Below are 107,710 nucleotides of genomic sequence, written 5' to 3' on the forward strand. Positions count from 1 at the left end.
CCCATCGACGCCAGTGATTTACCGACGTTATCCTGAACCAGCGCCAGATCATCAGGATTGACCCACAGAATCGCGGTACCCTTGAACAGCGTTTCCTGCTGTAATAGTTGCTGAATTTTCTCCAGCAAGACGTCGTTATCGCAGGTGATATTTTTGCCCAGAATGGAGCGTGCCGCCGTCAGCGACAACTGCACCAGACGCGACGGGATCACGCTGTCGAGGTTGCTGAGGGCAATTTTGAACTCTTCCAGCAGCCGGGCAAAATGCTCGCCGGTTACACGCTGCTGCGCGCCGGCCTCAGCCAGACCCTGTTCAAAACCTTCTTTGTGCCCCTGAGCAAATCCCGCCTCGTGCCCCTGTTTTTTACCTTCTTCCACACCACGAGCCTGCCCTTGAGCAAAGCCTTTTTGTTCGGCCTGCTGGCGGATGCGGGATAACTCGGCCTGCAATAATTTATCAGACTGATAGGTTCCCGGCGTATCAATAATGTCATGTTCAGGCTGGCTGAAATCGTCCAGCAGGTTCTGCGGCTTCCAGACCTGCCAGTCAGGCTGCGTTTCGCGATCAGACGTAGGCATCTTCGCTTCCTCCAATCACCACTTCGCCGGTTTCTGCCAGACGGCGGACAATCAGCAAAATGCTCTTCTGCTCGGCTTCCACCTGAGACATACGGATCGGACCGCGTGAACCCAGATCCTCTTTCATGATGTCAGCCTGGCGACGGGACATATTGCGGAAGAACTTCTCACGCAGCGGCCCTTCGGCACCTTTGAGGGCAACGATAAGTGATTCGTTTTCGATTTCCTGCAGGATGCGCTGAATGCTGCGGTCTTCGATTTCCACCAAATTTTCGAACAGGAACATCTCGTCGATAATCTTCTGCGCCAGTTCCTGATCGAACTCGCGAACGGCTTCGATAGCCGCCTCTTCCTGCTGAGATTTCATCAGGTTGAGAATTTCCGCCGCAGGACGTACACCGCCCATTTTGCTGCGTTTGAGATTCTGACCGTGCAGCAGACCGTTGAGCACTTCGGTCAGTTCCTGCAAGGCAGCAGGCTGAACGCCGCCGAAGGTAGCGATACGCAACATAATGTCGTTACGTTCGCGGTCATCGAATTTACTCAGCACATCCGCAGCCTGACCGCGTTTGAGGTGAACCAGAATGGTGGCAATAATCTGCGGGTGTTCGTCGCGGATCAGGTCGAAGACGGTCTGCGGCTCCATAAAGTTGAGCGTCTCGATACCGTTGGTGCCCTGCTGGCTATCCAGCAAGTCCTCGAGCAGGCTTGAGGCACGCTCTTCGCCCAGCGCCTTCACCAGCACACTGCGCAGATACTCATTGGTATTCACGCTCAGTGCCGCGTATTCACTGGAATCCCGCTGGAATTCCTTCAGCACTTCGGCCAGTTGCTCATGAGTGAAGCCGCCCATATTGACCATTGAACTACTGATCAGTTTGACTTCATGGGTGTTGAGGTGCTTGAACACCTCGGCCGCCAGCCCGTCACCGAGCGTCAGCATGACGATCGCACTTTTATCTGAGGCATTCATCAGGACTTCATCTCCTTATTCATCCACTGGCGAATGACCAGTGCAATAACCCGTGGCTCCTGCTGTGCCAGTTCGCGCAGGCTCTGGGTATTAAGTTCCGTTTCAACGCGCTGCTCGGCCTTGGCTCTCGCGCCGCTTTCTGCACGGCGTGCGCTGGCATCCAGTTCTTCCTGACGTGCCTGTTTCTCAAGTTCCAGCCGTTGCAACACCAGTTCCTGATTGCGCAGCCAGGCAGGCTGCACGGCTTTACGCCACAGGAACCAGGCCACGAGGGCAATCAGCAGATAACGGGCGGCAGACATCAGCAGGTTGATGAAGCCTTCCTGTTTCCAGAACGGCGGTGCTGGTTCTTCTTCCACCGGGGTAAAGGGCGAGTTCACAATGTTGATGGTGTCGCCACGTGCGGCGGAATACCCCATCGTCTCTTTCACCAGCGCATTCACCTGCTCCAGTTGCTCCGGCGTTAACGCCACCGGCGTGCCGTCTTTACCCGGCAGATAGTTAACGACCACGGCAACAGAAAGCCGCTCAATGCTTCCGGTACTGCGCTTGATGTGCGTCAGCGTGCGGTCGAGCTCATAGTTAGTGGTGTTGTCTTTGCGGTTGTTAAACGGCATCGGCGTAGCCACTGTCGTTTCAGCCGTGCCTGCCGCCTGAGTGGCGTTGTTGTTTGCCGCATTGTTCCCCTGCGCAGGTTGATTCGCTACCGGCGGCTGGGTAATGGGCGCGGTCGCCGGCACAGGTGGCTGATTGCTCAGCGCCCCCGGCACACCACCGACGCCATTTTTGCTGCCCTGTTCGGCATCACTGGTCTGGCGGCTGCGGATCGCCATTTTGTCCGGCGATGAATTGGGCTGGTATTGCTCGGCGGTTTGTTCGTGCTGAGTGAAATCAATCTGTGCAGTCACCTGCGCCTTAACGTTATTGCGCCCGACAATCGTGGCGAGGATCGTCTGGATACGCTGCTGGTAATCCGCTTCCACTTCGCTGGTATATTTGAGCTGCGTCGTCTGCATCGCCTGACCGCCACTTTGGGTCAGCAGCCGTCCGCTTTGATCGACGATGGTGACGTTATCGGCATTCAGCCCCGGCACCGCGCTGGAAATCAGATACGTGATCGCATTCACCTGCCCGGAATCCAGCGTGCGTCCGTTCTTCAGCGTCACGGTGACCGCCGCAGAAGGTGGCTTCTGTTCGCGGACAAACATAGAAGGTTTTGGCATAGCCAGATGCACGCGGGCATTCTGTACCGTGCCGAGCGTTTCAATGGTGCGGGCAAGTTCCCCCTCCAGCGCACGCTGGTAGTTAACCTGCTCACTGAACTGGCTGATGCCAAATTTTTCCTGATCGAGCAATTCGAAACCCACGGCGCCGCCCTTCGGCAAACCGAGCTGGGCGAGGGTCAGCCGTGCTTCGTGAACTTTATCCTCAGGTACCATGATCGCCCCGCCGCGTTCCTGAAAGCGGTAAGGCACATTCATTTGCGTTAATTGCGCCACGATAGCGCCGCCGTCCTGATCGCTGATATTGCTGTACAGGACGCGATAATCTGGCGATTTAGCCCAGAAGATCAGGGCAATAATGATTGAAATTGCCGCAGACGCGCTGATGAGCAATATAATTTTAGGACTCGAACGTAAACGTTCTAATGCTGCCATCAGATTAGCTGTACTTTTGTTTTTAATACCGTTTGTTGTGGCATTCATGCCGTAGTCCTGTAAAAAAATAAATGACGCAATGCAGGCGTATTGTTGCGAATCAGCACTCCGGATACGGATAAGAGAAAGCGAAGCAGTAAATACACAGACAGATTTCCAGTCGCGTATTATCTTCTAATTGCGTTTTTTTTAAACATCAATAAGCTGAAACTTCTGTCAGCTATTCGCATTATTTTATTTACATGACCTTATGTTACGCTGCAGTTATTAAAAACCCACAGAGAGAATAACGGCGAGCTTATTAAGCCGATATAAAGGAATTTCTGATGTCTATTCAATCGATGAAAGGCGTTCTGGATCAAATTAGCTTCCAGGCACAGCAAACGTCGGCCACACAAAAAACACCGTTCATTTCTGATAATAAAAATGTTGAGAAAAAATTACAATTTTCAGACATTTTATTCGACAGTATTAACAATATCAGCCAGGTGCAGAACACCGCCAAGACACAGGCGCAGGACTACATGACCGGTGCGACCGACATCGGGCTGAACGATGTCATGATATCCATGCAGAAATCGTCTGTGGCACTTAATCTGGGTATCCAGGTGCGAAATAAAATGGTCAGTGCTTATCAGGAAGTCATGAGTATGTCTGTTTAAAAGACGTGTTATCTGATGACATAACAGTATCGGAAAAAAACCTCTTTTAAGAAATATGTTCAATATGGCCGGCTGGTCATTTTTTATTTCTTCGCTGTCAATATCTGCCGTACCAACCTACAGGAGATCATCACCTTCCTTATCAATTGGGGAATATGCAGGCAGATATGTCAGTTATTATCCCTTTGGGAATTAAATTCCATCAGTAACAGTTGAACAATTGAAATATGCGACTTCAGGAAGAACTCTCCGATAAAGATTTGCAAAAGATTGCAGAGCTTATCTATCAACGCGCAGGGATTGTATTAAATAGCCAGAAGCGAGACATGGTCTATAACCGTTTGTCCCGCAGGCTACGTGAACTGAAATTAACCCGTTTTGCTGATTATGTGAGTCGCCTGGAATCCAATCAGAACAGCCCGGAATGGCAGCTATTTATTAATGCGCTGACCACCAACCTGACGTCATTTTTCAGGGAGTCTTATCACTTCCCTATTCTGGCAGAACATGCGCGCAACCGGCCAAATTACACCGTGTGGTGTACCGCAGGATCGACCGGTGAAGAGCCTTGTTCCATCGCCATGACGCTGGATGAAACGTTGGGGCGTCCTGTGGCAGGACCGCGAGTCTGGGCAACGGATATCGACACAGAAGTATTACAGAAAGCCACGAATGCGGTGTATCGCCTGTCCGATCTCGACAGTTTAACCGCTGAACAGAAGCGAAATTATTTCCTGCGCGGCAACGGCGATCAGGAAAATCTGGTGAAAGTCAGAAAAGAATTACTGGCCAGTATCCGTTACCAGCACCTTAATTTGCTGAGCCCGAACTGGGATGTTCCGGCGCCGTTTGACGCCATCTTCTGCCGTAACGTGATGATCTATTTTGATCAGAAAACGCAGGAGCAACTGATGAAACGCTTCGCCACCATGCTCAAACCGGGAGGCATTTTGTTCGCCGGCCATTCTGAACATTTTAACAGTAAGAATGGTCCTTTCCGCCTGCGTGGTCAGTCAGTGTATTCCCTGGCACGGGAGAAATAATGAAAAAGATACGAGTACTTTGTGTTGATGATTCGGCACTCATTCGCACCATTATGAGTGACATTGTGAATCATCAGTCTGATATGGAAATGGTGGCCACAGCACCGGATCCCATCATTGCCCGGGATTTGATCAAGCGATTTAATCCGGACGTTCTGACGCTGGACGTAGAAATGCCACGGATGGACGGTCTGGACTTTCTGGAACGCCTGATGCGTCTGCGCCCTATGCCGGTGATCATGGTGTCCTCGCTGACCAGCCGGGGATCGGAAATAACACTGAGTGCTCTGGAACTGGGGGCTCTGGATTTTGTCACCAAGCCTGAGATGGGGCTGAAAGACGGCATGATGCAATATGCGGAAATTATTGCAGAAAAAATCCGCATGGCTTCCCGGGTGCTGGTCTGCCGCCGGGACCGTCATCCCAACGTCACTGCGGTGATTTCCAGCCCGCTGGTCGGCAGTGAAAAAATCATTGCGATTGGTTCCTCCACCGGCGGTACCGAAGCCTTGCGTCAGGTGCTACTTCCGATGCCGATGACCAGTCCGGGCATCGTGATTGCTCAGCATATGCCGCCCGGCTTCACGCGTTCTTTTGCAGAACGCCTCGACAACTTGTGCCAGATTTCGGTGAAAGAAGGTGAGGACGGCGACCGCGTTCTGCCGGGTCATGCCTATATTGCGCCCGGCGACCGGCACATGGAACTGATCCGCAGCGGCGCGAATTACCACATCAAACTGAATCAGGCTCCGGCGGTTAACCGCCACCGCCCTTCCGTCGATGTGCTTTTCCGGTCAGTCGCCAATTCTGCCGGCAAAAATGCAGTCGGCGCAATCCTGACCGGCATGGGCAGTGACGGTGCCCACGGATTACTGGAGATGCGCAACTCCGGCGCGCATACCCTGGCACAAAGCGAGAAAACCTGCGTGGTCTTTGGTATGCCGCGCGAGGCAATCGGGCTGGGCGCGGCGTGTGAGGTGACTGATTTACATGACATGACGCAGCACATCCTCAACGGGGTGGTGGGTCAGGCCCGGCGAATTTAACACCTGTTATGGTACCTGCTATCGGGTGTCTTTTGTTTTTCTACCGTTTTGTATTTCCACAATTTTCACCCTTTAAGGACGAGTAAATGGCAGATAAAAATTTGCGCTTTTTGGTTATCGATGATTTCGCCACCATGCGCCGCATTGTCCGCAACCTGCTTCAGGATTTGGGATTTAAGAATGTTGAAGAGGCCGAAGACGGTCAGGATGCGCTGACTAAACTGCGCGCCTCGACCTTCGACTTCGTCATCAGTGACTGGAATATGCCAAACCTGGACGGCCTGCAACTGCTTTCGGAAATGCGTAAAGACGATGCACTGAAAGCGATTCCGGTGCTGATGGTGACCGCTGAAGCGAAAAAGGAAAATATCATTGCGGCGGCACAGGCTGGCGCGAACGGGTATGTGGTGAAGCCTTTCACCGCGGCAACGCTGGAAGAGAAACTCAATAAAATCTTCGAAAAACTGGGATGGTAATCAGAGGATGAATACAACAACAAACCAGGCGTCAGCAAAAAACTTCAAAGACATTTTTTCCCGCATTGGTCAGCTCACCCGTCTCCTGCGCGACAGTGTGGCTAATCTGGGTCTGGATCGCGCCATTATGGATGTGGCGGAAGCGATCCCCGATACCCGGGAGCGTCTGAATTATGTCGTGGGGAAAACCTCGCAGGCAGCCGACCGCGCATTAACTTGCGTGGAAATTGCGCGCCCGCTTCAGGATTCCCTGAGCGAACAATCCTCCGGCCTGAAACAACGCTGGGATACCTGGTTTGAAAATCCGGTTGAGCTGTCAATGGCGCGGGAACTGGTCGCAGACACACGCGCCTTTCTCGATGAAACGCCGGTGATTGCCCGCCAGACCAATGAACAGCTCATGCAAATCATGATGGCTCAGGACTTTCAGGATCTGACCGGTCAGGTGATCCAGAACATGATGAAGCTCATCGAAAACGTTGAGCAGGAGCTGATTCAGGTTCTGGTAGAAAACATGCCGGGCATGATGCCTGCGTCCACCAGCGAGCCGGAAGACAGCCTGAAAAACGGGCCGCAGATCAACCAGTCCGTGGCAGGCATTGTTGCCTCGCAAGATCAGGTCGATGACCTGCTCGATTCGCTGGGATTCTAAACATCATGCGGTTCTGTTTCCTCCTCTCTTCTTCTCTGCATTCCGCCCTGCGCGGTCACTTCACGGGCTGCTCTTATGTCTGAAGAAAGTGATGTAGAAAAAACAGAGGAACCCACCCCCACCAGGATATCGAAAGCCCGCGAAGAGGGGCAGGTTCCGCGGTCGAAAGAGCTGACATCTTTACTGATGCTGCTGGTGGGCTGGATGCTGATCATGCTCGGTGGCTCGCATCTGGCCGGAAAGCTCAGCTTGCTGTTGCACAACGGGCTGACCTTTGACCGTCTGGTGATGCTTGATTCCAGACTGATGCTTCTGCGCGCCGGTGAGTTATTCAGCATGGCGGTATTTTCCGTGCTGCCCATTTTAGTCGGGCTGTTTTTCACCGGTCTGGCCTCGCCGCTGTTACTGGGCGGTCTGAATATCAGCGGAAAATCATTAAAAATGGATCTCAAGCGTTTGAATCCTTTATCAGGACTCAAACGCATGTTTTCCACACAGGTGGTGTCGGAATTACTGAAAAGCCTTCTGAAAGTCACCCTGGTGGGATGTGCAGCCGGGGTTTACCTGATGAGCGCAAAATCCCACATGATCCAGCTGATTTATGAACCGGTCGCGATCGGGCTGAAGGATATGCGATCGCTGGTGTCCGGCTGTCTGCTGGTGGTGATCCTGGCCCTGATCCCGCTGGTGGGTTATGACGTATTCCATCAGATCATGAGTAACCTGAAAAAGTTACGCATGAGCCGTCAGGAAATACGTGATGAATTTAAACAGCAGGAAGGCGATCCGCACGTTAAAGGGCGTATCAAACAGCTGCAACGCGCCGCTGCCCGTCAGCGAATGATGGAAGACATTCCTCAGGCTGACGTGATTGTGAATAACCCGACCCACTATTCCATTGCCCTCAGCTACAAAGAGGACGGAACAGGCGCGCCAATGATGCTCGCCAAGGGCGCGGGCGATATTGCATTACGCATCCGTGAAGAAGCGGCTAAGCACAATATTCCGATGCTGGAAGCCCCGCCGCTGGCGCGTGCGCTTTACCGGCATTGCGAAATTGGCGAACAAATCCCGACCGAATTATACGGTGCCGTCGCAGAGGTTCTGGCCTGGGTATACGGCCTGAGACGCTGGAAAAAAGGCACCGGCGCGCTTCCTAAAAAACCTGAGAACCTTCCGGTGCCTGCTGCACTGGATTTTGCACAAGAGAGTCATGAGTGATGGCCAATTTAGCCACCAAATTACGTTTACCGGATTTTAAACAGACGCAATGGCAAATACTGGCAGGTCCGGTATTGATCATGACCATTCTGGCCATGATGATTTTGCCGCTGCCAGCTTTCATTCTGGATTTGCTGTTTACCTTCAATATCGTGCTGTCGCTGATGATTTTGCTGGTGGCGATGTTTACGCAGAACACCCTTGAATTCTCCGCGTTTCCGACGGTGCTGCTGTTTTCCACGCTGTTGCGGCTGGCGCTGAACATTGCGTCGACCCGTATCATCCTGATGTATGGGCATACCGGTGAAGGGGCGGCCGGTCAGGTGATCGATGCATTCGGGCACTTTCTGGTGGGCGGTAATTTTGCCATCGGTATCATCGTGTTCGTCATTCTGGTGATCATCAACTTTATGGTTATCACCAAAGGTGCCGGGCGTATCGCCGAAGTTGGCGCACGTTTTGTCCTCGACGGAATGCCGGGCAAACAGATGGCGATCGATGCGGATCTGAATGCCGGGATCATCGGCGAGGAAGAAGCCAAAAAGCGCCGCAGCGATGTGACGCAGGAAGCCGACTTCTACGGATCTATGGACGGTGCCAGTAAATTCGTGCGCGGCGATGCCATCGCAGGGTTGCTGATCATGGCCATTAACGTGATCGGCGGTCTGATGATCGGCACGATGCAGCACGATATGTCTTTCGCCGAAGCCGGTGCAACTTACACCCTGCTGACCATCGGTGATGGTCTGGTGGCGCAGATCCCCGGACTGGTGATTTCGACCGCCGCCGGTGTGATCGTGACCCGCGTGGCGACCGATCAGGACGTCGGCGAGCAGATGGTGGGTCAGCTGTTTAATAATCCACGCGTCATGGTGCTGGCCGCCGGTGTGATCGGCTTGCTGGGGCTGGTGCCGGGGATGCCTAACTTTGTCTTCCTGCTGTTTACCGGCGGCTTACTGGCCCTGGCCTGGTGGTTGCGAGGACGTCAGACCGATAATCCGTCAGCCCGCAAACGCCCGATGAGCAAAGACGCTCAGGCGGCGGCGAAGGCCGAAGCTGACGCGGCGCAGGTCACCGAAGCCTCGTGGGCAGACGTGCAGCATGAAGATGTTCTGGGGCTGGAAGTGGGATACCGCCTGATCCCGATGGTAGACAGTGAACAGAAAGGTCAGCTGCTGACCCGTATTCGCGGGATCCGTAAGAAATTTGCTCAGGAAATGGGATTCCTGCCACCGCCGGTTCACATCCGCGACAACTTAGATCTGGCGCCGACGGATTACCGGATCCTGCTGAAAGGCGTTGAAATCGGACGCGGGGAAACTCAGCCTGAACGCTGGATGGCGATCGATCCGGGTTGTGCTGAAGGTGAATTGCCGGGTGTACCTTGTCAGGATCCGGCCTTTGGTTTGCCTGCGGTGTGGATCGACGAAGTCATGCGCGAACGGGCTCAGGCGCTGGGTTATACCGTGGTGGATCCGAGTTCGGTGATCGCCACACACCTTAATCACCTGATTTCCCTGCACACGGACGAGCTGTTTGGCCGTCAGGAAACGCAGCAACTGCTGGATCGCCTGACGAAAGACATGCCGAAACTGGTTGAGGATCTGATCCCCGGCGTGATTTCGCTGACCACGTTCCACAAAGTGCTGCAAAATCTGCTGTCGGAGCGGATCTCCATTCGCGACGTGCGGACCATTATTGATACGCTGGCGGAATTCGCTGGCACGATTACCGATCCTGACGATCTGACGGCGCACGTTCGCATCAGGTTAGGCCGTGCCATTACTCAGAAATGGTTCCCCGGCAATGGCGAAATGCAGGTGATCGGGCTGGATCTGAATCTCGAACGGTTGCTGATCCAGGCGACACAAAGTGGCAGCGCCATCGAGCCGGGCATCGCAGAAAATATTATGCTGCAGACGGAAAAAGCCATTGCCCAGCAGGAAGCCAGCGGAGCGCCGCTGGTATTGCTGGTGAATCAGCCTCTTCGCTTCATGTTGTCCCGCTTCCTGCGCCGCGTCTATCCGCAGCTGACCGTGTTATCGAATCAGGAAATCAGCAATAACCGTAACGTCAGAATGTCTTACATCATCGGGGGCAAAGAATGAAAATTCGTGCCCTGATCACCGGGCTTACGCTGTTATTCCCGCTGGCGGCTGCGGCTGCCAGCGGTTCATGGAGCGGAGATTCTGCCGGCGGGAAAGTCAGCGTGGGCAATCAGACGTTAACCAGTCGCCCGCTAAACACGACCCTCCCGCCGGCGGCGACCCTTAGCCGGATTTCGTGGCGTATCAGCCTGCTCTCTGCGCCGCCTCCGGGTTTGCAGATTAAATTATGCAGTCAGGAAAAGTGCATCAGGCTGGATTCATTATCGGGGCAGAAAAGTGTGGGTTCATCGCTGACGGCGCGCGGACCCTTTTATTTTGTCTATACGGTGGAAAGTCAGGGACAGCTATTGCCGCCCCTGAATGTGGTGAAGAATCAGCTTACGATTAATTATTATTAACAAGTCACTGTGGCTAATTGAATTACCTGTTAAGAATAATCAGTATTCAATTTTGCCGAAGAGTAGCAAGCAAGGTGAGAGGGGTGCTCAATGCTATGCTAAGGCTATATTTGGTTAACCAAAATAGCCTCTCCGGGGATTAATGGAACGCGGAGGTAAATTGAGATGAATACGCCTCGCTGTACTTCTTCCCGCGATGTAAAGATGACATCTCCTTTTTCAGTACATCCAGTCTGCTTTTCAGCGTTTTTTCAATTTCGTCTTCACTTTCGATCAGACTTTTCAGAATAAAGCTCAGTGACGTCTTCTCATCTGGCAATATATCTTCCGGCTGATTACTGATCACATCATTCAGTTTAGTAATATACACCTCGGCAAGCTGGATAAACTCTTCCCACTTGCCCTGCTTTACCATTTCCAGCAGATGTAAGTTCAACTGATAAATCTCTTCATACTCTTCGCATACCGTGTTACCCATAATTTTCCAGCCTTTTTTTAGGTTCAATTTCCTTCCATGTCGTGGCAAGGTTTGTCAGTATTTCACTCACACTCGTGAGTCCGTCCGGAGAGTTTTGCCGGTTAGCATCCAGCAAGGTTCGTGACATATAGTCATATAACCTCTCCAAATCTTCCGCGATGTGTTGTCCCTTTTCATGATCCAGAGACGTTCGCAATCCGTTATCAATAATATTGATAGCCCGGGAGATCATTTCTCCCCGCCTGGCAATATTTCCCATCTCAAAATAGATTTTGGCGCGCAGTACGGCGTTATTCGCGCCTTCATACAACATGGTAATCAGCTCATGTGGCGATGCGCCGGCCAGCTGACTTTCCAGATCAACCTGCGCGTAAGCCTTACTTCCCGATTTTGAATACATGGTGGTTCCGCTTTCTCCCGGCAGGAGGGCAAGCCTCCTGCAAGATCATTATTCGTTAAAATTAAACCATCAGAGTGACGATAAAAGGGCGGTCATCTGATTTTGCAGGCTGTTCAGCTGTGACATGGTGCTGTCCAGCGCCGAGAACTGAACCCGGTAACGTTCGACCTGTGCGTCGATAAGTTTCTGGGTTTTATCCAGCTGGGTCTGCATGATTTTGACCTGTTCATCCAGGCTGTCAGTGGACGTTTTAATCAAACCGTCAGTTTTGGTCTCCGGATCACCCACATATTTGGTAATGATGGTGCCGAGTTTGACGGCCATCCCTTCGTTAGTGCCGCGTCCCATGAACATATCGGCAATACCGTCTGGATTATCAGCAATGGCGGCATCAATTTTGCTTTCATTCAGCGTCATCTGGCCGGTGGCCGCATCAATTTTGATACCGATATCCGCCAGTGAGGTGATGTCAGCATCCGAAGAACCGTAGGTGCCGTTCACCGCAGTACGCAGCTCACTGACCATGCCGCGTAGGGTGGAATCCCCCATCAGTGCGCCGCTTTCACCATTTTGCGTGGCGACCTGATCGTCTTTCAGACCTGACGTATCATTCTCGACATATTTGCTGGCTGCGGTGGTCATTTTCAGCAACGCGTTGTACTTCTCAACGAAGTCTTTCACGCTGGTTTTGATGGCACCGGTATCACGGGTCATCGTCAGCTGTTCTGATTTATTATCTTCCGACACCGCTTTGAGCTGCAGGGTGACGCCGCTGATAATGTCGCTGATGTTGTTGGATGAACGGGTATATGAGCTGCCATCAACTTTGAGCCATGCATCCTGCGCGTCGGTCACTAAATACATGCCGTCGCCGTTATCGGGGCCATTAACTGGCCGGCCGCCGGCCGAGGTATTCAGCATATCGCCGAGTTTGTCATCGCCCTCGACCTTAACGCTGATTTTACCGTCGCTGCCGGTGCTTTTTGAACTCAGTACCAGCTGATAACCGTCGTTGGTGAGCTGCACGTTGGCGCTGACACCACCGTCTTGTTTATTGATGGCATTGGCAATCTGGTTCAGTGAGGTTTCATCATCCTTCAGCTCAACCGTGGTGGTTTTCGCTGAATCACCGGAGCCGGTCGTAATGGTGACCGTGCGGATACCGTTATTCGCCTCGCCTTGCGCATCGTCGGCACTGTCCACGCCTTCGGTTTTGATTTTGTGCGCCATCGCCAGCTGTTCAACCGTGACTTCATGGCTGTCGGCATTGGCGCCGGTGGTGGCTGTCGCGCTAAACGCTTTATTGGAGCTGACCGTTAAGGTGTTAAAGGCATCGTTAGACAGACTTTTTACGCTGGTTTGCAGCGCTGACATAGAACTGGAAATCTGACCCCATGCGGAAATCTTCGATTTATAGCTCGTTTGCAGCAAGGTATAAGGCTTCAGACGCGTCTGTTCCCCTGCCTTGAGCTGCTCAAGCATGGTTGCTGTGTCAAGACCGGATCCGATACCCAATGATGAGAAGGAAGCCATTATATTCTCCTGTATAGAATGTATTTTATTTCAAAGTAACTTCACTATTAGATATCGGTTCAGACAATATAAAGTTTAATTCTTTGTCATTTACCCATCAACCATAACGCCCGATAAAAACATTCCCTGCTTCTTTTCACCCAATAGATTTCAGAAATCAGCGGTTATTTCACTTATTCCGATCCGCAAACTTCACAATTAGCGACAAAAGTGCGTTCTTTTATCGTGATTATGATGTAAATAAAAAAATCCCTCTGCTAAAAACGTTATTAACATCCTCACCTTTAATTTTAACAAAAGTATAATTTCTGACCGCCCAGAAAATTAATTTAAAAAAAGACTTTAGAGATTTTCCGGCACTCCGATGATTTAAGTATGCGAACGAAATAACGCATCACTCAATTTAAATACAGTTGCAGTGTTACATTATAAATACTCGAGGAAATCTCAATGGCACAAGTTATTAATACCAACTCCCTTAGCCTGGTAGCACAGAACAACCTGAATAAATCTCAGTCTTCACTGGGTACCGCTATTCAGCGTTTATCTTCCGGCGTGCGTATTAACAGCGCGAAAGACGATGCCGCGGGTCAGGCGATCAGCAACCGTTTCACTTCTAACATCAACGGTCTGACGCAGGCTTCCCGTAACGCCAACGACGGTATCTCCATTGCGCAGACCACCGAAGGCGCACTGAACGAAGTCAACGACAACCTGCAGAACATCCGTCGTCTGGCTTGGCAGTCTCAGAACGGCACCAACTCAGAATCTGACCGCAAGTCCATCCAGGACGAAATCGACGCGCGTCTGGCTGAAATCAACCGTATCTCTGAACAGACTGATTTCAACGGCGTGAAAGTCCTGAGCTCAGATCAGACCCTGAACATTCAGGTCGGTTCTGACGACGGTCAGACCATCGAAATCAACCTGAGCAAAATGAACTCCACCACCTTAGGCATGGATGGTTTCGACGCCACTAAAGTCTCCACCAAACTGAGCGTCGGTTCTAAAGTCAGCGGTGATGCTTCCGGTACTGCAGCCAATGCGGTTCTGAGCCAGACTGATATGGATAACATGAAAACTGAAGCCTTTGGCTCAGGCGGCACCGGCGAAATCTACTCCACCAAAGACGGCAGCGGCAACACTGTTTACGTCGCTGTGGGTAAAGACTCTACCGGCGCGGATGTGGCTGTCACCATGAAAGCAACCTTCAGCGCAGGGTCTGGCGGCGCGGCTGATACCGTGTCCTTCTCTAAAGGTGCTGCTGCGACTGCCGATCAACTGGCAGGCGTTGGTCAGCTGAAAGCGATTGACGATGCACTGGCAAAGGTTGATGAACTGCGCTCCGGTCTGGGTGCGGTACAGAACCGTTTCGATTCTGTTATCAGCAACCTGAACAGCACCGTGAACAACCTGTCTGAATCCCGTTCACGTATCCTCGATGCTGACTTCGCATCTGAAGTGTCTAACATGAGCCGTGCGAACATCCTGCAGTCCGCAGGCGTGAGCGTACTGGCACAGGCTAACCAGGTTCCGCAGAACGTACTGTCTCTGCTGCGCTAAGTCAGTTTGTAATACGCGAGTCAGTCATAGTGTAGTCAGTATCAAATCCCCCCGGTCTTCACGGACCGGGGGGATTTTTTATTGCCGGTTAGATCACAACAGTAAATAAGCTTAATAAAAAACATCAGCAATAAAAAAGGGCGACAGAATACGCTGCCACCCTTTAATAGTATCTCTCAGTACTTACAGACGTTATTTAATTAACGTTCCGGGTTCAGGCTTCCTGGCGTTCTGTTTCAGTATGGAAAACCGACACCATACTTTCCAGCTCACCGGTGCGTTCATCCATCATCACCGTTATCGCCGCTGATTCCTCAACTAACGCCGCATTTTGCTGGGTCACCACATCCATCTGGTTAATCGCCACTGCCACCTGCTGAATCCCCATGTTCTGTTCTTCAGAAGCCTGAGTGATATCCTGCATGATGTTGCTGACTTTACTGACAATTTCAACAATATCGCCAATCGTATCTTTGGCCGTATCGACGCGTTTACTGCCCGCTTCGGTATCCTGAACTGAATGTTCAATCAGCCCGCGGATTTCTTTGGCGGCATCGGCGCTGCGTTGCGCCAGATTACGCACTTCGGTTGCCACAACAGCAAATCCACGCCCCTGCTCACCGGCACGTGCGGCTTCCACCGCCGCGTTCAGGGCAAGAATGTTGGTCTGGCTGGCAATGCCGTCGATCACTTTGATAATGTTCGAAATCTGCGTGGCATGGCTGGCAATCGTGCCCATTGAGCGGACCACATCGACCATGATTTGTGAACCGCTGTCGGCCATCTGTTTTGCTTCGTTAGCAAGATGATTGGCCTCACGGGCATGTGCCGTATTGTTTTCGACCGTGGTTTTGATCTCTTCCATACTGGCCGCAGTCTGTTGCAGGGCGCTGGCCTGTTCTTCAGTTCGCGAAGACAAATCCTGGTTACCATGGGCAATTTCAACGGCATTATGGCGCAGGTTGACCGCCACCCCCTTCACGCCGGAAATGATATTCACCAGCGAAGCGCGCATTTCTTCAATGCTGCTGAACAGTTTACCCATTTCATTACGGCCATAATCCGGCACCTGACTCGCCAGTTCTCCCTGACTGATTGCCGAGAAGATCGCGGAAGCTTCGGACAAACGGCTGATCACCATGCGGGTGATATAGCGCGAAAGTGAGACATACAAAATCACAAACAACACCACGACAATGGCGATTGTTATCCATAACAGGTCATGTAAAAAATCGGCTCTCTCTTTGTACTGAGTAGTGAGCTTATCGGCTACGGTGTAATAACTGCCGGTGACGGTTTCAAGTTCGGTGATCAAATCATCGGTCTTATCAATCACCGCGGCACTGCCATGAATATCTTTGAAGAACGTCATGTAGGTATCGGTGATCTGCATAAACAGCGCACCAGCCTTGTCTGATAACTCCTGCGTGTAGGCGTCAGTATTTTTCTCTTTTACCCACTGATCAATGCTGCGACGGATATTACTGTTATGGGCATTAATGGCGGTAGCCCACTCATCTGATACCTGTTCATTCGATAAAGACGCGGCCTTAAGAAAAAGAACATTACCGCGCATCAGCATTAACTTATACATGGCCTGATCTAATAACTTCACCCGGCTGTTTAAGTTGGTAATATCCTGAAAATTACTGCGAGAGATATCCGATATTTTTAAACTTAATCCCGCAAGAAGGATAAATGAAAAGGCAATAACATAAAGATGGCCCTGGACCATTTTTCTAATACTGATTAATGATAACAAAATAAAGTTTCCTGTTAAGTTTCATAACATGATTGTAATAAGCGGTTATGCTTGCTGGCATAATAAACACAGAAAGCCTGACTTTTTAAGAAAGGCTCTCTTGATATAAATTAATGATTTTGAGGTTTGCAGCAGCTTCTGGCAGACGGTTATCCGATTGTCATTAAAAACCTGTCATTCACAACCGGCATTATTCGTAGGTGGCGTCCGCCATTTTTTCGACAATTTCCATTTCGTCACTGTTCAGCAGTTTTTCGATATCGACCAGGATCAGCATACGGTCATCGAGCGACCCGAGGCCCAGCAGATACTCAGTGGACAGCGTGACGGTGAAATCCGGTGCCGGTTTGATCTGATCCGCTTTCAGGGAAAGCACGTCAGACACGCCATCAACGACAATGCCCACCACGCGGTTACACAGATTCAACACAATCGTGACGGTATTATCGTTAATTTCCGCAGACTCAAGCTGGAATTTCACCCGCAGATCTATAATCGGCACAATAACGCCGCGAAGATTAGTGATCCCGACAATAAAATCAGGTGAGTTGGCAATACGTGTCGCACGATCGCAACCGCGGATCTCCTGAACTTTGAGGATCTCGATCCCGTATTCTTCATTACCTAATGTGAAAACCAGGTATTCCTGATCCACATTCTTTTCGCTAAATTGTTTTTCTGTTCCGGAAAAATGCATGAAATTACCTTACGCAGTAGGGACAAGTTGATTTTTTTTGGCGGCGATCTTTTTATTCTTACTCAGCGTTAAAAGAGCAACCACGTCGAGGATCAATGCGACGCTGCCATCGCCTAATATAGTAGCGGCGGAAATACCCGGCACTTTACGGTAATTAAGCTCAAGGTTTTTCACCACGACCTGATGCTGACCAATAAGCTGATCAACCAGCAAGGCATAGCGGCAACCCGCACTTTCCAGAATGACCGCAATACCGTCGCTGGCCTGGCGGATTTCACTTTCAATATTAAAGACCTGATGCAGCTCAATCAGCGGCAGATATTCGCCGCGCACTAACAGCATCTGTTCATCACCGGCCATATTGTAAAGCGCGCTTTCCGACGGTTTCAGGGATTCCATCACCGTGCCGAGCGGCAGGACATAGATTTCCTCGCCCACCCGGACAGACATGCCGTCGAGGATCGCCAGCGTCAGCGGCAGAATGATGCGGATAGTGGTGCCTTTATCCTGCTCAGAATGGATTTCGACATGACCGCCCATTGCCAGAATATTCCTGCGCACCACGTCCATCCCGACGCCACGACCTGAAACATCGGTGACTTTTTCTGCGGTAGAGAACCCGGCAGCAAAGATAAGCATCCAGATTTCTTTGTCGCTCCAGTTTTCACTGACCGCCAGCCCCTGCGAGTGTGCGCGTGCGAGGATCTTCTCGCGGTTAAGTCCGGCGCCATCATCGATCACTTCAATCACAATGCTGCCGCCGTGGTGTTCAGCAGACAGGATCAGATTACCTTTTGCCGGTTTGCCTTTCTCCAGTCGCACCTGCGCAGGTTCAATGCCATGATCCAGACTGTTGCGCACCAGATGCGTCAGCGGATCAATAATGCGTTCGATCAGGCTTTTATCCAGCTCTGCCGACCCGCCGCGCAGCGTCAGTTCGATGTCTTTGTTCAGTTTGCTGCCCAGATCATGAACCAGACGCGGGAAGCGGCTGAACACATATTCCATCGGCATCATGCGGATCGACATCACCGATTCCTGCAAATCACGCGCATTGCGTTCCATTTGCCCGATGCTGCTGATGAGGGTGTCGTGAAGGGTCGGATCCAGCACGCCGGAAAGCTGCGATAACATGGCCTGCGTGATGATCAGCTCGCCGACCTGATTAATGATTTGATCTACCTTTTCTACCGCCACACGCAGACTGTTGGACTCGGCAGGTTGTGCGCGTGGTGTGGCTTTAGGCTTTGTCGCGGGAGCAGGCGGCGCGGCGACGGCTTTTTCTGCCAGCGGTTTTTCTTCCGGCTGCGTGTCTTTCTGAGGCATTTCCTGCGCGGGAACGTCCTGCACAGGCGCCACGGAGGTTGCCGGTTTTGCGTTGCCTGCAGTAATCGTAATTTGTCCGGGTTCCAGCACAAAACAGAGTACCGCGAGAATATCGTCGGCACAGACGCCGGTCTGCAACGCAACCTCGAGCGAATCTTCACCCTGCTGATGACTCAGCACGTCGCCCAGATTAGCCAGTTCTTCCAGAAGCACGGTTTTATCTGACGCTGAAATCCCGCTCAGTCTGACGTTCAGCATCTCACCGCGGGTTTCAGCGCTGACCGGAACCGGCTGCGCTGCCGGTTGTTCAGCAGTTTGTTCAGCAGGTGCTTCTGCGGCAGACGCTGCTGACGTGGCGGAGTGTTTATCTTCCAGTGCAATTTGGCGGAGCGCTTCACAGATATAGCGGAAACTTTCCTGGTCAGGCTCTTGCGAGGATTTATACGCATCAAGCTGATCTTGCATAATATCTTTGCTCTCCAGAAACAGATTTATGATGGCGTCAGTGAGCGTCAGCTCTCCCCGTCTGGCGTCATCCAGTAAGTTTTCCATGATGTGCGTCGTTTCCTGCAGAACCGTAAATCCAAAGGTTCCTGCTCCTCCTTTTATCGAGTGAGCGGCACGAAAGATGGCATTCAGCATTTCCTTGTCGGGCGACATGAAATCCAGCTCCAGAAGGTGCCTTTCCATATCAGCCAGGAGCTCATCTGCCTCATCAAAGAAGGTTTGGTAAAAATCGCTGATATCCATTTTTAATGACCTTGTCCCTGAGAAGATTGCTGTAAAGGATTGACGACAACCGAACCGGCAGGCTCAGTCTCAACGCCGCCTGACATTTTTTTCAGTTCAGCTTTAATTTTCTCACTGCCCTGGTTGTCGGTGACCTGCTGCAAAACCGTATCCTCTTCCAGAATCGATTTTTCTTTATTAATGCTGAGAACCAGAATACTGATACGGCGGTTTACCGGATCATCGGGACGCAGATTTTCCAGGCTCATCCTGTCGGCAGTACCAATGACGCGCAGGAATTTATTATCGGCCAGGCCACCGGAGACTAAGGCACGGCGAGAGGCATTGGCACGATCGGAGGAAAGCTCCCAGTTGCCATAACCGGCTTCGCCGTTGGCATAAGGCAGTGAATCCGTATGCCCGGTCAGGCTGATACGGTTGGGCAGTTCATTGAGCACCGGCACCAGCGCCTGAAGAATGTCGCGCATATAAGGCTCCGGCGTTTTACTGCCGACTTTGAACATCGGCCGTTCCTGCGTATCGATGATCTGGATAAGCAATCCGTCATCGGTCAGGGAGAGGCGCAGGTTAGACTGGAAATCGCTCAGACGAGGATCGTTGTGGATCAGGCTTTCCAGTTTTTCATGGGCGCGTCGTAAATTTTGCGCATTCTTTTGCCTGTCGAGCCGGGTGAGCGTTTGTTTGAATACCTCGCCGTCCTGCTTCATGAAATCATCCCCGCCGCCGGGTATCACGCTGCTGCTCAGGCTGGCTTTATCCCCTTTGCCCATCGCCATTTTCAGCGGCATCTTGAAGTAATCCGCGATTTGTTCACGTTGCAAAGGAGTTGAGGATGACAGCAGCCACATGACCAAAAAGAAGGCCATCATGGCCGTCATAAAGTCTGCGTACGCAATTTTCCACGAACCGCCGTGATGGCCGTGTTTATGCTTTTTGCGCTTACGGACAATGATTACCGGACCGGGACTTTTGTTCATGATGGCGTGCTTTCCGAGCTGGCCGAGGACTTCGCTTCGCGCACATGTTCTTCAAGCTCAATAAAGGTTGGACGCTCACTGGAGAACAGCGTTTTACGCCCAAACTCCACCGCAATCTGCGGCGCATAGCCATTCATGCTGGAGAGCAATGTCACCTTGATGCATTGCAGCATTTTGATTTGCTCGGCGCTCTTTTGACGCAGCACAGAGGCCAGCGGCAAGACAAATCCATACGCCAGTAAAATACCGAGGAACGTTCCCACCATGGCGTGAGCGATAAGCTCACCCAGCTCGGCCGCCGGACGGTCAGCGGCCGCCAGCGCATTCACCACGCCCATCACCGCGGCAACGATACCAAAAGCCGGGAAGGCGTCACCAATCACGTTCAGGCTGTTAGCCGGGACTTCATGTTCGTGTTCACAGGTTTCGATTTCCTCATCCATCAGCGCTTCGATTTCATACGAATTCATGCTGCCGCTTATCATCAGGCGCAGATAATCGACAACGAAGTTCATCAGTGAGGCATCAGCCAGCAAACGGGGATAAGCGGAAAATATGGGACTGTTCTGCGGATCTTCAATATCGCTTTCCAGGTTCATCATGCCGTTCTGTCTGGCTTTGGTCAGCAGCAGAAACATCATGGCCATCAGGTCCATATAAAGCGCTTTGGTGTAACGTGAACTTTGTAATAAATGAGGAAAGGCTTTCAGCGTGGCTTTAATGGATTTGCCGTTATTCCCGACAATAAATGCCCCCACACCTGCCCCCCCGATAATTAACAGTTCTGCCGGCTGATACAGTGCACCGAGCTGTCCGCCGGTTATCACGAACCCGCCAAAAACAGTTAGAATAACAACCACGTATCCAATAATGACTAGCACATGTGCTCCTTAAATAATTCAATATCCAGATCTTACCCATGTGTTCAGTAGCCATAAAATTGACATACGGGGAGGCCGTATCACATCGTGGCGACACCAGGTTTCAACAACATTTTTAACGGCTTATTTTAATTTGCCGCAGAACTGGCCGCGTGATCCGTTGAGGAATCGGCCACTTTGCACTTTTTAATGGCGCGCGAAGGCGGACTGCATAAGCTACAGGTAAAAGGATTCTTCGAGTGTTCACTCGTGACAACGAAACCGCCACCGCAAATACAACATTCTGTATGCTCTATAATTCCACAATCGATAAACCGTAATAACGTCCATGCGCGTGTTAAACCCAGTACAGGTTTTTCACCCGGAGGCGTCGGACATTGTTCCAGATATAAGCGATAGGCTTTCACCGTGGCTTCAATCGGGCGACAAGGTTCGGTTTTCTGTATATAAAGATGGATGTTATAGAACATAGATGAATGAATATTTTGCTCCCACGCCATAAACCAGTCTTCGGAAAACGGTAACATTCCTTTCGGGGGCGGACATCCTCTTAACTCTTTGTAAAGACGTAATAATCTTCTGCGACTTAAACTGGTTTCACTCTCCAGCATCTGCATACGGGCACCAAAGGAAATCAGCTGCATGGCAATCTGGACTTCTTTGATTTCTTGTAAAATACTTTTTTCGCTCATAACCACATTCTCCATTAATCCATTAATCCGTTAACCTGGTGTAGGGCTGTTCTCCGAGAGTGAGTTAAGCAGATTGGTGGATAAAATGATCCCTGTATGAATTTGCTGTAAGGCTTCGATACGTGAATCTTTCGTCAGGTTATCGATCACAATTTCGTTATCTACGCGCAGGCGACAAATTAACTGGTTGGTAGAGGCCAGTTTTATCAGTTGCGGCAGAGAAAGTTCTTTCAGTGCATCTATCGTTGCTTCAGTCAGCCCGAGGCGAAATCCTGCAGCAAACTTATCTTCTCTGATCAATTGCTGAGCCAGCAGCAGGTAAGAAAGGTTAATGTCATGAATTCTTTGAAGCTGTTCGTCAACGTTGTCTATATTCATTTTTTCGTTACTCGATCCTTTACGGATTGTCGGTGAAAGGACGTTAATTAATTCGTTGAAAATAAATAATTGAAGCTATAGGTTCAGCAATAACTACCACACAAGAAGTAGTAAACTATTGATTATTTTTGTCATTACGACGGCTTTGTCATGATGACAAATAATGACATTTCCCCGGTCAGACTCCGCATTCAACCGGCAACATAAGAGTTGTCGCTGACAAATAGGGACTCCCCATCTTACCTCATATTTCAAAGTAAAAATGGCGCTGGAAATCATTATTTGAATAATAACGGTAATGACCTAAAAGCTCAACGCTTCAGAGCGAAAACCTCACTAAGAATTACTTTATCCTTGATATAAACCCCTATTTAATCGCTATACTATAAAAATTTACAAACGTCCTACATAATATTTAAACCGGGTAGGAAAATTCCTACACGCTTTATTTAAGCGCATCCATTCTGGCGCGAATTCGTTTGATCGCCTGGCTGTGTAACTGGCTAACCCTTGTTTCCGTGACACCCAAAATAATGCCCACTTCCTTCATGTTCAGTTCCTGCTGATAATACAAATTCAACAACACCTGCTCACGTTCCGGAAGTTCTTTAATCAGCTGGCTCACTTGTTTCGCCAGCTTGCCTTTCATTAATTCATGTAATGGATTGAGCATCTCATGCTGTGCGCCCGGCTGCTCAACATCACTGACGGATTCTTCCTGTAACTCTTCCAGGGAATAGAACTGGCTGCTGTTAGTATCCACTAACATCTGCTGGTATTCTTCCAGCGAAATCCCCATAAAGGCAGCCACTTCCGCCTCTGAAGCGATACCGCCGGTCTGCTGCTCAATTTCCCGAATGGCGGCAGAAATTTCTCTGGCATTAGTGCGGACCCGCCGGGGAACCCAGTCGCGATCGCGTAATTCATCTATCATCGCCCAGCGCACACGTTGAGTGACATAGGTACTCATGCCGATCCCTTTCTTGGGGTCGAACTGGTCAATGGCCGTCAGCATCCCAATTGCACCAGCCTGAATGAGGTCATCCAGCTCTACGCATGCGGGTAATCTGGCCTGTAACCGTAGTGCTTCGTGACGAACTAAATAACGGTATTTCAACCACAACTCGTCCTTTTGCACCACTCCAACATGGGTGTAAATACCATTCACAATTACGACATCCGGCGTATAAAAGGGATAACAATTATTAAGGAATAATCTGAAATCATATAGCCTGATAAGACCGAATTATATTGCGCAATCCGGCTGTTAAATTTCGATCATCCGCCCGAAATCATCACGCTCTGAATTATCACTACCGATATTTGTAAATTAATTAAAATTATAATCGCTGAGATTGATTTAACACGTCTCCCATTCTTCTTCCTGTAACGCCGGGATAATTTTGGGTGTTACTTTGTTACCGGTGATACTGGGCGTATAAGAGGCTGTCTTTATTTTTTGTTCTCCGTCAGCGGTAACGTCCTTCTCATTGAGAGAAAATTTCCCGACGATTTTTTCCAGAGATTCCGTTTGTGCTTCCAGATTACTGGATGCCAGCGCGGCTTCTTCTACCATCGACGCGTTCTGCTGCGTGACATGATCCATTTCATTGACGGCCTGGGCAATCTGATTAATCCCGGCACTTTGCTCATCAGAGGCTGACGCTATTTCACCCATAATATCGGTGACCTGGGTGACGGAATTAACAATCTCCTTCATTACCCTTCCGGCCTGTTCCACCTGCTGAGAACCGGTGCTCATATTATTGACACAGGTGGTGATCAGCTGGCCGATCTCTTTTGCCGCATCCGCACTGCGTTTTGCCAGATTGCGCACTTCACTGGCCACAACGGCAAAACCACGCCCCTGCTCTCCGGCTCTGGCCGCCTCAACCGCGGCATTCAGCGCCAGTATATTGGTCTGACTGGCAATGCTGTCGATGACATGGTTGATGTCAGCAATCTGCCGGGAGCTTTTGGTGATCTCCTGCATGATCCCATCAAGGTCAGACACCACATTGCCACCTTTGTGCGCGTTACTGCTCGCACCTTCGGCCAGCTGACGCGCGGTATGTGCATTGTCGGCATTATGACGCAAGGTGGTTTTCAGCTCTTCCATGCTGGCCGCCGTTTCCTGCAACGCCGACGCCTGTTCCTCAGTGCGGGCAGAGAGATTGTTATTACCCTGCGCAATTTCCTGAGCATTCAGGTAAATCTGTTTAACGCCCTGCTGCACGCCGGACACGGTTTCCGTCAGGGAAAGACGCATACTTTCCAGTTCTGCCAGCATCAGCCCCAGTTCATTCGGATTACCGGTTTCAATTTTCTGACGCAGATCACCGCTGGCAATCATCCTGATCGAACGGGAAGTTTGTTCCATCCGCAGCACCAGCGCGTGGCGCACCCAGATACGGTTGGTCACCGTCACGGCAACCGATATCAGCAGGACAATGACAGCCATAATGATCATGTTGTGATAATCGCGATCCGCCTGATCGATGTATCCCTGATTCTGCCGGGCTGAAATCGCGGCATAGGTGTCGATTTTATCCCGCAGCGACATCCGCTCATTCCATTCCTGATCCAGCGCGTCAGGTAACTGAGCCGGGTCAGCGATGTAACGGAGTTTGTCCCGCGACAGGCTGAGCACTTTTTCAAATTGTTTGCTCAGATCACCGGCAGCCTGTTTTTCCTCTTCCGAATTAAACGGCGTCGCCATAAAAGCTTTAATATTGGTTTCCGCCTGCGCGAAAATCCCCTGAACGGTCGTGACTGCCTCAGGATTTACCTGACGATGCAGACTGGTTTGCAGCATCAGGGCGTTCACATGCGCCAGGCCGCCGTTGAGATTAAAGACGGCATGTTGCATCTCAGTGGTGTTGTCCACAGAGGTGGCCATGCGGACGAAGTTGCTTTTCGCTGACATCGCATTCATCAGACTCAGTCCGGCAATCACCACGATAAACAACGCCAGCGTCGCGATAATGCCGGTAATGCCTGTCGAGATCTTTAATCCTTTAAACATACTGCCCCTCATACGACATCGTAATAACGCAGTGATCGCGCGGATGCTGCCGTTCTCAGTCATGCACGGATTTACATGTTAAAAATATTCATCTTCTGCATGGTCTGGAAAACCATCATTGAGGCATTCAGGCTAAATTCGGCCATTTTTGACTGACTCACCAGCGTGATAAACGTGGAATAATCAGACCCGACAGTCTCTTGCAGGCTGCTTTCCACGTTGATTTTCTGAACCATTGACGTGGCGTTCAGGGCGTCAATTTGCTGAAGATTGGTCCCGACTTCTGCCTGAATCCGCCCTAAATTATCGATGCCTTTTTTGATGGACACGTTCACGCCATCCAGCGTCTTTTGCAGGGCTTCGCGTCCCGCGTCATCGGTAATCGGGGTATTGAGTGCAGCAATGGCGCTGTCGAGCTGGGCAAGCAGGTCGTCCGGCGTTCCGCTCATGAACACGTCACTGCCGGTGTGTCCGACCTGCATTTCCGTGCTGTCAGCCACAATCTGCGTCATGGCCGTATTGCCGCCAATGTAGGTGCCGTCTTTTTCGAACGGCGCGGTTCCGGTGTTATAACCGGCGAAAACGTAGCGGCCATTGCTGTTTTTGGCATTGCCCAGATCCAGCATGTTGTCGCGGATCCCCTGCAGTTCCGTCGCCACCGCCTGACGGTCAGCATCAGACATCGTACCTTTGCCTGCCGCTACGATTTTTTCACTCAGGTTCTTGGTCAGAATATTACCCAGCGAGTTGAGGGTATTATCTTCAAAGTTCAGAGCGTCTTTCGCAAAACCACGGGCCGAATCAAACTGCTTCATATTCGCCAGAGAGTTCTGGTAGATGATGGCCTGCGCCGCGCCTGACGGGTCATCAGAAGGGTTCAGCAACCGCTGACCTGCGGATAAACGCATACTGATACCGTTAGCGGTATTCATCGAACTGGAGAGGCTGTTGATATTGTTTTGAAACATATACTGAGTGCTAAGGCGCATCACAATCATCCTTAATAGCGTGCCACGCAGCCCGTGACACATTCACGGGTTAGCGGAGACTCAACAGAGTGTCAAAGAGTGTGTTCGCAGCCTGCAACACTTGTGCATTGGCCTGATAATACTGGGTGTACATCTGGATCTTGACCGACTCTTCCATCAGATCCACGCCGGAAACCGACTGCTTCTCGAATTCGATAGCGGCGGTGGCTTTGGACGTTGTTTCGTTATCTGCCTTAAGCGCGGTCATGGAAGAACCGACGGAGCTGACCAGACTGGAATAGGCTTCGGTGAGCGTGCCGTTGCCAATCAGCGTTTCGGTCTTGATCGCCAGCATATCCTTGATGTTTTCGTTATTGCTCTCTTCGCCGCTTTTACTCGATGCTGCGATCTGGTCGCCTTTGGTAATAGCCACGCTGAGCTTTCCGGCCGCGCCCGCTGTCGGGTTCATCACGAAACTGTCACCCGGCTGAGGCGTTCCCTGCGGTTTGATGGACACCCCTTCAAACTCCAGTTCGCCGTTAGTGCCGACAGTCGGGTTGATGGTTCTGCCATCTGCCGTGGTCACTTCCCAGTCAGTATCGTTCGGGCCTTTGAAGGTTAAGGTGTAATCCTCTGACTTCACTTTGCTGATATCGGAGAAGGACACGTCCAGCGAGCTGTCGCCGGTATTTCCACGGTTTGCCAGTGCGGTCGGGTCAGCAATATTGAAAATGTTACCGCCCGGATTGCCGTCGAGATCGAACCCTGCGGCATTGACCTCGTTGAAGCGGTTAGCCATTTGCAAAGCCAGCTGGTTTAGCTGGTTACGGGCTTCGACCAGATCCTCATTGCGGAACTTAAATAATCCGCCCAGCTTGCCGCCGCTCATTTTGTCTTCATCAAGCAGCATTTTGTTGCCTGAGGCATCGACGTAAGCCACAACCGTTTTGGAAGGATCTTCAGCGGAAACCGACGCTTCAAGCGCGTAAGAGCGGTTACCGTTCACCAGCGGCATACCGTTGGACAGCGTCACGTCCACACGACCCGTGGTGGTGTTTTCGTTGACCTTGATGCCCACCTGCGTGCTCAGGCGTTCTAACAATGCATCGCGCTGATCGAGCAGATCAGCCGGAAGATCGCCGGTGCGTCCGTGGATCTTGGCGATTTCGTCATTGAGTTTTGCGAGCTGTTTGGCATCGGCGTTGATGTCAGAAACACTCTGAGAAATTTGGGTGTTGGTGCTTTTTTCCAGCCCGTTGAGGGTATTGCTCTGGGTATTGAACTGGTAAGAAATCGCCTTGAACTGGGCTAACGCCCCCTGACGCGCGGCCTGGCTGACCGGATCGGCGCTCATTTCCTCAAGCGATTTAAAGATGCTGTTCAGCGAAGTGGAAATGTTGCTGGTGTCATCACCCAGCATATTATCAATCTGGGTCAGCTGCTGATAACGCCCGACCTGGCTTGATGATTCTGTGTACGCGCCGCGCAGCTGGTTATTCACAAATCCGTTATAAGCGCGCTGAACACCGTTCACCTGAACCCCGTAACCGAAGTAGCCGGAACCGGTGGTTCTGCCGCCCGCTTCGCCCAGAATAATACTCTGTCGGCTGTAGCCTGGCGTTAAGGCATTGTTCATATTGTTGCCCACGACATTCATCGCTGCCTGTGCTGAGCTGAGCCCGCTCTGAGCCAGATTAAAAAGATTCATAAATCACCAACATTGTGTTCTTGGCTAAAGTTGTTAGCGCCTTTGTCCAGAATTATTCTCTAGGAAAATTCGCACCTGTTTAATCTATCGGTACTTCGAAAATAAACTAAAACGCCGAAAGCTAAAAAATTGAAGAAAGATCGGTTTTATAAGCATTCACGCCCTGACTGATATTTCCTTTCACCTGATTAATGATGCTGATCAATTTTTTCGCATACGCCGGATCGGTGGCATATCCGCCTGACTGCAGGGCGTGCGCCGCCCTTTCCGGTGAGCCTGAACGCGCAACATTTTGATAACGTGGATTATTCGTCAGAAGAGACGTGTAATCGGCCAGCGCTTCAGAATAAGACGGATATACGCGAAACGCGGCTTTGACCTTTTGCGCCGTGCCGTTGACAAACTCGGTGGTGGTTATTTCTGTCGATTCACCTTTCCAGTCCGGCGTGGCTTTTATTCCGAATAAGTTATGACTTGGTTTACCATTTGTTGTGGTAATTTCTTTATTTCCCCAGCCTGACTCCAGCGCCGCCTGGGCAATAATCAGCTGATGCGGAATACCACTTTTCTTTGCCGCCGCTATTGCGGGTTCAAGCATCCGGGAAATAAAGTGGCTGTTTTTCTCTGTTCCCCGGGAATATTGCGCCGCGCTCAGGCTTTCAGATGTCATCTGCTCAGACCGGCTCAGCGGGACGCGGGACGCATACCCGCCGCCGTTGAGCACATAAGGTGCCGGAGCAACACCGGGTGTATTCGTCACCGGCGTCACTTCTCCCCCCATTTGTCTGACCATCAGGTCGGCAAACCCCATTTTGCTTTGCGAGGCAATGTCCTGAGAGATCTGCTGGTCATACATGGAGGTGAACATATCCGACTGCTGGCTGTTCAGCAGGCCATCCTTAAAAGAGGCGTCGCGCATACTTTTAAGCATCATCTGGATAAACATGCCTTCCATCTGCTTAGCCGCCGCTTTGATCCCTTCCTGCGAATTACTTTTAACTTCGCGCTTCAGGGCATCAAGGCCGCGGACATCAAACGCCGCACCGGAAGTCAGCGGTGAGCTGCTCATCAGTTGGTCTCCAGTTTGGCGCGCAGACAACCGGCACTTTTCATCGACTGCAAAATCGACATCAGATCGTTCGGCGTCGCGCCCAGGCTGTTCAGCGCACGGACCACGTTATTGAGATCAGCACTGGTATTCACCCGTTGCAGCGAACCATTTTGCTCACGTACGGAGATCTGCGTATTCGGTGTCACCACCGTCTGACCGCCGCCGAAAGGTGTATCCGGCTGACTGACCTGATTGCTGCGCGAGACTTCGACGGTCAGATCACCCTGCGCCACCGCACAAGCGTCCAGCGTCACATGGCGGTTCATCACCACCGAACCGGTGCGGGAGTTGACGATCACTTTGGCATCCATAATGCCGATACGGATCGGGATGTTCTGCACATCGGCCAGGAAGCGCACTTTGGCGGCACTGCCGGACGGGGCAAACAACTTCACGGTGCGCGAGTCTTCCGCGACGGCGGTTGCCCCCCCGAAGCGGCGGTTAATCTCATCGCTGATCTGCTGGGCGACGGTGAAATCATCATCGTTAAGTTGCAGGCGCAGCGTATTTTCCTGAGCAAAACTGGCCGGCACTTCACGTTCTACCGTGGCGCCGCCGCTGATGCGCGCGCCGTTAAGCTGATTGGTCTGCACACGGCTGCCGCCGCTTTGCGCCCCCGCACCGGAGACCAGTAAATTCCCCTGCGCCAGCGCATAAATTTGGTTATCCACACCCTTGAGTGGCGTCATTAATAATGTGCCGCCACGCAGACTTTTCGCATTACCCAGCGAAGACACCACCACGTCGATTTTCTCGCCCGGCCGTGCGAAAGGAGGCAAATCGGTAGTCACCATCACAGCCGCCACATTTTTCAGCTGCATGTTGGTACCTGCGGGCACGGTGATCCCCAGCTGGGACAACATATTGCTCAGGCTTTGGGTAGTGAAAGGCGTTTGCATGGTCTGGTCGCCGGTGCCGTCAAGGCCGACCACCAGCCCGTAACCCATCAGGGAATTGCTGCGAATACCCTGAATCGATGTTAAATCGCGAATACGCTCTGCCTGTACATTCTGCGGCATGATGAAAATCAGGCCACAGAACAGCGTCAGGCACAGCGAGAGAAATGAAGTTTTCATAACTGTCGTCTGTTAACCATTAATAAGGGGATAAATTCAGGAACAGACGCTGCAACCAGCCCATCTGTTGCGCTTCGTTGATGTAGCCGTTACCGACGTATTCGATGCGGGCGTCCGCCACCTGAGTGGAGATAACCGTGTTACTGCTGCTGATGGTTCGCGGGTTAACCACACCGGAAAAACGGATGAACTCCGTTCCCTGATTGATGGCGATTTGCTTCTCGCCCACGACTTTCAGGTTGCCGTTTTCCAGCAGTTGCTGAACGGTGACGGTGATCGTGCCGCTGAAGGTGTTTTTCGCCGCAGCGCCGCCTTTGCCGGAGAAATCATTTTTGCCACTGATCGAGGTCGCGGCGCGGTCACCGCCCAGTAAACCGGCCAGCATACCGGGCACCGCATCAACAGAAAGGTCGGTGGATCCGCCACGGTTGGCATTGGCCGAAGAACTTTTGCTGGCGCTGACATTTTCCTGCAGCACAATGGTCAGCGTGTCGCCCACGTTGCGGGGTCTGCGGTCTTCAAACATCGGCTGATAGCCGTAGCTCATCGCCTGCCCGGTTTGAAATACAGACCCGTTAGCGGTAGTGGTGGCTGCCGCCGCCGGACTGGCTGTCGTGACGCCATCGACTAAAGGTTTGTGAGGAAGATAAGCGCATCCCGTCAGAAGCAACGTCAGCGCACCGGCCGCGATCAGCTGGCTGGCGGCACGTGTGCGGTTCGGCAACAGGACGGGATACAGAGAAGAAAGCTGGTTTTTCATTTCATCCACTACAGGCTTAAGCAGCCATAAAGCGGCCCCCGTCTGCAGGACAGAGGCCGGGCGTATGGGTGCTTTGAGGCTTCTAAATACGATTAAGGTTTAAAAACGATTCGGGCTTAAACAGGATTCAGGTTTAAACAGGATTCAGGTTTAAACAGAATTAAAGTTGTGTGAGGCGTTGCAACATCTGGTCGGACGTTGAAACGGCTTTACTGTTAATTTCGTAGGCACGCTGAGTCTGGATCATGTTGACCAGCTCTTCCGCCACGTTAACGTTTGAGGTTTCGACATAGCCCTGTTTCAGGGTGCCGCCCCCGTTCAGACCGGGCGTTGTTTCGTTCGGCGCGCCGGAAGCCTGGGTTTCGCGGTAAAGGTTTTCACCGATACTTTCCAGACCGGAATCATTGATGAACGTGCTTAACGTCAGCTGCCCGACCTGTTGCGGCGCAGTCTGGCCCGGTACGGTGACGCTCACGATGCCGTCGTTGCCGACGGTCAGGGTGTCAGCATCTTGCGGAATGGTGATCGCAGGCTGAACCTGATACCCGCTGGCGGTGACCAGCTGACCGTTCTGATCAAACTGGAATGACCCGTCGCGGCTGTAACCGGTGGTGCCATCGGGCAGCAACACCTGGAAGAACCCGTGACCTTCGATCGCCAGATCCTTACTTTTATTGGTTTGCGTCAGGCTGCCCTGGCTGTGAATACGCTCGGTCGCCACGGGACGAACACCGGTACCCAGCTGCAAACCGGAAGGAATAGTGGTCTGCTCGGAAGACTGAGCACCGGGCTGGCGCAGGGTCTGATAAAGCAAGTCTTCAAACACCGCACGCTGGCGTTTGAAACCGTTGGTGCTCACGTTTGCCAGGTTATTGGAGATGACATCCATGTTGGTCTGTTGTGCTTCAAGACCTGTTTTGGCAATCCATAAAGAACGGATCATGCTGAATTTCCTCTTAGCCCATGCTCAGTAGCTGGTTAGCTTTCTTTTCGTTGTCATCCACTGCACTGATGACTTTCATGTTCATATCAAAGCCGCGCGCGGTCGCAATCATGTCCACCATCGATTTAGCGGGATTGACGTTGCTGCTTTCCAGCGCGCCCGGGATCAGCTGTAAATCAGGATCCGCAGGGAGCTGAGCCAGCCCGGCGTTTGGCGATTGTGGAGAGATATGGAACAACCCGTCATCGCCGTGCGTCAGATCCTGAAGGGGTGAATTCACCATCTTCAGCCTGCCCACCTGCGCCAGCGCGGTCGGTTCATCACCGGCACCGAGTGCGGTGATCGTCCCGTCCGGCGCAATGGTCAGTTCAGACTGCGGTGGCACGTTAATCTGGCCACCGTCGCCGAGAACCGGCATTCCTCTGATGCTCAGCAGACCTTCGCTGTCGACGGCAATATTGCCCGAGCGGGTGTAAGCCTCAGTACCGTCCGGCAAGGCGACCGCCAGCCAGCCATTTTGTGGCAGGGCAACGTCGAGATTGCGTCCGGTCTGGTTGATGGCGCCCATCGAATCGTCGTGGTAAGGCGTGGATTCCGTCACCAGCGTACGGGTGGCGACGGACGGACCATTTACCGGCACAGCGCGGAAAGCCGCGAGCTGTGCCCGAAATCCGGTCGTGGTGGCATTCGCCAGGTTATTTGACGTGACGGCCTGACGGTTGAGGGCGGCATTTGCCGCGCCCATGGCGGTATATATTGCGCGATCCATAGCAGCAGCCTTTAGCCCAGATTAGCCAGGATCTGAAGGAGTTCAGACTGGGTTTTGATGGTCTGCGAGTTGGACTGATAGTTGCGCTGATAGACGATCATGTTGACCATCTCTTTGCTCAGATCCACGTTGGAAGACTCAAGCTTGTTACCCAGCAGGTTCCCCAGATTCCCGGTGCCGGCCACGCCGGTAGAAGGCTGACCAGATTCCGGCGTTTCTGCCCAGGTGTTGTCACCTTTGGACGTCAGACCGCCCGGGTTGGTGAAGTTTGACAGCACCACCTGACCGATCAGCTGCGACTGACCGTTGCTGTAGCTTGCAATCACCTGACCGTTATCACCGACCATATAGCCGTTCATCATACCCGGCGCGTAACCGGTGGTGGTCGGGCTGCCCATGTCCGTATCCGACGCCTGCTGGGTCATTCCGTCCATATCCAGATCGAAATTCAGCGGTGCGCCGCCGTTATAACCAGCCCCCTGAATGCTTAATTTCGCCGGGTTGGTGGTCAGCTGACCTGCGGTATCGAAAGATAAACCAAGTTCCTGATAGACCGGCTCACCCTGATCATTCAGATTTGGCGAGGTGGTATCACTGGAATAGGCTTTCCATTCGTTATCGCCGGTTTTGACGTAATACACGTTGATGGTGTGCTTGTTACCGAGGCTGTCGTAAGCATCCAGCTGAGTGACGGAGTTGTAGCTTTTATTATCCGCTGGGTCGAACGGGTTAGCGGTCTGATCGATGACATCGCTGCCCGAATCCAGGTTACCTTTCAGGGTACCGGCGTCAGAAGCGCGCGCGGGCATCTGACCATTTGGGATCTGAATCGGGCCGACAGCCGCACCCGGCTGAATGGCTGGCGGGTTTCCGGTGGCCTGATAACCGGTCAGGAACATGCCCTGGTTGTTGACGATATAACCGTTTTCGTCCTGTTTGAACTGTCCGTTACGGCTGTAGAAAATGCTGCCGGATTCACTGGCCAGACGGAAGAAACCGTTGCCCTGGATACCCATATCCAGATCACTGTTACCCATCCCGAGTACGCCATCGCTGAAGTTCTGGTTTACTGAGGAAACCTGTACACCCATACCGATTTGAGAACCGGCAAAGACATCAGCAAACGCAATAGATCCGGATTTGAAGCCCACTGTCTGGGAGTTCGCAATGTTATTACCGACCACATCGAGGGCCTGAGAAGCTGCGGTTAACCCGCTGAGACCTTGTGAAAAACTCATTGTTATTCTTCCTGAACACTAATAAATGAAATATGAAGACCTGATCACTCAATCAAATACACTTTGCCAATCGGCGCGGTTCCATCCAGCCCCAGCTGGAGCTGAGCGCCGCCATTGGTGAAGGACACGCTTTCAACGGTGCCTTTTTTCAGTGACGTGACTTTTGGCACACTGCCGTTTTCGTTGGAGGCGGTGAAAGTCACCTTAAAGATGCTGGTCTCATCAACGGTCGGATCGGAGGGCTTAAAGTTCTCCAGATCGTCCAGTGAATATTTGTTGGGACCGGCTTTTGCCCCTTTCACATCCGCGGTATAGGCGTTGCCCTGCTCATCCGTCAGAGTGACGGTCACCTTGTCGGCATCCGAATCGAGGCTGAAGCCGAAATCTTTATTCCCGCCTTCTTTGTTGGAAACGGTGGAATCGCCTTCGATATACACGGTGCGTCCGACCCATTGCGCGGCGTTCATCTGCTGCATGCTGTTGACGATCAGACCCACGTCACCCAGGGTGCTGTTAAGCTTCTCGACGCCCGCGGCGGTGTTAAATTGCGCCAGCTGAGAGGTCAGCTGGTTGTTATCCATCGGATTAGTAGGATCCTGGTTCTTCATCTGCGCGACCAGAAGTTCCATGAAACTCTGCGACAGGTCAGCCGCGCTGCTGCCCGTACCTGTCGACGTCGGGGAAGATGAACCATTATTCATTACCGGTGAAACAGCCATGGCGTTGTCCTTTATTGGCCCAGCGTTAATGTTTTCAACATCATCGATTTGGCCGTGTTCATCACTTCAACGTTGGCCTGATAACTGCGGGAGGCTGAAATAGTGTTCACCATTTCGTTCACCACATTCACATTGGGCATACGGACATAACCCTTAGCGTCCGCCAGCGGATTTGACGGCTCATACACCAGACGATCCGGCTCATTACTTTCCACCACATCGCTGACGCGAACGCCGCCAATTTCCTGACCCGGCGCACTGTTCACCTGAAATACCACCTGACGGGCGCGGTAAGGCTGACCATCCGGCCCGACAACGCTGTCGGCGTTGGCCATATTGCTGGCGCTGACGTTCAGACGTTTAGACTGGGCCGCCATGGCGGAACCTGAAATATCAAAAATACTCATCGTAGACATGACAATAATTAACCCTGGCCAATGACACTCATCATGCCTTTAATTTGCCCACCCAAAACGGTCAGGCTGGTCTGATATTTCATGTTGTTATCAGCAAAACTGATACGCTCACGATCCATATCAACAGTATTTCCATCAGCACTTGGCTGATCGGGAATACGATAAAGCAGCTGTCCGTTATCTATTGCCGGTGCCACAGCGGGAATATGCGATCCTGACGTTAATGACAAGGTCAGAGGACCCTGTGCTGGCGTATTTCTTTCCACCGCACTTTTTAACTGTTCAGAGAAATCAATATCCCGGGCTAAATATCCCGGCGTATCGGCATTAGCAATGTTAGAAGCCAATATATTCTGACGTTGAGTCAGTAAGCCCAGCGCTTCCTGCTGGAAACGTAGCGCATTATCGAGTTTATCAAGCATGAAGAAACAACCCTCTGCCTTATGAAAATTAACTCATACATTCTATTGGCGAATGATTCAATTTTATACTGTGATGATATGACAAAAATAAGCGCATTTAGCGGGATGGATTTTCCGTGCTTATTTTCACAAAGCAATCCATTAAATTGGCTTCACAAATTCGCGCATTTAACACGTTAATAAACGCAATTTCTGGCTTATACTTTGAGCCGTCAAAAGTTGTTGGAAAAGGGATCCGCCCTGCGTTATATAATATAAGGTCAGTACACATCATGTTTTTCCCCCGCCCTCTTTATACTGCGGCAATTTCATTATTAAGCCTTATATTTTATTTACCCGCTTTTGATGCCATTGCCGCTACGCCGTCTGTTGAGACGCTTAAAACACACATTACTGCGCTGGTGAATAGCCATAATGAAAGACCGTCGGACAGCGCCATTACCCGCACCATAAAGATTCTGACGCCCGCTGAACAACTGTCATCCCTTTGTGCTACGCCGGAATTATCCGTAGCAGGCAACAACCGGCGCCTGACCGGGAATAAAAGCATCATTGCGCAGTGCGGAAACAAACGTAAATTTATCCAGATTTCAGTGCAGGCGCAGGGAACCTGGTGGACGGCCCGTCACGGGATTAAACCCGGCAGCGTGATTGATGCGAATGATATTGAGCCGCGCAGCGGATCGCTGGACAGACTCCCCGCCGGGCTGATTTTCAACCGGGAAAGCATTGTCGGCCAGACCGCCACGCGCACTATCAATAAAGGCCAGCCGGTGGTGGAAAATCAGCTCCGCAAAGGCTGGTCTGTGGTTTCCGGCCAGGAAGTGGACGTGTTAGCCACCGGTGAAGGGTTTCAGATCCGCATAAAAGCCAAGGCGCTGGACAGTGCTGCAGCAGGCCAGCCGGTGAGACTGAGCACACGTTCAGGGCAAATTGTGACCGGTACGGTGACCCCGGACGGAAAAGTGCATATTAATTTAAAAGAATAGCTTTAGTTATTTTGGCAGCCACCGATATTTTAGATATACCGTGAGGTCACCAGAACAACGAATGTAGAGGAACACCATGAGCATCGACCGAGCAATTCAACCTCTTTCAGTACCCGCTGTGAATGTGCAACAGCAGGATTTAAAAATGCGTCCGAAAGCCGCGGATATCAGCGCGGCACCGGTTGCAGCCAGCGAAACCTCAGGTACGCAAATTAAGCTGAGTAAAGTGACGCAGGCTATTCAGACAGACAGCTCACAGGATGTTGACTACGACCGTCTTGCAAAAATTCGCGCAGCCATGGATGCCGGTGAATTACAACTTGATACTGACCAGATTGCCAATGCGCTGGTCGAAGACATCTTTCAACTCTCATAAGTTCTGATAAGACATTAATGAAAATGGAAAACTTACGTTCGGTTCTGCTAAAAATTCAAGATTCTCTGGGTGAACTGGAGGCTATTCTTGTCGAAGAAGCAAACCAATTAAGGCGGACGCAGATTAATCCTGTTTCCCTGCAAATTGTATCTGACAGCAAAAGTCAGTTGCTGGCGACGATCAGTCATTATGATGACCTGCGTAAGCAAATTGAAAAGCCGTTACATCTTTCTGCGCCTTATCATCAGAACGCAAGATTTGCATTGCTGTGGAAAAATATCACCAGGAAAGTCACTACCTCTAACGAGCTTAATAAAAAGATTTATGACTTGCTTGAAATGCATATTCAGAAAACTGAAAGCATTAAAAAACTGGTGAATGACGCTGGCACTCCCACCTCCCTTTATGGTCAGGAAGGTCAGTCCGCGACGCCTGTATCAGGAAAGGTTTATAATATCAGCGTGTAACGGGATTATTAATAGCATTAACAAACTAACAACTTATGTCCCCTAAATAAAAAATCTAAAAAACCACTCTGTTGTCTATTTTAGCTTCCTGTCGCGGGAAGCTTTTTTTTGTATTTCCCATCTCCTTAATAAGCGTCACTTCTGTTCGTTCTTCGGCCAATCTGTTTATCATTATTTCATCCCGAAAGCCGTTAAAATAGCCAGCGTAAAAATATGCGGAATTTTAAACAGGGTGTGAAGTGGCAAATCTAATACTGCGCAGTGGATATCTGGACGATTACAATGCGCTTGGCGAAAACGGTCAGACAATATTTGAAAGCGCGATACAAATTCGCGAAACATTACGTCTGCGTAAACAACAGATCCTCCTCGATTGCCTGGCGATCCCCCAGCACAATGAAGCCGAAGACAAAGTGGACTGGTACGCGCCGCACGAAGGCACCGTCACTCAGTGGGCTTACGCCAGCGATAAGCAACGCGAACAGGCCCTGCGGTATCTGGAAAATTGCCTGACCAGCGCCAGTGCGCTGAGCAAAAGCTGCCTGCTGGCTGAAAAAACCGCCGTCCGGTTATTTGGCTCACTGCTGGCCAGGGTGGTGCAGTTTCCCGCCAGTCAGCATGTCTATCTGGTCAATGATAAACCGGTGATCACTTTCTGGGGATTTACCCGTCTCAACCACCCGCAACAGGATGATCCCCTCGATTGCCTGCGTGAGATCGCGCCACCTGTGGTGGCAGAAATCGCCACGGAACACGAACCGGTTGTTGCGCCGGTGGCTGAAAAACAGGACGCTGAAAAGCCTGAAATCAGTACCTCTGTGATCAATAAACCGCTGGTTATTGAGGCTTCCGATCCGCTGCCCACGCCTGAGCCTGAGCCTGAAGAAGAAAAATTTGCTGATCCGCAGCCGGTCGTCGTCACGCTCTCATCGCCTTCTGCACCACCATCAGAACCTGCTGCCACTGTGCAGGCCGAGCCCGCCGCACTGCCCCAAAAAACCAGACCGCTGTGGCGCAGACTGATGCTGAAAATTGCCTTTGTGGGCATCCTGTTTATCGGCCTGCCAGCCGCCTGGCCATATATCGCCGCCATGATGCCGTCGCTGGTGGTGACGCCTTACCGCGCCGGATCCACGGAAAACAACGTGCCTGCAACTATCGCCGAAACGGCGCCAGAACCGGTGGCCGAAACGCCAAAAATCCTGCTGTCTGCTCACCTTCCGGTTCAGCCTGCCGTCGTGGTTGCGCCGCCTGCGCCAGCGGTGAAAGAAGAGTCAGTGAAAGAGCCTGTCGTGGAAAAAGTAGAGGAACCGGTCATCGATAAAAATGCACTGGTGCTGCCCGCTGATGAGGTTAAAGCAGGATCCACAGCCTTTATGAATGGTCGCTGGAAGGCGAGCATCAACGTCAATAATCCGCTGACCAGCACCCCGCCGGGTCTGCGTTATCAGATCAAAAATAGTGAAGGCACCATCAGCATTACCCGCAACAACAATATCGTCTGTAAAGCCGACGTTTATCTCGGGCTGATGCAGTCAGGCAATTTGCTGATTAAGAGCCGTACCAAAGCGAAATGCAGCGATGACACCCGTTATCAGGTGCCGGAAATCACCTGCAGACAACCGCTCAGCGGCGCGGCCCAATGTACCGGCCGCTATGAAGACAACACCGTCGTTCCGATGACGCTTTTGAGAGTGGGTAAATAATTCATGCTGGCAACTCTTATCGACTTCAAACCGGCCGTTACGCTCATCCAGAACAGCAGCGTGCAGTTTCTGGATTTCGGTCTGAATCCTGTGGGCGCAAGCCCGCACGCGGGTCGCTTTGTGCGCCACAGCGTCAATGGCCCGCTGCTGCGTCTCAGCTACGATACGCTGTCTGAGCGATTCACCCTGCCCGCTGAAAACGGCGGCGAGCCGGAACTTGTCCGCCCGGAGATGACGGTTTCTCTGGAACATTCTTTGCAGGTGATGGATAACGTCTGGCTGCCGCTGCCTTTTATGCGTTTTAGTCCGCCGCGCGTATTCACTAACAGCCCTGCGAACTGGGCGCGCGTGCAGATTAAACGCCTGCCCGCGCCGGATGAAGCCGGTAACACCCTGCGTTTGTGTATTGCGTTCGACACCAAAGTTCACGCCGATGACAGCGCCACCGCAAAGCTGGCTCTCACCACCCGTGATGTACGCGACGGCAGCCGCTTTGCACTGGCGTGGCACAATCATGAAATCAGTGAGTTTCTGGATGAAACCTGGGTCGATGGCTGGTTGCGTGAAGTGTTTGTTCACTATGCCACCAATCAGGAAAAGCGCAGCGCGGGTGATATCAGTAACGCCATGAAAGCCTTCGAGTATCAGGCACACTTCCTCAATATTCTCGAAATGCTCGGTACCCAGCTCGAGATCCCGGAAGTTCAGATCGTCACGGAAACCCTGAGCAATGCGCCGGTTCCGGTGGACTTGATCCTTGATGTGGGCAACACGCATACCTGCGGTGTGATCCTTGAAGATCATGGCCCGAAAAATGCCGGATTACAGCAAAGCGCCGAGCTGCAAATCCGCTCACTGACGGAGCCGCAACTCATCAGCGAACCGTTGTTTACCAGCCGTCTGGAATTCAACGAAGCCAAATTTGGCAAACACCATTTTTCAATGGAAAGTGGCCGCGATGAGGCGTTCGTCTGGCCGTCTTTTGCCCGCGTGGGCGATGAAGCGCGCCTGCTGGCAACGCGCCGTCTGGGAACCGAAGGTGCCAGCGGGATTTCCAGCCCGCGCCGTTATCTGTGGGATGATGCCCCCTCGGATCAGGCGTGGCGCTTCAGTCAGCTGACGGGTAAAACGCCGCGTGAGCCTCGTGCCATCGCGTTACCGCTGATGAATCTGATGAATGATGACGGGCAGCCCTTGTACAGCCTGCCACCGGAGGAACGTCTGCCGGTGTTTTCGCCCAACTACAGCCGCAGTTCGCTGATGACGATCATGCTGTGTGAGCTGCTGGCTCAGGCACTGGCGCAAATCAACAGCGTCGGCCACCGTCAGAGCATGGGGCTGACTCACGCCCCGCGCCAGCTGCGCGATATCGTCCTGACGCTGCCTTCCGCCATGCCCAAACAGGAGCGGGAGATTTTCCGCCAGCGGGTGCAGGAAGCGGTAAAACTGGTCTGGAAATCCCTCGGCTGGCAGCCCAAAGATGACGATTTGCTGCCCGGTTCCGGCAGCCGCGCCACCGTGGTTCCTTTACCAAAAGTACAAATGGAATGGGACGAAGCCACCTGTGGCCAGCTGGTCTGGTTGTATAACGAAGTCATCAATAATTATGCCGGTCAGGCGGAGGTGTTTTTCCAAAGCCTTGCGCGCCCTGACCGGCAGCTTGCCAGTGATGAACCGCAGGGACGCACCCTGCGCGTGGCGTCTGTGGATATCGGCGGCGGCACCACGGATATGGCGATCACCCAGTATCAGCTCGACGACGGCGCGGGAAGCAATGTCAAAATCACGCCAAATCTGCTGTTCCGTGAAGGGTTCAAAATTGCCGGGGACGACATTCTGCTGGATGTGATCCGCCACTGCATTCTTCCGGCACTGGAAAATACCCTGCAAAAAGCCGGAGTGACTGATGCCGCGCGCGTCATGAATAAGCTGTTCGGCGATGCCGCCCTCGACGGAAGTCGCGCCACGCTGCGCCAGCAGGTGACATTGCAGCTGTTTATTCCTCTCGGTCACGCCATTCTCGCCAGCTGGGAAAACAGCGATCCGCATGATAACGGCGCGCTGTTTGAAGGCCGGTTCGGTGAGCTGATCCCCCGCCAGCCGACGCAGAATGTGATCAATTATATCCATCAGACCATCCAGCCACTGCTGCCCGCAGATGCGCAGCCTTTAGATGTGCTGGACGTCCCGCTGCTGGTGGAACTGGCATCGCTCAAAGAAGCCCTGCTCACCGGGCGCTTCAGCCTGACGGCACCGCTTCAGTCGTTGTGCGAAGTGATTAACCATTACTGCTGTGATGTGCTGCTGGTTACCGGTCGCCCTTCCTGTTTTCCGGGTGTTCAGGCGTTACTGCGTTATCAGCAGCCGGTGCCGGTCAACCGTATTGTCTGGCTGGACAGTTATCAGATCCATGAACGTTTCCCTTTCGGCCAGCAGGGGCGGGTGGTGAATCCCAAATCCACCGCGGCGCTGGGTGCGATGCTTTGCAGTCTGGCGATGGATTTACGCCTGCCGGGTTTCAACTTTAAAACCGCCGATATACAGGCTTATTCCACCATCCGCTATCTGGGCGTGTTAGAGGGTAATCAGACCCTGAATGCAGAAAACGTCTGGTATGCGCAGGTGGATCTTGACTGCCCGACAGCCCGGCTGGATGAAAACCTGACTTTCCCGGTGCGTGGCGATATTTGTCTGGGGTTCCGCCAGCTGGCTGATACACGCTGGCCGGCGACACCGCTGTATCAGCTGAAAATCAACACGCCGGCGCTGGCAAAACGTATTGCGGGAGACGGCATTTTGCAGGTGCGGCTGCAATACGATCAGCAAAACGGCGGCTTCTCTCTGGCGCACGCCACAATGCAGGACGGCAGTCCGCTGCCGGAAGGGGCGGTAAGCCTGAAACTGAACACGCTCGCCAGCAGTTATAACGGCGAAAATCACTATTGGATCGACAGCGGGAACGTATACCTAAAATGAGCCAGTCAGACGCCATGCTTAATCAACTCACTGAATGGGTAAACGACACCCGCGCGCATTCCCCGCGTCTGGATCGGGAAGCGGACGGCCTGCTGGCGCGGTTAATGCAATTGCAGCAGCGCCAGCAGCAAATCGTTTCTCTGAACAATGCACCGCTGACGCTGGGGTTTTACGGCAGCTCCGTTGCCGGTAAACACCACATGCTAAAAATGATTGCCGCCGGAGGGAGTGACGAGGTTTATGTGCAGCTGGGTGAAAACACGCTCGATTATCTGCGCCATATTAATCCCGATAATCTTCCGCCTTCGATGGCCGTTCGTTTCACCGATGGCGTGACATCCGGAGTGGAAAACTTTCCGCTGCTGCTGACGCTGTTTTGCGAAAGCGAACTGGCACAGCGGCTGATTCGCCAGTATCAGGCTTCCCGCCAGCCGCGCATTCTGTCCCGCAGCGCCATCACTGCCAGACTGAATGAGCTGAAACTGCGCCGCCAGCCGCGTGAAATTCCGGGCATGACCTGCGGACAATTTTCATCCGTCGTCCGCTGTTATCATCAGTCGGTTCGAAGCACGTATCATCTGGATGATGCGCTGGTCTGGCAGATGGCTGAACTGGTTCCCTGGCTGGATCTGGCCGACCGGGCAATATTGCTTTCCACTCTGTGGGGAGAACACCCGGCACTGAGTTCGCAGTGGCAGCAGCAGGCACGCAGGTTGCAGAATTTAGGCGGAGTGACACAGGTTCTGGCCCCGCTCAGTCTGGTCGTCGATAACATGCTGTTGCCAAACCCCGGTTTCCTGGTTCCCGCAGCGGAAAATACCGCAGAGCTGAATAACGACGTGATTGTCTGTCCGCTGCGTGATGAAAACAGGCTGACACGGCTGAGCATTCCGCAGCAGGATTTGGTCAGCCTGTGTGCCGAAATCACTTTCACGCTGAGCCAGCCTTCTTCACTGACTGGCGTCGATATTCTGGACATCCCCGCCGGGCAGCTCCCCCGCTATCAGGAATGCCTGCAACCCGATACGGTGCTTATCTGCAACGCCGTCGCCGAAAGCCAGAGTCTGAGCCCGGTGGCACGTATGCTGGAAAGTTGGGTGGAGGAAACTCAGCCACAGACCCAAAGCACGCTTCCGCGTCTGGTCTGGGCGATCACGCCTTTTGACCTGCGCTTTACCCGTGGCAATCACACCGACGCCGCCGTGCAGCGTTACATCACGCAATCGGGAAAACGCTGGGGCACATTACAGGCACTCGATCAGCGCGATATCGCTTGTCTGATCGAATGGCTGTCGGCGGCAGTCAACGGCGTATCGAGAGAGGACCGGCTTCGCGCCTTGCAGGAGAGTCTGCATCAGCGGATTGCCGCGCAGTTCCGCCGCTTTATCTCGCCGGAAAATGAACAACCGGGTCAGCGTACTGAAATGATGATCCGCGCCCTGCAATCTCAGGCGGCAAAACAAGGTGATCTGATTGACCGGCTGATGTTGCCACGCGACGCGCTTTATCAGTGCTGGCAGCAACAGCAGCAGAAAAATACCGGGCAGCCTTCTGCGCTGATGATGAGTGTCGATTTGTTTGACGACGCTGACACCGCTCCCGATACAGCACATCAGCAGGACAGCTTTGCGGCAGACGTTTTCGCCCTGTGGGTGAATCATGTGACTCAGCTTGGCCATAATCAGGCCACTGCCGGTGCCGCGGGGCTGGACGCCACTCAGCTTCAGACACTGTGCGACACGCTGATCACCACGGCTTATCGCCTTGGACTGGCTGATACGCTGGAAACGACGCTGGCACAGCAACATGGCGAAGCCGCACTGGCTGTCACTCAGGCGGGGAATGTCGTCAATGATTTTGTCAGCTGGCTGGGTTACGACCTGGCGGATGCCGGGCAGCGCCCGCAGAGCCGCATTAATAAGGGCGCACCGATTTTTGCGCCTGCTGCGCAGGCCAGTGCCGGAATGCGTCCGGATAGCCTCGGCGATGACGTGATACAGGGTAATGCCCGCTACATTTTCGACTGGCTGGTCGCCCTGCTGACCCGCGCAGCAGAAAACACGCAGTGGGAAATGGCTGACGGGCTGGATGAAAAACACAGAAGTTCACTGCGCCGGTTGCTGACCGCATAAATCCGCAGCCGCCGTTTTAACTCATGTGCCTTTTCAGTCTGGCAGACAAGGTTTCAAGGGCGGCGAGCAACTCACTGACGGCATCGTCGCCGTTTTCCTCATTCTCACTCACAATTTCCAATGTATCGCAGGCATCAATGACGGCCTGCGCGTTGATCATCTCAGCACCACCGCGGATGCGGTGAGCAATGGCCGCCAGCGCCTGACTATCGCCGGAGGCCGACGCGGTCTCAAGTTGTTGTCTGTCCTGATGAATACCGGAAATAAACGTCTGTAAAAGAGGATGAAGTTTACCGGGATCGTTATTTGTCAGCGCGACCAGCCCGCTTAAATCCACCTCATTTTCATCATCAGACGGTACGTCTTCCGGTTCAATTTGAGTCTCAAAAAGCGCGGCCAGCATCGCCAGTGTCACGGGTTTAAACAGACACTTATCCATACCGGCATCGAGGCATTTCTGCCGTTCGTCATTGACGGCGTTTGCCGTTAACCCGATTATTTTTACCGGCAATCTATTCTGTGTGCTTTCTTCCCGGCGGATCTGGCGGGTCAGTTCATAGCCATCCATCACCGGCATACTGCAATCGGTGATCACGAAGTCGAAATCTGCGCGCCGCCACGCCGCCAGCCCTTCGCTGCCGTCAGCGGCTGCCGTCACGTGATGCCCTAGTGAGTTCAGCTGGAACGTCAGCACTTCCCGGTTGGCCGCGTAATCATCGACAATCAGCACCCGCCGCAATGCATGAATTTCTGTGGCGGTCGCTGGCAGGCTTTCTGATTGTGGCAGCGAACTGCGCTGTAATGGCAATATCACGACCGCAGAAGTGCCTTGCCCTGGCTGGCTTTCCAGCGTCAGCGTACCGCCCATCATTTCGCTCAACGTTTTGCAAATCAGCAAACCCAGCCCAGAGCTTTGCTGAGACGACAGTTTATTATTGGACGCACGTGAGAAGCGGGAGAACAGTTTCCTGCAGTCTTCGTTTGAAACGCCGATACCGGTGTCGGTAATCGTTATCGTCAGTTGCAGGCGCTGTGCGCTTTCCACATGGGCTGCCGCACGGACAGTGATTTTGCCCTGTTCGGTGAATTTCAGCGCATTGCTGAGCAGGTTGGAGATGATCTGTTTAAATCTCAGAGGATCTATCAGTACGCCATAATCCAGCGTTCCGGCGGTGTCTAAACTGAATTCCAGTCCCTTACGTCGCGCCAGCGCTTCGAATAACCGGCACAGGGAGGAGATGAGCTGACCGATATTTTCCGGTTGCAGGTTCAGCGAAAGGTAGCCGCTTTCAGCACGTTCAATATCGAGAATATCCCCAATCAGCGCCAGTAAACCCTGCGCTTCACCCGACGCAATATTCAGGGAGTATTTATCAACAATGCCTGCATCGGCTTTTTTCACCGCCAGTTCCAGCATCCCGATAATGACGTTCATCGGCGTGCGGATTTCGTGGCTCATGGTGGTCAGGAAGGTTGATTTTGCTTCGCTGGCCTGCACGGCCTGATCTTTATCGGTCTGCAAACGCTCCATACTTTTGTGACGTTCGCTGATGTCATACCAGCCGCCGATGACGCCGATAATCTCACCCTTTCCGGTCCGGTAAGGCATGATCCAGTGGTGAATAATGCGGTAATCATTTTGGGCGAGCCGCAGGATCCGGTCACTGATAATGCTTTCTCCCGTTTCAATCACCTGCAGATAGGTTTCTTCGAGTTCCTCGGCCCATCCTCCGTTCATATCCTGCAAATTCTGCATATCAAAGACCGTTTTACCCAGCACGGTATTCTCTGGAATATTCAGTTGCTGATAGTAGCTGGTATTGCACAAGAGCAATTTACCGTTGCAGTCGCGCACGTAAATAGGCAGCGGCGTTCCATCAATCAGGTCCCGCATGAAAGTCAGCTGATCGTTAAGCTTTGATTCGGCCTTATCCCGCTGCTTTATCAGGTTACGCAGCCAGTAAACCCAACCCAGCAGGATGATGAGGAAAACAACCAGCAACAGGAGTCCGTACAGAAGTTGCTGGCGTTCTTTATTCCAGAAGTTTCGTTCGATGACCGTCTGACCGCGCCAGTGATTGCCCAGTTCGCTCATTCTTGCCGGCGGGATAGAGGACAGTGCCTTAGTGATAATTGCCAGCAATTCTGGCCTGTTATCAGCCATGGCAATGCTCAGGCGCAGTGACTGATTGGTAAACACGGAGTCGATTTTGAACCGGTTTTTGTAGAAGTTATCAATCATGAACACCGACTCCGCCAGTGAAACTACCACGATGTCGACCTTTTTCGCCCCGAGCATACGAAAAGCGGCTATGGCGTCTTCACTGATCACCGGCACCATTTGCGGATACTCATTTTTAATCACTTTCAGGATGGGATCTTTGTCTACTACCGCGACCCGTAAAGGTTTATCCCCGATGTCATCAATATTGATATTGCTGTCTAAGCGGCTGGAAACCACGTAGCTGTCACGATAAAAAGTAGGGGAATAACGGATGCCCGGCGGCGGCGGTTGCAGGTTATCGGTGACCGACACCGCAAGATCGACATCACCGTGCTCCAGCAATTCTCTTGCCTGAGCACCGTTCCCGACCTTATGCCAGACCAGCCGGAACCCGCTGATTTTCGCCACTTCTTTCAGTACATCCGCATTGATCCCGTAAGGTTCGCCGCCTGCGGCAAAAAATGAGTAAGGCTCATTGGTATCTTCAAGGGCAACCCGTAAAACCCGATGGTTATCGCGCCACGCCAGCTCTTTTTCATCGAAAAGAACCGTATTGTCTTTATCAATCATCTGCGGCTTAACGCCCCAGTGATTAAGGATCTTCTGCCGCTGTTCGGGAGTGACGGCCTGAATGACCGCATTCAATAGCGATAAAAGAGTTTTATTCTCGTGGTTTAGCGCAAAAGCGAACTGGGTCTTTGGCAGGGTGGCTCTGCGTTCAATGGTGATGTTATTGAACACTCGTCGCCCCGAAAGAAATTCAGCACTGATGTTATCGCCAAGAAAGAGATCGTTTTGCCCGAAGGAGACTGACCCCATCGCACTGAAGTTGGAGGGATACATTTTCAGCTTAATGTCGGGATAGGCTTCAAGTATCCACTGAGAAGGCAAATAGTTGTACACCATCGCCACTGAGACGCCGTTCAGATTTTCACTGTGCCGGACAGGAATGTCAGAACGTCTGGCGAAGACCGGATTGTCTTCAGCATAAGCCTTAGATAACACGAGGTTTTTGTCTATCTGATCGAAGCCATTCGATGTGCCGAGAAAGTCGAGTTCATTGCGCGCCAGCGCCGCCATCGCCTCCTGACGTGAGCCAAAAACTTTCACCGTCACCGGGATGTGCAGCGCGGTGGAGATCAGTGAAGCATAGTCGGCGGTGATACCAATATAATCATTTTCAAAATTGATGATATCGAAAGGCGGGTAGCCCGGTTCGGTAATCCCCATCGTGAGCTGCCCTTTCTGCTGCAACCACTTCTGCTGTGCGCTGCTGAGTGAAACAACCGGGGCAGGGCCTTTATATTGCCCGTGGAGCGTGGCGGTATAAACTGCGGCAGCCATTGCCTGTGTGCAGAGCAATACGCTTAAGATTAACCAGCCCAAAAGGCGCATTTACGTATTCTCATAATGGCTGGCGACGTCAGCCAGTTCGAGTAAATTGCTGACATTTAACTTGGTGTATAACCGGGTTTTATAGGTGCTGATGGTCTTCTCGCTCAGTGACAATGTTTCAGCGATTTCTTTGTTACTCAGGCCGTTGATGAGGTATTTCATCACCAGCATTTCACGGTGCGACAGACGGGCCAGTTTCTCCGTCCCCGCTGCCGTCGTTTCGCCGGTGGCGGCAGAGACTTGCGGAAATAATGAATAACCCGACATCACGGCATTGATGACGTCCGTCAGCATCGAAAGGTTATCGTTCTTCGACACATAACCGGACGCTCCCGCCTGGATGCAGGGCAAGGTGAACTGCTCGCTGTTTTGGGAGGTCAGCACGACGATTTTGCAGGCGTTTTTACGCTCGCGTAAGTGGCGGATCACCTCCAGTCCGCCCAGTCCGGGAATGCCTAAATCCAGCACAAGCAAATCAGGTTGCAGTGACTCGCATTGCTGTAAGGCCTCAATACCGTTGTCACACTCAGCGACAACCTGAAATCCAGCATTGATGACCAGCATCCTGACCGTTGCCAGAATGAAAGGATGGTCATCAACAATAATTGCTTTACGCACTAGGTAGCCTCGCCAACGGGTTTGGAAAATGTTCAACACGGCAAAATCCCAAAGGATCAGAGAAATTACTCATTGAATTTTATCAGGGCTTTTCATGTCAGGAAGGAGGCGGATCCGGGGATAAAGAAAACAGCGGGAATACCTGTAAACTCATCAAATCTCAACCCTTCATTCCGAAACGGAAAACGGGAACCACTGAAGAGTTACTGCTGCCAATGCACACCTTTAATCCGATAAAAAACCCGTGCAGCCGCGTCATTTTACGCTTCGGGGAGGATTCTGTGTACATTTCTGTTCACGTAGCTTAACGGCTTAGTTACATTTTCACTCGGTGCAATATCCCGAAGGATTAACGGTGACAGCGGATGGCCCGCAGGTGCTGGCTTTGTGGTAAAAAAAAACCGGTTCAACAGCAAAAAACTGTCACCGGTACCGGAAGTGGCGGGCCCGCTGTACCGGACCCGCCCGCGTTAAAAGTACTGCGTGGTTACTTCACCGTCGGCGTTTTGGAACGCCACTGGCTGCCTGATTTTAGCGCACTGCTTTCCTCAAATTTCACCGGATTATCACGATAGGCTTTCAGTTTGTTGCGCATCCAGCTGCTGGCATCGCCCACACCGCTGATCACACCGGTCGTCGCACCGCCACCTAAGTGGACATGGAAAATACCGCGTGACGGGAAATCCAGATACTTCGGCGTGGACAGATCCCATGAATGACGTGAGAACAGTTCACGGGTGTCGTTACCCATCATTGATGCATAAGCCGCATCGAATTTCAGCGCCAGCAGGCGTTCATGGATCGCATCCACCGAGGTCCCGATTTCAGAATGCCCCATCAGGTAGCTGCCGCCGCTGCCCCAGTTCTGGGTGTTGAAATCGGCATTAACATCATCAGCAGACGTCGGCAGATGGCTGGCCGGAACCTGCCATGGCAGAACCGGTTGACGCAGGTGACGGCTTAATGAAGCGCAGAAATCAAAAGTGCGTTCCCATTCGTATGGAGAATAACAATAACCATTGGCATACGAACGAATAGTGAAGTCATCGGCTTCGTAACGGTCTGCCGCCATAAAATCAGCGCCCTTCGCCACATCAGGCGAACCGTCGGCACGGATATACTCGATGTCATCAAACACGCCGACCAGCAAGGCATATTGCGCCGTCAGTCTGCCCGCAGTGAACGGATCAACCGTCATTTTTTCATGTTGCAGGTCAGCGGCATCAAACACATCGTCATAGACGAAATCTTTGTAAACCCACTGCGAACCGGCGACGCCCCACAGGTTAACCTGCCAGCCGAGTACAACGTCTGGCGCAACCACCCGCGTCAGCCAGTTCACCGCACGGATATAACCTTTCAGGGTATTGGTAATGCCCGCAGGAACCTGCACATTGACGTTGTGATGGGCCAGTGCTTCGGTCAGAGGCTGACGTACCGGAATTTCATACGTCGGCAGGAAACCGTATTTCTGGCATTCGCCGAGATAATCCGGATTGACAATATATCCGGCTGGCACCGGATGTTCGGCATCCTTCTGGGACTGCGACATTTGCAACGACTGAATAAAGTTGGCGAAGCTGAATTTATGGCGAACCGGATCGGCAATAATATTCGTGACATCGCCCAGTGATAAGTTACAGGTATAAGACACCATCAGCGGCAGCACGGGTTCATTCAGTTTGGCGGAAACGTCCCGCGCCATTTTAATAATTTGCAGCGTCGGTTCTTTAGACGGTGACAGATAATCGCCCGCATCGCCCATGCCGTCATCACCGGAATATTTGAAAATTGAAGAGACGCGCGCCGCGGCAAAATCATCCACGTTAGTCGGTACCATATTGGCGCAGGCACCAAAGGTGAGGTACTCAGGGAAACCTTTCACGCGCAGATTCGCCCCTTTCACTACCGCCACATTCAGCTGTGCCGGTGCATTCGCGCTGACCAGTAAAGGCTGAGGGCTGACATCCACGTAATGCACGACGCCATCGAGAATAAAGGTGTCGGAAACCACGGTATAAGCACCCGGCGCAACCAGAACCGCCTGCTCAATGTTGCCATTTTGCGCGGCAATCGCATCAAAGCGGTACTGACGTGGCGTAACGGAATTGTCCGTCAGTCGCAGGGTCAGGGATTTACTGACCGCAGCATCTGCCTTCACACTGACCGTCAGCTTCGCCGCATTGGACTGTGAATCGCCACGCTGGCTGACCTGTGCCTGGGTGTAATTAATGCTGTGATACTGACCGTCGAACTGACCGTCGTAATCATCAAACAGATAATGAACATTGTTCAGACGTAAATCGGCGAGGCGGATTTCAAACCGGCCTGAAACAGGTAAATGTTCCAGACGATATTGCTGGCCGGAACGTACCGGCAGGCTCAGTTTATCCGTGCCATTCTCGCTGCAAATCAGCGTCAGTTCTTCATCTCGTAAACCGGCAAGACCTGAGAAATTCAGGGCAACATCAATGGTCGTACTGCGGTCCACTGCGCCGAAGGTGATGGCCAGCGACGTGGTGCGGCCTTTATCAATGGTGATTTCTGCCTGACCAATATTAACAGGAACACGGATCGTGCCGTCATCCGTGCTTAAATCTGTCGCAATGACAGTGTAATTCCCGGCGTTGACGGAGAAGGTAGACACGTGACCAAACCCCGGCAAAACACACAGAGTCTTGTCGCCGCGTACCAGACGCAGTTCGACTGCGGTATTTTTTAATCCGGCGGGCAGCGGCGGGCAACTGACTGACAGCTCACCGGTCACACCCGGCTCTTCGTCTGCGGCCAGCGCAAAGGTTTCACGGAAATCAGACCAGGCAGGCGAATCGGCAGAAGAGACGTTCAGCCCCATATGGATTTTCTGAATGGCGTCGCCGACAGGCTGACCGTCAGTAGGTTCGACGATCACTTTGACATCGAAAATTCCGCCGCCGACGTCTGTTGATTCCACCTTAATACCGAGTGGTTTCCACGGATTAGTTTCGACGTTAATATCACCGGCAGTGATTTTCCCCGGTGCTGAAAATACGATCACTAACTTTTCTTTAATATCAACCGCGCTGCCTGACGTTGATTTAATTTCATTCAAATCGAGAGTGGGATACCACGCATCGTTGGTCATGTTTAATTTGAATTGCAATTGCATAATACTTCTCCGCAAAGATGGGTAAACAGTGTGAAAAATCCCGTATTAATAAGGTCATCCGGGAACAGCCATCACCCTAGCAGAGGAGTAAAACATTCATCGCCACACTTAATTCATTTTATGCAGTTGTTATTATTAATATCACCTGACAACAATCGCATTAATATAACGGCACAATTTTATGATTATCATGCCTGTTATTATTATTCTCATAAAAAATAAAAAAGGTATTAATACGCCATATCGACATGCTCAAATTCACAAAACGCTACGCTCTGCAAATGAAGGGCATGTTACATGTCAGCTTTGCGCGATGCTTTCCAGTTTTAGTTGTGACAGCTTCTTGCCCGCTGGGCTAAGATACGCAACAGAAAAAATCCTTAAACCCATCGCGTCGAAAAATGGATTAAAAAGATTAAGTCTATGACAAATAATGTAAACCTGGATGCCCACACGCCGATGATGCAGCAGTATCTGCGTCTCAAAGCAGAGAACCCGGAGGTTCTGCTGTTCTATCGCATGGGCGACTTCTACGAACTGTTTTATGACGATGCGAAACGCGCATCGCAGCTGATGGACATCTCCCTGACCAAACGCGGTGCTTCTGCCGGTGAGCCGATCCCGATGGCCGGCGTGCCTTATCATGCGGTGGAAGGCTATCTGGCGAAACTGGTGCAGCTCGGTGAATCCGTCGCGATCGCCGAACAGATTGGCGACCCGGCGCTGAGCAAAGGGCCGGTTGAGCGTAAAGTCGTGCGTATTGTCACGCCCGGCACCGTCAGCGATGAAGCGTTGCTGAGCGAGCGCCATGACAATCTGCTGGCGGCTATCTGGCAGGACGGCCGTGGATTTGGGTATGCGACGCTGGATATCAGCTCCGGCCGTTTCCGTGTGGCTCAGCCCGACGATCTGGAAACCATGGCGGCGGAATTGCAGCGTACCAATCCGGCGGAATTGCTGTATCCGGAAAGCTTTGAAGCCATGCAGCTTATCTCTTCCCGTCGCGGATTGCGTCGCCGTCCGATGTGGGAATTTGAGCTGGAAACCGCGAAGCAGCAGCTCAATCTGCAATTTGGTACCCGCGATTTAAGCGGCTTTGGCGTTGAGCAGGCGGCTCAGGCGCTGCGTGCTGCCGGTTGTCTGCTGCAATACGTGAAAGATACCCAGCGCACTGCCCTGCCGCATATCCGTGGTGTCACCATGGAACGCCAGCAGGACGGCATTATTATGGATGCGGCTACCCGCCGTAATCTGGAGCTGACGCAAAATCTGGCCGGTGGCGTCGAAAACACGCTGGCCGCGGTGCTTGATCAGGCGGTGACGCCGATGGGCAGCCGTATGCTCAAACGCTGGATCCACATGCCGAGCCGCGATATCAAACTGCTGACGCATCGTCAGCAGGCGATTGGTGCGTTGCAGGATATCACCGCCGATTTACAGCCGGTGCTGCGTCAGGTCGGCGACCTCGAGCGTATTCTGGCACGTCTGGCACTGCGCAGCGCACGTCCGCGTGACCTGGCCCGAATGCGTCATGCCATGCAGCAACTGCCGGAAATCCGTGAGATCTTGCAGGGAACCGAAGCCGCTCATGTGAAAACGCTGGTGGAGCAAACCGGTGACTTTACCGAACTGGTGGAACTGCTCGAACGCGCCGTGATCGAAAGCCCGCCGGTTCTGGTGCGTGACGGTGGCGTAATCGCGCCGGGCTACAACGCTGAGCTGGATGAATGGCGTGCGCTGGCAGACGGCGCGACGGATTATCTCGATCGTCTGGAGATCCGCGAACGTGAAAAGCTGGGGCTGGATACGCTGAAAGTCGGTTTCAACGGCGTTCACGGTTATTACATTCAGGTCAGCCGCGGTCAGAGCCATCTGGTGCCGATTCATTACGTCCGTCGCCAGACGCTGAAAAATGCCGAGCGCTACATCATTCCTGAGCTGAAAGAATACGAAGACAAAGTACTGACCTCCAAAGGTAAGGCGCTGTCTCTGGAAAAAGCGCTGTATGAAGAGCTGTTCGACCTGCTGATGCCGCATCTGTCTGCGTTGCAGCAAAGCGCCAGCGCGCTGGCCGAGCTGGATGTGCTGAGCAATCTGGCGGAACGTGCTTACACGCTCAATTACGCTTGCCCGACCATGAGTGAAAAGCCGGGTATTAATATTACCGGCGGTCGCCATCCTGTGGTTGAGCAGGTGCTGAGCGAACCCTTTATCTCCAACCCGCTGAACATGTCTCCGGCGCGACGGATGCTGATCATCACCGGTCCAAACATGGGCGGTAAAAGTACCTATATGCGTCAGGCGGCACTGATTGTTCTGATGGCGCATATCGGCAGCTATGTTCCCGCTGAGACTGCGTCATCGGGCCGGTGGATCGCATCTTCACCCGCGTCGGTGCAGCGGACGATCTGGCTTCCGGGCGATCGACCTTCATGGTGGAAATGACCGAGACGGCGAATATCCTGCACAACGCGACCGAAAACAGTCTGGTGCTGATGGATGAAATCGGACGCGGGACGTCAACCTACGATGGTCTGTCACTGGCCTGGGCGTGCGCGGAAAACCTCGCCAGTCGTATTAAAGCCATGACGTTGTTCGCCACCCATTATTTCGAGCTGACCACCCTGCCGGAAAAAATGGAAGGCACGGTCAACGTGCATCTGGATGCTATCGAACACGGCGACACCATTGCCTTTATGCACAGCGTGCAGGACGGCGCGGCCAGCAAAAGCTACGGTCTGGCTGTGGCTGCACTGGCCGGTGTTCCGCGTGATGTGATTAAGCGTGCGCGCCAGAAACTGAAAGAGCTGGAAACGTTGTCGAACAACGCCGCTGCCAGCAAAGTTGATGGTCCGCAGCTGGCATTACTGACCGAAGAAGTGTCTCCGGCGGTGGAAGCCCTGGAGGCTCTCGATGCGGATTCGTTGTCGCCACGTCAGGCGCTGGAATGGATCTATCGTCTGAAAGATATGATGTAAGCGTCTGCTGGCCTGATCAGCGGGCATAAAAAAACGGTGGGGATTAACCCACCGTTTTTATTTTCCGTTCTTACAGATACTGCATGATGCAGTCACTGTCTGACGCGTTGTTTATTCGCGGAACAATGCTTCAATGCTCAGGCCTTGCCCCTGCAGGATTTCACGCAGGCGACGCAAACCTTCTACCTGAATCTGACGAACACGTTCACGTGTCAGGCCAATTTCGCGGCCTACATCTTCCAGCGTTGCCGCTTCATAGCCCAACAGGCCGAAACGACGCGCCAGTACTTCACGCTGTTTTGCATTCAACTCGAATAACCACTTCACGATACTCTGTTTCATATCGTCGTCTTGTGTGGTGTCTTCCGGGCCGTTGTCTTTTTCATCCGCCAGAATATCTAACAACGCTTTCTCTGAGTCACCACCCAATGGGGTATCTACAGAAGTAATGCGTTCATTCAGGCGCAACATACGGCTGACGTCATGTACCGGCTTGTCGAGTTGCTCAGCAATCTCTTCAGCGCTCGGTTCATGGTCCAGTTTATGTGCAAGTTCACGTGCAGTACGCAGGTAAACGTTCAGTTCTTTAACGATGTGAATCGGCAGACGAATAGTACGGGTTTGATTCATGATCGCCCGTTCGATTGTCTGACGGATCCACCATGTTGCATAGGTGGAGAAACGGAAACCGCGCTCAGGGTCGAATTTTTCAACCGCACGGATCAGACCCAGGTTACCTTCCTCGATCAAATCCAGCAGTGCCAGACCGCGATTACTGTAGCGGCGGGCAATCTTAACCACCAAACGCAGGTTACTTTCAATCATACGGCGGCGGGAAGGAACATCTCCCCGCAGCGCGCGTCGTGCGAAATAAACTTCCTCTTCTGCGGTAAGCAGAGGGGAATAACCGATTTCACCGAGGTACAGTTGAGTGGCGTCCAGCACTCTTTGGCTTACAGCCTGCGACAACAATTCTTCTTCAGCATCGTTGTCGGCAGTCTCTTCGACTAATGCTTTCTCGTCAAAGGCTTCAGCGCTGTTCTCATCGAAATCTACATCATCATGTAACTCGTTAACTTTCAGCGTATTCTGACTCATAAGCTGCTCCTACCCGTGGTCCCGAGGGCAGAATCAATGCTCTGCCCCGATTTATCGCTGCGGAAGATAACGCAGCGGGTTTACGGATTTCCCCTTGTAACGAATTTCAAAATGCAATCTTACTGAACTGGTTCCGGTGCTACCCATAGTCGCTATTTTTTGTCCCGCCTGCACTTCTTGTTGTTCCCGGACCAGCATTGTATCGTTATGTGCATAGGCGCTCAGGTAATCATCATTGTGTTTAATGATGATCAGATTACCGTAACCGCGAAGAGCATTACCCGCGTAAACCACACGCCCCGAGGCGGTTGCTACGACAGATTGTCCACGCGAACCAGCAATATCGATCCCCTTATTTCCCCCTTCAGAAGCTGAGAAATTATCGATAATTTTCCCGTCAGTCGGCCATTTCCAGGAGGAAACCGGACCGCCATTATTTGTTGACGTGGCGACGGGAGTGCTGGCTACAGCAACAGGTGTTGTGGTGGTAGTAACTGCACCTGATGAAGGCAACATCTTACCTACATTCTGTTTACCAGAAGAATCAGAATACGTGGTAGTTGGTTGAGATGCAACCACAGAACCTGCAAGCATTCCTCCGGTTGGTACTTTCGGAACACCGCCATTTGTGGCATCGGTAACCACTGGTGCGCTGCTGGTACTGGCCGCAGAAGAGACGTTATTTATCTGGACTGTCTGCCCGACTTCTAGGCTGTATGGCGCAGGGATATTGTTGCGCGCGGCCAGGTCACGGAAGTCATTGCCGGTGATCCACGCAATGTAGAACAGGGTGTCGCCACGCTTCACCTGATAGGTGCTGCCGCTGTAACTTCCTTTAGGGATGGAGTTATAGCTGCGGTTGTACACAATGTGTCCGCCAGGCCCCACGGCGGGTGCCATTTGCGGATTGGAATTCAGAGTATTCTGACTACTGTTGCCACTGTTTCCGCCGCCATTAACGCTGCTGATAGGTGCAGATGTCGTTGAATTGTTCGAACATCCCGCCATCCAGGCACTGATAAAAGTACACACTGCAATGCGGCTTAGTGTTTTTATTGGGCTTCCCGTGCTCATATTTCCCCCGTTACGGCAATCTCAGAATATCTCTTTAACCGCGCACACCGCGCCAGCTGGCGCTTTTCGTGTCACCTGACACGGTGCGGGCAGGCAACATGCGCATTCAGGACGTTGCCCGAATGCCGCTGTGCCATAAAAAACTGTAGTGGATGCTATCAACATCGCCAGTACAGCACCATATAACAGTTGTATTTAAATTTTAAGGGGTTAGTCCTGAAGGCACCTGCACAGCGCCGGTTTCAGGCAAGTTCGCCTTTCACCAGCGGAACAAAACGAACGGCTTCGATGTTTTCGGCGACAAACTCATCACCACGACGGGTGACCCGTTGCAGTGTCTGATTTTCTTCGCCCACGGGCAGAATTAAAACGCCGCCATCATCGAGTTGTTGCAGTAAATCTTGAGGTATTTCAGGGGGGGCGGCGGTGACAATAATGGCGTCAAACGGACCGCGCGAAGGCCAGCCCTGCCAGCCGTCACCATGACGGGTGGAGACGTTATGCAAATCGAGTTGCTTGAGGCGTCTTTTCGCCTGCCACTGCAATCCCTTGATGCGCTCGACCGAGAAAACATGCTCCACCAGATGCGCCAGAATCGCGGTCTGATAGCCCGAACCGGTGCCAATTTCCAGCACACGTGAAGACGGCTCAAGGCGCAGCAGCTCAGTCATTCTCGCCACCGTATAGGGCTGAGAAATGGTCTGGCCGGAACCAATCGGCAACGCAGTGTTTTCGTAAGCTTTATGCTGAAATGCCTCATCGACGAACCGCTCTCGCGGCACGGATTCAATGGCATGCAGCAGTTTTTCATCATGAATGCCCTGCTGGCGCAGCTGTTCCAGCAGGTTGTACATCGGCTTATTCACCATTCGCGCTCACCCCGGCCTTTTCCAACCATGAGACCACGACATCCTGAGCCGCATAGGCAGTTAAATCCACCTGAAGTGGCGTCACTGAAACATAACCTTGCGCGACAGCGGCAAAATCAGTGTCAGGTGCGACATCAAATTTATCGCCCGGCGGACCAATCCAGTACAAGTCCTGACCACGCGGATCCTGCTGACAAAATACCTGCTCAGCCGGGTGACGGCTACCGCAACGCGTCACTTTGATCCCTTTAATCTGCGAAAGCGGCAGATCCGGGACGTTAATATTCAGAATTTTGCCAGTACGCAAAGGCTCACGCGCCAGCGCCCTGAGAATACGACAAGTGATGATCGCCGCCGTGTCGTAATGCTGATGACCGTCCAGCGAGACCGCCAGCGCAGGAAAGCCCAGATGACGGCCTTCCATGGCGGCAGCAACGGTGCCGGAGTAAATCACGTCGTCGCCCAGATTCGGTCCGGCGTTAATGCCGGAGACCACGATATCCGGCTTCGGACGCATCAGCGTATTGACGCCAACATACACACAGTCGGTCGGCGTACCATTAATTACGGCAGTATCGCCGTTGGGGTAAGACTGAATACGCAACGGGCCGTCCAGCGTCAGCGCGTTTGATGCGCCGCTGCGGTTACGGTCAGGGGCCACCAGCTTCACGTCGGCAAACTCACGCAGCGCGGACGCCAGCGCCTGTATGCCCGGAGCCAGTACGCCGTCGTCGTTACTCAGTAATATCCGCATCAGTTTCATCCAGATTCATCAGTTCACGCACCACGCTGGTGGCATAACTGCCGGCCGGTAACCAGAATTTGAGTTCCAGAGTGACGTCATCCCAGCGCTGCCATTGCATCTGCAAAGGTTGCAGCATAATGGCACGACGCGCAGGTTCCACCCGTTCACGTTTGAGCAGTGATAGCAAATCTGTCTGATCGCTGAGACAGGTTTGCTCGAACGCTTCGGCGTCTTCCAGCGTGCCAAGCGGGCCGTCACCGGGTAAAGGTGCCGTCACCAGCAGTTCACCGCTTTCAACACGAGGTTGCAGCGATTCAAACTCTTCGGCTTTTGCCACAAACCAGCTGCCGCGTCCGCTCAGTTGCAGGGCATCGCCAAGCATCGGCTGACGCACGGTGCCATCGGCCAGTCGCTGGCTGGCGACGATATTGAACATCGCGCTGCGGCTGGCGGAAAGATAGAAGCTGCGCTTGGCGCGTTCTTTCGGACGGGCTTCGTTGGTTGCCCAGCGTTTCGCCTGCACCAGATTATTGCCGCCACGACCAAAGCGCTGGGTGCCGAAATAGTTCGGTACGCCCTGTTGGGTGATTTTTTCCAAACGTGCTTCAACATCCGCGATATCGCTTATCTGGCGCAGCACCAGTGTAAACGCATTACCTTTCAGCGTGCCGATACGCATTTTTTTGCGATGACGTGAGGCGCGGACCACTTCGCAGCCTTCGAGGTCAAACTGGCTTAAATCTGGATCAGCCTTGCCCGGCAGATGCAGGCAAAACCATTGTTCGGTGACTGCATGACGGTCCTTGAGACCGGCATAACTGACGTCGCGCGGATGCACTTTGGCAAACCGCGCCAGCTGCTCGGCAACAAATTGGGTGTTGCAGCCATTTTTGCGGATCCGCACCAACAGATGTTCACCTTCTCCGTCAGGCTCAAAGCCCAGATCCTCTTCGACGATAAAGTCTTCCGGATTGGCTTTCAGCTGGCCGGTGGCAACAGGTTCGCCCAGTAACCAGGTGAGACGTGACATATCTATCATGCGGTAATCTTCCACAACATCATTCCTTAATCAGCAGGGCAACGGCTTCGCAGGCGATACCTTCGCCGCGACCGGTAAAGCCCAGCTGTTCAGTGGTGGTGGCTTTAACGTTGACGTCATCCATATGGCACTGCAAATCTTCAGCCAGAAACACGCGCATCTGCGGGATGTGCGGCGCCATTTTCGGTGCCTGTGCAATGATGGTGATATCCAGATTGCCCAGCTTGTAGCCCTTCGCACGGATACGGCGATAAGCTTCACGCAGCAGTTCACGGCTGTCAGCGCCTTTGAATGCCGGATCGGTGTCCGGGAACAATTTGCCGATGTCACCCAGCGCAGCAGCACCGAGCAGTGCGTCAGTGGCCGCGTGCAGCGCGACATCGCCGTCAGAATGCGCCAGTAAACCCTGCGGATAAGGGATACGCACACCACCGATCACCAGCGGGCCTTCGCCGCCAAACTTATGTACATCAAAACCGTGACCGATACGCATTATGCGTTCTCCTCCTGGGATAAGCGGGTTAAATAGAATTCTGCCAGCGCCAGATCTTCGGGCCGGGTGACTTTAATATTATCGGCCCGTGCCGGGATCAGCATAGGATGAAACCCGCAATATTCCATTGCAGAAGCTTCATCTGTGACCACTGCACCTTCATTAAGGGCACGGCGCAGGCAGGTTTTCAGTAATTCGAGCGGGAAAAATTGTGGCGTCAGCGCGTGCCAGAGATCCTGACGATCGACAGTATGCGCAATTGCCGCGACACCGGGTTCGCCGCGTTTCATGGTGTCACGCACCGGGGCGGCGAGGATCCCACCGACTTTGCTGGTGGCGGAAATCGCCAGCAAATTACTGAGGTCATCGGGATGCAAACACGGGCGTGCGGCGTCATGCACCAGCACCCAGCCACGGTCACCGGCGACGTCCAGTCCGGCCATAACCGATTCAGCGCGTTCAGCCCCGCCGGCCACCACGCGGATCCGCGGATCACGTGCAATGGGAAGTTCGGCGAACTGCGTGTCGTACGGGCTTAACGCCACGATAACCTGGCTGACTCTGCCGCTTTGCAGCAAAGCGCGAATGGAATGTTCTATCAGCGTTTTACCGCCAACAGAAAGGTATTGCTTGGGGCATTCTGCCTGCATACGGCTGCCAATTCCGGCAGCCGGTAACACGGCAATGACCTCTGGAAGGGAAACTGCGGTATGACTCATGGCTATTGATTCAGGTTGTTTTGCGAAACGGTGCTGCCCGGCGCACGTTTGTTGTCAGGCACCAGACGATAGAAAGTCTCGCCGGGTTTAATCATGCCCAGTTCGTTGCGTGCGCGTTCTTCGATCGCTTCCTGACCGCCGTTTAAATCGTCGATTTCTGCGAAAAGTTGATCATTACGTGATTTCAGTTTGCCGTTATTACCTTGCTGCACCTGAACGTCATCGTTTACACGAACATAATCGTGAATACCATTCTTACCCAGCCACAGCGAATACTGTAGCCAGCCAAGTAAAATCAGTAAAAGCAGTGTTAGTTTGCCCATCCCCGCCCCCTAAAAAAGCCGGACAATCATCCCACAACTTTCCCTCTGACTCCACTGTGGCAGGGTAAATGCCGGTGAGAATCAGACTTACGCACGCAATTAAGGGTGAGAATGACACAATGGGTTACATCGTGAAGAGAATTTGCAGGGAAAACCGCCAGGAAAAGTCACCAGCCAGACAGAAAAGAGAAGACTGTCCAGAACATGCCGATAACGCAGACCGCGCTGGCCAGAGAGGCTTTAAACCAGCCACCGCCAAAGAACGTGCTGAACGCAATGCCTATCAGGACGGAAACCGGCATCAGCGCCAGAAAGAACGGCCAGGTGTAGAGCAGGAAAAACAGGGTGTTGGAACCATAAACCAGAAAAGGGATCGCAAACGCCAGCCAGTAGAAAACAAACCCGATGAATCCGCCCTGCATGGAGTAGGAAGGATCTTCGTTGTCTGAGCTGTGGGTTGCCGGCACCAGCACGCGTGTCCGGGGGCTGATTTCCCCGGTACGATCCACGCGGATCCGGCTGACAAGTCTGCTGAGTAAAGCCTGCATAGGTGATCCCTGTATTTCAGTGTAAACCGGCACGCTCTGTGGCGTTTGGCCGGCAACATTCAGGGATTGATAATAGCGCGCTGGCGCATCACATCTAATAATTGAGGGACCAAATGTGTTACCAATTGTTCACCATCAAGATGCACATCCGGGGTCTGTGGCGGCTGATATTCGGAGTCAATACCGGTGAAGTTTTTCAGTTCACCCGCCCGGGCTTTCTTGTACAAACCTTTCGGATCCCGCGCCTCACAGATAGCCAGCGGCGTATCTACAAACACTTCGATAAACTGACCGTCTTCCAGCAAATCACGCACCATGTCACGCTCGGCGCGGTGCGGCGAGATAAACGCAGTCAGCACGACCTGTCCGGCATCCACCATCAGTTTTGCCACTTCACCCACGCGACGGATGTTTTCACGACGGTCATCGTCAGTGAAGCCCAGATCACGGCACAACCCGTGGCGGACGTTATCGCCATCGAGCAGATACGTGCTGACGCCCTGCGCATGCAGCGCCTGCTCCAGCGCGCCAGCGACGGTGGATTTCCCCGAACCCGAAAGCCCGGTGAACCACAATACGGCACCGCGATGGCCATGCTGTTTCTCGCGATCTGCACGCGTAACCGCGTGCGGATGCCAGACAACATTCTCATCTTTTAACAAAGTGCTGTCTTGTGACGCCATCTTATTTGCCACCCAGCAGGTCGCGCGCGCCCCAGTGCGGGAAGTGACGACGCACCAGACTGTTCAGTTCCAGCTCAAACGCGCTGTATTTATCGGATTCCTGATAAACCTGTTCAACCGCTTCGCGCACCAGACCGGCACCGACGGTGACGTTAGTCAGGCGATCAATAAAGATCATGCCACCGGTGACCGCATTACTCTGGTAGTTATCCAGCACCAGCGGTTCGTCAAAGGCCAGTTCGACCAGGCCGATGCCGTTGAGCGGCAGGTTTTCCACCACACGCTGCGTCAGCGAGTTGATTTCCACCTGATATTCGATGTTTTCCACCCGCGCACGGGCTTTCTTGCCGCCGACTTTGATGTCGTAACTCTGGCCGACACTCAGTGGCTGCTCCGCCATCCACACCACGTCAACTTTGGCGTTCTGCACCGGCTTAACGGTTTCTTGTGCATCCACCAGCGTGTCGCCACGGCTGATATCGCGTTCATCGGCCAGCACCAGCGTAATCGCCTCACCAGCCCAGGCTTCCTGCAAATCGCCATCGAACGTCACAATGCGCGCCACGGTGGATTCCACACCTGAAGGCAGCACTTTAATTTTCTGACCGACACGCACGGAGCCGGATGCCAGCGTACCGGCATAACCGCGAAAATCGAGGTTCGGACGGTTCACATATTGCACCGGGAAACGCATCGGCTGCTGTTCACGGATGTTGATGATGTTGACCGTTTCCAGCACGTCGAGCAGCGTCGGGCCGGTGTACCAGCTCATTTTCTCGCCTGGCGTGGCGACGTTATCGCCTTCCAGCGCAGAAAGCGGCACAAATTTGATGTCCAGATCGGTCGGCAGTTGCTGAGCGAAATCCAGATAATCCTGTTTAAACTGCTCGTAAACTGTTTCGCTGTAATCCACCAGATCCATTTTGTTGACGGCCACTACCAGATGGCGGATCCCGAGCAATGTCGCAATAAAGCTGTGGCGGCGGGTTTGATCCAGCACGCCTTTACGGGCGTCGATCAGTAAGATCGCCAGATCACAGGTCGATGCACCGGTCGCCATATTACGGGTGTACTGCTCATGACCCGGCGTGTCGGCGATAATAAACTTACGTTTCTCGGTGGAGAAGTAACGGTAAGCCACGTCGATGGTAATGCCCTGCTCGCGTTCAGCCTGCAGGCCGTCTACCAGCAAAGCCAGATCCAGTTTCTCGCCCTGCGTGCCGTGGCGCTTGCTGTCGTTGTGCAAAGAAGACAGCTGATCTTCGTAGATCTGACGGGTGTCATGCAGCAGACGTCCGATCAAGGTACTTTTACCGTCATCGACGCTGCCACAAGTCAGAAAGCGCAGCAGGCTTTTGTGTTGCTGAGCGTGCAGGTAAGCTTCGACGCCGCCCTGCTCCGCGATTTGTTGTGCAATTGCGTTATTCATTAGCTGCGGCTCCTCAGAAGTACCCTTGACGCTTTTTCAGTTCCATCGAACCGGCCTGATCACGGTCGATCGCGCGTCCCTGACGTTCACTGGTGGTCGACACCAGCATTTCTTCGATGATCTCCGGCAGCGATTGCGCTTCGGATTCGACGGCACCGGTCAGCGGCCAGCAACCTAACGTGCGGAAACGCACCATTTTCTTCTCGATCACTTCGCCCGGTTGCAGATCAATACGATCGTCATCCACCATCAGCAGCATACCGTCGCGCTCCAGCACCGGACGCGGTGCGGCCAGATACAGCGGAACGATCTCGATGTTTTCCAGATAGATGTACTGCCAGATATCCAGCTCAGTCCAGTTGGAGAGCGGGAACACGCGGATGCTTTCGCCTTTGTTGATCTGGCCGTTGTAGTTGTGCCACAGCTCAGGGCGCTGGTTTTTTGGATCCCAGCGGTGGAAGCGGTCGCGGAAGGAATAAATACGCTCTTTGGCGCGGGATTTTTCTTCGTCACGACGAGCACCGCCGAAAGCCGCATCAAAACCGTGTTTGCTCAGCGCCTGCTTCAGCCCTTCGGTTTTCATGATATCGGTGTGTTTGGCGCTGCCGTGAACGAACGGGTTAATGCCCATCGCCACGCCTTCCGGGTTCTTATGCACAATCAGCTCGAAACCGTAGTTCTTCGCCGTGCGGTCACGGAATTCGTACATTTCACGGAATTTCCAGCCGGTATCCACGTGCAGCAGCGGGAACGGCAAGGTGCCCGGGAAAAAGGCTTTGCGTGCCAGATGCAGCATCACCGAGGAGTCTTTCCCGATGGAATACATCATCACCGGGTTGGCGAATTCAGCAGCCACTTCACGGATGATATGGATACTCTCCGCCTCCAGTTGCCGCAAATGAGTCAGTCGTTTTTCGTCCATAACAGATCCTTTAAGCCAAATTCACAACCGACGGGCGTTGGGTGCCGTCAGTCTCAGGATGATGCCCAAACCATGCCAGTTGCTGATGAAGCGAAACCACTTCACCAATCACCAGTAACGCCGGTGCCGGCGCCTGTTGAGCCAGATGTTCAAGATTATCGAGTGTTCCGGTCAGCACCTGCTGGTCAGAACGCGTTCCCCGTCCGATAACGGCAACGGGCGTATTCGCTGCGCGACCATGAGCGATCAGTTGCTGGCTGATTTCAGCCGCTTTGAGCGTGCCCATGTAAATCGCCAATGTTTGCTGGCCTTTCGCCAGAGTCTCCCACTGCACGCCGTTGTTTTCCGGGCGGCAATGTCCTGTGACAAATATGACGCTCTGCGCGTGGTCGCGGTGCGTCAGCGGGATCCCGGCGTAAGCCGTTGCACCCGCCGCTGCGGTCACGCCCGGCACCACCTGGAAAGGAATGCCAGCGGCCTGCACCGCCTGTAATTCTTCGCCGCCGCGACCGAAAATAAACGGGTCACCGCCTTTAAGGCGGACGACTTTTTTACCCTGCTGCGCCAGTTCGACCAGCAAATGGTTAGTTTCTTCCTGCGCGACAGAATGGCTGCCCGCACGTTTACCGACACAAATCTTGTCCGCATCACGACGCACCAGATCCAGCACTTCTTCGCTGACCAGATAGTCGTAAAGCACCACATCGGCCTGCTGCATCACCTGCAACCCGCGTAAGGTGAGCAATCCTGCATCACCCGGCCCGGCACCGACCAGCGTGACATTGCCGTTATGCGAGATGTCTTCCGCGTTTTCTAACTGTTGTTGCAGCGCCTGTTCAGCTTCTGCGAGCTTTCCCGCAGACGCGAGGCTGGCGAAACGTCCGGCGAACGCATGTTCCCAGAAACGGCGACGCGCGCGCATCGAACTGAACTGCGCTTTCACGTTTTCACGCCAGCGTCCGGCGATATCGGCCATTTGCCCGAGGCTGTTCGGCAGCAACGTTTCCAGCTTTTCACGCAGCATTCTGGCGAGCACCGGCGCTTTACCGCTGGAAGAAATCGCCACGACAATCGGCGAACGGTCGACAATCGAAGGAAAAATGAAAGAGCACTTCGGCTGGTCGTCAACCACGTTAGCCAGCACATGGCGCAGGTTCGCCTGCTCAAACACTTCAGCATTCAGCGCAGCGTCATCAGTGGCGGCAATCACCAGAAACACGTCGTCGAGTTGTTCCGGCAAAAACGCCTGGGCTGACCAGCTGACTTCAGCGGCCTGTCTGCGTTGTTCCAGCTCGGGAGAAAGTGCCTGTGCGACTATCCGTACTTGCGCACCCGCCCGCAGGAGAAGATCGATTTTGCGAGCAGCGACTTCGCCACCACCCACAACCAGCACAGGGCGTTGTTTGAGGTCGGCAAATATTGGTAGATAGTCCACAAAAGCCTTAAATGATTATCAGAATTAATAAACAAACTATACGTGCAGGGAATAATTGATCTGAAATGACGAAAAGGAATGATTAGTTACTAAATGGAATATAGCCCGACAAAAAGAGCGGTTTGGGATAACGGGAAATTGTCTAATCGCCCAGAGAATCGCATACTGTATGCCCCAGAAAGACCGCCATACGCGGCCTGTTGTTTGATTGCCTTCCGGTCGTCTTGACCAGTAAATAAGGATTTTTGGCTATGTTTTCTTTTTCACGCATGACGCGGACACTGCTGGCGCTGAGCCTGAGCTGTGCCGGTTTGGGTCATGCGCTGGCGGCTTCCGCCCCGCTTCCGGCAATGGGCTTCATCGCCAGTCAGCAAATCCGCCATATCGCGACCTATTTCCCGGGGCGCATGGCCGGCAGCCCGGCAGAACTTATCGCCGCGGAATATCTGAATCAGCAGTTCACCAAATTAGGGTATAAGAGCGATTTACGCGGATTCGATACCCGTTATCTTTACACCAGTAGCGCGGGCAAAAAGGACTGGCGGAACATTCACGCCACGTCAGTGATTGCCGCACGTGCCGGTGAAGTCCCGCAGCAAATCATCGTGATGGCGCATTTCGATACTTATGTGCCGCAAAGCGACAGCGATACCAATCACAATCTCGGCGGTTTGACCTTGCAGGGTGTCGATGACAACGCCTCAGGCGTCGGCGTGATGCTTGAGCTGGCCGAACGCATGCAGGCCATCCCGACGCATTACAGCCTGCGTTTCGTGGCGCTCAGCGCGGAAGAAACCGGCACAAAAGGCGCGGAAGATTTCGTGAACCGGATGAGTGCTGAAGAGAAGAAAAATACCCTGCTGGTGATTAACCTGAGTTCGCTTATCACCGGCGACCGGTTGTATTTCAACAGCGGCACTAACACGTCGGTGGCGGTGGAGAAACTCACCCGCGTGCGGGCGCTGAATATTGCGCGCAGCCTGGGTATTCCGGCAGAAAGTCATGAAGGCGCACATTGCTGCGATGGCATCAAAGCGCTGGATGACGCGCGTCTGCCGCTGCTGAATGTCACCGCGACCAACTTTGCGCTCGGTAAGAAAGACGGCGTGCAACAACGTGTGATCACCAGCCACTTCCCGCTGGGCACCACGCGTTATCAGAGCCAGTTCGACAATCTGCAATATCTGGATAAAGCGCTGCCGGGACGCATTGAAAAACGCTCACGGGATACGGTGAAAGTGTTATTCCCGCTGCTGAAGGATCTGGCGAAACCGGCGAAACACGCCTGATTAAATATGGGGAGTTGAGACGTTAATTACAGGAATCCCCTAAATTATTCGGTTTGCAGACAATAAGGCGTAAGCCTTTTTGAACAACGCAAAGCGTTGGCCCCAACGCATCTGCAACCCGAAGTATGACGGGGAATTATTCGTGCAAGCCGCATTCGCGTTTCAAGCCGAAAAATCGCGTGTCTTCTTCTTTCATCCCTTCTTCCCACTTTTTGGTGGTGTGCGTGTCACCGACGGAAAGATAGCCCTGATCCCACAGCGGGTGATAGCTCAGACCGTGTTCTTTCAGATACTGGAAGATCTGACGGTTATCCCAGTCGATGATCGGCAGGATTTTAAACACTCCGCGTTGCACCGCCAGCACCGGCAGATGCGCACGGCTGCCGGATTGCTCGCGCCGCAGACCGGCGAACCAGGTCTGCACGCCGAGCGTCTGAATCGCACGATTCATCGGCTCGACTTTGTTGATGTGATTGTACTTCTCGATACCCCCGACGCCCTGCTCCCACAGTTTACCGTAGCGCGCTTCCTGCCACGCCGCAGAATGTTCCGCGCGGAATACCTGTAAATTCAGGTTCAGCTGTTCGGTTAACGTATCGATGAACTGATAGGTTTCCGGGAACAGATAGCCGGTATCGGTCAGGATCACCGGAATGTCCGGTTTCTGCTGAGTGACTAAGTGCAGACAGACCGCCGCCTGGATGCCGAAGCTGGAAGACAGCGCGAATTCGCCGGGCATATTTTCCAGCGCCCATTGCACACGCTCCTGCGCGGACAGTTTTTCCAGGCTGACGTTAATTTCCGCCAGCGCCATAGATTGTCCGGACTTCGGCAGTTCGTTCAGTTCAGCCAGAGTAAGATTCAGCAAACTCATATTGCCTCCAGGCGGTTATCGCGCTTAGTCATAAAAGTCGCGTGCAGGATCCAGCACCGGCTTAATGATCCCGGCGCGGATCACGAAGTCACCAAAGCCTTCACCGGTTTCGCGCTCTTTCGACCAGCGTCCGACCAGTTCGTCAATGATGCTCAGGATCTCAGCATCAGAAATGTTTTCACGGTACATGCGCGGAATACGTGTTCCGGCGCGGTTACCGCCGAGGTGCAGGTTGTAGCGGTTCATCGCTTTACCCACCAGACCAATTTCAGCCAGCAACGCACGGCCGCAGCCGTTCGGACAACCGGTCACACGCAGAACGATGTGTTCATCGCCCACGCCGTGACCGTGCATGATGCCTTCTACTTTGGTCACAAACTCAGGCAGGAAACGTTCCGCTTCCGCCATCGCCAGCGGACAGGTCGGATACGACACACAGGCCATCGAGTTTTTACGCTGCTCGGTGATGCCGTCGTCAATCAGGCCGTGATTACGCGCCAGGGTTTCGATAGCGTCTTTGTCTTTTTCAGCGACACCGGCCACGATCAGGTTCTGGTTAGCAGTAAGCCTGAAATCGCCTTTATGGATCTTAGCAATTTCTGCCAGTCCGGTTTTCAGCGGTTTGCCCGGATAATCGAGAATACGGCCATTTTCGATAAACAGCGTCAGGTGCCATTGTTTGTCGATGCCTTTCACCCAGCCGATGCGATCGCCGCGACCGGTAAATTCGTAAGGACGAACATCGCCAAACTGAATGCCTGCGCGTTTTTCAACTTCGGCTTTGAATACCGGCACGCCGACGCGTTCCAGCGTGTATTTAGTTTTGGCGTTTTTACGGTTGGTGCGGTTACCCCAGTCACGCTGCGTGGTCACCACCGCTTCGGCAACAGCCAGCGTGTTCTCCAGCGGAATAAAGCCCAGTTCGCTGGCAGTACGCGCATACGTAGCTTTATCACCGTGTGCGATAGAAAGCCCGCCGCCGACCAGCACGTTAAAGCCGACCAGTTTGCCGTTATCGGCAATCGCCACGAAGTTCAGGTCGTTGGCGTGCAGGTCCACATCATTCTGCGGAGGAATAACCACCGTCGTTTTGAATTTACGTGGCAGATAGGTCGCGCCCAGGATCGGCTCTTCGTCGGTGGTTTCGACTTTTTCCTGATCCAGCCAGACTTCGGCGTAAGCGCGGGTGCGCGGCAGCAAGTGTTCGGAGATTTTCTTCGCCCACTGATACGCTTCCTGATGCAGTTCAGACTCCACCGGATTCGAGGTACACAACACGTTACGGTTAACGTCGTTGGCGGTCGCCAGTGCATCCAGACCGAGTTTATTCAGTAACTGATGCACCGGTTTTACGTTCGGTTTCAGAATGCCGTGGAACTGGAAAGTCTGACGGTTAGTAATACGAATGCTGCCGTACAGTGTGCTGTCTTCAGCAAATTTATCGATGCCCAGCCACTGCGATGGCGTCATCACGCCGCCCGGCAAACGGCAACGTAACATCATGGCATGACGCGGTTCCAGCTTCTGCTCAGCGCGTTCCGCACGGATATCACGGTCATCCTGCTGATACATGCCGTGGAAGCGGATCAACAGGAAATTGTCCCCGTTGAAGCCACCGGTCAGACCGTCTTTTAAATCCTCAGTGATAGTCCCGCGCAGGAAATTACTTTCCTTCTTCAGGCGTTCGGCGTCAGCCAGCGGAGCATCGACGATCAGCGGGCCCGGACCGGGATTGAGTTCACTCCACAACTTATTGCTCATAATTTTTTCACTCATAACTTTATGCCCAAAATCATTCGAGTTGCAGGCAGGCGGCAACTGAAGGAATCCCGATGAGCTGACTCAAGTCAGTGATTCGGGTGACTGAAGGAAGCCAACGCCCCTGCAATTAGAAGGATGCAGGGCATTAGTAGACGTCGCGCTGGTAACGGCGATCAAGACGTAATTCACTGAGATATTCGTCAGCAGTTTCCAGATCCATCACACCGTATTCGGCGATGATTTCCAGTAACGCCTGCTCTACGTCTTTCGCCATACGGTTGGCATCGCCGCAGACATACACGTGCGCGCCTTCCTGCAACCACTGCCAGACTTCCGCACCCTGCTCACGCAGTTTGTCCTGTACGTACACTTTTTCTGCCTGATCGCGTGACCATGCCAGAGAGATATGGGTCAGCAGGCCGTCTTTCACGTAACGCTGCCACTCGACCTGATACAGGAAATCATCGGTAAAGTGCGGGTTGCCGAAGAACAGCCAGTTTTTGCCGGTGGCGCCGTCGTTATCACGCTGCTGAATAAAGGCGCGGAATGGCGCAATGCCGGTGCCGGGTCCTATCATAATGACCGGTGTTTCCGGACTGGCCGGCAGGCGGAAGTTGTCGTTATGTTCGATAAAGACTTTCACTTCGCCGTCTTCTTCCAGACGGTCGGCCAGATAGCCGGAAGCACCGCCGGTACGCGCACGCCCGTCGATGTCGTAACGCACCACGCCCACCGTAATGTGTACTTCAGATTCGGTTTCCGCCTGTGAAGAGGCAATCGAATACAGACGCGGCGTCAGCGGACGCAGTAAATCCACCAGTTGCTGGGCATCCAACTCAGTCGGCGCACGGCGTACCATGTCGGCGAACGGCACGGTCTGCGCGTATTGCTGCAACGCAGGCTTATCCGCCAGCAGACCGGTCAGATGTTCGTCGCGGCAAAGCGCGGCGTATTTCTCGATAATCGGCGTGGTGTTCTGAGTCAGCTCGATGTGATGTTGCAGCGCTTCTGAAAGTGACAGTTTTTTATCGTTCACTTCGACGATTTCATCGCCTTTCAGCCACAGCAGCTCGACGATTTCCTGCACCAGTTGCGGATCGTTTTCAAACCAGATCCCCAGTGCATCGCCCGGCTGGTAACGCAGGCCGGAATCACCGAGTTCGATTTCCAGATGACGCACATCTTTGTCAGAATCACGGCCGGTAATTTTCTGATTAACAGACAGCGTCGCCGTCAGCGGCGCTTCTTTGGTGTAAGGGCTGCTGTCGACCTGATTAACACTGCCCGCCAGCGTCGGCGCGGGTTGTGCGCCTACATCAGCCGGAACGCGCTGTTTCAGTACATCGACAATGCGCTTACGCCAGTTTTCAGCGGCTTCTTTATATTCCACATCAGCATCAACGCGATCTAACAGACGTTCTGCGCCGAGCTCACCCAGACGGGTATCAAAGTCTTTACCCGCCTGACAGAAGAATTCGTAGGACGTGTCGCCCAGTGCAAACACCGCAAAAGCGGTGTCTTTCATTTGCGGGGCTTTTTTGGATTGCAGGAATTTATGCAACGCGACCGCTTCTTCAGCCTGTTCGCCTTCGCCCTGCGTGGAGGCCACGATCAGCAACAGCTTTTCCTGACCAATTTGTTTGAATTTATAGTCACCGGCATTCACCAGGTTGACGTTAATTTTCGCAGCCGTCAGATCATCGCGTAACTGTTCCGCGACACGACGGGCGTTACCGGTTTGCGAAGCAGAAATCAGGGTGACCGACGCAGAAACCTGCACCGGTGCCGGAGCGGCCACTGCGCCCGGTTGCTGATTGACCATTCCCCAGAAATAGCCGGACAACCAGGCCATCTGAGTCGGCGAATAATCACCTATCGCCGATTGAAGGCGAGCCATTTGCTCGGGGGTCAGCGGGAGCAGTGAAATTGGAGGTGCCTGAGTCGTCATCGCGGTACGAATTCCCTTATGCAGAAGCAAGTCATCAATCCGGCCTCCGGCGGCTTATTCTGTGTGAGTACGCGCGGGAAAGACCTTTTAGAAGATGTAGGTTAACGAGCCGGATAATAACAATTAAAGAAGTGATGGAAATAATAAATAACCAAAATGACTAAGAGGATTTAGAGGTAAGTTCTATCTGAAAAAGTGGTAAGCGAAGATTTTTATCGTACTGAAATCGCTAAAAAAAATATCATCAGTTTATTTGTTCATCGCCAAGTTGCGGGCGCATAAAGAAAAACACCGCCGGAGCGGGGTGATGATTTTTTTTCAGGCAGGCGTTCGCACAGACGTTTTCAGAGATGGAAAGCGTTGTGCTGCTCAAACCAGGCAAACTGCCCTGCGGCAAACACCGACATTTTACTGCCGCTGTGGCCGACATCTGACAAGTCCATAAAGTGCCAGTTAAACGGCGTGTTGTTCTGTTCGGCGCGTTGCTGCGACGTGGTGAAATAGCTTTCGGCGCGCTCCAGACGGTTGGTGCCCTGCGCCATTGCCTGTTTGGATTTACGCAGCAGGCGGTTTTCCGGATCATCATCTTCTGCACCCACGGCAATCAGCACCGGTTTGGCGAAGTAATCATTCAGTTGCTGCTGACTGACCGCGACCGGCGCTTCACGCAGACCGTAAGGCCAGCGCTGATCGGTATCCGGCAATGTCCACCAGCCTGCCGCCGCACAGACCGCCGCTTTGACATTCGGCTCCGGCAATAACGTCAGCATACGATGGACAAACTGGCAGCCCGCGCTGTTGCCAAACAGATAATATTGCTTCTGCTGAGTGATGCCCTGCTTTTGCAGCGTGGTAAACACGTTATCGACAATGCTGAACGCCCACTGAGATTTCGGCAAACGATGATGGGTTTTGCTGTCGGTCAGATTACCCAGGTTATAGCCCGCAGCGCCGGGGAAATCCTGCTCGCTGAAATGCGGCACGACCACGCGCAAATGATACTGATCGGCAACGGTCATCCAGTCATTCCGGTAAGTGGCAGCGTTACGATCCACGCCCGTCATCACCATCACCACCGGCGTCGTTTCATCGGCACCGACCGGCTGATAGGTGAAAACTTCCAGCGGCTTTTTACCGCCCGCCAGAGGAATATGCATCACGCCCGACCCCTGCGGGAAAACCAGAGGGGTTTTGCCTGCCGGCGCTTTGGCGACCGAGGCTTTCGCCGCAGCCGGCGCCGGTTTGGCCGCAGCCGGCGCAGCATCCTGAGCGGGTGCCGTAGTTTCAGCCTGCACGCTGGCAGAGAACAACAGCGCCAGAACAGCGCAACGAAGCACAGTAATCATTCACTATCTCAACAGGTTAGTTTCTACCGGCTCACTGTATGTCAGCAATGCGGGCGGAGTAAAGAGAGTAAAAGTCAGGATTTGGTGAAGAAAAGCGCAGTGAAGTCATGGCACGTAAGCCGGTATTCCGGTACTATGCCGCGTTTTTTCGAGCAACGAGACTGCCTCATGACCACCACATTATTTAAAGATTTTCAGTTCGAAGCCGCCCACCATTTACCGCATGTGCCTGCCGGGCATAAATGCGGACGGTTGCATGGCCACTCTTTCACCGTTCGTTTAGAAATCACCGGTGAAGTGGATCCGCATACCGGCTGGGTGATGGATTTCGCCGATCTGAAAGCCGCGTTTAATCCGACTCTGGATCGTCTCGATCACTATAATCTGAACGACATTCCGGGCTTAGAAAACCCGACCAGCGAAGTGCTGGCCGCGTGGATCTGGAGCGAGATGAAACCTAAGCTGCCACTGCTCAGCGCCGTGCGCGTCAAAGAAACCTGCACAGCGGGTTGCGTATATAAAGGTTAATTCAGCATATCTCTTATGCTATGTTCAGATACTTATGTGTCTGCATTGAAAGCCGCCAGTTTCTTGCAATGCAGGTCGCAATGCACAGTCTGGTGGCTTCTTCTTTTTGACTGATTGGCTGCAGGGCAATAATCCGCGCTTTGCTGTCAGTCAGCGTTTCCAGCAGGGCATCCAGAGCGTCGATATCACGCTGACGCGCCACCGGATGTTTCACTTCATCAGCACGTTTCAATGCCTGCGGCAGAATGTCGTACCCGCCACGCATATTCACTTTCGGGGAAACGGTCACCCAGGTATTCACCGAGCAACGGACTTCATGCGTGCCGCTGGTTTCAATCTGGCAGCTGAATCCGTTCTTTTCCAGCAATGACGTCAGTTCAGTCAGATCGTAAATGCACGGCTCGCCGCCGGTGATCACCACGTGACGCGCGGTGTAGCCTTGCTGCGCGATCACCTCGAGCAGTTGTTCGGACGTGGCATTGCCCCAGGCGTCACTCTCTTCGGTTTTGACCAGAATGCGCTGCATATCGACTTCCCGATCGGCAATTTTATCCCAGGTGTGTTTGGTATCGCACCAGCTGCAACCCACAGGACAGCCTTGCAGGCGAACGAAAATCGCCGGCACGCCGGTAAAATAGCCTTCCCCTTGCAGGGTTTCGAACATCTCATTAATCGGGTACTGCATCAGTTTCTCAGTCATCTCTAAAAAAATCAGCGCGCATTATCGCAGACAACAGCCGCTGCGCCAAATACAGGCCGCAACGGGAGTATGTGCAAAAATGTTTATGAGCGCAAAGAGCGGATGGCGTCAGTAAAGCGTTGCGTGATCTGCTGCGGGCGGGTAATTGCCCCGCCGACCACAACAGCATGCGCCCCGAGCGCTAAACATCGCGCCGCCATTTCTGGTGTATCCACGTTTCCCTCGGCAATGACAGGCGTCGTGCACTGCGCCAGCACCTGTCGCAGGAAGGCGAAATCGTCATGCCAGAGTTTGCTGCCCTGCGTTTCCTGAGTATAGCCGTGCAATGTTGTACCGATACAATCAAAGCCTAAAGCCTGTGCGTTTTGTGCTTCTTCTAAGGTCGCGATATCCGCCATCAGCAACAGGGACGGAAACTCTTTACGAATGTGTTGCACCAGCGCCGCAAGTTGCAATTCCCCCGGACCGCTGATGGAACGTGGCATCCATCGCGATCATCTCTGGCGCGACGGCCATCAGCTCGCGCACTTCCTTCAGGGTCGCGGTGATATAAACATCGCTTGCCGGATAATCCCGCTTGATGATGCCGATAACCGGCAGCGGAACGGTAGCGCGAATGGCTTTCACATCAGCAACACTGTTTGCGCGGATCCCCGCGGCGCCGCCCTGCAAAGCAGCAAGCGCCATGCGGCTCATAATAAAATCGCTGTGCAGCGGTTCGTCATCCAGCGCCTGACAGGACACGATCAACTGTCCCCTGACGGTCGTTAACATTGACTGGTTCATACTCCCAACATCTCCTCAATTTCATTTTTAATAATCGTCACGTGCGGTCCGTAAATGACCTGAATGCCGTTTCCGCGTATCAGCACGGCACGCGCCCCGCTCGATTTCAGCTTGTTTTCATCGACTCCGGCGGCCTGATGGACGCTGATACGCAAACGCGTTGCACAGCAATCCAGCTCCGCGATATTGGCCGCCCCGCCCAGTGCGTCGATAATGAGTCCGCCGCGATCGGTCACCACGCTATCCTGCTGAACGTCAGCCTCATCACGTCCCGGCGTTTTGAAGTTGAAGCGCCTGATGAGATAACGGAAAGAGAAGTAATAAAGGGCAAACCACGGCACACCGACCAGCGGGACGTACATCCAGTGCGTTTTGCTTTCGCCCTGTAAAACCCCGAACAGGATGAAATCGATAAAGCCGCCGGAGAAAGTCTGTCCGATGGTGATCTGCAAAATGTGGGCAATCATGAACGCCAGACCGTCGAACACCGCATGCAGGACATACAGCATCGGCGCGACAAACAGGAACGAGAACTCGATGGGTTCGGTGATCCCGGTCAGGAAGGAAGTCAGTGCCGCCGACAGCAACAGCCCGGCGACGCGCTTTTTATTCTCAGGCCGCGCCGTGTGGTACATCGCCAGACACGCGCCCACCAGACCAAACATCATGGTAATGAAGCGCCCGGACATAAACCGTGAAGTGCCGATATAAAACTGCTGCGTATTGGGATCTGCCAGCTGGGCAAAGAAGATCCGCTGCGTGCCTTCCACCAGATGTCCGTTGACCACGTCGGTGCCACCGAGTGCGGTGGTCCAGAAAGGCAGATAAAAAATATGATGCAGGCCGAACGGGCCGAGCATACGCAGCACAAAACCGTAAATGAAGGTGCCGAGGTATCCCGTCGCATCCACCAGCCCGCCCATGCCAAAAATCACTTTCTGGAAGTGTGGCCAGATGAAGAACATTACCGCTCCGACGACAATAGCCGCAACGGAGCTGATGATCGGCACAAAACGGGAACCGCCAAAAAAGCCGAGAAACTGCGGTAATTCGATTTTGTTATAGCGCTGATGCAGCCACCACGTCACGAGCCCAGTCACCACGCCGCCGAACACGCCGGTTTCCAGCGTCTGGATGCCCAACGCCATTCCCTGTCCTGCGGCACTGAGATTAGTCGTGGCAAGCTGCCCTTTGAGGATCAGGATGGCGTTGATGGTGGCGTTCATCACCAGATAGCCGAGCAACGCGGACAAGCCCGCAGTACCTTTATCACTGCGCGCCAGTCCGACGGCGACGCCAACGGCAAACAGCACCGCCAGATTGGCAAAGACGATCGAACCTGCACTGGCCATGACGGTGAATATTGCCTGCAAGACCGGGATATTTAAAAACGGATACGCCGCCAGCGTATTAGGGTTAGAAAGCGCCCCGCCAATTCCCAGCAGCAATCCGGCTGCAGGCAAAATAGCGATGGGCAACATGAATGATTTGCCAAACTTCTGGGCTCTTTCGAACCATGCCCCGCCCCCTGAACCATTAAAAATCGACATGAGATGACTCCGCGTTGTGTTGTTGTGATAATTATTTTCACCACACTATATAATTAAAATAATAATTACCATCAAATGCACGGCGTTATCCATACGGAATTCTTCTGGCGTTAACTGCGTCACATCAGCCAAACTAGTCAGGTCAATTATTCTGAGGAGAGCCGAGTGAGTCAGACCAAGGAAACAGGCACGCTGTTACTGCGAATGCGTCAGGGGCTGGAGAATTACAGTCCGACTCTGCATAAACTGGGCAGCTATGTACTCGAGCAGCCACAGCGCGTGCTTTACCTGACCATCACTGAGCTGGCGCGTGAGAGTGATACCAGTGAAGCCAGTGTCACGCGGCTTTGTCGCCAGCTGGGTTGCAAAGGGTTTACCGAATTTAAGATGGGCCTGGCGCTGGAGACGCGGCAAAATCCGTCGTCACCAGCGGCACAAGGAAATGACGACGTTCAGACGCTGATTGAAGACAGCATCACCGCGCTGCGTGATACCGGAAAACTGCTCGACCGTCAGGTGCTGGCGGACGCGGCATCGCACATCCATAACGCGCGCTCCGTTCAGGTGTATGGTGTCGCGGCCAGCGCGATCGTCGCGGACTATCTGGGCTATAAATTGCTGCGTCTGGGTAAAACGTCGCAGTGTTTCGCCGATATGCACCGCGCGGCGATGAATGCCGTGAGTCTGGACGACCGGGATATTGTGGTGGTGATTTCCAGCTCAGGTTCAACGAAAGATGTATTGCACGCTGCCGCACTGGCGAAGCGTCAGGGCACCACCGTTATCGGCATCAGTAATACGCTGCGCAGTCCGCTTTCCTCGCTGGCCGATATTTTACTGGTGGCTGCCAAACCCGAAGGTCCGCTGACGGCGGGATTACTGACGTCAAAAGTTGGCGGGATGTTACTGGTGGAATTACTGATCAATCAGCTGTTAACGCACTCCCCGGATTATCTGCAGGCCAGCGAACACAGTGCGAGCGCCACGCTTTCTTTATTGCTGTAAGCCGATGATATCCGCATCGTTCTCTGAATTGCGGACATAAAAAAACCCGCCGGAGCGGGTTTTTTAAGAAAGCGTTACGGGGCAGTAATTACTGACCTTTAACTTCTTTCAGACCGTTGAACGGAGCAGGAGTACCCGCAGCCGCCAGCGCTTCTTCGATACGGATCAGCTGGTTGTATTTAGCAACACGATCAGAACGGCTCATTGAACCGGTTTTGATCTGGCCAGCAGCAGTACCTACAGCCAGGTCAGCGATAGTCGCATCTTCAGTTTCGCCTGAACGGTGAGAGATAACGGCAGTGTAGCCAGCGTCTTTCGCCATTTTGATCGCAGCCAGAGTTTCGGTCAGAGAACCGATCTGGTTGAATTTGATCAGGATGGAGTTAACGATGCCTTTGTCGATACCTTCTTTCAGGATTTTGGTGTTAGTAACGAACAGATCGTCACCTACCAGCTGGATTTTGTCGCCCAGAACTTTAGTCTGGTAAGCAAAGCCAGTCCAGTCAGACTCGTCCAGACCGTCTTCGATAGACACGATTGGGTACTGTTTAGTCAGGTCTTCCAGGAAGTGAGTGAACTCTTCAGAAGTGAACGCTTTGTTGCCTTCGCCAGCCAGAACGTATTTGCCATCTTTGTAGAACTCAGATGCCGCACAGTCCATCGCCAGAGTGATGTCTTTACCCAGTTCATAGCCAGCAGCTTTAACCGCTTCAGCGATAACAGCCAGAGCTTCTGCGTTAGAACCCAGGTTTGGCGCGTAGCCACCTTCGTCACCAACAGCAGTACCCATGCCTTTAGATTTCAGAACTTTAGCCAGGGTATGGAACACTTCAGAACCCATACGGATGGCTTCTTTCAGCGTTTTAGCGCCAACAGGCTGGATCATGAACTCTTGAATATCAACGTTGTTATCAGCGTGTTCGCCGCCGTTGATGATGTTCATCATAGGCAGTGGCATAGAGTATTTGCCTGGGGTGCCGTTCAGTTCTGCGATGTGAGCGTACAGTGGCAGACCTTTAGAAGCAGCAGCCGCTTTAGCAGCAGCCAGGGAAACAGCCAGAATCGCGTTAGCACCGAAGTTAGATTTGTTTTCAGTACCGTCCAGGTCGATCATGATTTTATCGATGTTAGCCTGGTCTTTCGCGTCTTTACCGGTTACAGCCTGAGCAATAGGACCGTTAACCGCAGCAACGGCTTTCAGTACGCCTTTGCCCAGGAAACGGGATTTGTCACCGTCACGCAGTTCCAGCGCTTCGCGGGAACCGGTAGAAGCACCAGATGGCGCAGCAGCCAGACCAACAAAACCACCTTCCAGATGAACTTCAGCTTCTACGGTCGGGTTACCACGGGAGTCGATGATTTCACGGCCGATAACTTTAACGATTTTAGACATTAAGATTTCCTCAGTACAAGTTAACTAAAGCTTCAGACAAGAGATGCGCCAATGGCGCATCTCTTCCCCGGTATTTTATTTTACCTGACGCTTCTGATACTCACCGGCAGCCTTCACAAAGCCTGCAAACAACGGATGACCATCACGCGGCGTTGACGTAAATTCTGGATGGAACTGGCAAGCCACAAACCACGGATGGTTAGGCAGCTCGATGATTTCCACCAGTTGCTTATCGCCAGAGCGACCGGCTACGCGTAAACCTGCGGCTTCGATTTGTTTGAGCAGCATATTGTTCACTTCGTAACGGTGACGATGGCGTTCAACTATTGTCGGCTCGCCGTACATCTCACGAACCAGGCTACCGTCGTTCAGGTGGCATTGCTGCCCGCCTACACGCATGGTACCGCCTAAATCACTGTCTTCGGAACGTACTTCGACGTTACCTTCTTCATCACGCCATTCGGTGATAAGTGCAACCACCGGGAACTTACAGTCTGGCACAAATTCGGTGGAGTTGGCGTTCTCCATACCCGCAACGTTACGGGCGAACTCAATCAGTGCAACCTGCATACCCAGACAAATGCCCAGATAAGGGATGTTGTTTTCACGTGCATAGCGCGCCGTCGCTACTTTCCCTTCTACACCACGGTAGCCGAAGCCGCCCGGGATAAGGATTGCGTCCAAGCCTTTCAGCACTTCGACACCACGGGTTTCGACATCCTGAGAGTCGATAAGTTTAATGTTCACGGTCAGACGATTTTTCAGGCCGCCGTGTTTGAGCGCTTCAATCACAGATTTATAGGCATCTGGCAGCTCAATGTACTTACCGACCATACCGATGGTGACTTCGCCGCCCGGATTGGCTTCTTCGTAAACAACCTGTTCCCATTCGGACAAGTTAGCTTCCGGCGCGTTGATGCTGAAACGTTTACAAATATAGTCGTCGAGACCCTGAGATTTCAATAGGGCCGGGATTTTATAAATAGAATCAACATCTTTAAGAGAAATAACTGCTTTTTCCGGCACGTTACAGAACAGTGCGATTTTCGCACGTTCGTTGGCAGGCACTGCGCGGTCTGAACGGCAAATCAGCACGTCTGGCTGGATACCGATAGACAGTAGTTCTTTTACAGAGTGCTGGGTCGGTTTGGTTTTCACTTCACCGGCAGCAGCCATGTAAGGCACCAGCGTCAGGTGCATGTACAGCGTGTGCTCGCGGCCCACTTCCACTGCCATCTGACGAATTGCTTCCAGGAACGGCAGGGATTCGATATCACCGACAGTACCGCCAATTTCAACCAGCACGACATCGTGGCCTTCGCCGCCTTCAATGATGCGTTCTTTGATGTTGTTGGTGATGTGCGGGATAACCTGAATGGTTGCACCGAGATAATCGCCACGGCGCTCTTTGCGCAGCACGTCGGAATAAATACGGCCCGTGGTGAAGTTGTTGCGGCGGGTCATCTTGGTGCGGATGAAACGCTCGTAGTGACCCAGATCGAGATCGGTTTCAGCGCCATCTTCGGTAACGAAGACTTCGCCGTGTTGAGTTGGGCTCATCGTACCCGGATCCACGTTGATATACGGGTCCAGTTTCATGATGGTCACGTTGAGGCCACGGGCTTCGAGAATAGCCGCCAGGGAGGCTGCGGCAATGCCTTTACCCAGAGAGGATACGACCCCGCCGGTCACAAAAATATAATTAGTTGTCATGCTGAACCTGAGAGGTTAGGTTTAAAGATGATGGAGTAACCAAGACGGGAAAACAGTATACCGGAACCTTGTGTGCGCCACAAATAAACGTTTTGCTGTCCATCATCGTTTTCCTTAGCGTCAGTTCAGAAGGGTTAACCCTGCCAGCCCTTTTCTTTCATTCTTTCAAAAACAATCAGTTAACTTCAGAAAAGTGCTGAGTTGCTCGCATGAACCACTAAAACATCTTAGATATCAATTTGTTGAACTTTACTGCTCTCAGATCAGCCGGTTAAGCACTGAATGACACTGAGCTTAACCGTTTCAGCAGATCCAGATCTTGTTTCCGATCAAAGTCGGAGAGCTAACTCAGGCTTCCGATTTTTTCACCTGCTGCCAGGCGTCTTCCATCTGCTCAAGTGTAGCTTCTTCCATGTTTAAGCCTTTCCCGCGGATAATCTCTTCAACATGCCGGAAACGACGCTCAAACTTGCGGTTGGCGGCCTGCAGCGCATCTTCGGCTTTATGGCCCAAATGACGGGAAAGATTCACCGTCGCGAACAGCAGATCACCGATTTCCTCACCGAGCTTTTCTTCGTCGATAACTGCCTGACGCGCTTCAAACATCACTTCGTCGATTTCTTCATACACTTTGTCGAGCACCGGCCCGAGCGTGGTCCAGTCGAAACCAACATTCGAACAGCGTTTCTGAATTTTGTGCGCTTTCATCAGCGCAGGCAGTGCGGAAGGAATGTCATCCAGCGCCGAATGCAGGGATTTCTCCGCCCGTTCCTGCGCCTTACGCGCTTCCCATTTCACCAGCACATCTTTGCTGCTGGCGTCTTTCGACCACGCCGCTTCAGTGCCAAAAATTTGCGGATGGCGGCGCTCTAATTTGTCTGAAATGGCATTGCAGATGTCGTCAAACTCAAACAGACCCTGCTCGCTGCCCATCTGCGCGTAAAACACCACCTGAAACAGCAGATCACCCAGTTCGTCGCGCACATCGTCGTAATCTTTGCGGGCGATGGCGTCCAGCACTTCGTAGGTTTCTTCCAGCGTGTACGGGGCAATGGTGTCAAAAGTTTGCTCTTTATCCCACGGGCAACCGGCTTGCGGATCACGCAGGGTTTTCATAATGGTGAGCAGGCGTTGCAAAGAAGAATCGGTCATGGGATCTGTCCGTTTTAAAATAGAGGAGTCAACAACATAAAAGAAAAGGCCCGACTGGCGGGCCTTATAAGCGTTTGATCAACTGCCGTGAAGTCGCTTGGCTTCAATCACATCCGGCAACTGGTTCAGTTTGGCGATCACGCGTCCCAGAACCTGCGGGTTGTAGATTTCGATATCCATATCGATTGTCGCCAGTTGCTGACGTGTATCGCTGCGGCTGGCAACGCCAAGCACGTTCACTTTTTCGTTAGCCAGAATGGTGGTGATATCACGTAGCAGGCCGCTGCGGTCGTTGGCCACCACGCGCACTACCAGCGAATAACCGCTGGAGTAGCTTTCGCCCCACACGGCGTCTACCACGCGTTCCGGCGCATTCGAGCGTAAATCTTCCAGCTGATCACAGTCGGCACGATGGATTGAAATCCCGCGACCCTGAGTGATGTAACCGACGATCTCATCGCCCGGAATCGGCTGGCAGCAACGCGCAATGTGGTGCATCAGATTACCGACGCCTTCGACGACGACGCGACCATTGTCTTTGGTACGGGTCGGTGGCGGCGTGGTTTTCTGCGTCAGCTGGCGCAGCGCTTCTTTATCCAGTTCTTCCGCACTCGGCTTTTTCAACTGAGATTGCAGGAAGTTGACCATCTGATTGATGCGGATATCGCCGTTACCGATGGCCGCCAGCACTTCATCCAGCGAGTTGACGTTGTAGCGTGGCAGCAGCAGTTTCTCGGCATCTTTGATGCTGATATCCAGTCTGTCCAGCTCGTCATCGAGGATTTGTTTACCGGCAATAATGTTCTTATCGCGATCCTGTTTACGGAACCAGTTTTGAATTTTCGAACGCCCGCGGCTGGTCGTGACGTAACCAAGACTCGGGTTCAGCCAGTCACGGCTTGGGTTCGCGTGCTTCTGGGTGATGATTTCAATCTGATCGCCCATCTGCAACTGGTAGGTAAACGGCACGATACGCCCGCCAATTTTCGCCCCGATACACCGGTGACCGACATCGCTGTGGATGTGGTACGCGAAGTCGAGCGGCGTGGAGCCCATCGGCAGATCGATAACGTCGCCTTTTGGCGTAAACACGTACACGCGATCGTCAAAGACCTGGCTGCGCACTTCGTCGAGCATTTCGCCCGAATCGGCCATTTCTTCCTGCCACGCGATAAGTTTACGCAGCCACGCAATGCGACCTTCGTAACCACCGCTGCGGCCACCGGCCACGGCAGTACCTTCTTTGTATTTCCAGTGCGCGGCGACGCCCAGTTCGGCATCTTCATGCATCTGGCGGGTACGGATCTGCACTTCCAGCGTTTTACCGCGCGGCCCTAACACCACGGTGTGAATCGACTGATAACCGTTTGGTTTCGGGTTGGCGACGTAATCGTCAAACTCATCCGGCAGATGGCGGAAATGGGTGTGCACAATCCCTAAGGCGGCGTAGCAATCCTGCAAACGTTCCACCACGATACGCACAGCGCGCACGTCGAAGAGTTCGTCGAAGGACAGGGATTTTTTCTGCATCTTGCGCCAGATGCTGTAGATATGTTTCGGGCGGCCATAGACATCAACTTTGATGCCCTCTTCCGCCATCGCATTTTTAACCGTCGAGACAAAATCGTCGATGTACTGCTCACGGTCGATACGACGTTCGTGCAGCAGTTTGGCGATGCGTTTGTATTCGTCAGGATGCAGATAACGGAAGCAGAAATCTTCCAGCTCCCATTTCAGCTGACCGATACCCAGACGGTTGGCCAGCGGCGCGTAGATATTGGTACATTCTTTCGCCGCCAGAACGCGTTCTTCTTCCGGCGCATCTTTTACTTCGCGCAGGTGTGCGATACGTTCGGCAAGTTTCAGCACCACGCAGCGGAAATCTTCCACCATCGCCAGCAGCATTCGGCGGACGTTGTCCACCTGCTCGGAGGCCATGGAGTCATTTTGCGTGGCTTTCAGCTGGCGGATGGCGTCCATATCGCGCACGCCGTGCACCAGATCGGTGATGCCTTTGCCGAACTGTTGGGTCAGGGTATCTTCATCGATGATGCCGTCATCAACCAGCGGGAACAGCAGCGCCGCGCGCATACTGTCGTTATCCATGCTGAGGGTCGAGAGGATTTCAACCATCTCGAGGCCGCGCCACAGCAGCAGCGAGGCGTCAGGATGGCCCTGCGTTTGTTGCTCGCAGTAGCGCCAGGTTTCGGCTAAACGCTCACATGATTGCTGGCTGGACAGTCCTAAACTGTTGATCCAGTCGTCGAGTGCGAACTCGCCAGCTGTGTTCAGATGTGCACTTCTTACCGCAACCATACCCTCTCCCTACGTTTCTGACACAACGCCTGTGTCAGACGGGTTGATAAACAGAGCCATCGATTCAAGGTGCCCGGTGTGCGGAAACATATCCAGCATACGTACCTGAGCCAATCGATAGCCCGCCTCCAACAAAATTTTACTGTCCCGCGCCAATGTTGTGGGGTTGCATGACACATACACCACACGCGCCGGGGCCAGCTTAACGATATGCGCCATCACGCCAGCAGCGCCGCCCCGGGCCGGATCCAGCAAGATTTTATTGAAGCCTTGCGCCGCCCAGGGTTGTTTACTGACATCATCTTCCAGATTCTCGTGGAAGAAAGAGGCATTTTCCAAGCCATTATTTCGGGCATTATCTTGCCCATTCGCCACCAGTGTAGCAACACCTTCGACGCCGACAACCTGCTTAGCTCTTTTTGCCAGCGGAAGAGTGAAATTCCCCATCCCGCAGAACAAATCCAGCACGCGATCTTCCGGCGTCAGTTCCAGCCATTGCAAGGCCTGTGCCACCATTTGCTGGTTAACCGCGTCATTCACCTGAATAAAATCGCGCGGACCAAATTTCAGATTCAGACCGTCAATCTGATAATAAGGTGTTTCACCGCATAAACGTTCCAGCGTATCGCTGTCAGGCGCCAGGAAAATCGTCAGCTGATGTTGTGCGGCAAAGGTGGTCAGGCGTGCGCGATCGGCTTCACTGAGCGGATCAAGATGGCGCAGTACCAGCAACGGACCGTTATCCGCCAGCACCAGTTCCAGATGCCCGAGACGTTTTGCCGCCGACAACGACGACAGACATTCCTGCACCGGCACCAGCAGTTGCTCCAGTTCAGGCCGCAGAACAGGACATTTGGTGATGGCCACCAGTTCGTTTGAGCCTTCCTGACGGAAACCCATCACCAGCGGACCGTTCGCCGTTCCCGCTTTACGCCCCGGTTTAACGCCGGCGATTTGTAATCCCAGACGCGCGCGACGGCGGTAACCGTATTGCGGACCGGCAATCACCGGCTGAGGATCCGCCTGAACGCCGGTTTCCCGCGAAATCAGGCGCAACAGTGATGCCGATTTGCTGCTCTGTTGCAGCGCCTCACTGGCATGTTGTTGCTGACAACCGCCGCAGACCGAATAGTGCGGACAAACCGGTTTCACACGATCGGCGCTGGTGGTCAGCAAACGTTTCAGCCGCCCTTTGGCGTACTTACTTTTATCTTCTGTTAAAGTGACTTCTGCCTGTTCACCGGGCAGTAAACCACTGACAAACAAGGCTTTGCCGTTGTGGCGCGCCACACCCTGCCCGAAAGCATCAAGGTCGGTCGCGGTCACAGTTATCGTTTGCCGGGTCGTCACGCGGCGGTTCGGAGAGTAGAATTGAGCCATTATTGTCGATTACACGCTGGTTTATTAAGCTTAGCTGGAGCTAATTCTCCCACATTGGAACCCCATGACCAAATATAGCCTTCGCGCAAGGATGATGATCCTGATTCTGGCACCGACATTAATGATCGGTTTGCTGCTCAGCACCTTCTTTGTGGTCCATCGCTACAACGAATTGCAGAATCAGCTGACGCAAGCCGGAGCCAGTATTATCGAGCCTCTGGCGGTCGCGAGCGAATATGGCATGACGTTCCGGGAACGCCAACCGGTTCAGCGCCTGATCAGCCGCCTGCACCGCAATCATTCGGATATTGTGCGCAGCATCACCGTGTATGATGGCGACAATAAATTGTTTGCCAGTTCCACAACGCAGCACGACGGCAGTCCGTTGCAGGTCAAACGCGTTGAGGATATTCCCCGCGAACTCACCAAGGAACGCTCCGGTGATGTGCTTATTTTACGCACGCCCATTCAGGCTGAAAACCACACGGAAGCCGACGATGATTCTTTCAGCGCATCACCGAATCATCAGTTAGGTTACATCGCCATTGAGCTGGATTTACGCTCGGTCAAACTGGCGCAATATCAGGAAGCGTTTGTTTCCACTATGTTGCTGTTGTTATGTCTGGGGATCGCCACCCTGTTCGCCTATCGCCTGATGCGCGATGTCACCGGTCCTATCCGCAATATGGTGAATACCGTTGACCGTATCCGCCGCGGGCAGCTCGACAGCCGCGTGGAAGGCAACATGCCGGGCGAACTGAGCATGCTGAAAAACGGCATTAACTCGATGGCAATGTCGCTGACGGCGTATCACGAAGAAGTGCAGCAGAACATCGATCAGGCGACGTCAGATCTGCGCGAAACCCTCGAGCAGATGGAAATCCAGAACGTCGAGCTGGATCTGGCGAAAAAGCGTGCGCAGGAAGCGGCGCGTATCAAATCCGAATTCCTGGCCAATATGTCCCACGAGCTGCGTACGCCGCTCAACGGCGTGATTGGTTTTACCCGTCAGACGCTGAAAACCCCGCTGTCGCCAACGCAGGCGGATTACCTGCAAACCATTGAACGTTCCGCTAACCATCTGCTGACCATCATTAATGACGTGCTGGATTTCTCAAAACTGGAAGCCGGCAAACTGGTGCTGGAGCATATTCCCTTCTCGCTGCGTGAAATGCTCGATGAAGTGGTGATTTTGCTGGCGCATACCGCCCACGATAAAGGGCTGGAACTGACGCTCAACGTCCACAACAATGTGCCGGAAAACGTGCTGGGCGATCCGATGCGCATGCAGCAAGTCGTCACTAATTTGCTTGGAAATGCGATTAAGTTCACCGAAACCGGCAATATTGATATCAACGTGGAACTGCGTTCTCAGAACAATTTGCAGGTTGAACTGGAAGTGCAAATTCACGACACCGGCATCGGGATTTCCGAGCGTCAGCAGTCGCAGTTGTTCCAGGCTTTCCGTCAGGCAGACGCCAGCATTTCACGCCGTCACGGCGGCACCGGATTAGGGCTGGTCATCACCCAGCGTCTGGTTAAAGAAATGGGCGGCGATATCAGTTTCTACAGCCAGATCAACCGCGGCTCGACGTTCTGGTTCCACGTCACCCTTGAGCTGAATGAAAACCGCCACATCACGCCGGTTTCCATGAGTCATCTTGAAGGTAAACGTCTGGCGTATGTCGAAGCCAATCCGGCGGCAGCAAAAGCCACGATGGAAATCCTGCAAGCCACGCCGCTGGATGTCACGCACCGCACGACAATTGCAGCGCTTCCGGAAACCCATTACGACATTATGCTGTGCAGTATTCCGGTGAACCCCGATGTGACGCTGTCCGATTACGACGGCAAACTGCAAAGAGTGTTCAGCATGACACAGCATCTGTTGCTGGCACTGCCAAGCCAGTTCCAGGTGGATGCCGAAGAGCTGAAACGGCGCGGCGTCGAGGCTTGTCTGATTAAACCGATGTCGAGCATCCGTTTACTGCCGTTATTGCTCAAAGAACAGCAGGCGTCGGTGCGGGTGATTAACAATGATGAGAACAAAACGTCGCGTCTGCCGCTGACCGCAATGGCGGTGGATGACAATCCGGCCAACCTCAAACTGATTGGCGCGCTGCTGGAAGAATTAGTGGAAACCACCGTGCTGTGTCACAGCGGTGAAGAAGCGATTGAAGTCGCGCGTCACACGGATCTCGACATCATCCTGATGGATATTCAGATGCCGGATATCGACGGTATCCGCGCCAGTGAAATCATTCATCAGATGGCGCGCCATGCCAAAACGCCGGTCGTGGCGGTCACGGCGCACTCGCTGAGTGGCGAACGCGAGCAATTGCTGAAACTGGGCATGGACGATTATCTGTCTAAACCGATTGATGAAAGTATGCTGAAAAACGTGCTGTCACGGCATCAGACTCATCAGGCGCAGCTGGACTCTCCGTTGCAGTCCGGAGAATCCCTCGCGCCGATCAGCACGCTCGACTGGCAACTGGCGCTGAGTCAGTCGGCCAATAAAGTGGCGCTGGCGCAGGATTTACTGCAAATGCTGGTGGAATTCCTGCCACAGGTGGCTGAACGCGTGGAGGCGGTAACGCGGGGCGAACCGGACGACGACATTTTGGCGCTTATTCACAAACTGCACGGCAGTTGCAGTTACAGCGGCGTACCGCGTCTGAAACAGCTGTGTTTCTACATTGAACAACAGTTGCGACAGGGCGTCAGCGTGGAAACACTCGAACCTGAATGGTTTGAACTGCTTGATGAAATAGACAACGTGAAGCGCGCTGCGCTGGCCTATTTACCTAAGTAGAAAATAATCCGGTAAGAGAGTAACGCCCGGCATCGTCCGGGCGTTTTCGTCTCGTCAGAACCAGGTCGTCACCGCACCGGTCACATCCCACTGCTCATTGACCAGCAGCAGCTGCCGCCATTTGTCGAACGTCAGGCAAGGGTGGCTGATATCAAAGACCAGCATGTCACCGACTTTCAGGTCAGCGTTTTCCGGTATCGACATAAATGCGTGCTGATCCATCATCGCGAACACTTTCCAGTCTTCCGGCGCAGGCACCACCGTGGTGTATCCCGCCTGCGTGGCGCTGCGCGGACGGAAATGCCCGGCAGCTTTCGGGTATCCGGCGTCATAACCGGCATCACGCTTACCGAAAGCGATAATCGCCCTGCCCGGCTCCGGCAAAGATTGCACCGCCGCCCAGACCTGCAACGCGGGCTGTAAACTGCTGTTCATCTCGCGCGCCACCGGATTGCTGGTTTGCATACGCTCAAGCGCCGCCTGATACGCGCCGACGTCGTGTGTCACGTAGCAACCGGAACGCAGGATGATATCGAGGGTATAGCGTTTTTCAGCATCAAGATGCGTGTCTTCGCGGGTCAGTTCTTCTGCCACCACATCGAACCAGGCGGAACCGGCACCGGTTAAAATCACCTGCGGTTCGGCAAATTCTCCGGCCTGTGCCAGCACTTGCGTGCGGGTCATAACGTGGCGCAGAAAACCGCGGATCACCGCCTCGTCATTACTGACACCTTCGTAAAGCTCGACACCGACCAACGCCAGCGACTGCGGCCAGCGTTTCACCGCCGCCAGCACGTCAGCTTCCTGTTCATCGGTACGGATGCCCGTCCGGCCGCCCGCAATGCCGTATTCAAACATCACGCGCAGTGTCAGCTGCTGACTGGCAAAGTAATGCCCGAGCGCGTCGGCGTTGTCCGCTGAATCCACAATGCAGGTGAAATCGAAAGACGGGTCTTCACGCATCAGCCCGGCGATCATCGCCATATTGCCTTTGCCGATCAGCTGATTGGCCATAATCACTTTGCGCACGCCATGCGCGAATGCCGCATTAACCTGCGGCGCAGTCGCCAGCGTAATACCCCACGCACCAAACTCCAGCTGCATCTGATACAGCTCAGGGCTCATGGTAGTTTTGCCGTGCGGTGCCAGTTTCAGCTGATAACGCTGGATGAATTCGCGCATCCAGGAAAGATTATGTTCGACTCTCTCTTCGAGCAGCACCGCCACCGGCAGGCTGACGTCTTCACGCAGAATATTCCAGCCTTGCCCGCGGATATCGCCCTTACGCGCACCGGCGCTCAGCGGCCCCAGCCCTTTGGTCAGGGTGTTTACCGGCTGCTGTGAAAAATCAATCTCTGACATACGTGTTTTCTCATTGGCGAATGTCTTTAAAACCTAACGTAAAACCGCCACAAATAAAATACAAAAACCGGCGCAGGCTGGGCCTGAACACCGGTTTTTTATCCTGACTGCTGTGGGTTAAAGTTTTTGCGATAATTTAATGGTCGCGGCAATATTTCGTGCGGATTTACGCAGGTTGTCCGCGGCATTTTTCAGGGCGTCATCGAGTGTACAAATGCTGTAAAGCACACTGAAAACGGCGTCCAGCCCGTGGTCATAAACCACATCCACATCTTTTGTCAGGCTGCCCGCAATTCCAATCACCGGTTTGTTATAACGCTTGGCGACCCGCGCCACCCCAATCGGCACTTTACCGTTGATGCTCTGGCTGTCGATACGCCCTTCTCCGGTGATCACCAGCGTGGCGTCTTTCACCAGCTCATCCAGCCCCAGCGCATCGGTGACTATCTCAATCCCCTGACGTAATTCCGCATGGCAGAATCCGTAAAGTGCCGCGCCCATACCGCCCGCGGCGCCAGCACCGGGAACGTGCTCAACATCAATGCCCAGATCCTTTTTGATCACTTGCGCATAATGATGCAGATAGCCGTCGAGCTGTTCGATCATCTCCGGTGTCGCGCCTTTTTGCGGACCGAAAATAGCAGACGCCCCGTCTTTTCCGGTCAGCGGATTGGTCACGTCACACGCCACCTCAAAGCGACATTTTTTGATCCGCGGATCCAGACCGCTGATATCAATGTGATGCAGTTTTTCCAGCTCACCGCCACCCTGACCAATCGGCTTGCCCTCTCTGGTCAGCAGCTTCGCGCCTAGCGCCTGCATCATCCCCGCGCCGCCGTCATTGGTCGCACTGCCGCCAATGCCGATGATGCAGTGCTTCACGCCATGGTTCAGCGCGGAATGGATCAGTTCGCCGGTGCCGTAAGAGGTGGTTTTCAGCGGATTACGTTGCGCAGGCGGAACGCTTTCCAGCCCGCTGGCCGCCGCCATTTCGATGAAAGCGATTTTCTCATCACCTGATAACCCGAAGAACGCCTCGATCGGTTTTCCCAGCGGCCCGGTGACATTCACTTTAACGACGCGGCCTCCGGTGGCGGCCACCATCGCCTCAACCGTGCCTTCGCCGCCATCGGCAACCGGCAGTTTGACGTACTCCGCCTCGGGGAAAATCTCACGAAAACCACTTTCGATGGCTTTTGCCACATCCAAAGCAGACAAACTTTCTTTGTATGAATCCGGTGCGATCACTATTTTCATAAAGTCATTACCTTCATAAACTGCACGCGCCGATGTGGAAAAGCGTCCTGTCAGTTTTGCATCCTGCCTGAAGGGCAACGCGAAACGAGCATTAACTCAGGGTCACGTTGCCGCCGCAGACTAACGGGTAACTTCAACCTTCGCTAAGGTTTCATAATAGCGTGCAATGGCGCTATGGTCAGATTGTCCGTGACCATCCGCTTTCAGTGCCTGCATCATTTCCATGACCAGCGAGGTCAGAGGCAGTTGCGCACCAACGCCGTGTGAGGTGTCCAGTGCATTAGCTAAATCTTTGATGTGCAGATCAATTCGGAATCCCGGCTTGAAGTTGCGATCCATCACCATCGGCGCTTTTGCTTCCAGCACGGTGCTGCCTGCCAGTCCGCCACGAATAGCCTGGAAAACTAAATCAGGATCCACGCCCGCTTTGGTCGCCAGCACCAGCGCTTCAGACATGGCCGCAATATTCAGCGCCACGATCACCTGATTCGCCAGTTTGGTGACGTTGCCTGCACCGATATCACCGGTATGCACCACAGAACCCGCCATGGATTTCATGATTTCATAGCATTTATCGAACACCGCTTTGTCACCGCCGACCATCACTGACATAGTGCCGTCGATGGCTTTCGGTTCGCCACCGGAAACCGGCGCATCGAGCATCGCGATTTGCTTAGCGGCCAGCGCTTCACTGATTTCACGGCTCGCCAGCGGCGCGATAGAACTCATGTCGATGAAAATAGTGCCCGGACGCGCGCCTTCAATCAGACCGTTTTCGCCCAGCGCCACCTCTTTTACCTGCGGCGAGTTTGGCAGCATGGTGATGATCACATCAGAAACCGACGCCACCGCTTTTGGGGTATCTGCCGCTGTCGCGCCGAGTTTCACAATTTCACCGACGGTATCCTGATTGCGATCCATCACCACCAGCTCGTAACCTGCTTTCAGCAGGTTTTTGCTCATAGGCTTGCCCATGATGCCTAAACCAATAAAGCCAATTTTCATTCGGGTATCCTCTTTATATTGATGTTTGAGAGCGGATCACTTGGTGAAGCGATCACACAGCGCCTGAGTCCCTGCGCGGAAAACGCCTAAATCACTGCCGACCGCCACGAACGTCGCGCCCCATTCCAGATAGCGACGGGCATCTGCTTCAACCGGTGCCAGAATGCCGCTCGGTTTGCCGTGTGCTTTTGCGCGGGCGAAAATGTGACGGATAGCGGCCTGCACGTCAGGGTGCCCGGCGTTGCCGAGATGCCCCATGCCTGCGGCCAGATCGCTCGGGCCGACGAAAATCCCGTCGATGCCGTCTACGGCGGCAATCGCATCCAGATTATCGACGCCCTGCTGGCTTTCGATTTGCACCATCACCGCGATGTTGTCGTTGATGCTGGTGAAGTAATCCGGCACGGTGCCGAACATGTTGCTGCGATGCGAAACCGATACGCCACGGATGCCTGCTGGCGGATAACGTGTTGATGCCACCGCCAGTTCAGCCTGTTGCTGCGTTTCCACAAACGGGATCAGGAAATTGTAGAAACCGATATCCAGCAGGCGCTTAATCACCACCGGATCATTAAATTGCGGACGCACCACCGGCGCGCTGCGGCTGCCTTTCAGCGCCATCAGCTGCGGTACAAAAGTGGTGACATCATTCGGCGCGTGTTCACCATCGAGCAACAGCCAGTCAAAACCCGCCACGCCGAGCACTTCGGTAGTGATCGGGCTGCACAGCGCTGACCAGCAACCAATCAGCGTTTTTCCTTGCAGTAAGTCCTGGCGAAAGCGATTTGGAATCATTTGATTACTCATATCTGATATCTGACCTCATCCAGGGGCAGAGCCGGAAAATCCGGCGTGCCCGCATCAAAATTTACTGTTTCTTAAGTTCCAGACGTTTGATCTCGCCGACCACCAGCAGATAGCAAAGCATCGCCATCAGTGCTGAACAGCCCACAAAAATTAATGCCATATTGAAAGAGTGCAGCCCTTTTACCATGTAGCCGATCACCAGCGGCGTCACGATGGAGGCAACGTTTCCGAACACGTTGAAGATGCCGCCGCACAGGCCAATGACTTCTTTCGGGGCGGTATCGGCAATCACCGGCCAGCCCAGCGCACCAAAGCCTTTGCCGAAGAAGGCCAGCGCCATCAGGGTGACAACCAGCGCGTTGTTGTCGGTGTAGTTACACAAGATGATGCTGGTGGCTAACAACATGCCCAGCACGATAGGAATTTTACGTGCCACGGTCAGCGAGAAACCGCGTTTAATCAGGAAATCTGAGAACACGCCCCCCAGCACACCGCCGGCAAAACCGCACAATGCCGGAATTGCGGCAATCATCCCCACTTTAAGAATAGACATGCCCTTTTCCTGAACCAGATAAATCGGGAACCAGGTCAGGAAGAACCACGTAATACTGTTAATGAAATACTGCCCGAAGAAGATCCCCAGCATCATGCGGCTGCTTAACATCTGACGAACGTAGCTCCATTTCGGACCATTTTTCGCACTGTCGGTTTTCTTGTGGTCGATATCCACCACCGCGCCGCCGTCTTTCAGAAACTCCAGCTCGCTTTTGGAAATATGCGGATGTTCCGGCGGGTTATGGATAAATTTGATCCACACCAGCGTCAGCACAAAACCAATCACGCCCATGACGATAAAGACATGTTCCCAGCCCCAGGCGTAGGTCAGCCAGCCGAGTAACGGAGAGAACAGCGCCAGCGAGAAATATTGTGCGGAGTTAAAAATTGCCGACGCGGTGCCGCGCTCGGTGGTCGGGAACCAGGCCGCGACAATGCGGGCGTTCGCCGGGAAGGAAGGCGCTTCGGAGAAACCCAGCATAAAGCGCAGGATAAACAGCGTCAGTGCGCCATACGCCAGCGGGAACCAGCCGACAAAGCCTTGTAATAAAGTGAACAGCGACCAGAAAAACAGACTGTAGGTATAAACTTTCTTCGAACCGAACTTGTCCAGCAACCATCCGCCCGGCAGCTGCATAATCAGATATGCCCAGCCGAATGCCGCAAAGATTTGCCCCATATCCGCAGCATCCAGGCCCAGCTCGCGCGCGACCTCGGTGCCTGCAATGGAAAGCGTTGCGCGGTCGGCATAGTTCACCGCCGTGATTAAAAAGATAATCAGCAAAATGTAGTAACGAATATGTGTTCGTACCTTAGTTTGCGCGATTGTCCGAGACTGAGATTGAATATTCATGGTGACCTTCGTTGTAATATTGAAAAATTCATTCAGGTAATTCACCGCTGCTCAAATAACGCCCGCCATTCCTCGGCGTTATTTACCCTATAGTTCCTTTATAAGAAGCATTTATACGATCTGGCGAATTAATCCTTTATTAATCTTTGTACGAAATTTACCTGTATTACTTAAAACGTCACCTTCAGAGGGCTAATACAGTATAAAAAAGAGGCCCCGAAATAACACTGTGCATTCGCCCAAGAATATAGCAGATAATTGTGACTATTCTTTTGCATACACACATCGATGTGGGAGGAGAATCACAGATTATCTCGCGCTGATAACCGCTCAAATCAAAGGGTGATATCCATCACATTTATTCTGTCACCTGCCCCACAGAATGATGTTAAACCGGTAAAAAGCTGGTCAGTTGCACAATGAGGTTCGTGGAAGTCTGTCTTATAATGAGCGTCATACCCTGTATTACAGAGCATGTTTTTGAGAAACGTCGTTAAGCGTCAACTTCAGAGAATTAACCGGAGCCTTTTGTTCCGGGATGTTTAATAAACGCGGAGACAGTTATGTCACGTAATAAAGATAAAGAACATGCAACCGAAGCACTTTTCATTAAGGTTCATGAAAGCGATAACGTTGCTATTATTGTGAACGATAACGGTTTAAAAGCCGGTACCCGATTTTCTAATGGTCTGGAATTAATTGAGCATATTCCGCAAGGTCATAAAGTTGCCTTAGAACCGATTACCAAGGGTGGCGATATTATTCGTTATGGTGAAGTCATCGGCTATGCGGTGCGTGATATCGCACAGGGCGGCTGGATTGACGAATCCCTGGTGGAACTGCCGGTCGCGCCGGAGCTTAACAGCCTGCCGCTGGCCACCCGCGTTCCGCCCGCCTTACCGCCGCTGGAAGGCTATACCTTTGAAGGTTACCGCAACGACGACGGCAGCGTAGGCACTAAAAATCTGCTGGGTATAACCACCAGCGTGCATTGTGTGGCGGGCGTGGTGGATTACGTGGTCAAAATCATCGAGCGTGATTTACTGCCTAAATTCCCCAACGTCGATGGCGTCGTGGCGCTGAACCATCTCTACGGCTGCGGCGTGGCAATTAACGCCCCGGCGGCAGTGGTGCCGATCCGCACTATCCACAATCTGGCGCTGAACCCGAACTTTGGCGGCGAAGTGATGGTGGTCGGTCTGGGCTGTGAAAAGCTGCAACCCGAGCGCCTGCTGGAAGGCACGCCGGACGTGCAGGCAATTTCCCTCGACGACACGCATATCGTCCGTTTGCAGGATGAACAGCATGTCGGCTTCCAGTCGATGGTGGACGATATCCTCACCGTTGCACAATTCCATCTCGAGCGCCTGAACCGCCGTCAGCGCGAAACCTGTCCGGCGTCTGATCTGGTCGTGGGCACGCAATGTGGCGGCAGCGATGCTTTCTCCGGCGTGACGGCTAACCCGGCAGTCGGTTACGCATCAGACCTGCTGGTGCGCTGCGGTGCAACCGTGATGTTCTCGGAAGTGACTGAAGTGCGCGACGCCATCCACTTACTGACGCCGCGCGCTGCGGATGTCGAAGTGGGTAAACGCCTGCTGGAAGAAATGGCCTGGTACGATGATTATCTGTCGATGGGACAAACCGACCGCAGCGCCAACCCGTCTCCGGGCAACAAAAAAGGCGGTCTGGCTAACGTGGTGGAAAAAGCGCTCGGCTCGATTGCAAAATCCGGCACCAGCGCAATTTCAGAAGTATTGTCTCCGGGTCAGCGTCCGACCAAAAAAGGCCTGATCTACGCTGCCACGCCTGCCAGTGATTTTGTCTGCGGAACACAGCAACTGGCATCCGGGATTACCGTGCAGGTCTTTACCACCGGACGCGGTACGCCTTACGGCCTGCTGGCGGTGCCGGTGATTAAAATGGCGACCCGCACCACGCTGGCTAACCGCTGGCACGATCTGATGGACATCAACGCCGGTACGATTGCGACCGGCGACGCGACTATCGAAGATGTGGGCTGGGAGTTGTTCCACTTCATTCTCGATATCGCCAGCGGGCGCAAGAAAACCTGGTCAGACACCTGGGGCATCCATAATGCGCTGGCGGTGTTTAACCCGGCGCCGGTGACCTGAATTTCGGTTTTACAGATAAACGAAAGGCCAGCATCGCTGGCCTTTTTTGTGCGTCTGATCGGGAGGAAAACTTACTGCGCCGCAGCGGCACCGGTTTGTTCAGCGCCAACCAGTCCGACTTTCAGGTAACCGGCTTTACGCAGGTTATCCATCACTTTCATCAGCGTTTCGTAATCCACTGTCTTATCCGCACGGAAGAAAATCGTGCTCTGCTTATTGCCCTGAGTACGTTGATCCAGCATCGAGGTCAGATTATCGCTGTTGACCGGCGTGTCGCCCAGGAACAGCTGTTTGTCTGCTTTCACCGACAGGAAGATCGGTTTCTCAGGACGCGGCTGCTGTTTCGCCGTAGAGGCGGGTAAATCAACCCGCACATCTACGGTCGCCAGCGGTGCGGCAACCATGAAGATGATCAGCAATACCAGCATGACGTCGATGAAAGGCGTGACGTTGATGTCATGCATTTCACCGCTTTCGTCGATATCGTCGTTTAACCGAATAGCCATAATCTGTTCTTACCCTACGCGTAACTGACCTGTCTGACCGCGTGGCGCATCGCCTTTGCTGGCAGCCAGATCCAAATCACGACCCTGCAACAGAATAATCTGCGCCGCTACATCGCCAACCTGATGACGGTAAGAGGTAATGGTACGGGCGAAAATGTTGTAGATAACCACGGCAGGGATCGCGGCAACCAGACCGACAGCGGTCGCCAGCAAGGCTTCTGCGATGCCCGGTGCCACGACAGCCAGGTTAGTGGTCTGCGTTTGCGCGATGCCGATGAAGCTGTTCATGATGCCCCACACAGTACCGAACAGGCCGACGAACGGAGAGATTGCCCCGATAGTCGCCAGAATACCGTTGCCACGGCCCATGTAACGGCCGGCTGCGCTGACGCGGCGCTCAAGGCGGAAACCGGTACGTTCTTTGATGCCGTTGTTGTCGGTGGAACCTGCTGACAGCTCGAGTTCATTCTGTGCGTCACGGATCATCTGCGCGCTGATGCTGCTGGCGGCGAAGCTTTCGGCTTGCTCAGCGGCTTCGTCCAGCGTACGGACAGAAGACAGCGCATCAAACTCGCGGCGCATACGGCGTTTGCCAGTGAACACTTCAGCACCTTTGCTGAACAGCAACGCCCAGGTGACGACAGAGGCCAGCAGCAGGCCAATCATGACGGTTTTCACCACCGCATCGGCGTGGTGATACATGCCCATAACAGACAAATCGGTAGGAATGACAGGCGTCGCTTCGGACGGAGTCGGTTGCATCACAGGTGCTGGCGTTGCATCACTGTTCGCCGGTGCAGGGGCATCCGCCGCTGCCGGTTGAGATGCTGCAGAATTGACGGCTTGTCCAGCCGGCGTCGCAGGTGCAGCCATCGCGTTGCCGCTTAAGCCAGCAACCAACATCAACGACATCAGTAATGAGGTCGCCTCTTTCATCTTATTGCGAGCCGTTTTCACGCGTCGCCTCCAGCCAGAATCAGTGTGTAGAAAGAATGAATAACGCCGAATGATATCAAAGAAAAAGGCCTAATTGATAGTCGTTCTCATTATTATTTACATTGTCGCGCCTGCAGGCTGGCGTGTCATTGACAGACGACAAGGTTTTTCGTGTTTGCACAAGGGATGAACAATTTAACCTGCGTCACACTTTCCATAAAAATCACGCGGTAAATCAATCATCTGAGCTTCACTACCTAAGTCAAAACAACGTTTTAAATATTAAGTAACACCTTTTTACATTTGTTGCGAGTTTGTGATAATGCTCAAATACCGCACAGCAAAAAATAGGATAAGGTGCTTACTCAGGCGAAGACCGCATACCGGCAATGCTTGTATCCCTATAATTTAAAAGCTTATTTACACATTTTTCATAATGAACAGGCCGGACCTTCCGTTGGCTCTGATCAACACTTGCTCTCATTTACCTTTCCCTTACTGAGTACCCTGGAGACAAACTGATGAAAATGCAAAAAGCACTTCTCAGCCTTTGCCTGAGTTCCGCGACCCTCTTATTTACCGCGGGTGTATCCGCACAAACGCTGAAGGCCGCCGATGTGCATCCGCAAGGCTATCCGAACGTCGTCGCCGTTCAGCACATGGGCGAAAAGCTGCAAAAGCAAACGGACGGACGCCTCGAAATCAAAACGTTCCCGGGCGGTGTTCTGGGGGATGAAAAGCAGGAAATTGAACAGGCACAGCTTGGCGCGCTGGATATTATCCGCGTATCGATGACACCGGTTGCCTCGATTTTACCGGAGATAAACGTCTTCACCCTGCCCTATATATTCCGCGATGAAGACCACATGCACAAAGTGCTCGACGGTCAGATTGGCAAAGAAATCGGCGACAAAATCACCAACAACCCGAACTCCCGTCTGGTGTTCCTCGGCTGGATGGACGGCGGCACGCGCAACCTGATCACCAAAGAGCCGGTGGTGAAACCGGAAGATTTGCACGGCATGAAAATCCGCGTACAAGGCAGCCCGATTGCGCTGGCGACGCTGAAAGCCATGGGCGCAAACCCGGTGGCAATGGGCGTCAGTGAAGTGTTCAGCGGCATGCAGACCGGAGTTATCGACGGCACCGAAAACAACCCGCCGACGTTTGTCGCCCACAACTATCTGCCGGTGGTAAAAAACTACACCTACAGCCGTCACTTCATCATTCCGGAGCTGTTCCTGTATTCGAAAGTGAAATGGGACAAACTGAAACCGGAAGACCAGCAGTTAATCCTCAAACTGGCGAAAGAAGCACAGGACGAGCAACGCGAACTGTGGAAAGCCTATAACGAGAAAGCGCTGGCAACGATGAAAGCAGGCGGCGTGAAATTCTATGAGATCGACCCTGCGACTTATGTCAAAGCCACGCAATCCGTGCGCGATGAATTCGGCAAAGACCATCAGGAACTGATGCAGCAAATCGCTGACGTTCAGTAAACCCTGACTCCGGCAGCCTGCGGGCTGCCTCTTTATGATCTTTCGCCGGGGGATTTATGGTCTCAAGTTATCACACCCTGATGGACATTCTTTACCGCTGTGCGATGTGGCTCGCCGGTATTGCGTTACTGCTGATGGTCGCGGTGATCCCGGTTGGGATCTTCGCCCGCTACGTGATGAACAGCGCCCTGTCGTGGCCGGAGCCGATCGCGATTATGTGCATGGTGACGTTCACCTTTATCGGTGCCGCCGTCAGTTACCGCGCCGGTTCGCACATTGTGGTGGCGATGGTCACCGACCGTCTGCCGCCTGCTCTGAAAAAATTCTCCGCCCTGCTGGCTGACCTGATGATGCTGGCGATCAGCGTGTTTATTTTCTGGTACAGCCTGCAATTGTGCAGCGAACTCTGGCAACAGCCGGTGGCGGAATTCCCGCTGCTGACTGCCGGACAAACCTATCTGCCGCTGCCCATAGGTTCTGCGCTGACGCTGTTATTCATCATTGAGCAGATCATTGCCGGCCCGCAGCATCAGCGGCCAGTGGTGATGCTGGGCAATTCTGACGCCTGACCGGAGCCTGTTATGGATGCATTAATCTTGTTGTTAACGCTGGCGGTAATGCTGGCGATTGGCGTGCCGGTCGCTTACGCCGTCGGGCTGAGCGCGCTGGCGGGAGCCTGGTGGATTGACCTGCCGTTTGAAGCGCTGATGATCCAGCTGACCAATGGCGTGAATAAGTTCTCTCTGCTGGCGATCCCGTTCTTTATTCTGGCGGGCGCGATCATGGCCGAAGGAGGGATCGCCCGCAGGCTGGTCAGTTTTGCCTACATCTTTGTCGGGTTTATCCGCGGCGGACTGTCGCTGGTGAATATCGTCGCCTCGACCTTTTTCGGCGCGATTTCCGGATCCTCGGTAGCAGACACCGCATCGATCGGCTCGGTGATGATCCCTGAAATGGAGAAGAAAGGTTATCCGCGTGACTTTGCGGCAGCGGTGACCGCCAGCGGCTCGGTGCAGGCGATCCTCACGCCACCCAGCCATAATTCGGTGATTTATTCACTGGCGACCGGCGGCACGGTGTCGATTGCCGCGCTGTTCATCGCCGGTATTCTGCCCGGTTTACTGCTCAGCCTGACACTGATGGTGATGTGCGTGGTGTTTGCGCACAAACGCGGTTATCCAAAAGGCGAACGCGTGCCGTTCCGCCAGGCGCTGAAGATTTTCATCGACACGCTGTGGGGGCTGATGACCGTCGTCATCATCATGGGCGGTATTCTCAGCGGAGTATTTACCGCAACGGAATCAGCGGCGATTGCCTGCTTGTGGTCATTCTTCGTCACCATGTTTATCTACCGCGATTACAAGTGGAGCGAACTGCCGAAACTGATGTACCGCACGGTCAAAACCGTCAGCATCGTCATGATTCTGATCGGCTTTGCCGCCAGCTTTGGCGCAGTGATGACCTACATGCAGTTGCCGATGCGCATCACCGAATTCTTCACTTCGATCTCCGACAACAAGTACGTGATCCTCATGTGGATCAACATCATGCTGTTGCTGATCGGTACGCTGATGGACATGGCGCCGATCATTCTGATCCTGACGCCGGTGCTGTTGCCGGTGGTGTTATCACTCGGCATTGATCCGGTGCATTTCGGCATGATCATGCTGGTGAATCTGGGGATCGGGCTGATCACCCCGCCGGTCGGCTCGGTGCTGTTTGTCGCCAGTGCGGTGAGTAAACAGAGCATTGAGAAAGTGGTGAAAGCCATGATGCCGTTCTACTGCGTGCTGTTCGTGGTGCTGATGCTGGTGACCTATATTCCGACCATTTCGCTATTCCTGCCCAAACTCTTCGGCGTCTATACCGGCTGATGCCCAAAACTCGTTTCTCCCTTGCCCGTCGTCACGACGGGCTTTTTTTTCTGTGAAACGGGCGCGGGCTGCTGAAATTTTCTCATCCACCCGCCAAAAGCCTGATCCCTGAAATTCATCATGTTAAGTTAATGACATATCGGCGGATGCTGGTGCATGCCGCGCAACGTAACAGGGTGAAATACGGATTATGTCGTCTAAAAAAATTGAAACCGCGCTGGTCAGCGCCGGACGGGACAAGAAGTTCACGCAAGGCTCCGTGAATGCGGTCATTCAGCGTGCGTCATCTTTGGTCTTTGAAACCGTCGCGGATAAAAAACACGCCACCGCCAACCGTGCTAACGGCGAGCTGTTTTACGGACGCCGCGGCACCCTGACGCATTTCTCGCTACAGGAAGCGATGGTTGAACTGGAAGGCGGCGCGGGCTGCGCGCTGTATCCGTGCGGCGCGGCGGCGGTCAGTAACGCAGTGCTTTCCTTTGTCAGCAGCGGGGACCACATTCTGGTGGCCGGTTCATCTTACGAACCGACGCAGGATTTCTGCGAAAAAGTGCTGAAAAAACTCGGTGTTTCCACCACCTATTTTCCTGCCAATATCGGTGCTGAGTTAGGTTCGCTGATGCAGCCCAACACCAAAGTGGTGTTCCTCGAATCGCCGGGCTCGATCACCATGGAAGTTCCGGATATCCCGGCGATGGTGAAAGCGGTGCGCGCAGTAAATCCGGACGTTGTCATCATGATCGATAACACCTGGGCGGCGGGTATTCTGTTTAAAGCGCTGGAATTTGATATCGATATTTCGATTCAGGCAGGCACCAAATATATCGTCGGTCATTCTGATGCGATGATTGGCACCGCCGTTTCTAATGAACGTTGCTGGGCGCAGTTACGTGAACATTCTTATCTGATGGGGCAAATGGTCGATGCTGATACCGCGTATGTCGCCAGCCGCGGGCTGCGCACCATGGGCGTGCGGCTGAAACAGCATGCAGAAAGCAGTATCCGCATCGCACAGTGGCTGGCGGAGCGTCCGGAAGTGGCAGTGGTCAATCATCCGGCATTGCCCGGCAGCAAAGGCCATGAATTCTGGAAGCGGGATTTCACCGGCAGCTGCGGCCTGTTCTCTTTTGTGCTGAAACAGCGCCTGAGCAAACAAGAGCTTTCTGACTATCTCGACCACTTCGAGCATTTCAGCATGGCGTATTCGTGGGGTGGCTTTGAATCGCTGGTTCTGGCCAATCAGCCGGAAGAAATTCAGGCTATCCGCCCGGCGGAAACCGTCGACTTTACCGGCACGCTGGTTAGATTACATATCGGGCTGGAAAATTGTGACGATCTGATTGCCGATCTTTCAACGGCTTTTGAACGGATAACGACTTCCTGAGCCACAGAGATTGCGACATAACGCGCAGATCGGTAAGGTAAGTGGCGGATATTCATTCGCAAAATGATAATAATCTGTAAGCTCTTTAGAGCTCCGGGCGACTGATGCCGGAGCCTTCTGTCTTTTTTACAGTGTCCTCAGATCAACATATCCGACATCGATCCGCGTTACACTGGCAGGCGACAGTTTTTAATGAACAGAAACAGGACAGAATATGGCAGTGCTTTGCGACATTTTTCATGCGCTCTGGCAGCATGATTTCAGTATGCTCGCCGACCCGAATCTTCTCTGGGTCATTTATGCCGTCCTGTTTGCCACGCTGTTTCTGGAAAACGGCTTATTACCTGCCTCTTTCCTGCCCGGTGACAGCCTGCTGCTGCTGACCGGCGCGCTGATTGCTAAAGGCGTCATGAGCTTCGTTCCTACCCTGATTATTCTGGTGACGGCCGCGAGCCTCGGCTGCTGGCTGAGTTATATTCAGGGACGCTGGCTGGGTCACACCAAACTGGTCAAAGGCTGGCTGTTACAGCTTCCGGCGCATTATCACCAGCGAGCGCATCAGATGTTTATTCAGCACGGGCTGATGGCGCTGCTTGTCGGGCGTTTTCTGGCTTTCGTGCGGACACTGTTACCGACAATGGCTGGGATTTCCGGCCTCAACAATGCCCGTTTCCAGTTCTTTAACTGGCTGAGTGCCATATTGTGGGTGGGTGTGGTGATTTCTCTGGGCTTCGCACTGAGCCACATTCCGATTGTTAAACGCCATGAAGATCAGGTCATGGCGGGACTGATGATTTTACCGGTTCTGTTGCTGGTCGTCGGTCTGGCTGGCGCGGTGCTGGTTATCTGGAAAAAACGGAAATGCCGTTTCTGAGCCCTTTCTGAAATCCTTTGTAAAAAGACCGGTTCAGGCCTTAAATGCCACGTCCGTTAACGCCAGCACACCGGAACTCCCTTCGCGCAGACGCGCCATCTCATCACTCGGCGTGACGCCAAAATAGCGTTTGAACTCCCGGCTGAACTGGGACGCGCTTTCATACCCCACCTGTAATGCCGCTACGCTGGCTTTCACGCCATCATAAATCATCAAGGTACGCGCACGGTGCAGGCGATAGGTTTTCAGATACTGCAGCGGCGACGTGCTGGTCACGGCTTTGAAGTTATGGTGAAACGCCGAAATACTCATGTTCACTTCACTGGCCAGCGTTTCCACGCTGAGATTGTCGGCGTACTGCGCCTCAATACGGCGCAGGGATTTGGCAATCTGGCTGAAATGGGTATGACGATTAACCAGCGCCTGGAGCGCGCCGCCGTTCTCACTGGTCAGAATAAAGAACAGGATTTCGCGTATAATTTTAGGCCCCAGAATGCGGGCGTGCAGTGGCTTATCCATCACATCCAGCAGGCGTTCGGTCGCACAAAGAATATCGCCATCCAGCACGCCGGAGTTGATGCCTGTTGACGATTCTTTCTGACGCGCCATGCTTTCGTCGCCCATATCCATCAGCAGATCCTGCAACATCAGGTTATCAATGCTGATCTGAATACCGGCCAGCGGCTCTTCGGGGCTGCTGAAGGTTTCACATTCGAAAGGCAGCGGAACGGTCAGCATCAGATAATTGTGCGGATCGTAAGAGAAGGTTTTCTTGCCCAGATAACCGACTTTTCGCCCCTGAAAAAGGATCACAATGCCGGGATTGTACAAAACCGGCTGACGCGGATGGTAACGTGTGGTGTACATCAGCGTCACCTGCGGAACCGCCGACGGCACGAGATTTTTATCACCACTGAGCCGGGCGACTCTTGCCGCCATGCGGGCGCACAGGCTGTTCACGTTTTCCATTATTTCGCTCCACATATTCACTAAACTGGCACTGATTCTGCCATAACCTCCTGCGTTCCTACAGAGACAAGCAGAAACAGGCAAGACTCTGGCAGAAATGGGCATCATGCTGCTGCCCATTTTCTCTTACAGTTAATGTCGCCTTCCGCAGGGGGACACACCTGCATAAATGCGATGAACTGCTAGTCTGTATGGACGTACTTTTCATTCGCTGATCGTGAGCGACCTTCGGTCACCGATTCTTTTTTTCTGATAAATCCTTATTTCAATTCATTATTCGTCTAACCGAGAGTTCGGAGGATTGTATGTCTGCACCTGTTGCTGCTGAAAATACCTTTAACGCCTGGGCCGCTGCCGGCCCGAATCAGCCACTCGAAGCGTTTGCTTTCGACGCCGGCCCGATTGGCGACGAAGAAATTGAAGTCGCCATTGATTATTGCGGCGTTTGCCATTCGGATCTGTCGATGCTTAATAATGACTGGGGCATCACGCAGTATCCGTTTGTTCCTGGCCATGAAGTGGTCGGCAAAATCGTCAAAATTGGTAATCATGCGCAGAACAAAGGGCTAAAAGTCGGCCAGATTGTCGGCGTGGGCTGGAACCGTGGCAGCTGTATGCACTGTCACCCTTGTATGTCCGGCGATCAGCACCTTTGTCATGATGTGGAAGCCACCATCATCGGCCATCACGGCGGTTTCGCGGACAAGATCCGCAGCCACTGGGCGTGGGCTATTCCGCTGCCGGAAGGCGTGGATATCACCAGCGCCGGTCCGTTGTTCTGTGGCGGCATTACCGTCTTTAACCCGCTGTTGCAGTTTGGCGTGCTGCCGACCCATCGCGTTGGCGTGATCGGCATCGGCGGTTTAGGCCACATGGCGCTGCGTTTCCTGAATGCCTGGGGCTGCGAAGTGACTGCGTTTACGTCATCGATGGCGAAACGTGACGAAGCGGTTTCACTCGGTGCGCACCGCGTTATTGCTACCCGTGACAGTGATGAACTGAAGAAAATCGCCGGTCAGCTGGACTTCATTATGGTCACTGCCAATGCCTCGCTGGACTGGGACGCCATTATTGGCGCGCTGGCACCGAAAGGGCGTCTGCACTTTGTCGGCGTGGTGCCGGAAGCGGTACCGCTGCATGTGATGGCGCTGATCAGCAAACAGGCTGAGGTTTCCGGTTCACCGACCGGCTCCCCTTCCCGTCTGGCTGACATGCTGGCGTTCTGCGCCCGTCATGACATCACGCCGCAGGTTGAGCACTTCCCGCTGAGCAAAATCAATGATGCCGTGGAGCATCTGCATGAAGGGAAAGCGCGCTATCGCGTGGTGCTGGATATGAACGCCTAGGCATCTTCCGTGTCTGAATATACGTAGCCTGCTCAGCAAGATGCCGTTTCGTTTACTAGACTTAACGTCAATCCCTACACGGTGCCCGTCCTCTGCGGCGGGTACTCTGCCCTGAAAGGAGAAACTCATGGCAACGCAACCCATCATCAAACTTCACGATGGCAATCTGATGCCTCAGTTAGGACTTGGCGTATGGAAAGCCAGTAATCAGGAAGCCACCAGCGCGGTGAAAACGGCGATCGAAACCGGTTATCGTCATATTGATACCGCCGCCATCTACAAAAATGAGGAAGGCGTCGGCGAAGCAATTGCCGCCAATCTGGTGCCTCGCGAAGAGCTGTTTATCACCACCAAACTGTGGAATGACGATCAGCTGAACGCACCACAGGCGCTGGAAACCAGCCTTAAAAAGCTGAAAACTGATTATGTCGATTTATACCTGATCCACTGGCCGCAACCGGCTCAGGGGCATTACGTCGATGCCTGGAAAGCGCTGCTGAAACTGAAAGAACAAGGTCTGGCGAAAAGCATCGGCGTGTGTAATTTCCCGCTGCAACATTTGCAGAAGCTGAAAGATGAAACCGGCATTTTCCCTGTCGTGAATCAGATTGAGCTTCACCCGCTGATGCAACAGCGCCAGCTGCATGCCTGGAACGCCACACACACCATCGCCACCGAATCCTGGAGCCCGCTGGCACAGGGCGGCGAAGGCGTGTTTGATCAGCCGCTGATCCAGAAACTGGCGGAAAAATACGACAAGACGCCTGCGCAGATTGTTATCCGCTGGCACTTGGATAACGGGCTGATTGTTATCCCGAAATCGGTAACTCCAAAACGCATCCGCGAAAACTTCGACGTGTTTGATTTCAAACTGGAGAAGGAAGAACTGGCGGAAGTCACCAAGCTGGATAAAGAGCAGCGTCTGGGGCCGGATCCGGAAAAAGATCTGTAAGCCGTTTCAGAGTGCAGAAAAACAAAAACCCGCCCCGGCGGGTTTTTTATTGCGCGAATGACGCTTACATCGAAGGCTGTACCAGCATATTGGCCGCTGAGCCGCGATCGGCCAGTTCCAGCGCGCCACTGCGGTAGACGAACGGGAAGTGCTCATAAGAAGGCTGATTGAAATACACCAGCAGTTCGACATCGCCATCGACCCAAACGGTATCTTTGAATCCGGCATCTTCCACCAGCGGCGCGGCGCCATTGACGCTTTTCACCAGGAAGGACACCCCTTCAACATGGAACGTCTGAGGTAAATCCGCATGCACCGTCCAGCGTTCCCACGTGCCTTGCTGCGCAGTCAGATCGATACGGTTGATATCCCACAGCGCGCCGTTGATCCCCGGTTCACTGTCGCCTAAGCGCAGGTCACGGGTACGGACGACGTTGCCGGTCAGGATCTGATCGGCCAGCAAACGCATCGGCAGATTATCCGTCACCAGCGGTAGCAGGCCGGTCGGTTTCAGGGTCAGCACAATGGTAGAAACCAGAATGCTTGAAGGTTCGAACAGGCCGCGCAGTCTGTCCATCACGCCTGCGGCTTCACCGGCAGTAATCGACACTTCTTCGCCCTGTGACATATCCACCAGCACTTCGCGGCGCTCGCCCGGCCCGAGAGAAAGACGTTTTACCGTCATTGGCGCTGGCAGGAAACCCAGATCGGAACCGACAACGTGGAACGCGCGGTTATCGGTCATGCTCAGTTCATAACGGCGCGCATTCGAGGCATTGAGTAAACGCAGACGCACCCAGCCACGTGAAACTTCTACGAACGGGCTTTGCACACCGTTCACCAGCATGGTATCGCCAAAGAATCCTCCGGAAGCCGGTGTGTCGTATTGCGGCACGCCGAACCCATCCAGACGCTTGTCCTGAATGATGATCGGGAAATCATCCACGCCGTAATGGTTCGGTAACGGCAGATTCTTGCTGACTTCGTCCTCGACAATCCACATCCCCGCTAAACCGTTATAAACGTGCGGTGCCATGCGGTTCGGGG

Annotated in this window: 88 protein-coding genes and 3 pseudogenes; 28 read left to right on the plus strand and 63 right to left on the minus strand. The window is 53.2% G+C overall.

Annotation, left to right across the window (positions count from 1 at the left end; translation table 11 throughout):
• The 3 genes from UC15_RS06505 to fliF all read right to left on the minus strand — a co-directional run.
• Positions 1 to 578, minus strand: a 578-nt coding sequence (locus tag UC15_RS06505; protein WP_232829826.1) for a flagellar assembly protein FliH, incomplete at its 3' end; no start/stop codon positions are given.
• Positions 565 to 1,551, minus strand: coding sequence for a flagellar motor switch protein FliG (fliG, locus tag UC15_RS06510; RefSeq protein WP_112287671.1), 987 nt, complete (start codon positions 1,549 to 1,551; stop codon positions 565 to 567). The genes fliG and UC15_RS06505, both read right to left, overlap by 14 nt.
• Positions 1,551 to 3,257 (minus strand): flagellar basal-body MS-ring/collar protein FliF, encoded by a 1,707-nt coding sequence (gene fliF / locus UC15_RS06515; RefSeq protein ID WP_112287672.1) that lies wholly within the window; start codon positions 3,255 to 3,257, stop codon positions 1,551 to 1,553. The genes fliG and fliF overlap by 1 nt, the downstream gene beginning before the upstream one ends.
• Positions 3,258 to 3,535: 278 nt before the next feature.
• Here fliF and fliE point away from each other — a divergent pair, with 278 nt between their 5' ends.
• From fliE to UC15_RS06555, 8 genes are all read left to right on the plus strand, one after another.
• Positions 3,536 to 3,871 (plus strand): flagellar hook-basal body complex protein FliE, encoded by a 336-nt coding sequence (gene fliE, locus UC15_RS06520; protein ID WP_112287673.1) that lies wholly within the window; start codon positions 3,536 to 3,538, stop codon positions 3,869 to 3,871.
• A gap of 227 nt (positions 3,872 to 4,098) precedes the next feature.
• Positions 4,099 to 4,914, plus strand: coding sequence for a CheR family methyltransferase (locus UC15_RS06525; RefSeq protein ID WP_112287674.1), 816 nt, complete (start codon positions 4,099 to 4,101; stop codon positions 4,912 to 4,914).
• Entirely contained in the window at positions 4,914 to 5,960 is a 1,047-nt protein-coding gene (locus UC15_RS06530) for a chemotaxis response regulator protein-glutamate methylesterase (protein ID WP_112287675.1), read from the plus strand. The genes UC15_RS06525 and UC15_RS06530 overlap by 1 nt, the downstream gene beginning before the upstream one ends.
• An 86-nt stretch (positions 5,961 to 6,046) precedes the next feature.
• Positions 6,047 to 6,436 (plus strand): chemotaxis response regulator CheY, encoded by a 390-nt coding sequence (gene cheY / locus UC15_RS06535; protein ID WP_112287676.1) that lies wholly within the window; start codon positions 6,047 to 6,049, stop codon positions 6,434 to 6,436.
• 7 nt (positions 6,437 to 6,443) lie between these two features.
• Complete coding sequence (gene cheZ / locus UC15_RS06540) at positions 6,444 to 7,088, plus strand: protein phosphatase CheZ (protein WP_112287677.1); 645 nt, start codon at positions 6,444 to 6,446, stop codon at positions 7,086 to 7,088.
• Positions 7,089 to 7,163: 75 nt separating this feature from the next.
• Positions 7,164 to 8,309, plus strand: coding sequence for a flagellar biosynthesis protein FlhB (gene flhB, locus UC15_RS06545; protein ID WP_112287678.1), 1,146 nt, complete (start codon positions 7,164 to 7,166; stop codon positions 8,307 to 8,309).
• On the plus strand, positions 8,309 to 10,417 hold the full coding sequence (flhA, locus tag UC15_RS06550) for a flagellar biosynthesis protein FlhA (RefSeq protein ID WP_112287679.1): 2,109 nt from the start codon (positions 8,309 to 8,311) through the stop codon (positions 10,415 to 10,417). The genes flhB and flhA overlap by 1 nt, the downstream gene beginning before the upstream one ends.
• A complete protein-coding gene (locus UC15_RS06555; protein WP_112287680.1) occupies positions 10,414 to 10,815 on the plus strand; it encodes a flagellar protein FlhE in 402 nt (133 codons plus the stop codon). The genes flhA and UC15_RS06555 overlap by 4 nt, the downstream gene beginning before the upstream one ends.
• Before the next feature lie 139 nt (positions 10,816 to 10,954).
• Here the strand turns inward: UC15_RS06555 and UC15_RS06560 are convergent, their stop codons facing one another.
• The 3 genes from UC15_RS06560 to fliD form a co-directional block, all read right to left on the minus strand.
• The gene (locus UC15_RS06560) at positions 10,955 to 11,293 is read right to left on the minus strand and encodes a flagellar protein FliT (RefSeq protein ID WP_232829827.1); all 339 of its coding nucleotides are present in this window, start codon (positions 11,291 to 11,293) and stop codon (positions 10,955 to 10,957) included.
• On the minus strand, positions 11,286 to 11,693 hold the full coding sequence (fliS, locus tag UC15_RS06565) for a flagellar export chaperone FliS (protein ID WP_112287681.1): 408 nt from the start codon (positions 11,691 to 11,693) through the stop codon (positions 11,286 to 11,288). Before fliS ends, UC15_RS06560 begins: the two co-directional genes overlap by 8 nt.
• Before the next feature lie 69 nt (positions 11,694 to 11,762).
• A complete protein-coding gene (fliD, locus tag UC15_RS06570; RefSeq protein ID WP_112287682.1) occupies positions 11,763 to 13,226 on the minus strand; it encodes a flagellar filament capping protein FliD in 1,464 nt (487 codons plus the stop codon).
• A 450-nt stretch (positions 13,227 to 13,676) separates the two neighbouring features.
• Here fliD and UC15_RS06575 point away from each other — a divergent pair, with 450 nt between their 5' ends.
• On the plus strand, positions 13,677 to 14,789 hold the full coding sequence (locus UC15_RS06575; RefSeq protein WP_112287683.1) for a FliC/FljB family flagellin: 1,113 nt from the start codon (positions 13,677 to 13,679) through the stop codon (positions 14,787 to 14,789).
• 214 nt (positions 14,790 to 15,003) lie between these two features.
• Here UC15_RS06575 and UC15_RS06580 read toward each other — a convergent pair whose 3' ends face one another.
• The 20 genes from UC15_RS06580 to flgB all read right to left on the minus strand — a co-directional run bounded on the left by UC15_RS06580 (position 15,004) and on the right by flgB (position 35,407).
• Entirely contained in the window at positions 15,004 to 16,383 is a 1,380-nt protein-coding gene (locus tag UC15_RS06580; RefSeq protein ID WP_232829828.1) for a methyl-accepting chemotaxis protein, read from the minus strand.
• 358 nt (positions 16,384 to 16,741) lie between these two features.
• A complete protein-coding gene (cheW, locus tag UC15_RS06585) occupies positions 16,742 to 17,248 on the minus strand; it encodes a chemotaxis protein CheW (RefSeq protein WP_112287685.1) in 507 nt (168 codons plus the stop codon).
• 9 nt (positions 17,249 to 17,257) lie between these two features.
• The gene (gene cheA / locus UC15_RS06590; RefSeq protein ID WP_112287686.1) at positions 17,258 to 19,324 is read right to left on the minus strand and encodes a chemotaxis protein CheA; all 2,067 of its coding nucleotides are present in this window, start codon (positions 19,322 to 19,324) and stop codon (positions 17,258 to 17,260) included.
• Positions 19,325 to 19,326: 2 nt separating this feature from the next.
• Entirely contained in the window at positions 19,327 to 20,301 is a 975-nt protein-coding gene (gene motB, locus UC15_RS06595) for a flagellar motor protein MotB (protein ID WP_112287687.1), read from the minus strand.
• Positions 20,298 to 21,182, minus strand: coding sequence for a flagellar motor stator protein MotA (motA, locus tag UC15_RS06600; protein ID WP_112287688.1), 885 nt, complete (start codon positions 21,180 to 21,182; stop codon positions 20,298 to 20,300). The genes motB and motA overlap by 4 nt, the downstream gene beginning before the upstream one ends.
• 128 nt (positions 21,183 to 21,310) lie before the next feature.
• A complete protein-coding gene (gene flhC, locus UC15_RS06605) occupies positions 21,311 to 21,874 on the minus strand; it encodes a flagellar transcriptional regulator FlhC (RefSeq protein WP_112287689.1) in 564 nt (187 codons plus the stop codon).
• Between the two features lie 30 nt (positions 21,875 to 21,904).
• On the minus strand, positions 21,905 to 22,252 hold the full coding sequence (gene flhD, locus UC15_RS06610) for a flagellar transcriptional regulator FlhD (RefSeq protein ID WP_369920668.1): 348 nt from the start codon (positions 22,250 to 22,252) through the stop codon (positions 21,905 to 21,907).
• Between the two features lie 445 nt (positions 22,253 to 22,697).
• Positions 22,698 to 23,420 (minus strand): RNA polymerase sigma factor FliA, encoded by a 723-nt coding sequence (locus tag UC15_RS06615; protein ID WP_112287690.1) that lies wholly within the window; start codon positions 23,418 to 23,420, stop codon positions 22,698 to 22,700.
• A 192-nt stretch (positions 23,421 to 23,612) separates the two neighbouring features.
• Positions 23,613 to 25,277, minus strand: coding sequence for a methyl-accepting chemotaxis protein (locus UC15_RS06620; protein ID WP_112287691.1), 1,665 nt, complete (start codon positions 25,275 to 25,277; stop codon positions 23,613 to 23,615).
• 71 nt (positions 25,278 to 25,348) lie between these two features.
• Complete coding sequence (flgL, locus tag UC15_RS06625; protein ID WP_112287692.1) at positions 25,349 to 26,266, minus strand: flagellar hook-associated protein FlgL; 918 nt, start codon at positions 26,264 to 26,266, stop codon at positions 25,349 to 25,351.
• Between the two features lie 49 nt (positions 26,267 to 26,315).
• A complete protein-coding gene (gene flgK / locus UC15_RS06630; RefSeq protein ID WP_112287693.1) occupies positions 26,316 to 27,953 on the minus strand; it encodes a flagellar hook-associated protein FlgK in 1,638 nt (545 codons plus the stop codon).
• A gap of 121 nt (positions 27,954 to 28,074) precedes the next feature.
• Positions 28,075 to 29,022 (minus strand): flagellar assembly peptidoglycan hydrolase FlgJ, encoded by a 948-nt coding sequence (flgJ, locus tag UC15_RS06635; RefSeq protein ID WP_112287694.1) that lies wholly within the window; start codon positions 29,020 to 29,022, stop codon positions 28,075 to 28,077.
• Entirely contained in the window at positions 29,022 to 30,083 is a 1,062-nt protein-coding gene (locus UC15_RS06640) for a flagellar basal body P-ring protein FlgI (protein ID WP_232829831.1), read from the minus strand. Before UC15_RS06640 ends, flgJ begins: the two co-directional genes overlap by 1 nt.
• A 76-nt stretch (positions 30,084 to 30,159) precedes the next feature.
• The gene (locus UC15_RS06645) at positions 30,160 to 30,900 is read right to left on the minus strand and encodes a flagellar basal body L-ring protein FlgH (protein WP_112287751.1); all 741 of its coding nucleotides are present in this window, start codon (positions 30,898 to 30,900) and stop codon (positions 30,160 to 30,162) included.
• Between the two features lie 160 nt (positions 30,901 to 31,060).
• Complete coding sequence (flgG, locus tag UC15_RS06650; RefSeq protein ID WP_112287696.1) at positions 31,061 to 31,843, minus strand: flagellar basal-body rod protein FlgG; 783 nt, start codon at positions 31,841 to 31,843, stop codon at positions 31,061 to 31,063.
• A 13-nt stretch (positions 31,844 to 31,856) separates the two neighbouring features.
• Complete coding sequence (locus tag UC15_RS06655) at positions 31,857 to 32,612, minus strand: flagellar basal body rod protein FlgF (RefSeq protein ID WP_112287697.1); 756 nt, start codon at positions 32,610 to 32,612, stop codon at positions 31,857 to 31,859.
• 11 nt (positions 32,613 to 32,623) lie between these two features.
• Complete coding sequence (gene flgE / locus UC15_RS06660) at positions 32,624 to 33,850, minus strand: flagellar hook protein FlgE (RefSeq protein WP_112287698.1); 1,227 nt, start codon at positions 33,848 to 33,850, stop codon at positions 32,624 to 32,626.
• A gap of 44 nt (positions 33,851 to 33,894) precedes the next feature.
• Positions 33,895 to 34,569, minus strand: coding sequence for a flagellar hook assembly protein FlgD (locus UC15_RS06665; RefSeq protein ID WP_112287699.1), 675 nt, complete (start codon positions 34,567 to 34,569; stop codon positions 33,895 to 33,897).
• Between the two features lie 11 nt (positions 34,570 to 34,580).
• Entirely contained in the window at positions 34,581 to 34,985 is a 405-nt protein-coding gene (gene flgC, locus UC15_RS06670; protein WP_112287700.1) for a flagellar basal body rod protein FlgC, read from the minus strand.
• 8 nt (positions 34,986 to 34,993) lie between these two features.
• On the minus strand, positions 34,994 to 35,407 hold the full coding sequence (gene flgB / locus UC15_RS06675; RefSeq protein WP_112287701.1) for a flagellar basal body rod protein FlgB: 414 nt from the start codon (positions 35,405 to 35,407) through the stop codon (positions 34,994 to 34,996).
• A 272-nt stretch (positions 35,408 to 35,679) separates the two neighbouring features.
• Here flgB and flgA point away from each other — a divergent pair, with 272 nt between their 5' ends.
• The 6 genes from flgA (at position 35,680) to UC15_RS06705 (ending at position 44,053) form a co-directional block, all read left to right on the plus strand.
• The gene (gene flgA, locus UC15_RS06680) at positions 35,680 to 36,396 is read left to right on the plus strand and encodes a flagellar basal body P-ring formation chaperone FlgA (protein ID WP_112287702.1); all 717 of its coding nucleotides are present in this window, start codon (positions 35,680 to 35,682) and stop codon (positions 36,394 to 36,396) included.
• 76 nt (positions 36,397 to 36,472) lie between these two features.
• Positions 36,473 to 36,772: a flagellar biosynthesis anti-sigma factor FlgM gene (gene flgM, locus UC15_RS06685; RefSeq protein ID WP_112287703.1), complete on the plus strand. Its 300-nt coding sequence runs from the start codon at positions 36,473 to 36,475 to the stop codon at positions 36,770 to 36,772.
• 23 nt (positions 36,773 to 36,795) lie between these two features.
• Positions 36,796 to 37,239 carry a flagella synthesis protein FlgN gene (locus UC15_RS06690; RefSeq protein WP_232829829.1) on the plus strand — a complete coding sequence of 148 codons (444 nt, stop codon included), beginning with the start codon at positions 36,796 to 36,798 and terminating at the stop codon, positions 37,237 to 37,239.
• Positions 37,240 to 37,478: 239 nt separating this feature from the next.
• Positions 37,479 to 38,945 (plus strand): SrfA family protein, encoded by a 1,467-nt coding sequence (locus UC15_RS06695; RefSeq protein ID WP_112287705.1) that lies wholly within the window; start codon positions 37,479 to 37,481, stop codon positions 38,943 to 38,945.
• A gap of 3 nt (positions 38,946 to 38,948) precedes the next feature.
• The gene (locus UC15_RS06700) at positions 38,949 to 41,921 is read left to right on the plus strand and encodes a virulence factor SrfB (protein WP_112287706.1); all 2,973 of its coding nucleotides are present in this window, start codon (positions 38,949 to 38,951) and stop codon (positions 41,919 to 41,921) included.
• Positions 41,918 to 44,053: a virulence factor SrfC family protein gene (locus UC15_RS06705; protein WP_112287707.1), complete on the plus strand. Its 2,136-nt coding sequence runs from the start codon at positions 41,918 to 41,920 to the stop codon at positions 44,051 to 44,053. Before UC15_RS06700 ends, UC15_RS06705 begins: the two co-directional genes overlap by 4 nt.
• A gap of 16 nt (positions 44,054 to 44,069) precedes the next feature.
• Here the strand turns inward: UC15_RS06705 and UC15_RS06710 are convergent, their stop codons facing one another.
• The 3 genes from UC15_RS06710 to UC15_RS06720 form a co-directional block, all read right to left on the minus strand.
• Positions 44,070 to 47,621 carry a transporter substrate-binding domain-containing protein gene (locus UC15_RS06710; RefSeq protein WP_232829830.1) on the minus strand — a complete coding sequence of 1,184 codons (3,552 nt, stop codon included), beginning with the start codon at positions 47,619 to 47,621 and terminating at the stop codon, positions 44,070 to 44,072.
• Between the two features lie 51 nt (positions 47,622 to 47,672).
• Entirely contained in the window at positions 47,673 to 48,290 is a 618-nt protein-coding gene (locus UC15_RS06715; protein WP_112287709.1) for a response regulator transcription factor, read from the minus strand.
• Between the two features lie 487 nt (positions 48,291 to 48,777).
• Positions 48,778 to 51,438, minus strand: a complete 2,661-nt coding sequence (locus tag UC15_RS06720; protein WP_112287710.1) for a hypothetical protein — start codon at positions 51,436 to 51,438, stop codon at positions 48,778 to 48,780.
• A 423-nt stretch (positions 51,439 to 51,861) separates the two neighbouring features.
• On the opposite strand from UC15_RS06720, the pseudogene mutS reads away from it, so the two are divergent.
• Positions 51,862 to 54,416 (plus strand): annotated as a pseudogene (mutS, locus tag UC15_RS06725) (DNA mismatch repair protein MutS).
• A gap of 111 nt (positions 54,417 to 54,527) precedes the next feature.
• On the opposite strand, the gene rpoS reads toward mutS, so the two are convergent.
• The 13 genes from rpoS to cysG form a co-directional block, all read right to left on the minus strand.
• Positions 54,528 to 55,514: an RNA polymerase sigma factor RpoS gene (gene rpoS, locus UC15_RS06730; protein WP_112287711.1), complete on the minus strand. Its 987-nt coding sequence runs from the start codon at positions 55,512 to 55,514 to the stop codon at positions 54,528 to 54,530.
• A 51-nt stretch (positions 55,515 to 55,565) separates the two neighbouring features.
• Positions 55,566 to 56,588, minus strand: a complete 1,023-nt coding sequence (nlpD, locus tag UC15_RS06735) for a murein hydrolase activator NlpD (protein WP_112287712.1) — start codon at positions 56,586 to 56,588, stop codon at positions 55,566 to 55,568.
• Between the two features lie 242 nt (positions 56,589 to 56,830).
• Positions 56,831 to 57,457 carry a protein-L-isoaspartate(D-aspartate) O-methyltransferase gene (locus UC15_RS06740; RefSeq protein ID WP_112287713.1) on the minus strand — a complete coding sequence of 209 codons (627 nt, stop codon included), beginning with the start codon at positions 57,455 to 57,457 and terminating at the stop codon, positions 56,831 to 56,833.
• Positions 57,447 to 58,211 carry a 5'/3'-nucleotidase SurE gene (gene surE / locus UC15_RS06745; RefSeq protein WP_198659673.1) on the minus strand — a complete coding sequence of 255 codons (765 nt, stop codon included), beginning with the start codon at positions 58,209 to 58,211 and terminating at the stop codon, positions 57,447 to 57,449. The genes UC15_RS06740 and surE overlap by 11 nt, the downstream gene beginning before the upstream one ends.
• A complete protein-coding gene (gene truD, locus UC15_RS06750) occupies positions 58,192 to 59,238 on the minus strand; it encodes a tRNA pseudouridine(13) synthase TruD (protein ID WP_165353181.1) in 1,047 nt (348 codons plus the stop codon). The genes surE and truD overlap by 20 nt, the downstream gene beginning before the upstream one ends.
• A 22-nt stretch (positions 59,239 to 59,260) precedes the next feature.
• Positions 59,261 to 59,734, minus strand: coding sequence for a 2-C-methyl-D-erythritol 2,4-cyclodiphosphate synthase (ispF, locus tag UC15_RS06755; protein ID WP_015695903.1), 474 nt, complete (start codon positions 59,732 to 59,734; stop codon positions 59,261 to 59,263).
• Positions 59,734 to 60,453: a 2-C-methyl-D-erythritol 4-phosphate cytidylyltransferase gene (gene ispD / locus UC15_RS06760; RefSeq protein ID WP_112287714.1), complete on the minus strand. Its 720-nt coding sequence runs from the start codon at positions 60,451 to 60,453 to the stop codon at positions 59,734 to 59,736. The genes ispF and ispD overlap by 1 nt, the downstream gene beginning before the upstream one ends.
• 2 nt (positions 60,454 to 60,455) lie before the next feature.
• Positions 60,456 to 60,776 carry a cell division protein FtsB gene (gene ftsB / locus UC15_RS06765; protein ID WP_112287715.1) on the minus strand — a complete coding sequence of 107 codons (321 nt, stop codon included), beginning with the start codon at positions 60,774 to 60,776 and terminating at the stop codon, positions 60,456 to 60,458.
• 167 nt (positions 60,777 to 60,943) lie between these two features.
• A complete protein-coding gene (locus UC15_RS06770) occupies positions 60,944 to 61,324 on the minus strand; it encodes a DUF3561 family protein (RefSeq protein WP_112287716.1) in 381 nt (126 codons plus the stop codon).
• Between the two features lie 59 nt (positions 61,325 to 61,383).
• Positions 61,384 to 62,007 carry an adenylyl-sulfate kinase gene (gene cysC, locus UC15_RS06775; RefSeq protein ID WP_112287717.1) on the minus strand — a complete coding sequence of 208 codons (624 nt, stop codon included), beginning with the start codon at positions 62,005 to 62,007 and terminating at the stop codon, positions 61,384 to 61,386.
• A gap of 1 nt (position 62,008) precedes the next feature.
• A complete protein-coding gene (gene cysN, locus UC15_RS06780; RefSeq protein ID WP_112287718.1) occupies positions 62,009 to 63,436 on the minus strand; it encodes a sulfate adenylyltransferase subunit CysN in 1,428 nt (475 codons plus the stop codon).
• A gap of 13 nt (positions 63,437 to 63,449) precedes the next feature.
• Positions 63,450 to 64,358 carry a sulfate adenylyltransferase subunit CysD gene (cysD, locus tag UC15_RS06785; protein ID WP_112287719.1) on the minus strand — a complete coding sequence of 303 codons (909 nt, stop codon included), beginning with the start codon at positions 64,356 to 64,358 and terminating at the stop codon, positions 63,450 to 63,452.
• Between the two features lie 10 nt (positions 64,359 to 64,368).
• Positions 64,369 to 65,793, minus strand: coding sequence for a siroheme synthase CysG (cysG, locus tag UC15_RS06790; RefSeq protein ID WP_112287720.1), 1,425 nt, complete (start codon positions 65,791 to 65,793; stop codon positions 64,369 to 64,371).
• Between the two features lie 251 nt (positions 65,794 to 66,044).
• Here cysG and UC15_RS06795 point away from each other — a divergent pair, with 251 nt between their 5' ends.
• Positions 66,045 to 67,082: an aminopeptidase gene (locus UC15_RS06795; protein ID WP_112287721.1), complete on the plus strand. Its 1,038-nt coding sequence runs from the start codon at positions 66,045 to 66,047 to the stop codon at positions 67,080 to 67,082.
• A 136-nt stretch (positions 67,083 to 67,218) separates the two neighbouring features.
• Here UC15_RS06795 and UC15_RS06800 read toward each other — a convergent pair whose 3' ends face one another.
• From UC15_RS06800 to UC15_RS06815, 4 genes are all read right to left on the minus strand, one after another.
• Positions 67,219 to 67,956: a phosphoadenylyl-sulfate reductase gene (locus UC15_RS06800; RefSeq protein ID WP_112287722.1), complete on the minus strand. Its 738-nt coding sequence runs from the start codon at positions 67,954 to 67,956 to the stop codon at positions 67,219 to 67,221.
• 24 nt (positions 67,957 to 67,980) lie between these two features.
• Positions 67,981 to 69,717 carry an assimilatory sulfite reductase (NADPH) hemoprotein subunit gene (gene cysI / locus UC15_RS06805; RefSeq protein ID WP_112287754.1) on the minus strand — a complete coding sequence of 579 codons (1,737 nt, stop codon included), beginning with the start codon at positions 69,715 to 69,717 and terminating at the stop codon, positions 67,981 to 67,983.
• A gap of 145 nt (positions 69,718 to 69,862) precedes the next feature.
• Positions 69,863 to 71,665 (minus strand): NADPH-dependent assimilatory sulfite reductase flavoprotein subunit, encoded by a 1,803-nt coding sequence (gene cysJ / locus UC15_RS06810; RefSeq protein WP_112287723.1) that lies wholly within the window; start codon positions 71,663 to 71,665, stop codon positions 69,863 to 69,865.
• 344 nt (positions 71,666 to 72,009) lie between these two features.
• The gene (locus UC15_RS06815) at positions 72,010 to 73,011 is read right to left on the minus strand and encodes a hypothetical protein (RefSeq protein ID WP_112287724.1); all 1,002 of its coding nucleotides are present in this window, start codon (positions 73,009 to 73,011) and stop codon (positions 72,010 to 72,012) included.
• 168 nt (positions 73,012 to 73,179) lie between these two features.
• Between UC15_RS06815 and queD the strand changes: the two genes are divergently transcribed.
• Positions 73,180 to 73,539, plus strand: a complete 360-nt coding sequence (gene queD, locus UC15_RS06820) for a 6-carboxytetrahydropterin synthase QueD (protein WP_112287725.1) — start codon at positions 73,180 to 73,182, stop codon at positions 73,537 to 73,539.
• A 13-nt stretch (positions 73,540 to 73,552) separates the two neighbouring features.
• Here queD and queE read toward each other — a convergent pair whose 3' ends face one another.
• From queE to UC15_RS06835, 3 genes and pseudogenes are all read right to left on the minus strand, one after another.
• Positions 73,553 to 74,224: a 7-carboxy-7-deazaguanine synthase QueE gene (queE, locus tag UC15_RS06825; protein ID WP_112287755.1), complete on the minus strand. Its 672-nt coding sequence runs from the start codon at positions 74,222 to 74,224 to the stop codon at positions 73,553 to 73,555.
• A gap of 98 nt (positions 74,225 to 74,322) precedes the next feature.
• Positions 74,323 to 75,013: pseudogene (locus UC15_RS06830) on the minus strand (N-acetylmannosamine-6-phosphate 2-epimerase).
• A gap of 8 nt (positions 75,014 to 75,021) precedes the next feature.
• Positions 75,022 to 76,575 carry a PTS transporter subunit EIIC gene (locus UC15_RS06835; protein WP_112287726.1) on the minus strand — a complete coding sequence of 518 codons (1,554 nt, stop codon included), beginning with the start codon at positions 76,573 to 76,575 and terminating at the stop codon, positions 75,022 to 75,024.
• Positions 76,576 to 76,779: 204 nt separating this feature from the next.
• Here UC15_RS06835 and UC15_RS06840 point away from each other — a divergent pair, with 204 nt between their 5' ends.
• The gene (locus UC15_RS06840) at positions 76,780 to 77,580 is read left to right on the plus strand and encodes a MurR/RpiR family transcriptional regulator (RefSeq protein ID WP_198659676.1); all 801 of its coding nucleotides are present in this window, start codon (positions 76,780 to 76,782) and stop codon (positions 77,578 to 77,580) included.
• A gap of 88 nt (positions 77,581 to 77,668) precedes the next feature.
• Here UC15_RS06840 and eno read toward each other — a convergent pair whose 3' ends face one another.
• The 5 genes from eno to rlmD form a co-directional block, all read right to left on the minus strand.
• A complete protein-coding gene (eno, locus tag UC15_RS06845) occupies positions 77,669 to 78,973 on the minus strand; it encodes a phosphopyruvate hydratase (protein WP_112287728.1) in 1,305 nt (434 codons plus the stop codon).
• Positions 78,974 to 79,048: 75 nt separating this feature from the next.
• Positions 79,049 to 80,686 carry a glutamine hydrolyzing CTP synthase gene (gene pyrG, locus UC15_RS06850; RefSeq protein WP_013573994.1) on the minus strand — a complete coding sequence of 546 codons (1,638 nt, stop codon included), beginning with the start codon at positions 80,684 to 80,686 and terminating at the stop codon, positions 79,049 to 79,051.
• A 348-nt stretch (positions 80,687 to 81,034) separates the two neighbouring features.
• The gene (gene mazG / locus UC15_RS06855; RefSeq protein WP_112287729.1) at positions 81,035 to 81,838 is read right to left on the minus strand and encodes a nucleoside triphosphate pyrophosphohydrolase; all 804 of its coding nucleotides are present in this window, start codon (positions 81,836 to 81,838) and stop codon (positions 81,035 to 81,037) included.
• A gap of 78 nt (positions 81,839 to 81,916) precedes the next feature.
• On the minus strand, positions 81,917 to 84,154 hold the full coding sequence (relA, locus tag UC15_RS06860) for a GTP diphosphokinase (protein ID WP_112287730.1): 2,238 nt from the start codon (positions 84,152 to 84,154) through the stop codon (positions 81,917 to 81,919).
• Between the two features lie 9 nt (positions 84,155 to 84,163).
• Positions 84,164 to 85,534, minus strand: a complete 1,371-nt coding sequence (rlmD, locus tag UC15_RS06865) for a 23S rRNA (uracil(1939)-C(5))-methyltransferase RlmD (protein WP_112287731.1) — start codon at positions 85,532 to 85,534, stop codon at positions 84,164 to 84,166.
• A 64-nt stretch (positions 85,535 to 85,598) separates the two neighbouring features.
• On the opposite strand from rlmD, the gene barA reads away from it, so the two are divergent.
• Complete coding sequence (barA, locus tag UC15_RS06870; RefSeq protein WP_112287732.1) at positions 85,599 to 88,349, plus strand: two-component sensor histidine kinase BarA; 2,751 nt, start codon at positions 85,599 to 85,601, stop codon at positions 88,347 to 88,349.
• Positions 88,350 to 88,403: 54 nt separating this feature from the next.
• On the opposite strand, the gene UC15_RS06875 is transcribed toward barA, so the two are convergent.
• The 5 genes and pseudogenes from UC15_RS06875 to UC15_RS06895 form a co-directional block, all read right to left on the minus strand.
• Positions 88,404 to 89,711: an amino acid deaminase gene (locus tag UC15_RS06875; RefSeq protein WP_112287733.1), complete on the minus strand. Its 1,308-nt coding sequence runs from the start codon at positions 89,709 to 89,711 to the stop codon at positions 88,404 to 88,406.
• Between the two features lie 117 nt (positions 89,712 to 89,828).
• Positions 89,829 to 90,968, minus strand: a complete 1,140-nt coding sequence (locus tag UC15_RS06880) for a glycerate kinase (RefSeq protein ID WP_112287734.1) — start codon at positions 90,966 to 90,968, stop codon at positions 89,829 to 89,831.
• 120 nt (positions 90,969 to 91,088) lie between these two features.
• Positions 91,089 to 91,982: pseudogene (gene garR / locus UC15_RS06885) on the minus strand (2-hydroxy-3-oxopropionate reductase); the annotation flags it as partial.
• A gap of 27 nt (positions 91,983 to 92,009) precedes the next feature.
• Positions 92,010 to 92,780, minus strand: a complete 771-nt coding sequence (gene garL, locus UC15_RS06890; protein WP_112287736.1) for a 2-dehydro-3-deoxyglucarate aldolase — start codon at positions 92,778 to 92,780, stop codon at positions 92,010 to 92,012.
• 61 nt (positions 92,781 to 92,841) lie between these two features.
• Positions 92,842 to 94,188, minus strand: a complete 1,347-nt coding sequence (locus UC15_RS06895) for an MFS transporter (RefSeq protein WP_112287756.1) — start codon at positions 94,186 to 94,188, stop codon at positions 92,842 to 92,844.
• A gap of 563 nt (positions 94,189 to 94,751) precedes the next feature.
• Here UC15_RS06895 and garD point away from each other — a divergent pair.
• Positions 94,752 to 96,323 carry a galactarate dehydratase gene (gene garD / locus UC15_RS06900; RefSeq protein ID WP_112287737.1) on the plus strand — a complete coding sequence of 524 codons (1,572 nt, stop codon included), beginning with the start codon at positions 94,752 to 94,754 and terminating at the stop codon, positions 96,321 to 96,323.
• Positions 96,324 to 96,394: 71 nt separating this feature from the next.
• Here the strand turns inward: garD and exbD are convergent, their stop codons facing one another.
• Entirely contained in the window at positions 96,395 to 96,829 is a 435-nt protein-coding gene (gene exbD / locus UC15_RS06905) for a TonB system transport protein ExbD (RefSeq protein ID WP_112287738.1), read from the minus strand.
• Between the two features lie 9 nt (positions 96,830 to 96,838).
• Positions 96,839 to 97,765: a tol-pal system-associated acyl-CoA thioesterase gene (exbB, locus tag UC15_RS06910; RefSeq protein WP_232829832.1), complete on the minus strand. Its 927-nt coding sequence runs from the start codon at positions 97,763 to 97,765 to the stop codon at positions 96,839 to 96,841.
• Between the two features lie 521 nt (positions 97,766 to 98,286).
• Between exbB and UC15_RS06915 the strand changes: the two genes are divergently transcribed.
• From UC15_RS06915 to UC15_RS06935, 5 genes are all read left to right on the plus strand, one after another.
• The gene (locus UC15_RS06915; RefSeq protein ID WP_112287740.1) at positions 98,287 to 99,264 is read left to right on the plus strand and encodes a TRAP transporter substrate-binding protein; all 978 of its coding nucleotides are present in this window, start codon (positions 98,287 to 98,289) and stop codon (positions 99,262 to 99,264) included.
• A 56-nt stretch (positions 99,265 to 99,320) separates the two neighbouring features.
• Positions 99,321 to 99,833, plus strand: a complete 513-nt coding sequence (locus UC15_RS06920; protein ID WP_112287741.1) for a TRAP transporter small permease — start codon at positions 99,321 to 99,323, stop codon at positions 99,831 to 99,833.
• Positions 99,834 to 99,845: 12 nt separating this feature from the next.
• Complete coding sequence (locus UC15_RS06925) at positions 99,846 to 101,138, plus strand: TRAP transporter large permease (protein WP_112287742.1); 1,293 nt, start codon at positions 99,846 to 99,848, stop codon at positions 101,136 to 101,138.
• 190 nt (positions 101,139 to 101,328) lie between these two features.
• A complete protein-coding gene (metC, locus tag UC15_RS06930; protein WP_112287743.1) occupies positions 101,329 to 102,522 on the plus strand; it encodes a cystathionine beta-lyase in 1,194 nt (397 codons plus the stop codon).
• Positions 102,523 to 102,736: 214 nt separating this feature from the next.
• Positions 102,737 to 103,396 (plus strand): DedA family protein, encoded by a 660-nt coding sequence (locus tag UC15_RS06935; protein WP_112287744.1) that lies wholly within the window; start codon positions 102,737 to 102,739, stop codon positions 103,394 to 103,396.
• A 33-nt stretch (positions 103,397 to 103,429) separates the two neighbouring features.
• Here UC15_RS06935 and UC15_RS06940 read toward each other — a convergent pair whose 3' ends face one another.
• Positions 103,430 to 104,365: an AraC family transcriptional regulator gene (locus UC15_RS06940; RefSeq protein WP_112287745.1), complete on the minus strand. Its 936-nt coding sequence runs from the start codon at positions 104,363 to 104,365 to the stop codon at positions 103,430 to 103,432.
• Positions 104,366 to 104,670: 305 nt separating this feature from the next.
• Here UC15_RS06940 and UC15_RS06945 point away from each other — a divergent pair, with 305 nt between their 5' ends.
• Entirely contained in the window at positions 104,671 to 105,711 is a 1,041-nt protein-coding gene (locus UC15_RS06945) for an NAD(P)-dependent alcohol dehydrogenase (RefSeq protein ID WP_112287746.1), read from the plus strand.
• A 127-nt stretch (positions 105,712 to 105,838) separates the two neighbouring features.
• Positions 105,839 to 106,663 carry a 2,5-didehydrogluconate reductase DkgA gene (gene dkgA, locus UC15_RS06950; protein WP_112287747.1) on the plus strand — a complete coding sequence of 275 codons (825 nt, stop codon included), beginning with the start codon at positions 105,839 to 105,841 and terminating at the stop codon, positions 106,661 to 106,663.
• A 64-nt stretch (positions 106,664 to 106,727) separates the two neighbouring features.
• Here the strand turns inward: dkgA and ftsP are convergent.
• On the minus strand, positions 106,728 to 107,710 hold a 983-nt coding region (gene ftsP / locus UC15_RS06955; RefSeq protein ID WP_112287757.1), incomplete at its 5' end, for a cell division protein FtsP.

The organism is Rahnella sp. AN3-3W3 (assembly GCF_003263545.1).
Lineage (GTDB): Bacteria > Pseudomonadota > Gammaproteobacteria > Enterobacterales > Enterobacteriaceae > Rahnella > Rahnella variigena.

Coding starts and splice junctions, on each gene's coding strand:
- exbB (WP_232829832.1), bottom strand. CDS start 97,765: ATGAAAGAGGCGACCTCATTACTGATGTCGTTGATGTTGGTTGCTGGC.
- UC15_RS06935 (WP_112287744.1), top strand. CDS start 102,737: ATGGCAGTGCTTTGCGACATTTTTCATGCGCTCTGGCAGCATGATTTC.
- UC15_RS06700 (WP_112287706.1), top strand. CDS start 38,949: ATGCTGGCAACTCTTATCGACTTCAAACCGGCCGTTACGCTCATCCAG.
- fliD (WP_112287682.1), bottom strand. CDS start 13,226: ATGGCTTCCTTCTCATCATTGGGTATCGGATCCGGTCTTGACACAGCA.
- cysN (WP_112287718.1), bottom strand. CDS start 63,436: ATGAATAACGCAATTGCACAACAAATCGCGGAGCAGGGCGGCGTCGAA.
- queE (WP_112287755.1), bottom strand. CDS start 74,224: ATGCAGTACCCGATTAATGAGATGTTCGAAACCCTGCAAGGGGAAGGC.
- flgG (WP_112287696.1), bottom strand. CDS start 31,843: ATGATCCGTTCTTTATGGATTGCCAAAACAGGTCTTGAAGCACAACAG.
- UC15_RS06555 (WP_112287680.1), top strand. CDS start 10,414: ATGAAAATTCGTGCCCTGATCACCGGGCTTACGCTGTTATTCCCGCTG.
- UC15_RS06645 (WP_112287751.1), bottom strand. CDS start 30,900: ATGAAAAACCAGCTTTCTTCTCTGTATCCCGTCCTGTTGCCGAACCGC.
- flgC (WP_112287700.1), bottom strand. CDS start 34,985: ATGTCTACGATGAGTATTTTTGATATTTCAGGTTCCGCCATGGCGGCC.
- garL (WP_112287736.1), bottom strand. CDS start 92,780: ATGAGTAATCAAATGATTCCAAATCGCTTTCGCCAGGACTTACTGCAA.
- cysJ (WP_112287723.1), bottom strand. CDS start 71,665: ATGACGACTCAGGCACCTCCAATTTCACTGCTCCCGCTGACCCCCGAG.
- UC15_RS06840 (WP_198659676.1), top strand. CDS start 76,780: ATGCGTCAGGGGCTGGAGAATTACAGTCCGACTCTGCATAAACTGGGC.
- rpoS (WP_112287711.1), bottom strand. CDS start 55,514: ATGAGTCAGAATACGCTGAAAGTTAACGAGTTACATGATGATGTAGAT.
- UC15_RS06920 (WP_112287741.1), top strand. CDS start 99,321: ATGGTCTCAAGTTATCACACCCTGATGGACATTCTTTACCGCTGTGCG.
- barA (WP_112287732.1), top strand. CDS start 85,599: ATGACCAAATATAGCCTTCGCGCAAGGATGATGATCCTGATTCTGGCA.
- pyrG (WP_013573994.1), bottom strand. CDS start 80,686: ATGACAACTAATTATATTTTTGTGACCGGCGGGGTCGTATCCTCTCTG.
- UC15_RS06815 (WP_112287724.1), bottom strand. CDS start 73,011: ATGATTACTGTGCTTCGTTGCGCTGTTCTGGCGCTGTTGTTCTCTGCC.
- UC15_RS06940 (WP_112287745.1), bottom strand. CDS start 104,365: ATGGAAAACGTGAACAGCCTGTGCGCCCGCATGGCGGCAAGAGTCGCC.
- fliF (WP_112287672.1), bottom strand. CDS start 3,257: ATGAATGCCACAACAAACGGTATTAAAAACAAAAGTACAGCTAATCTG.
- fliG (WP_112287671.1), bottom strand. CDS start 1,551: ATGAATGCCTCAGATAAAAGTGCGATCGTCATGCTGACGCTCGGTGAC.
- metC (WP_112287743.1), top strand. CDS start 101,329: ATGTCGTCTAAAAAAATTGAAACCGCGCTGGTCAGCGCCGGACGGGAC.
- UC15_RS06795 (WP_112287721.1), top strand. CDS start 66,045: ATGTTTTCTTTTTCACGCATGACGCGGACACTGCTGGCGCTGAGCCTG.
- rlmD (WP_112287731.1), bottom strand. CDS start 85,534: ATGGCTCAATTCTACTCTCCGAACCGCCGCGTGACGACCCGGCAAACG.
- flhB (WP_112287678.1), top strand. CDS start 7,164: ATGTCTGAAGAAAGTGATGTAGAAAAAACAGAGGAACCCACCCCCACC.
- flhD (WP_369920668.1), bottom strand. CDS start 22,252: ATGAATATAGACAACGTTGACGAACAGCTTCAAAGAATTCATGACATT.
- nlpD (WP_112287712.1), bottom strand. CDS start 56,588: ATGAGCACGGGAAGCCCAATAAAAACACTAAGCCGCATTGCAGTGTGT.
- UC15_RS06770 (WP_112287716.1), bottom strand. CDS start 61,324: ATGCAGGCTTTACTCAGCAGACTTGTCAGCCGGATCCGCGTGGATCGT.
- UC15_RS06835 (WP_112287726.1), bottom strand. CDS start 76,575: ATGTCGATTTTTAATGGTTCAGGGGGCGGGGCATGGTTCGAAAGAGCC.
- cysC (WP_112287717.1), bottom strand. CDS start 62,007: ATGGCGTCACAAGACAGCACTTTGTTAAAAGATGAGAATGTTGTCTGG.
- motB (WP_112287687.1), bottom strand. CDS start 20,301: ATGAACAAAAGTCCCGGTCCGGTAATCATTGTCCGTAAGCGCAAAAAG.
- flgL (WP_112287692.1), bottom strand. CDS start 26,266: ATGCGCCTTAGCACTCAGTATATGTTTCAAAACAATATCAACAGCCTC.
- ftsB (WP_112287715.1), bottom strand. CDS start 60,776: ATGGGCAAACTAACACTGCTTTTACTGATTTTACTTGGCTGGCTACAG.
- UC15_RS06875 (WP_112287733.1), bottom strand. CDS start 89,711: ATGTCAGAGATTGATTTTTCACAGCAGCCGGTAAACACCCTGACCAAA.
- UC15_RS06925 (WP_112287742.1), top strand. CDS start 99,846: ATGGATGCATTAATCTTGTTGTTAACGCTGGCGGTAATGCTGGCGATT.
- queD (WP_112287725.1), top strand. CDS start 73,180: ATGACCACCACATTATTTAAAGATTTTCAGTTCGAAGCCGCCCACCAT.
- UC15_RS06640 (WP_232829831.1), bottom strand. CDS start 30,083: ATGCCGCAGAATGTACAGGCAGAGCGTATTCGCGATTTAACATCGATT.
- UC15_RS06690 (WP_232829829.1), top strand. CDS start 36,796: ATGGAAAACTTACGTTCGGTTCTGCTAAAAATTCAAGATTCTCTGGGT.
- ispF (WP_015695903.1), bottom strand. CDS start 59,734: ATGCGTATCGGTCACGGTTTTGATGTACATAAGTTTGGCGGCGAAGGC.
- UC15_RS06895 (WP_112287756.1), bottom strand. CDS start 94,188: ATGAATATTCAATCTCAGTCTCGGACAATCGCGCAAACTAAGGTACGA.
- flgA (WP_112287702.1), top strand. CDS start 35,680: ATGTTTTTCCCCCGCCCTCTTTATACTGCGGCAATTTCATTATTAAGC.
- UC15_RS06720 (WP_112287710.1), bottom strand. CDS start 51,438: ATGCAATTGCAATTCAAATTAAACATGACCAACGATGCGTGGTATCCC.
- cheW (WP_112287685.1), bottom strand. CDS start 17,248: ATGCATTTTTCCGGAACAGAAAAACAATTTAGCGAAAAGAATGTGGAT.
- fliE (WP_112287673.1), top strand. CDS start 3,536: ATGTCTATTCAATCGATGAAAGGCGTTCTGGATCAAATTAGCTTCCAG.
- UC15_RS06655 (WP_112287697.1), bottom strand. CDS start 32,612: ATGGATCGCGCAATATATACCGCCATGGGCGCGGCAAATGCCGCCCTC.
- flhC (WP_112287689.1), bottom strand. CDS start 21,874: ATGAGCGAAAAAAGTATTTTACAAGAAATCAAAGAAGTCCAGATTGCC.
- fliS (WP_112287681.1), bottom strand. CDS start 11,693: ATGTATTCAAAATCGGGAAGTAAGGCTTACGCGCAGGTTGATCTGGAA.
- UC15_RS06580 (WP_232829828.1), bottom strand. CDS start 16,383: ATGTATAAGTTAATGCTGATGCGCGGTAATGTTCTTTTTCTTAAGGCC.
- UC15_RS06710 (WP_232829830.1), bottom strand. CDS start 47,621: ATGGCTGCCGCAGTTTATACCGCCACGCTCCACGGGCAATATAAAGGC.
- ispD (WP_112287714.1), bottom strand. CDS start 60,453: ATGAGTCATACCGCAGTTTCCCTTCCAGAGGTCATTGCCGTGTTACCG.
- UC15_RS06740 (WP_112287713.1), bottom strand. CDS start 57,457: ATGGTGAATAAGCCGATGTACAACCTGCTGGAACAGCTGCGCCAGCAG.
- flgE (WP_112287698.1), bottom strand. CDS start 33,850: ATGAGTTTTTCACAAGGTCTCAGCGGGTTAACCGCAGCTTCTCAGGCC.
- surE (WP_198659673.1), bottom strand. CDS start 58,211: ATGCGGATATTACTGAGTAACGACGACGGCGTACTGGCTCCGGGCATA.
- cysI (WP_112287754.1), bottom strand. CDS start 69,717: ATGAGCAATAAGTTGTGGAGTGAACTCAATCCCGGTCCGGGCCCGCTG.
- flgJ (WP_112287694.1), bottom strand. CDS start 29,022: ATGAGCAGCTCACCGCTGACTTCCGGTGCGGCGTTTGATGTCCGCGGC.
- eno (WP_112287728.1), bottom strand. CDS start 78,973: ATGTCTAAAATCGTTAAAGTTATCGGCCGTGAAATCATCGACTCCCGT.
- UC15_RS06880 (WP_112287734.1), bottom strand. CDS start 90,968: ATGAAAATAGTGATCGCACCGGATTCATACAAAGAAAGTTTGTCTGCT.
- cheY (WP_112287676.1), top strand. CDS start 6,047: ATGGCAGATAAAAATTTGCGCTTTTTGGTTATCGATGATTTCGCCACC.
- flhA (WP_112287679.1), top strand. CDS start 8,309: ATGGCCAATTTAGCCACCAAATTACGTTTACCGGATTTTAAACAGACG.
- UC15_RS06560 (WP_232829827.1), bottom strand. CDS start 11,293: ATGGGTAACACGGTATGCGAAGAGTATGAAGAGATTTATCAGTTGAAC.
- garD (WP_112287737.1), top strand. CDS start 94,752: ATGTCACGTAATAAAGATAAAGAACATGCAACCGAAGCACTTTTCATT.
- UC15_RS06665 (WP_112287699.1), bottom strand. CDS start 34,569: ATGGCTGTTTCACCGGTAATGAATAATGGTTCATCTTCCCCGACGTCG.
- UC15_RS06575 (WP_112287683.1), top strand. CDS start 13,677: ATGGCACAAGTTATTAATACCAACTCCCTTAGCCTGGTAGCACAGAAC.
- flgK (WP_112287693.1), bottom strand. CDS start 27,953: ATGAATCTTTTTAATCTGGCTCAGAGCGGGCTCAGCTCAGCACAGGCA.
- cheA (WP_112287686.1), bottom strand. CDS start 19,324: ATGGATATCAGCGATTTTTACCAAACCTTCTTTGATGAGGCAGATGAG.
- UC15_RS06915 (WP_112287740.1), top strand. CDS start 98,287: ATGAAAATGCAAAAAGCACTTCTCAGCCTTTGCCTGAGTTCCGCGACC.
- relA (WP_112287730.1), bottom strand. CDS start 84,154: ATGGTTGCGGTAAGAAGTGCACATCTGAACACAGCTGGCGAGTTCGCA.
- UC15_RS06800 (WP_112287722.1), bottom strand. CDS start 67,956: ATGAGTTTGCTGAATCTTACTCTGGCTGAACTGAACGAACTGCCGAAG.
- cheZ (WP_112287677.1), top strand. CDS start 6,444: ATGAATACAACAACAAACCAGGCGTCAGCAAAAAACTTCAAAGACATT.
- flgM (WP_112287703.1), top strand. CDS start 36,473: ATGAGCATCGACCGAGCAATTCAACCTCTTTCAGTACCCGCTGTGAAT.
- UC15_RS06945 (WP_112287746.1), top strand. CDS start 104,671: ATGTCTGCACCTGTTGCTGCTGAAAATACCTTTAACGCCTGGGCCGCT.
- UC15_RS06530 (WP_112287675.1), top strand. CDS start 4,914: ATGAAAAAGATACGAGTACTTTGTGTTGATGATTCGGCACTCATTCGC.
- mazG (WP_112287729.1), bottom strand. CDS start 81,838: ATGACCGATTCTTCTTTGCAACGCCTGCTCACCATTATGAAAACCCTG.
- flgB (WP_112287701.1), bottom strand. CDS start 35,407: ATGCTTGATAAACTCGATAATGCGCTACGTTTCCAGCAGGAAGCGCTG.
- UC15_RS06705 (WP_112287707.1), top strand. CDS start 41,918: ATGAGCCAGTCAGACGCCATGCTTAATCAACTCACTGAATGGGTAAAC.
- dkgA (WP_112287747.1), top strand. CDS start 105,839: ATGGCAACGCAACCCATCATCAAACTTCACGATGGCAATCTGATGCCT.
- cysD (WP_112287719.1), bottom strand. CDS start 64,358: ATGGACGAAAAACGACTGACTCATTTGCGGCAACTGGAGGCGGAGAGT.
- UC15_RS06525 (WP_112287674.1), top strand. CDS start 4,099: ATGCGACTTCAGGAAGAACTCTCCGATAAAGATTTGCAAAAGATTGCA.
- exbD (WP_112287738.1), bottom strand. CDS start 96,829: ATGGCTATTCGGTTAAACGACGATATCGACGAAAGCGGTGAAATGCAT.
- UC15_RS06620 (WP_112287691.1), bottom strand. CDS start 25,277: ATGTTTAAAGGATTAAAGATCTCGACAGGCATTACCGGCATTATCGCG.